Here is a 115,343-nt window from a genome sequence, read left to right on the forward strand (position 1 = left end):
AGAAGCTCCATCCCCCTACCATTCTGAACGAGCTGCTTACGCTTTTTACTTAATCCAGTTCCAATAGCTAGAATCTCCGGTCATTTCACTCTCTCACTCGAAGCAAAAAGCGCTTCAAGGTCGAGAGTTCCAATGCCCTGCGATTCTGAGCGAGCTGCTTCCACTTTTTATTTAACCCAGCTCCAGTGGCTAGAAGGGTCAGTCATTTCACCCCTTCCTGCGAGGCAAAAAACGCCTCTTCGTCAGGAGCTCCAATGCCTTCCCCTTCTGAGCAAGCCACCTCCACTTTTTACTTAATAACCAAGTTCGGTTTTTTATTCAAGCTATGGCGTCCGTCTACGAAGCGTACTGTGCCTGATTTTGCGCGCATAACAAGGGATTGTGTTGTTCCTACGCTACCTTTAAATTGAACGCCGCGTAATAGTTCTCCGTCTGTTACGCCTGTTGCTGCAAAGATTGCATCGTCACCTTTTACTAAGTCTTCCATGCGAAGGATACGATTTATATCTTCAATGCCCATTTTTTTACAACGAGCTAATTCAGCTTCATTTTGAGGCAGTAGCTTTCCATGGATTTCTCCACCTAAACATTTTAATGCAACTGCTGCTAATACACCCTCAGGCGCTCCACCAGATCCGAATAAAATGTCTACACCTGTACGATCAAATGCAGTGTTAATTGCTCCAGCCACATCTCCATCGTTAATTAATTTAATACGAGCACCAGCTTTACGAATTTCTTCGATAATCGCTTGATGACGTGGACGGTTTAAAACTGTCGCTACAACATCTTCAATATCTTTATTTTTCGCTTTCGCAACCGCACGTAAGTTATCGATAATAGGCGCATCAATATCGACCGCCCCAACCGCTTCTGGGCCAACCGCGATTTTATCCATGTACATGTCAGGAGCATGTAACAAATTACCATGATCTGCAATTGCAATAACAGCAAGAGCATTCCATCCACCAGCTGCCACGATGTTTGTCCCTTCTAAAGGATCAACTGCAACGTCTACACGTGGTCCATATCCCGTACCTAATTTCTCTCCGATATACAGCATTGGCGCTTCATCCATCTCACCTTCACCAATTACAACTGTACCTTTCATCGGAATTGTATCAAATACATCACGCATAGCTGATGTTGCTGCACCGTCTGCCTCATCCTTTTTCCCGCGTCCCATCCAACGCGCTGATGATAAAGCTGCAGCCTCTGTTACACGTACTAACTCCATAGATAAACTTCTTTCCACGATAATCCCTCTCCTTTAAGTCTTTATATATTCTGCCGTATTTTGTGAACTGTGTTTCTCTATAAATTATACTTCCGCAAGTAGTGATGCTTCGCTTCCCCCCTGCGGAAGTATCACTTATGCGTTCTTCATCTCTTCAATTTCTTGACTTGTCATTTGTTCTCGCCAAATGTTTGCGCCAAGACCTTTAAGCTTGTCTACTATATTTTCATAACCTCGATCAATATGCTCAAGTCCGGTTACTTCTGTAATTCCATCCGCCATTAACCCTGCAATAACAAGGGCTGCTCCAGCTCGCAAATCACTCGCTTTCACTTTTGCACCTTGCAATAAAACAGGACCAGTTACAATTGCCGAACGACCTTCTACTTTAATTTGTGCATTCATACGACGTAACTCATCAATGTGTTTAAAACGCGCGCCGTAAATCGTATCCGTTACAACACCCGTTCCATGCGCCTTTGTTAAAAGCGTCGTAAATGGTTGTTGTAAATCTGTTGGGAATCCTGGATATACAAGCGTTTTTATATCAACTACTTTTAACCTTCTATTACCGTTCACTGTAATTTGGTCATCGTTCGTTTCAACTTGGACACCAGCTTCTCTTAACTTCGCTGTAACTGACTCTAAATGCTGAGGAATAACATTATCAACCGTTACTTCTCCTCCTGATGCAGCTCCTAAAATCATATACGTACCCGCTTCAATACGATCCGGAATGATCGTGTGATGACAACCGTGCAGTGAATCCACACCATCAATTCGGATTACATCTGTGCCAGCACCTTTAATACGTGCACCCATGCTTGTTAACAATGTAGCTACATCAATAATCTCTGGTTCTTTCGCTGCGTTTTCAATAACAGTTCTACCCTTCGCTCGCACAGCTGCTAGCATAATATTAATCGTAGCTCCTACACTAACAACATCTAAATAAATACGTGCCCCGCGTAATTCATCTGCTCTTAAATAAATAGCACCCTGTTCATTCGTAACATGTGCGCCTAACGCTTCAAACCCTTTAATATGCTGATCAATCGGCCTCGGTCCTAAATGACATCCACCTGGAAGCCCAATAACAGCTTTTTTAAAACGGCCAAGCATCGCACCCATTAAATAATAAGAAGCACGCAATTTTTTCACTTTTCCATTTGGTAAAGGCATTGCAACCATGTTAGAAGGATCGACTACCATCTCTTCCTCCTGTCCATAAGTTACCCTTCCTCCAATTTCCTCTAGCAAGTCTCCTAACATTTTCACGTCCGAAATATTAGGGACACCACCAATAGTTACTGGAGTATCTGCTAAAATTGTCGCTGGAATTAGTGCAACGGCGCTGTTCTTTGCACCACTCACTCGAATTGTTCCATTTAAAGCTCTTCCGCCTTCAATTAGCAATTTTTCCATATTGAGCTCCCTTCTTGTGAATGTATTTACTTTCTATATCTTTATAGAAAGCTCCCCTTAAGAATCTCAATCACTCTTTCCACCCTAAAACTCAATAAATAGGAAACCATTATCTCCATTTCTCCTGTAATACGAATAGATAAAGATTAACTATTCATCGAATTTACTTTATCAATTTAGATACATTATCACATTTATTAATAGGACTATGCACATTATTTTCTGTTTCAAAAACAAAATGATAAAAATCTTTAGACTTGTTCACGCTTTCATTATACAACGAAAGGAAACCGTCTAAAAGACTAGACGGTTTCCAAAACGGAATTTTATTCTTACGCTTTACCGTTAGAACCGAATTCACGCATTTTACCAGCAACAGTTGCTTTAATAGCTTCGCGGCCAGGTCCAATATATTTACGAGGATCGTAAACTTCTTGGTCCTTGTTTAATGCTTCACGAACAGCTTTTGTAAACTCAATTTGGTTCTCAGTGTTTACGTTAATTTTTGAAGTACCTAAAGAGATAGCTTTTACGATATCTGCAGTTGGGATACCAGTACCACCGTGTAATACTAAAGGTACACCAGTGAAGTCACGAACTTGTTCCATTTCAGCGAATCCTAAGTTAGGCTCACCTTTGTAAGGACCGTGTACAGAACCTAAAGCTGGAGCTAGGCAATCGATACCTGTTGCTTCAACAAGGTGCTTACACTCTGCTGGATCAGCGTAAATTACGCCTTCAGCGATGATGTCGTCTTCTTGTCCGCCAACTGTTCCAAGCTCAGCTTCAACAGATACGTTACGAGCGTGTGCGTATTCTACTACTTTTTTAGTAGTTTCAACGTTTTCTTCGAATGGGTGGTGAGAAGCGTCGATCATTACAGATGTGAAACCTGCATCGATTGCTTCTTTACATTTTTCGAAGCTTGAACCATGGTCAAGGTGAATCGCTACAGGAACAGTGATGTTCATTTCTTCGATTAAAGCTTTAACCATAGCTACAACTGTTTTGAAACCAGTCATATGACGAGCTGCACCCTCAGATACACCTAGGATTACAGGAGATTTTTCTTCTTCCGCAGCAGCTAAGATAGCTTGAGTCCACTCTAAGTTGTTCATGTTGAATTGACCAACTGCGTATTTTCCTTCTAGTGCTGTGTTTAGCATTTCTTTCATAGAAACTAAAGGCATGGTGAATCCTCCTAAAAAACGTTTTTTGTATCCGATAAGTTCTTATCGCTGGTAGTATGACCAGAATAAGGTAAAATATGTATATTTACATACCGGACTTTTTTCTACACTCAATAGGATAACAACTTGTACTCAAAAACTCAACCGTATTCACCTGCTCAATAGTCCATGTAAACGCTTTTTTCCATATTTTTTATAAAAAATTCATTTTTTACGCCTCTACAGCAAGCTGATCTCTCACCGCTTGACGAATCTCATCAATATCAAACGGTTTAGCAAAGTGCATTAAAGCTCCTAAATCTTTTGCTTCTTGGATCATATCAAGCTCTCCATAAGCAGTCATTAAAATTACTTTAATACTCTCATCAATTTCCTTCACATGTTTTAAAATCTCTATACCATCCATACCTGGAATTTTCATATCTAACACTACTAAATCTGGATTATCTTTTTTCACGATATCTAAAGCTTGAAATCCATTCGCTGCTTGGAATGTCTGATAACCTTCTTTTTGGAACACTTCATGTAATAACACACGAATGCCATATTGATCATCAACGATTAAAATTTTCCCTTCCATAACTCCCAACCTTTCTGTGTAAATACAAGATTTAAAGCTTCTTATATCTTAACGATTAATTTTCGCTATTCTTTGGCAAATTCCTTCCTATTCTTTCTTATTTTACCGTTTCCTATTTTGTTATGCTACCCTTCGATTTCACCTTTCTGAAAAAATAAACTATAATGAAAGCCGGTAAACACGTACGAAAGGGAGTAACATTATGTTAAAAATTTTTTCAACTCAATTAAGTGGTTATTTCTCCAGAGTTTCTCAAAAAGAAGAAACGAATATAGAAGATAGCGCCCGTCTACTTGCTCAAGCATTAGTTGGCGACGGTTTTATTTATTTACATGGTACAAATGAAATGGAGGGCGTTGTTGCTGAAGCATTATTCGGTGCTGAACCAATGAAGCAAGCAAAACGATTATTGGAAAATGGTAAAGAAGTAGAAGTAACTTCTGCAGATCGTGTACTTCTTATTAGCCGTTTTTCAACAGATGAAGAAGTTGTAGCAATGGCAAAAAAACTTCAAGCAGATGGACACTCTATTGTCGGCATCTCTGCTATTCAAGAAGGTACTGAATCACTGGAACAATATACAGATGTACATATTGATACAAAGCTGTTAAAAGGCCTTATTCCAGACGATGAAGGCAATCGCTATGGATTTCCAAGTTTAATGATAGCTTTATTTGCATATCATGGGATCAAATTTACAATCGATGAAATGTTAAATGAATATTAAAAAAAGCGCCCTATTTCAGGCGCTTTTTTTTTACTTGCTCTCTTTATTCGTAATAGAAGCTCTTACGAAGTCATGGAACAATGGTTGTGGACGGTTTGGACGAGAAACTAGTTCCGGGTGGAACTGTGCTGCTACGAACCAAGGATGTTCTTTTAATTCAATGATTTCAACTAGACGGCCGTCTGGGCTTGTACCAGAGAATACAAATCCTTCTTTTTCCATATCCGGACGGAATTGATTGTTGAACTCATAACGATGACGATGACGCTCATATACAACCGGCTCATTGTAAGCATTGTAAGCATTTGTTTCTTCAGCAAGCTTACATGGATATAGGCCAAGACGAAGTGTACCACCTAAGTCTTCTACATCTTTTTGTTCTGGTAATAAGTCAATGATTGCATAAGGTGTGTCAGGATTAATTTCAGAAGAGTTAGCTCCTTCTAATCCTAATACGTTACGTGCAAATTCGATTGATGCAAGTTGCATACCTAAGCAAATTCCTAAGAATGGTACTTTGTTTTCACGAGCATATTGAATTGCAACGATTTTACCTTCTACACCACGATCGCCGAATCCACCAGGTACAAGGATACCATCTGTGTCACCAACTAATTCTTGTACGTTCTCTGGTGTTACGTGTTCAGCATTTACCCATTTCACTTCTACATCTGTGTCGAATGAATAACCCGCATGACGAAGTGCTTCTACAACAGAAATGTATGCATCTTGAAGCTCCACGTATTTACCAACAAGAGCGATTTTTGTTTTCTTAGAAAGGTTACGCACTTTATTAACTAAAGCAGTCCACTCTGTCATATCTGCAGCTGGATTGTCTAATTTTAAGTGATCGCAAACGATTTGGTCCATATTTTGCTCTTGAAGAGATAATGGAACCGCATATAAAGTATCTGCATCACGTGCTTCGATAACTGCTTTTGTATCAATGTCACAGAATAATGCAAGCTTGTCTTTCATATCTTGAGAAACAGGCAATTCTGTACGAACAACGATAATATTTGGTTGAATACCTAAGCTACGAAGCTCTTTAACGCTATGTTGCGTTGGTTTTGTTTTCATTTCACCCGCTGCTTTTAAGTACGGGATTAACGTACAGTGAATGTACATTACATTGTCACGACCGATGTCGCTCTTAATTTGACGGATTGCTTCTAAGAATGGTAAAGACTCGATGTCACCAACAGTTCCACCAATTTCTGTAATAACAACGTCCGCGTTTGTTTCGCGACCAGAACGGTATACACGCTCTTTAATTTCATTAGTAATGTGAGGAATAACTTGAACTGTTCCTCCTAGGTATTCACCACGACGCTCTTTTTGAAGAACTGAAGAGTAAATTTTACCTGTTGTTACGTTGCTGTATTTGTTTAAGTTGATGTCGATGAAACGCTCATAGTGACCAAGGTCTAAATCAGTTTCTGCACCGTCATCTGTTACGAATACCTCACCGTGTTGGTATGGGCTCATAGTCCCTGGGTCTACGTTAATGTATGGATCAAACTTTTGAATCGTTACGTTTAAACCACGATTTTTTAAAAGTCTTCCAAGAGATGCTGCTGTAATACCTTTTCCTAAAGACGATACTACACCGCCTGTTACAAAAATATACTTAGTCATGAAAAAGCTCCCTCCTATTTTGCTGTTATATAATCACCGTTGCAAAGCGCAACGTATGTAGATAACACTGTATCCATCTTATTGTTAGACTCTTTTTATTTTCTAAACAAAAAACAAAAAAGAAAATTGCTCCCCTCATCACATAAAGTAATAAGTAGGGAGCAATTTTCTTTTATATTTACACTTTAAAAGTATTATCGTCCTTTTTTAAAGAGCCCAAAAATGATTCTACATGGACGATAATGAAAAGTCAAGAACTACAGTTCTTCCTCTTCTTCTTCTTCAGTTTCATCGTACTCAAGTTCTTCTTCGGCGAAGTCATCGTCATCATCTTCATCTAAATCATCAAGATCATCGTCATCTCCGTCTTCTTCTTCAAGAACCTTGTCCAAATCTTCTACCTCTTCTTCTTCAGTTGCGTCTGCATCGTCGAAGTCTTCATCTTCTTCAATGTAGTCGTCAAAACCGTCTTCTTCAACTTTACGTTTCTTCTTCGGTTTTGGCTGAGGTAAGATTTCTTCATCAATTTGCTCATATGGGTACCAGCTGCGTAGCCCCCAACGATTTTCTCCTAAATTAATGAAACGTCCATCGATGTTTAAATCTGTATAAAATTGTGCGAGTTTCGCATTAACTTGCTCTTGAGATAGTCCCAGCACTTGAGCGATTTCTCGAACCAACTCGTTGAATGTCGTTGCTTGTCTTTTATCCCCTAAAACGCTATGTACAACTTCAATCATTGAACATTCTTTTAGCTCTTCTGGTGAATATTGCTTAAAATTCACTTATGCGGCACTTCCTTTCTTCAAATATAACCTTATATATAACGGTCTGCTTAAAAAAATCCATACTATTCATTATAAACAAAAGTCGCACAAATATGCTACAAAAAAAACGGGAAACTTTAATATGGTAATAAAATTATAATTTGTCTATTCCTTATTTCGGAAACATATGTGCTCCTTGCAATACATACCTAATTTGCATTTCTGTATATTCTTCAAGCGTATACAGTTTTTGCAGGGCCCAACGTCTAAATCCCCACATTTGTCCTTGTATGAAAATGTTATGTGCAAGAAGCTGTATCTCTTTTTTATTTAATGTAAATGTCCCATTTGCTGTACACTGCTCTAAAATATTCTCAAACATCCCGACCATTTGAAACTCTTTTTCCAATACATATGGGAGTGATTCTTTCGGTAAAAAACGTACCTCTTGATACATAATTAATACTTCCTCTTGCAATTCATCCATCACTTTAAAATAATTCGTTATCGCTATCTTTAAGCTTTCTATACTCCCCTTCTCTGTACACACTACTTCCTCTAATCTTTCTTTTACATGTTCATAAATACTATCACAAACTAAATATAAAACATCATCTTTTGTACGAATGTACTCATAAAGTGTTCCAATACTAAACCCAGCCGCCTTCGCAATCTCTCTCGTTGTTGTACGTGGGAACCCTTTTTGCTTAAACAATTGCACCGCACCTTTAATCATTTGTTCACGTCTTAACGCAACTAATTTTTCATCTTTCACGGACGCATGTACATTATGTTTAACCATCCCCTTCACCTCTCTCTATTATTTTTTGGAAGGAAAAAGCGTAGGAAAATACCTACGCTTTCGTTCCTACTTCGTTAACATACGAGAAATTACAAGCCTTTGAATCTCTTGTGTTCCCTCATATATTTGTGTAATCTTTGCATCGCGCATATAACGCTCTACTGGATAATCTTTCGTATAACCGTAACCACCAAATACTTGTACTGCTTCAGTTGTCACCTTCATCGCTGTATCGCCTGCAAATACTTTTGACATCGCTGACTCTTTCCCATACGGAAGCCCTTCCGATTCAAGCCAAGCCGCTTGGTATGTTAGAAGACGCGCCGCCTCCACATCCGTTGCCATATCTGCAAGTTTAAAGCCAATTCCTTGCTGCGCCGCAATTGGCTTCCCAAACTGATGACGCTCTCTTGCATATTCTACAGAAGCATCTAAAGCCCCTTGCGCAATACCGACTGCTTGCGCGGCAATACCATTACGGCCGCCATCTAATGTTTGCATCGCAACTTTAAATCCTTGGCCCTCTTCCCCGAGTAGGTTCTCTACAGGAATACGGCAATCTTCGAACATAATTTCAGTTGTTGGTGAAGAGCGAATCCCTAACTTGCTTTCCTTCTTCCCAACTGAAAATCCTGGTGTATCACTTTCCACAATAAACGCGCTCGTACCACGCTGCTTCGATTCGGGATCAGTTAATGCAAAAACAACATAAATATCAGCAATACCGCCATTTGTAATAAAGATTTTCGATCCATTTAAAATGTAATGGTCTCCATCTCGTTTCGCAGTTGTCCTCATTCCGCCAGCATCTGAACCAGAACTTGGCTCCGTTAAACCGTATGCGCCAATTTTCGTTCCTTCTGCCATCGGTCGTAAAAACTTTTGCTTTTGTTCTTCCGTTCCAAATTTAAAAATTGGCCAACCAGCAAGTGAAGTGTGTGCAGACAGCGTTACACCCGTTGAAGCACAAACACGAGATAATTCTTCGATAGCAATTACATACGCTAAGTAATCGCTTCCAATTCCACCGTATTCCTCAGGCCACGGAATACCGGTTAAACCAAGCTCTGCCATTTGATCGAATAAAGCGCGATCAAATCTCTCTTCTTCATCACGCTCAGCTGCCGTCGGTGCTACTTCGTTCTTAGCAAAATCCCGAACCATTTTTCTTATCATTTCATGTTCTTCTGATAGTTTAAAATGCATTCCCGTCTCCCCCTTGTCCTTTTATAAAGCTCGACTAATAACAAGTTTCTGTATCTCACTCGTTCCTTCATATATTTGCGTGATTTTCGCATCACGGAAAAATCGTTCTACTGGATAGTCTTTCGTATAACCGTAACCACCAAATACTTGCACCGCTTCAATCGCAACTTCAACAGCCGTCTTAGAAGCGAATAATTTCGCAATAGAAGCTTCTTTGCCGCATGGTAATCCTTGCGCTCTTAGCGATGCCGCTCTGTATACAAGTAATCGCGCTGCTTCTACGCTAGTCGCCATATCTGCAAGTTTGAAGCCGATTCCTTGCTGCGCCGCAATTGGCTTACCGAATTGCTCACGCTCTTTCGCATAATCAATCGCACATGCAAGCGCCGCTTCCGCAATTCCTAATGCCTGCGCTCCGATTCCAATTCGTCCAACATCTAAATTCGCCATTGCCACTTTAAATCCTTGTCCTTCTTCACCAAGTAAATTCTCGGCCGGCACTTTCATATCTTCAAACGTCAGTTGTACCGTGCGAGAACCAAGAAGTCCCATTTTATGCTCATCTTTGCCGATAATTAAGCCCGGTGTATCTTTCTCTACTATAAATGCAGAAATCCCACTTTTTCCTGCCTCTGGATTTGTAGAAGCGAATACAATGTATGTACTTGCTTCGCCGCCATTTGTAATAAATACTTTCGACCCATTAATAATGTAGTGATCGCCCTTTTTTACAGCTCTTGATTTCAAACTCCCTGCATCTGATCCTGCGTTCGGTTCTGTTAGAGCAAATGCACCTAAATACTCACCAGTCGCCAATTTAGAAACATATTTCTGCTTCTGTTCTTCTGTTCCGAAATATAAAATCGGATTCATTCCAACTGACGTATGTACAGCTAAAATTACACCAACAGTTGCACTTACCTTTGAAATTTCCTCAATTGCTAAAATGTAAGAAATAAAATCCATTTCTGCACCACCGTATTTTGCAGGTGCTGGAATTCCCATTAACCCAAGCTCACCCATCTTCTGCAAAATCTCTTTTGGGAACACCCTTTGTTCCATACTAGGAACAAAGGGAGCTATTTCCTTCTGTGCAAAATCCCGAACCATTTTCCTCATCATTTGCTGCTCTTCATTAAAACGAAAGTTCATATACTCCGCCTCCATTTGCTATATATCCTTTTAATAATTTGGTAAGACCACTATTTTGTAACAAAGGGGAATTTATTCGTAAACGTAGAAACCACGACCTGTTTTACGTCCTAACCATCCTGCATTTACGTACTTACGTAGTAATGGACATGGGCGATATTTACTATCACCTAATCCTTCATGCAACACTTCCATAATGTATAAACATGTATCTAAACCGATAAAATCAGCTAGCGTAAGCGGGCCCATCGGATGATTCATACCGAGTTTCATTACTTCATCAATCGCTTCTTTCGTCGCTACACCTTCATATAACGTATAGATTGCCTCGTTAATCATCGGTAATAAAATACGGTTCGATACAAACCCTGGGAAATCATTTACTTCAACTGGTACTTTCCCAATTTTCTTCGTAATATCTTCAATCGTTTCATATACCGCATCATCTGTAGCCAAACCACGAATAATTTCAACAAGCTTCATAACTGGAACGGGATTCATAAAGTGCATACCGATTACTTTTTCTGGACGCTTCGTTACCGCTGCAATTTCTGTAATTGGCAGCGATGACGTATTTGTCGCTAAAATTGCGTGTTCTGGAGCAATTTCATCTAGATTCGCAAAGATTTTCTTTTTAATATCCATTTTCTCAACAGCTGCTTCAATAATAAGATCCGCTTCCTTCACACAATCTAAATCAAGCGTTACTGTAAGACGATTTAAAGTTGCTTCTTTCTCTTCTTCCTTCATACGTCCTTTTTCTACTTGGCGCGCTAAGTTTTTCGTAATGATAGCCAATCCTCTATCTAATTGCTCTTGTTTTAAATCTTGTACCTTCACATCATATCCTGCCATTGCACATACTTGCGCAATTCCCGATCCCATTTGTCCCGCACCAATTACAACGATTTTTTGTACACCCATTTTTTCTTCCCCCTTAATTTTTAATAAACTATATACCTTCTAATCTTAATTAGTGAACTTCAATCATCACTGCATCGCCTTGGCCACCACCGCTACAAATCGAAGCAATTCCAATTCCGCCGCCGCGCTGCTTCAGTGCATGGATAAGTGTAACGATAATACGCGCTCCACTCGCTCCAATCGGATGTCCCATCGCCACTGCGCCGCCATTTACATTCAATTTGTCTGGGTCAATTCCTGCAATCTCTGTACTTGCAATTGCTACCGCTGCGAATGCTTCATTAATCTCGAATAAATCAATATCTTCAATTGTCTTGCCTGTTTTTTTCAACAATTCGTTAATTGCATAACCTGGCGTTCTTGGGAAATCTTTAGACTCCACTGCAATTGCTGTATGTGCCAAAATTGTCGCTAATGGCTTTCTTCCTTCTTGCTTCGCTCTGTCTTCGCTCATTAGTACAAGCGCAGCACCACCATCGTTTAGTCCTGGTGCATTTCCCGCTGTCACTGCTGACGTCTTATCAAATACAGGTTTTAATTTCGCTAATTTTTCAATCGTTGTATCTTCACGTGGCGCCTCATCTTTTGCAACGACAATCGGATCGCCTTTTCTTTGCGGAATCGTTACTGGCACGATTTCCTCTTCAAAACGTCCTTCTTTATGCGCGGAAACCGCACGTTGATGGCTACGATATGCCCATTCATCTTGCGCTTCGCGAGAGATTCCATCTTCCTTCGCAACTTCTCCCCCATAAACACCCATGTGTATACCTGAAAATGCACATGTTAAACCGTCAGCAACGTTTAAATCAATCACTTCGTTGTTTCCCATTCTGTATCCCCATCTTGCTCCGCGTAAAATGTAAGGACTGTTACTCATCGACTCCATACCACCAGCTACAATAAGTGATTGATCGCCAGTACGAATAATTTGATCCGCTAACGTAACTGCACGAAGCCCTGATGCACAAACTTTATTCACTGTTTCCGTCTGCACTTCCCAAGGAATTCCAGCAGCCCTCGCAGCTTGGCGTGATGGAATTTGTCCCTGTCCACCTTGGATAACTGTTCCGAATATAACTTCTTCCACATCATTAGCAGAAACGTTTGCTCTTTCAAGCGCTGCCTTAATTGCAATTCCCCCAAGTTCTGTTGCTTTCACGTCTTTTAAAGATCCTCCAAATTTCCCAACCGGTGTTCTTGCAGCACTTAAAATAACTGTTTTACTCATATCTATTTCCCCCATCTCTTTTTTTAGCACCGAGCGCTCGCTCGGTATTGTTACGTTGAGAAGAGGTGCAATGGTTGCACCTCTCTCTAAAGTTGTATTCACGCTTGCAAATTACATCGCTTCTTTCTTCTGTCCGATAACAGAGCGTTCTAAAATCTCTGTTACATCAAGAGTTTGAACCTTCTCTTCTACTTCTTTCGCTTTCGTCCCATCACTAATCATCGTTAAGCAATATGGACAACCTGTACCGATAATGGATGGTTGCACAGCTAGTGCTTGTTCTGTACGAGCAACGTTAATACGTGAACCTGCTGTCTCTTCCATCCACATTAAGCCACCACCTGCGCCACAACACATTCCTGTTTCACGGTTTCGTGCCATTTCTACAAGATTCACACCAGGAATTGCTTTCAAAATATCGCGTGGCGCTTCGTATACTTCGTTGTATCTTCCTAAATAACAGGAATCATGGTACGTAACTGTTTCCTCAATAGCGTGAACAGGTTTCAAGCGTCCTTCTTTCACCCACTGAGCTAACAATTCTGTATGATGATAGACTTCTGCTTGCAAGCCAAAGTCTGGATACTCATTTTTAAATGTGTTATAAGCGTGAGGATCAATCGTAACGATTTTCTTCACTCCTGCTTTTTCAAATTCCTCAATATTCTTTGTCGCCATCTCTTGGAAGACAAATTCATTTCCAAGACGTCGCGGTGTATCCCCAGAATTCTTTTCTTTATTACCAAGTATCGCGAATGAAATGCCTGCTTCGTTCATTAACTTCGCAAATGATATTGCAATCTTCTGACTACGATTATCATATGATCCCATTGAACCAACCCAGAATAAATATTCGAACTCCTCGCCAGCTTTCGATTTTTCTTTTACAGTTGGAACCGTTACTTCATCATCACCTTGGCGCCAAGTTTCACGCTCTTTACGATTCAGTCCCCACGGATTCCCTTGACGCTCGATGTTTGTCATCGCACGTTGCGCTTCCGCGTCCATCTTTCCTTCTGTTAAAACGAGGTAGCGGCGTAAATCGATAATTTTGTCAACATGCTCATTCATAACCGGACACTGGTCTTCACAGTTACGACACGTTGTACAAGCCCAAATCTCTTCCTCCGTAATAACATCTCCGATTAAACTCGGATCGTAAGCTAGCGTTGTAGCCGCTGATTCTTGTTGCCCTTTCCCAGCTGCCATCATCGCTAACTGATTTCCTTGCGTATTATTAAAAGCAACTACTGGAACCCACGGTGCTTTTGATGTCACTGCTGCTCCTTTATCAGTTAAATGATCGCGAAGTTTTAAAATTAAATCCATCGGCGATAACATTTTCCCTGTTCCTGTTGCCGGGCACATATTTGTACAGCGACCACACTCTACGCAAGCGTATAAATCGATAAGCTGATTTTGTCTAAAGTCTTCGATTTTACCAACACCAAATGTTTCTTGCGTTTCATCTTCAAAGTCAATCTTTTCAAGTTTCCCTGGATTTGAAAGACGACCGAAGAAAACGTTAGCTGGTCCCGCAATTAAATGCGCGTGTTTTGATTGTGGAACATACACTAAAAACGTTAACAAAATTAGTAGATGCACCCACCAAGAGAAGTAGAACACAGAAATGGCTACGGTTTCATTTATTCCCGAGAAAACGTAAGCGATTGCAGAAGCGATCGGTTCACTCCATGAAAGCTCCTCGCCGTGCCATATAATCCCCATCCCATTACCAAGTAGCACAGAAATCATTAAGCCACCGATAAAGATAAGAACAAGGCCTGATTTGAAATTACGTTTTAAACGAACTAGCTTCTCAACATAACGTCTATGAAAAGCCCAAAAGACTGCAATTAAAATAACAAGTGTGACAATTTCCTGGAAGAATGTAAATGCAGGGTATAGTGGTCCAAGTGGAAGATGTGATCCTGGTGCGAGTCCTTTCCAAACGAAGTCAATTGCTCCAAATTGGACAAGAATAAATCCGTAAAAGAACATAACGTGAATAATGCCGCTCTTCTTATCTTTCAGCAGCTTTTTCTGACCGAAAACATTGACCTTAAGAAGATCCCAACGCTCTTTAAAACGACGGTCAAATTCAATCTTTTTTCCTAACTGTATGTAGGCCATCCTCGTTCGTATAAGATACACAAACAAATATCCTGCATAAGCAATAACAGCAATGGCAGCCAGCCAATTCATGATCAGTAAGTTATTCATTTTTATGCTACCCCTCTCTTTGTAAGCCATCTTTCTTTTTTAGAATCTTCAAAAACATATAATTTTCTGAATTTTTCCCCTATCTTCATTATATAATGAGTGAGCATTCAGTCAACAGTTTTTTGTTATACAACAACATATTTTTTCATAAAGCTGTTTATTTCGGTGAAACTATAAAGTGAAACTTTAATCCGTAGGGGTGGTTCATCCCCCACTGATTATTAGTTGAACCAATCGGGCTTTTACGGGCAGTTGATTTCCAAACTAACTTCTATTTATTCATCAATTTTTGAAGTAGGAAGTTTACTGCCCGTTAAAGCGGGGTAAAGTGAAACTTTAATCAACCGGCAAAGTGAAGGTGAAAAGAATGCAAAGGAGGGAATTCACTCATGTTCTTCGTATCTCTCTTGTTAATATGCGTTACTCTTTGGATCACAATTGACCTTTTATATGGGAGGATTCTTCATTTAAAGCGTGTGCGCTCTCGTACTTTCCCTTTACGTCAAAGTAATTTTCACCTTTATACATACGGGCAAGATTTATATGATGCTTTATTTACTGATATACAACAAGCAAGGCACCATGTGCACGTTTTGTTTTTCATTGTAAAAAACGATAAAATCAGTCGTGAATTTTTAAAGTTACTTATCGATAAAGCAAAGGAAGGAATTGAAGTAAGACTTTTACTCGATCGATTGGGAAGCCATTATTTATCCAATGAGGCAATTCGTTCCCTACAAAAACACGGCGTCTCTTTTTCATTTTGTCATAAAGTGAAATTTCCTTTTCTTTTCTTTTCTGCAAATCAAAGAAACCATAGAAAAATTACAGTTATTGACGGGAAAATTGGTTATATTGGTGGATTTAATATTGGCGAAGAATATTTAGGGCATAATCAAAAATTAGGATTATGGCGCGATTATCATTTGCGTCTTACGGGAGAAGGAATACAAGATTTACAAAAGCAATTTTTACATGATTGGCTCGACGATACGGGTCAAAATTTATTAGATTCACCTCTTTATTTTCCTAAGCAACAACCAGGAATCATTCTACATCAATTTATTCCGACCGATGGGGCATATTTACAACATACTTTTTTACACTTAATTGAAAATACGAAAGAAGAACTCTTTATCGGTACACCATATTTCATTCCTGGAAAAAAAATTATGAACGCATTATTAAAAGCACGAAAACGTGGGGTTCAAATCACAATTCTCGTTCCAGAAAAAGCTGATCACGCCCTTGTTCGAGAAGCAAAATTCCCGTATTGCCGAAAGTTAATACAAGCCGGGTGTAATATTTACGCATTTCAACAAGGTTTTTTTCACGCTAAAGTTATTATAGCGGACGATTATATTTGTGATATCGGAACTGCAAACTTTGATATGAGAAGTTTATATATTAACCATGAAATCAACTGCCTTTTATATGATAAACATTTTATACAAACAGTAAAAAACAAATTCCATGAAGATTTAGAAAACGCGTCATTACTTTCCTTTAAAGATGTTAGCCCCCTTTCTCTTATTGATAGAGGAAAAGAATGGATAGGAACGATACTTTCTTTCTTCCTATAGGAAAGATAATGAATAAAGGAGATGTATTCCATATGATTATGCGGTTCGGATATGTCTCACATGCAATGGCACTTTGGGACTGTTCTCCTGCCAAAACGATGACATTTACAAGCTTTGAAAAGCTCAGTAAACAAGAACGTGAAGATAAATTGTACGATATTACAAGGCAGAATCTTGAGCATACAATACGTATTCTTCATTACAACATAGCGCATGAAATTCCGTTATATCGCTTATCTTCTTCCATTGTCCCGCTTGCAACGCATCCCGAAGTCAAGTTTGATTATATCGGGGCATTTACACCGCTTTGGCGTAAAATCGGGGCATTAATTACAGAACACAATTTACGAGTAAGTTTTCATCCCAATCAATTTACGCTATTTACAAGCGACAAGCCACACATTACAACTAACGCTATTACAGATATGACTTATCATTATAAAGTATTAGATGCAATAGGAATTGCAGATACTTCTTATATTAACATCCATGTAGGTGGTGCCTATGGAAATAAAGAAAAAGCGATTGGGCGTTTCCATGAAAACATAAAAAAACTTCCTGCACATATAAAAAAGCAAATGACACTTGAAAACGATGATAAAACATATACGACTGCTGAAACTTTATCTATTTGCCAAAAAGAAAAGATTCCATTCGTATTTGATTATCATCATCACATGGCAAACCTTTGCGTGGAACCGCTAGAATTGTTACTTCCTGCAATTTTTGAAACTTGGTCACATACAAATGTCCCTCCTAAAGTTCACATTTCCTCTCCTAAATCAAAAAAAGAATTTAGGGCTCACGCCGAATATATTGATTTAGAGTTTATTAAGCCTTTCTTACACATTGCAAAAAAAAACAATCATAATTTCGATATTATGATTGAAAGTAAACAGAAAGATTTAGCAATGTTGCAACTCATACATGAACTATCCTCCATAAGAGGGATAAAAAGAATAAATAGCTCAACATTACAATGGTAAATTGTAATGTTGAGCTATTTTTTTCAAAAAAAGTAATTTTTATAGTAAAAAACACCCTATTTTATATGCTATGATTGGAATTAGCATTTTCCACCTGTGATTCAACTTTATTGAAACGGAGTCATAATATGATTAATCAAAAAAAATATGTACAATTTGTCATGATGTATATAATTATATTTTCCCTTTGGATATTTCTTATCCCTAAGGACTTAAATATAAAAGAAATTGGAATTCTTTTTTTATTTTGTTTCGCTACACTCTTTTCTTGCTATTGCTTATATAAAGCAATTAAGAAAATGAAGCGCGGTGACAAACTATTTTGGATTTTAGTACTATGCACCTGCCTATGTGGATTGACAATGGAGATAACTTTGTTTCTTCATTCACTTTCTATATATGATCAAGTCATATTCTCATATAAGTCCTTGCCCTTTTTCATCGTACAATATATTTTACTCTTCTCTGGCTTTGCTATAAAGTTCATAAAACATTACTCTATTAGAGGCCTTGCTCAATTTTCATTCGATAGCATCTTTATTGTTATTATGAATATCTATTTTACCTTAACTTTTATTTTGGACGTTTCAAGCTTTCGTATGTTAACAACAGATCAATGGGTTTTAATTGGTTACTTTATTGCACAATCATTAGTAATTTACGCGGTTATTAGCCTATATAGAAGGGAACAATATTCTTCTAGTAGAATTTCATTAATTATCGGCTTTACTATCATACTTGTATACGGATATATACATCTGTTTCAATTAAACAGAGGTATGGAAACTTCTTCTGAAGTCTCTTACTTAATACATACTGCTTCAATTTTATTAATTGGTTTGTCGTCTATACTATATATTTTAGATAAACCAATACAGCATGAAACGAAAACAAAATATTATCGATTTGATTATGTGCGCTTTATATTACCTTACTTTAGTATAATCATTACTTTTTCTTTTATTATCTTTCAACCTTGGGATGATAAGTTCATGTTAATCGGTCTAGTATTATCACTCATCTTATTATTCCTACGACAACTTTATATGTGGAAGGATAATCGAGCACTAATCGATACATACGAACAGTTGACTACACAACTAGAAGGCAAAGTAGAAGAAGGTGCATCTGCGTTATCAAAGAGTGAACAACGCTACAAATCTTTATTCGAAGATCATCCTGATGCTGTTTTCTCTTTAAATATGTATGGTATTTTCCAACAATCTAATACAGCTTGTGAAAGCTTATTTACTGCCTACTATTGTGAAGTAGAAAGCTACTCCCTTTTACACTTTATTGACTCAAAAGACCATGATTTACTAAAGAAAGCTTTGCAAATAACGAAAGAAGGTAGACCACAAACTTTAGAAGTTCGTACAAAAGAAAAAGAAGGTTATTACTATTACCTTCACATTACGCTCATCCCTACTTTCATAAACAAAGAAGTTGTTGGGATGTTCGGCATAGCACGGGATATTACAACTTTATATGAAAAACAAAAACAAGTAGAACATTTAGCCTTTCATGATGCACTTACTGGGCTACCAAATCGCCGAAAGTTTGAAAAAGATTTAAAAAACATTTTAAACACAGCTCAAACTAGCGCAAATGATGTTGCCGTCATGTTCCTTGATTTAGATCGATTCAAAAAAATTAACGATAGACTTGGTCATGACGTTGGTGATTTATTATTAATTGAAGTAGCAAAAAGATTACGCAGTTGCTTGCGTTCAAAAGATGTCGTTGCTCGCCAGGGCGGAGATGAGTTTACGATTTTATTACCAGATATGTACTCAGAAAAGAGTGCAATATTTATAGCTGAACAGATTTTAACCATTTTAAACAAACCATTCTTCATTAAAGATGAGGAACTGTCTATTACACCGAGTATCGGAATTGCAATGTACCCTGATTATGGAACAGATGTAACAGAATTAATGAAAAATGCTGATATGGCTATGTATCGCGCGAAAGCAAATGGAAAAAATAGATTCGTTTTCTTCTCAAAAGAAATGAGTATTGCTCAAAATGAGAGTAACTTCTTAGAAGGAGAACTTTCAAAAGCATTACAACAAAATGAATTTTTCCTTGAATACCAGCCACAAGTAAGCACAAAAACAAAACAAATTATCGGTTTTGAAGCATTAATTCGTTGGAAACATCCAAAGCTCGGCATCGTATCTCCTGCCCAATTCATTCCTCTAGCAGAGGAAACTGGATTTATTATTGAACTTGGAAATTGGATTTTACGCACCGCTTGCTTAGAGGCAAAAAGATGGCATAATCAAGGTTTTTCTCACTTGAAAGTAGGTGTGAATTTATCTGTCGTTCAATTTAACCATGCAGATTTAATCCCAACCATTTCAAAAGTATTAGAAGAAACAGAGCTAAAACCAGAAGCATTAGACATTGAAATTACGGAAAGTATCGCAATTAATCAAAATCAATCTGTAGTTGCAAAGTTAGAACAGCTTCAAAATCTTGGTATTCAAATTTCAATCGATGACTTTGGAACTGGTTATAGTTCTTTAGCTTATTTAACAAAATATCCAATCAACACATTAAAAATTGCTCGAGAGTTTATTTGCGGCATTACAACTAGTCCTTTAGAGGAAGCAATTATCTCTTCCATAATTACACTATCAAAAGAACTACATTTAGAAGTGATTGCAGAAGGTGTAGAGACGGAAGATCAATGGAAGTTTTTATATGAACAAAACTGTGACCATATCCAAGGATTCTTTATTAGCAAACCCGTTTCTAGTAAAGACGTTTGGAGATTACTCCACAAAAAAACAACCGTCTAAGTAAGACGGTTGTTTTTTAATATTCAAAAGGTAGATCTCCAGCTAATTGTACCTCTTGATCATTATGAGAAATCACTTGACTTTTCTCTAATGCTGTATCGCCTAATGAAATACCCCATGCCATTGCTAACGTTAATAGACTACCAATAAGTAGTTTCTTCATACTCCATCACCCACATTTTTTATTTTAATATATCATGAAAATTTATCCACATCCTATGCAATTATGCATATCCATTTTTTGGATTTTTATTTACTGATTTTATTTGCGAGTGCTTCTTTATATGCATGCATTTCTAATATATCAAAAAAGAAACTTGCCTTTTTATATGCATCTTCAATCTCTGCCCCATCATACTCCAACTTCCCTAAACATTCACCTCTTTGATAATATAGCTGTCCAATTAATGCCATACTATTAATTTGGCATGATATTTCAATCGCTTTATTTACTTGATAAAGCGACTCCTCATATTGCTCATCTAAGTATAATGCTTTTGCATGATTATATCTTACCTTCACGTCAAACTCTTCATTATCATGTAATGTCTCTAATTGCTTTAGTATATCTTCAAATAGCTCAATACTCTTCTTAAAATAGCTATTTTCAGCATAAATATTTGCAATTGCATTTTCTATATAGAGATTTTGGTATACGTCTATTCCAGTTAATTGTTGATTTAACAATTTTTTTAATTCTAAAATGCAATATTCGTAATCGATTTTTTTCAATATGTAAGCTGCCACATGATATTGCCATTGAAGAAATTGTTGGAATTCAGGATGATATTCTTCCTTTTTCAGTTCATTCCATACTCTATTATAAATTTCCTTATATCTTTTTTGCTTACACAGCATAATGACTTGATCTTTAAACTGTTTTTTTCTTTCGATATCGGAATAAATGAGTACCTCATAAAAATGAATAATGGGAACTTGTAATTTCGCCGCAATACCTTGCAATATATCCATACTTGGGTACACTGCGCCCGATTCAATTCGACTCACTTCCGATTGATGACATATATTATCGGATAACTGTTTTTGTGTTAACCCTCTCATCATCCTAATCTTCTTAATTTCACTTCCTAATTTTTCTGCGTGCATACTTACTCACCATCCCATTATAACAATCTAATTTTTTGAGTTGTCATACCACTACAATAATGTGAATTCGACAATTTTTGATATGAAATAATGCATAATATATATAAAATTCGGCAAATTTTTCATACAATTCATCTCACATACAATAATAGATTAGGAGTGTTATAGATGAATTATAGAAAACTTGCCAGTGCCTTCGTTACATTCGGTCTTCTTTGTCCTTTATCAACAGAAGCTATTCACGCCCAAGAATTAGATAAAAATGAAGTAAAAGTTGAAATTGCTCAGCCTGGTTTAACAATCGGGAAATTAACACAACCTCAAAATGATACGAAAGAAAATATTGCGAAAAAGTATTTAAAAGGTGAGGTAAACGGGGCTAAAGCTCAACAAGAACAAGTCACTACTGAAAAAAATGTAGATTTCCAGCCTACCAATAAAGAAACAAAAGAAAATCAAACCGAAGTTCGCCTTGCACAAACATATAAAAACTATAAAGTATATGGCCAAGATCTCATTGTAAAAGTAGATAAAAATGGAGTGATCACAACTGTTAGTGGTAAAGTTGTTCAAAATTTAGATCAACAACCTAATCTTACTATAACAAATTTTTTGTCGAAAAATGAAGTAAAATCTAAATTACGCGATATAGTTCAAATTCCAAGTGATGCGGCTGAAACGGAATTCTCTAGCGAAACCGTTGTTTATAAGAAAAAAGATAGCTCTTATACATTCGCAACTGTTATTACATTTACTTATGAAAACAATGCACAAATTATAAACGGCAATGCAATCATTGATTTAAAAACTGGTGAAGTACTTTTCCAAGAAAAATTCATTAAAAATAAAGAGAATAAAACTATAAATCAAGTAACATCACCTAGCCTATCCTCTGCAAGCGAGCAAGGAACTGGGAAAAATGCACTTCAAGAAAACATCTCTTTCAATATTGCCAAAGGGACTGACGGAAAATTTTATTTAGCTGATTTATCACGCGGAAATGGTATTTATATTTACAATGCAAACTACGCTGATTCTCTCGGGGGATACAGTCAAGCTGGTTATCCAGGGACACTGATTTCAAGTAGCACTCCTAACTTTACAGATAAAGAAGCTGCTGGCGCCATGAAAAACATGAGTGATATTTATGATTACTTCAAGAAAGAACATAATTTAAAAAGTTACGATAATAAAGATTCAAAAGTTGTTGCTAGTGTACACGGTTTTGATTCTACTGAAGTTAGTGATGGTATAAAAGAAAACTATATAAACGCATTTTGGCACCCTGCTTGGAACCAAATGGTATTTGGTGATGGTTTAAACGGAAAACTAACATCAGCTCTTGACGTAACAGCTCATGAATTTGGACATGCTGTATTTAGCGGTACAACGAAAAATAAAATTGTGAGATATCCAAGCGCTGAAACATCTGCGCTAAATGAAGGGCTAGCAGATTTTTGGGGTACACAAATCGAATATTACGTAAAGAAAGATAAAGGAAACTGGATTATGGGCGATACGTTAGGTGGCTTAACAATTCGTGACATCCCAAGAGAAATTGGTGATGGTGGTCATAAACTATATACGAACTTACAAGATTTCTATAACGATGGAAATGATCAAGAATCGCACGTAAACTCTGGTATTATCAGCCACGTGTTATATCAATTAGCTGAAGGCAAAACTTATAACAATGTTGCCGTTCAAAAACAAGGTAATGAAAAAGTAAGTAAAGTTGTTATGCGGGCATTGCAAAATTACGCAACTTCAGCTGAAGATTTTGAATCACTTCAATCCCATATTGTACAAGCTGCAAAAGATTTATATGGCAATGCCGTATCAAATGAATTTGCAAAAGCATTTGAAGCACATGGTTACAAACCATTACAAAAAGTAAATAGAGTAATAGAAGTACAATAATTATAAAAAGAAGTTTACCTCTCATAGGTAAACTTCTTTTTATATCCATCCCTTTTCTTCCGCAATTGTAATTGCCTCAATTCTATTTTTCGCATCAAGCTTTGTTAATACTTCGGAAATGTAATTACGTACTGTACCCGGCGAAAGATAAAGTGCCTTCGCAATTTCATTTGCCGTCTTTCCTTCTTTCGCAAGTAGCAATACTTCTTTTTCGCGATCTGATAGTGGATTTTGCTCCTGCCATAAACCGAACATTAAATCTTGAGAGATTTCTCGCTTTCCTTTCATTACGTTACGAATCGATGCAGCTAAATCTTCACTTGGACTATCTTTTAATAAATATCCGTGCACGCCAGCTTTCATTGCTCGTTCAAAATATCCAGGGCGCGCAAATGTTGTTAAAATCATTACTTTGCATGCTGACTTTTCTTTCTGTAGCGTTTCCGCAACATCTAATCCGCTTTGAATTGGCATTTCAATATCCATAATGCTTACATCAGGTTGTAGCGATTCAATTAGTTTTAGCGCCTCTTCCCCGTTCGCAGCTTGCCCAATTACTTCAATATCGTCTTCTAAATCAAGCAGGGCCCCTAATGCACCACGAAGCATCCGCTGATCTTCTGCAATAATAATTCGAATCATGCCCTCACCTCATCTTTTCCTTCTCTAATAACAACTGGCACTTTTACTGTTAATAGTGTCCCTGGATTGATCGTGCCCAGTTCAACAAACCCATCAATAAGAGCAATACGCTCTTTCATACCACGAATGCCATTTCCATCGTGGTTTTGGTCCACTAAACCAACTCCATTATCTTCTACTATCAAAATTAATTCGCCTTGTGATTCTAGTACAGAAACTGTGCAACGCGTTGCCTTACTATGCTTTACAACATTTGTCACAGCCTCACGTAAACACATTCCTAAAATATTTTGTTCAATGGGTGATAATGAACTCGCACTTGTTTCTTGTTTGATCTCTAATTCAATAGTAGCAGCTTGTAAGATTGCTTTTATTTGCTCAAGCTCTTCCTCTACTGTAATCATGCGCATATCAGAAATTAATTCCCTTAGCTGCTTTAAAGCGGTACGAGATGTTTGTGTAATTTCCTTCGCTTCCACACTTGCACGCTCCGGATTTTTTACAATTAACTTCTCCACGAGCTGACTTTTTAAAGTAATGAGTGATAATGTATGCCCTAACGTATCATGAAGATCTCTTGCAATCCGCTGCCGTTCTTCACGTTTTACTAAGTCTTTAATTTGCTCATTCGCTTCGTTTAATTGGTTCTTTAACATCTTTTTTTGATTGAAATTACGCATACCAAATGGCGTAATAAGCATTAAAATAAACATCGGAATGATATTCACTAAATTTGGAATTGTTAGTTGGTTAATATTTAAAAATATAAAAGTTCCAAGCATTATAACTAATAAACATAACAATACGCGAAATACTTTCTTACTTGGTGCAAACCCCATCGCACTCGCCGTGAAATATCCAAACAATATCATGAAAGGATTATAAAACAAAGCAAATGAGAGGGTAAGGACCATTTGAATACACGCCCATAAAATGAACGTCTTCTTAACAAAATAAAGTTGTCGGTATGTGACAACGAAAACTATCAACATACCGATTCCGAGTACAAGTTTCCACCCCGATACTTGTGTCAAATTGTAAATTGGAAATAACAAATAAACGAGCCACATATACGGGAAAAAACCCAGCTGTTTCGGAAAAAATTCAAACCTCTTCGTCTCTATCATTTATACCGCTTCCTGTCTTTTTCTTATATATATTGATACTACAACAAATATAAGGAAATAACCTCCTAGTACCGCGATATTTTCCCAACCAACTGATTTTCCAGCTACAATATCCCATGCGCCGCTTCCGAAATGGTATGTCGGTGTCCATTCCCCAATCGTTCTTAATATTTTTGGGAATACTTCAATTGGCATCCATAACCCGCCAATTACAGCTAAACTCATGTTTAAAATATTTGCTAGGCCAGCAGCTGCATCCGCCTTTTTAATGGAACCTATTACTGTTCCAAGTGCTAAAAATGGTGTCACACCTAACAACAACCATAATCCAGCACCAATCCACTGCCCTACCGTTAACTCGACATGATTAATTAAAATTCCAGCCATAAAAATAACTAAGATTGAAAAAGCATTTACTACTGTTTGAGCGATAATTTTTGCTGTTAAATACGCTCCCTCTGGAAGTGGTGTAATTTTTAAAAGATGTGTCCATCCTTGCCCTTTTTCTTGAGAAATTCTAACACCGAAACTAAAAAGTGCAGTCCCTACAATACTGAAAGTTGCCATTGAGATTAAATAGTGTGCTTTCCACGCATCCCCGTTTTGTGGCACTTGAACAACATTCGTGAAAATGTAGTAAAACATAACCGGCATTAATAATGAGAAAAAGATAAATAATTTATTACGGAACGTACGTAAAATTTCTATTTTGCATTGCATCCATAAAGCTCTCATGCGATTTCCTCCTTCTGATTTGCAACAAACTGTTCAAATGCTTCATCAAGACTTCCACGTTCAACAGAAACGTCTGTTACAGGTAAGTTCTTTTGATAAATCGCTTTTAAAGTTGCATCCGTATCTTCAGTTGTTAAAGTGAAGTGCCCTTCGTTTGACTCTACTTCGGTTACATTTGGTAATTCCTTTAATAACTTTGTAGGAATGCTTTCCTTCGAATAAAACGAGATCGTTTTTCGCGAAATCGTCGCTTTCATCTCATCTGGTGTACCATCTGCGATAATCTTTCCGTTCGCAAACAATAAAATACGATCCGCCAATGCATCCGCTTCTTCTAAATAGTGCGTCGTTAAAATAATCGTTTTCCCCTCATTTACTAACTTTCGAATTGTTTCCCAAAATGTTCTTCGAGACGTAATATCCATTCCAACTGTCGGCTCATCTAAAAATAGCAAATCTGGATTTCCTGCAAGTGCGAGTGCAAAGTTTAATCTTCTTTTTTGCCCGCCTGATAATTTCTCACATCTTTGTTTTCGTTCCGATTCTAAATTTGATAACTGTAGTAACGTTGCTTTCTCTACCGGATTCGTATAATAACTACGGAATAACTCAATCGCCTCTTCCACTGTGATGCTATCAATGACACTTACTTCTTGTAACATCGCGCCGAGGCTATTACGCACATCTCTATGCTTTGGACTTTTTCCAAATATAGAAACAGTTCCTTCCGTCGGATCCTTTAATCCAAGCATCATCGACATCGTCGTCGTTTTCCCTGCACCATTCGGTCCAAGTAATGCTACGATTTCTCCTTTATTTACATGAAATGAAACGTTATTTACTGCTTTTTTATGTTTAAATGTTTTAGAAACACTATTTACTTCAATAATCTTTTCCATCTCTCCACCCCCGCTGTTTCTTATATTTATATTGTATGTGTTGGAAAACTTAGGAAACAGTATGATGCGTCATGACATCGATATGACAATTGTCATGTATTCCGTATGAGAGGAATCAACCCGCATACCGCAAGCGAGTAGCAGGACGAAAATAAACATGATACAATCGGGTAAGATATATATTCGAGGAAGGACAGTGGTTTTCATGATTATTCGTAATGAACAAGATTTAGAAGGCTTACGAAAAATCGGCCGCATCGTTGCGCTTGCACGTGAAGAAATGAAAAAAGAAGCGAAGCCAGGTATGACAACGAAAGAGCTTGATTTGATCGGTAAAAAAGTATTAGATGAGAATGGTGCTATTTCTGCACCTGAAAAAGAATATGATTTCCCTGGTGTAACTTGCATCAGTGTAAACGAAGAAGTTGCTCACGGTATTCCAGGAGATCGCGTATTAAAAGAAGGCGACCTTGTAAATGTCGACGTATCTGCTGCACTTGATGGTTATTATGCAGATACAGGTATTTCATTTGTACTTGGAGAAGATGAAGCAAAAGAAAAGCTTTGCCAAGCAGCTGTTGATGCATTTTGGGCAGCTATGAAAAAGGTTAAGGCTGGTTCAAAACAAAACCAAATTGGTCGTGCTGTTTCAAACTTTGCACATAAAAATGGATATAATGTGATTCAAAACTTAACTGGTCACGGTATTGGTCTTAGCTTACATGAAGCACCAAACCACATTTTAAGCTACTTTGATCCAATGGATAATGCGCTTCTAAAAGACGGTCTTGTTATCGCAGTAGAGCCATTCATTTCTATGAAAGCTGATCATATTATTGAGCGTGGTGACGATGGTTGGACATTCGTTACACCTGACAAAAGCCTTGTTGCACAATGTGAACATACAGTTGTTGTAACACGCGGTGAACCGATTATTTTAACAGAAATATAAAAAAGAACCGCTTCTTAGTAAGAAGCGGTTCTTTTTACATACTTTTTTGAAAAGAAGCAATACGGTTGAACTCTTTTCCATTTACGTATATAATTTTTAACGAAGGTTATTGATGATTATCTCTCATAAAAGATGATCAAGGGAGTACCTTCTTTTTTTATTTAATAGCATCGATTAAAGGAATGCGTTCTATTTATTATAAAACGCTATCTTCGCTTTAATCTACGAATTGTATACTCTTTTAGACAGTACATATTTTCTTCATCCTGACCAAATTCAAGCTACATTTTATTACTACCTCAATACCAAATATTTTTTACAATGGATACATTATTTTGGTTAGCATGTACCGTAAAACTCACCTTTATAACGATTCTTTGTACATCGAAGAGCACGAATCAAAAAATAGTGTACGCATCTGACTGCATATTTTTTGCATACACCTATTTTATGAAGATCCACTCAAAAAATCATACCCTATAAAGGTCTGATATCATTCCTTATCAGTATTTTATTCGACATTTTTTGTCGAAATTTGTATATTCACTCCCTATATTATTAAAATATACATTTGTTTTACGTTACAAAGCATCGAAGATGAACACTTTCCCTAGAGAGTATACGTAGTAAAGGGGGCATCACGTAAAGCACATTGATCCATGACAAATAATCCCTTCACAAAGCATTTTTATGCAATAGACGGATTCATAAAGGAGGCACAATGAAAAAACTTTTCAATATATGTTTAATTACATTCGTACTATTTTCGCAGCTTGCTAGTTTTCCATACAATCAAGTAAAAGCGGAAACATTAACAGGGAATTCATTATTTGACACTGTTGAAATGAAAGATGCAACAAATCATATTATTGATGAAGCATTAAATCCTAAAAACTTAATACAAGTAGGATCGACCATTCACCTAGAATACGCTTGGTCAATAAAAGATCATCAAACAGACTCAGCAGTGCTCCAAATACCTAACGCATTAAAAGTTAAAAGTAATCAACAAGGAAATTTGATGGCGGATCAGCAAATTATTGGTCAATATTTTGTTACAGCAAACGATAACAAAATGAAACTAGTATTTAACGACCAAGTAAAAGATTCCAAAGGTGCTAACGGAAAAATCAATTTTGATACAGTATTCAATCCTGATTTAAAACCTGGTGCAAAATCTGTTCAACTCTCATTCCCTCTAGGCACAACAGCTAAGTCTATTTCAGTTCCCGTTCAAGTAGATAACCCAGCTTCCCCTACTACGAATAAGGATACTGCCCAACAACCTACGGATGAGCAAAAGAACAGCGACGCTCAACAACCTGTGAATGAGCAAAAAAATGGTGAGACTCAGCAACCTGTGGATGAGCAAAAGAATGGCGACGCTCAGCAACCTGCGGATGAGCAAAAGAATGGTGAGACTCAGCAACCTGCGGATGAGCAAAAGAATGGCGATGCTCAGCAACCTGCGGATGAGCAAAAGAACGGTAATGCCCAGCAACCTGCGAATGAGCAAAAGAACGATAATGCTCAGCAACCTACGGAGAATCCTGGTGATAAAACAACAGAACAACCTGTTGGGAATCCGGACCCATCACCTAAGCAAATTACAGAAAACATTTTAACAGGTGTCACATTAACGGATAAAGACGGTAAGCCATTTAATAATACGGATAATCGTCCAAATCCAGATTCTATTACCAAAATCGATTTTACATGGGAAGTTTTGAAATCGCTGAACGTCAAAAAAGATGATTACTTTATTTTCCAACTCCCAGAATACTTTATTGTCCACAATACCATCACACAAGATTTAATAGATGGAAAAGGAAATACGATTGGATCATTCGTTGTTACACCTGATGGCAAAGTAACGATGACTTTTAACGAATATGTTGAAGATAATCCTAATCTAGCCGGTCATTTAAACATTCGTACGGAGTTTAATGAAGTAAAAATTACAGGGACTACAGAAAAACAAATCCCATTCCCTATTAAAGAAAAAGACGTTATTATCGAACTTGATTTCAAACCTAAAGTAAAACAATCTATAGATAAAAAAGGTGTACCTGATAGACCAACTAATACGAATCAAATTAATTGGACAGTAGAAATGAACAAGACAAAAGATAAACTGACAAATGCTGTCTTCCAAGATAACATTCCAAATGGAGCAAGTCTCCATGAAGATTCTATTAAGGTTTATTATTTAGAGGTAGATATTAACGGGAAAACAACTCGGGGAGCAGAAGTTCCTAAGGAAGAGTATGAACTTACTTCATCCTCTGATAAATTAAATATCGCTTTTAAAAATGAAACGAGTAAAGCTTATCAAATTGAATATGCAACAAAGATTACGGATGAAAGTGTTACTAGTTTCAAAAATGAAGCAAAGGTATCAAGCAAGAATCAAAAAGATGTATCTGCAAATGCAACTGTAACTGTAAAAAGAGGTACGCATCTAGAAAAAACTAGCAAGTATAACCCAAAAACACAAACAATCGAATGGACGATCACTTACAACGGTGACCAAAGAAAGATCAAAAAAGAGGCTGCTCTTTTAAAAGATATTCTAGATAAGGATCATAAAATTGATCAAAGTTCTATTGTTGTAAAAAATGCTTCTTATAATGATAGTGGGCAAATTGTCACTGGGGACGATGCTACAAACTTCACAGTAAAAGAAACGACTGAGGGATTTGATTTACAGTTTACTACCGATATTGATAGTGCCTACGTAATTACTTACACATCAAAGGCCGCGGGTGATGTCATCGCAGATGGAGAAATAGAAAATAAAATTATCGCAGATGGTGGTTCAAGTAAAACAAACAAAGTTACATTACAACAACAAAACATCATAAAGAAACATAATAAAAATGCAAAAGATACAGATTACAATGCGAAAACAACAAAATGGACGATTATTGTAAATGATAACAACTACGTGTTAAACGATGCTGTTATCAAGGATACATTTGACTTTGGTGGTCTAACGTTACAGGAAAATAGTTTCAAGATTACTGACGGATCAAATGAACTTAAATTAGGGCATGACTATACACTTCATGTAACCGATAAAGGATTCGAAGTGAAACTAACTGGTGATTATAAGTCTAATATGAATAAAACTTTAACTATCACATACACAACAGACTTTAATTACGAGAATCTATCCAAAGAGAAGGATAATAAATCATTCAAAAATACAGCAAATTTATCATGGAAAGATATAAATGGGAACGATAAAAATAGTTCATCAAATGATACATTCGATCCTGACGTCTATACAAAAGGAAACGGATTTAAATACGGTTCTTACAATGCCCAAACGAAAGAAATTAAATGGGAAATTGGATTTAACTATAATAATAGAACAATTAAGGATCCTTCTATTGTCGACGTATTAAAAGATAACCAAAAATTAATACCGGAATCTATTGAAGTTCGGCATATGAAATTAACTGGTGGTGCACATGGATTTGAAGTAGGTGATCCTGTTCCATCTAGCGAATATACGATAGAAACTCCAACAAAAGATAATAACAATACATTAACGATTCATTTTAAAAATGAAATTAAAACGGCGTACCATATTAGCTTTAAAACTTCACTTGCAGGTGAACAAATTAATAAGCGTTACGATAATTATGCCGATTTAAAAGATGGATCAGAAACTGTTACTACTATCCATGGTGCATTTGAGATTACAAACGGCGGTAGCGGTGTTACGAAAACAGCGAAACAAAATGACAAGTATATTGATTGGAGTGTTTCTATTAATGCAAGTCAATCAACTATCGAAAATGCTGTCGTAACAGACGAACCGACAGACAATCAAATGCTAGATGAAAAGTCCTTCCATCTATATCCGACAACAGTAGCCGTAGATGGAACTTTAACAAAAGATACAGCAAATGAATTAAAAGAAGGAACAGACTATAAACTCAAAGTAATAACAGACAACGATACGGGGAAACAACAGTTTAAAGTTGAATTCCTTCATACCATTGATCGAGCTTATATTTTAGAATACCGCTCACTCATTAATGCAGACCATAATGAAAGGGTAAGTAATAAAGCGACGATTACTGGTCATCGTTTAACATTAACGAAAACTGAAGATGTTAAGTTTGTTGAGGTTAAAGTATCTTCTGGATCTGGAGGTGGTTCTGCTAGTAAAGGACGCGGAAGCCTTCAAATTATAAAGGTTGATGATAAAGATAGAAAAGTACCATTAGCCGGAGCAGAATTTACTTTATATGATCAAACAGGTACAACCGCTATTCGACCAATTACAACAGGTGATGACGGTGTCGCTAAGTTTAACAACCTACGACGCGATAAATATATGATTAAAGAAACGAAAGCACCTAAAGGTTATGTAATTAGTAAAGAATTAAGAGAAGGTATACTTGTTGAGCTAGGTTCTGAAGAAATTACAACATATACCCTTACAAATAAGAAATTTGTCGGGAAAGTAGTACTTACAAAAACTGATGCTCACAGTGGGGAAAAACTCGAACATGCTGTTTTCTCTTTACTGGATCAAAACAAACAAGTCATTTCTGAACATAAAGAATTAACAACAAATGATCAAGGACAAATTACTGTAGATAATTTAAAGCCTGGAACTTACTACTTACAAGAAACAACGGCTCCTGAGCATTATAAATTAAACAGTACACCTATTAAATTTACAATCAAAGAAGATCAAACGACTGTAGTAAATCGACCTGCAACCAACAGTTTGATTCCAGGATCAGCTATTTTAACAAAAGTCGATAAAGACGGAAAAACTTTAGCAGGCGCGGAGTTCAGTGTACGGGACCGAAAAAACAAAATAATCCCCGGCTATGGAAAATTAACGACAAATGATCAAGGACAAATTGAAGCAAAAGATTTACGCCCTGGGGATTATCAATTTGTTGAAGAAAAAGCACCTAAAGATTACGACATAGATAAAAAACCAATTGAGTTTACAATTGTAAAAAGTCAACAGAAAGCAGTTACTGTTACTACGACGAATCACCTCATTAAAGGTGGCGTCACTTTAACGAAAGTTGATGATATCGATGGCACTGCCCTTGAAGGTGCTGTATTTAAAATTGTCGATGCGAATGACGAAAAACAAGTAATTCGCGAAAATATAAAAACAGGTTCAGATGGAAAAGTTACCGTTAAAGATTTAGAGCCTGGTGCTTATAAATTTATCGAAACAGAAGCTCCTAAGGATTATGTGTTAAATGCAAATCCTATCGAGTTTACAATCGATAAAAGCCAACAGTCTTTTGCTACCGTGAAGGCAACAAACGGTTTAAAAACAGGCGAGGTTGAATTATTAAAAGTTGATGAATTTGGTGAGAAAAAACCACTAGAAGGTGCTGTATTCAAACTTGTCGATACAAATAATAATGACGTTTCCCCTCACACTAACTTAACTACTGATAAACACGGTAAAGTTAAAGTTAGTAACCTACGTCCTGGTACGTATAAATTTATTGAAACAGCTGCTCCTGATCATTACGTTTTACGAGCAGAACCTATTGAATTTACAATCGATAGAAGTCAGAAAGAAACTCTACTTGTGAAAGCTGAAAATGCTTTAAAACCAGGAGATGTTGAATTAACAAAAGTTGATGATATCGATGGTACAGCTCTTGAAGGTGCTGTATTTAAAATTGTTGATGCAAATGATGAAAAGAAAGTCATTCGCGAAAATGTAAAAACTAGTGCGGATGGTAAAGCTATTGCTACTGGCTTACGCCCTGGCGATTATAAATTTATCGAAGTAACAGCACCGAAGTATTACGACAAAAATACAAAACCAATTAAATTTACGATTACAGAAAGTCAAACAACTCAGGCTACTGTTACCGCTAAAAACAGCTTAACGAAAGGCGGTATTGAGTTAACAAAAGTAAATGCTGCAGATGAAAAGGAAACACTTGAAGGTGCAGTATTTAAAATCGTTAATAGAGATACGAATGAAGATGTTCGTACGGACCTTGTTACGGATAGTAAAGGATTGCTAGTTGTAGATGACTTACGTCCTGGTAACTATAAACTTATCGAAACAAAGGCTCCAACTTATTACGATGTAAATGTAGAACCTATTGAATTTACAATCGAAAAAGGACAACAAAAACTTCTTCCACTTACATTTAAAAATAGTTTAACGAAAGGAAAAGTTAAACTTATTAAAGAAGATGATGTGGAAAGTAGTATTGCTCTTGCCGGCGCAGTGTTCACATTACAAGACGCAACTGGCACAGAAATTATGAAAGACTTAAAGACAGATGATTATGGAGTACTAGTTATTCCTGATTTAGCACCAGGAGATTACCAATTTATTGAAACATCAGCTCCTGAACATTATAAATTAGATCAAACACCTATTAAGTTCACAATTAAAAAAGGTAGCAAGGAAGATCTTCCTATCCCTGTAATCGTAAAAAATAGTTTACTTACAGGTGGCGTTACTTTAACAAAAGTAGATGATGTTGATGGCACTACTCTTGAAGGCGCAGAATTTATAATTGTTGATGCTCATGATACTAAAAAGGTAATTCGCAAAGACGTAAAGACCGATGAACACGGTAAAGTTACCGCTTCTGATTTACGTCCTGGAGACTATCAGTTTATCGAAGTAAAAGCTCCAAAAGACTATACGTTAAGCAACGATCCTATTCCGTTCACTATAGGAAAAAGTCAACAAGAAAACATTACTGTTACTGCTACTAACAGCTTAAAGAAAGGTGCAGTCACATTAACGAAAATTGATGACATCGATCGTACAATGCTGAAAGATGCAGTCTTTAAAATTGTTGATATGGATGGTAAAGAAGTTCGCACAAACCTTGTTACAGACGACAAAGGCGAAATTTCGGTTTCTGACTTACGCCCTGGAGACTATCAATTTATTGAAACGCAGGCTCCTGAACATTATGTGTTAGACGAAACAGCGATTCCGTTTACAATTGAAAGAAGTCAAACGAAAAAAATTACTGTTACAGGTAAAAACACGTTAAAAAAAGGTAGCGTGGAATTAACAAAGATTGATGATATCGATACAAACACTAAACTTGCTAATGCTGTATTTAATTTATTAGATGCAGACGGAGAGCTAGTTGAAGAAGGCTTAAAAACAAATGATGAAGGAAAAATTGTTGTTGAAAACCTACGTCCTGGTACGTATAAATTCGTGGAAACAATAGCTCCTGAACATTACGATTTAAATAAAACACCGATCGAATTTACAATTAAGAAAAGCCAAACTGAAACTCTTCATGTTACAGCTAAAAATGCTCTAACAAAAGGTGCAGTGGAACTTTCTAAAATTGATGACGTCGATGGTACTAAACTTGAAGGTGCAGTATTTAACATTGTTGATATGAATGGTACTGTAATTCATAAAGACCTTGTTACAAATGGTAACGGGAAGATCGAAATTAACGACCTACGTCCTGGTGATTACCAATTCATCGAAACAGAAGCTCCTAAGCATTACGTTTTAGATGAAACACCAATCAAATTCACTATTGAAAAAGGACAGAAGAAAGCTATTTCTTTAACTGCTACAAATAGCTTAAAACAAGGTAGTATCGAATTACTTAAAGTTGATGATTTAAACAATCAAACAAAACTTGCCGATGCGGTATTTAATTTACTAGATCAAGACGGCAAAGAACTTAAAACAAATTTAAAAACAAACAGTGAAGGTAAAATCGTTGTCGAAAACTTACGTCCTGGTACGTATCAATTCGTTGAAATAACGGCTCCTGAACACTATGATTTAGACAAAAAGCCAATTGTAGTTACAGTTGAGAAAAGCCAAAAAGATATTGCTACTGTTACTATGAAAAATAGTTTGACTAAAGGCGGCGTTGAACTTACTAAAGTGGATGACGTCGATAGCACTACTCTTGAAGGCGCAGTATTTAACATTGTTGATATGAATGGTACTATAATTCGCGAGAATCTTACTACAAATCCAGAAGGTAAAATTAGCGTTTCTGACTTACGTCCGGGTGATTATCAATTCATCGAGACAACGGCTCCGAAACACTACGATTTAAACAAAGAGCCAATTCCATTCACAATTACAAAGAGCCAAGCTGATCCTATCTCCGTTACAGCTACAAATAGCTTAACGAAAGGCGCTGTGGAACTTTCTAAAGTGGATGATGTAGATGGTACTGCTCTTAAAGATGCGGTATTTAAAATTACTGATATGAATGGTAACGACATTCGCACTGAGCTTACAACAGATATACATGGAAAAATTTCTGTTTCTGATTTACGTCCTGGGGACTATCAGTTTGTTGAAACGAAAGCTCCTGAACACTATAAATTAGATAGTACACCTATTAAGTTTACAATTAAGAAAAGCCAAAAAGAAAAGCTCCAAGTTACTGCTACAAATAGCTTAACTGAGGGTGCTGTAGAATTAATAAAAGTGGATGATATAAATCCAGATACAAAACTTCCTGATGCAGTATTTAATATCATTGATGCGAAAGGTAAAGTTGTTCGCACGAATTTAACTACTGATAAAGATGGGAAAGTTTCTGCTTCTAATTTACGTCCTGGAGATTATCAATTCGTTGAAACGAAAGCTCCGAAAGATTATGATTTAAATAAAACACCGATTCCTTTCACTATCGAGAAAAGCCAAATAGCTCACGTTTCTGTTACTGCTAAAAACGGCTTAACTAAGGGTGGCGTTGAATTAACGAAAGTTGACTCTCTAGATGCGAAAGAAACGCTGGAAGGTGCGGTATTTAAAATTACTGATATGAATGGTAACGATATTCGTACGAATTTAGTTACCAATAAAGACGGAAAAATCATCGCTAAAGACTTACAACCTGGAGACTATCAATTTATTGAAACGAAAGCTCCGAAACATTATGACTTAAATGAAAATCCTATTAAGTTCACAATTGAAAGAAGTCAAACAAAACATGTCTTCGTTACAGCTACTAACAGCTTAACGAAAGGTAGTGTGGAGTTAATTAAAGTTGATGATGTTGAAGAAAACACAACACTTGAGGGTGCGGTATTTAAAATTGTTAATAAGGATGGACACGACGTCCGTACTGATTTAACTACTGATAAAAACGGCCGTTTAGTTGTGGATGAATTACCACCAGGAGACTATGAGTTTATCGAAACAAAAGCTCCTAATCATTATGACTTAAACGAAACACCTATTAAGTTCACAGTTAAAAAAGGCCAAGAAAAAATCGCTTCCGTTACAGCTACAAATAGCTTAACGAAGGGCGCTGTTGAATTAACTAAAGTCGATGACATCGACGGCTCTACTCTTGAAGGGGCTATCTTTAAAATCGTTGATATGAACGGACACGACGTTCGCACAGATTTAACTACTGATAAAGATGGTAAAATCTCTGTTTCTGATTTACGTCCTGGAGACTATCAATTCGTTGAAACGAAGGCTCCTACTCATTACGACTTAAATCAAAACCCTATCAAGTTTACTGTTGAAAAGAGTCAAACGGCTATAGCTTCTGTTACAGCTACAAATAGCTTAACGAAGGGCGCTGTTGAATTAACTAAAGTCGATGATATCGACGGCTCTACTCTTGAAGGGGCTATCTTTAAAATCGTTGATATGAACGGACACGACGTTCGCACAGATTTAACTACTGATAAAGATGGTAAAATCTCTGTTTCTGATTTACGTCCTGGAGACTATCAGTTCGTTGAAACGAAGGCTCCTACTGGATACGATTTAAGCGCTAAGCCAATTCCTTTCACAATTACGAAAGGACAATCTCAAGCTACTTCTGTTACAGCTTTAAATAGTTTAACAACAGGTTCAATGGAGTTAACTAAAGTTGATATGGATCACCATGGAACACTTGAAGGTGCCATTTTCAACATTTTAGATCAAGACGGAAAAGTAGTACGAGAAGGTTTAAAAACAGACGGGCATGGTAAATTAATCGTGAATGATTTGAAACCTGGTAATTATCAATTAGTGGAAACAAAAGCTCCTGAAGGCTATCGATTAGATGCATCACCAATAAGCTTTACAATTGGAAAAGCTCAAGTTACACCACTACAAATTACAGTTTCAAATAAAAAAATCGATTCTTCATCAGGTGGAGATGATAAACCAATTACTCCTCCTAATAAAGAAGAGGAAACAGGGAAAGAAACTTCTGAAGAACTTGAAAAAGGAAATCCTGAAACACATGGGAAAGAAACTTCCGAAGAGCTAGAAAAAGGAAATCCTGAAACACATGGTAAGGAAACTTCTGAAGAACTTGAAAAAACAAACCCTGACACACAAATAAACAAACAGCAAGATGACCAGCATAAGGGTAAAGAACTTCCAAATACAGGTCACAAAAATGATCCTACTCAAACAGTAGGTATCGTACTTCTACTAGCTGGATTGTTAAGTATTTTAGCTACAAAACGAAAAAAATATTATTAATAGTTTTTCACACCCAATCAAGTGAACATTTGATTGGGTGTTTTTTTATGCAAAAAAGGACGATACATAGAGTATCGTCCTTTTAACGGGGTGAGGCTGTCCAAAAGTACGGAAAACCTTTGAACAGCCTCGTATTTTCATATGGATGCCTTACATATATCACTGATGATAAGTATGAAATGCGGAAACATATTTATCATCACATGATTCAAACATGAGAAAAGAAATCCTATAGTGGATTCTTTTCTCTACATAATCTAAAGTTTGGGTACACTAGATTCATGCAATGTAGGAGCTTTCCAAGCAGAAAGCGAACCTTCATTTAAAATGATAGCATACATATCTCCATCAAAAATATGCAAATATGCATATAGCGTTTTTTTATTTCTCAATGTCAGAATATTGAAAAATAATGAAGATAACGATAAAATGAAGTCATTATCCGTCTTCTTTTGTCAGTCAGAGAGAATAGAAGAATAGGAGAGGAAAAAATGAAAAAATCTTTGAAACAAAAAATAGTAAGCTCTTTGCTTGCTGTGTCACTCGCTGTTAGCTTAGCTCCAATTGGACAAGCCAAAGCTGATTCCACGTCAGAAATCACACAGACTTCACCTATCACAAAACAAGTTGATGCAAGCCGCGCCATCGAACATATCCGTTTCTTATCCGAAACAATTGGTCCTCGTCCTGGTGGGACAAAATCAGAAGAATGGGCTTCTCGCTACGTTGGTATGCAACTTAAATCAATGGGCTATGAAGTAGAATATCAACCATTTCAAGTGCCTGATCAATACGTTGGATTTATTGAATCACCATTATCCACAAAGCGTAATTGGCAAGCAGGCGCTGCCCCTAACGCACTAATTTCCACAGAAGCTGTTACAGCTCCTCTTATCTTTGTTCAAGGTGGGACAAAATTAGAGGACATCCCAAATGAAGTAAACGGAAAAATTGTTCTATTTGAAAGAGGAACAACAGTTACAGACTATAATAAACAAGTTGAAAATGCTGTTAGCAAAGGAGCAAAAGGTGTTCTTTTATACAGTTTAATTGGCGGCCGCGGAAATTATGGACAAACCTTTAATCCCCGCCTAACGAAAAAACAGTCTATCCCTGTCTTTGGTCTTGCTTATGCGCAAGGAAATGCATTTAAAGAAGAAATCGCTAAAAAAGGGTCAACCATTCTTTCCCTAAAAGCGAGACATGAATCTAATTTAAAATCCTTAAACGTCATCGCTAAAAAGAAACCAAAAAATAGTACAGGTAATGACAAAGCTGTCGTTGTAAGTTCGCACTACGATAGTGTTGTTGGAGCACCTGGAGCAAACGATAATGCCTCTGGTACAGGATTAGTATTAGAGTTAGCTCGTGCTTTTCAAAATGTAGAAACTGATAAAGAAATTCGTTTTATTGCGTTTGGTTCTGAGGAAACTGGCTTACTTGGCTCCGATTATTATGTGAATAGTCTATCCCAAAAAGAACGCGATCGAATTCTAGGTGTCTTTAATGCAGACATGGTTGCAACAAATTATGATAAAGCAAAGAATTTATATGCTATGACGCCTAACGGTTCTCCAAACCTTGTAACTGACGCAGCCTTACAAGCAGGGAAACAATTAAATAATGACCTCGTGCTGCAAGGGAAATTCGGCTCTAGTGATCACGTCCCATTTGCTGAAGTTGGTATTCCTGCCGCTCTATTTATTTGGATGGGTGTCGATAGTTGGAATCCATTAATCTATCATATCGAAAAGGTATATCACACACCTCAAGATAACGTATTTGAAAATATTTCACCTGAACGTATGAAAATGGCATTAGAGGTTATCGGGACAGGGGTTTATAATACACTTCAAAAACCTGTTACTCAAACTGAACAGAAAGCTGCTTAATCATTTAAAAGACCACTGATAAAAATCAGTGGTCTTTTATTGAGAAAAAATATATATGCATAAAAGCATATTTTCTCCTACTCATTATCGTATACAATATTAACTGTAACAAAAACAATTACAACTAATAAGGAGGCTTTTCTACTATGAAAAAAATGATTTTAGCTGGTGCGTTAACTTTAGCAGGAATTACTGGCGCTACCGCTTTTATTCCTGAAACAAAAGTCGCTGCTGCCGCTCAAGAACAAAGCTTTACAAAATTTTATTCCTTACAAACTGGAAGTAGTTCTGAACAAGAACCTATTTTCCTTCAAAAGGGGCAAGAGTTAACAATTCAACCTAACAGCAAAACTCCTAGTTACAGTGTTTATGACTCAAATCATAACCTTATTGGACGCTATTCTGATGGTTACGGCCGAATTTTCACTGCAAAAACAGATGGAAATATGTACGTTCAATTTCATGCACCTTACGTTTACTATAGTCCTGTTAGCTTTTCTGTTACGTATACTATTCAATAGAAAAGAGGCCCTTTACAAGGCCTCTTTTATTTCTCTCCCCAATTTACTTTTACAAATCCATCTTTCACCATTAAACCACTTATATTAAATATGTACTTTTCATTTGCTTTCAAGGTAACTGTAAAAGTACCTTTTTTCGATTCACAAATTTCTTTTAACTCTTTACTACTTTCCCCTTGTCTTTCATACAAACTAAAGCATAAGTTACCACGTTTTGCATCTGTCTCATAAAAAAATGTTACTTCTGTATCTTTTGCATACTCAAGTTCAATGTCCTTTCCAGCAATATCCCATGATGAGAATTTTGCTTCGTAACTTCTCTCTCCTTGCTTCTCACTTTCTAAATATATATCTCCAGCTCTCCACATATCATCTAACGTTTGAACGAAAGCAAAGCCGCTAAGTAATACAAACATTGCACTTGCAAATATGACAACTAATGTTATTTTTTGTTTTTTCCTATCCTTCATCTTATGTTCTCCTTCTATTTTCTTGTTACTTCTTCGTATCATATATAATAAAACTCCAATAAAAAATGGCAAGACAATCGCTATAACACTCCACCACCTACTTATTCCACGCGTTTTCGCATCTGTATACACCCATGATGCTACACATACTAAAAGTGCTATAAAAGCCAAAAGCATTGTAATCCCAGCTATCTGACATATTACAAATGGATTAACGAACTCTATCATGTAATTTATACTCCTTCTTTAAAAATGACTGTATAACAACGTATATAGGAATGTATAAGTGCACCATAATAACTATCGTTATAATGACAGATATTTTATGATCCAAATGGCTAACAAACTGCTCTATGATAACTGTTAATACAATCATCCAAATAGCATGAATGAAAATAACCCATCTCTTCTCTAATTTCCGAGCATTTCGCACGCTCTGTTTCGTATTATTTATTAGCTCTTCTCTAGGAACCATCTCTCCTGCTAAGCTACTTTTTATCTTCTGATCAAACTTATCTTCCTTCATAAACGAACCCCTCCAAATGTTCCCGCACTTGCTTCTTCGCATAATTAAGACGGTACTTCACCGTACCAATCGGTATATTTAATATTTCGCTCATTTCTTTATAAGAATATTGTTCATAATAGTAGAGTACGAGCACGGTTTTATATTTTTCATTCAATGACTGTATAACTTCCAGTATCATTTCCGCTTCCACTTTTTGAATAAATTCTTCTGATATATTCACTTCATCTGCGAAATCTATTTCTCCACCATCTTCTTTATGAAATAAATCCAATACACGATCTTTCCATCTTTTCTTCTTACGATAAAAGTCATAAAATGTACGAACACAAATTGTAGTAATCCATTTTTTATAATTCTCTATATAAGAAAGTTGGTGCCTAGAGGAAAAAACTTTTATCCAAGTCTCTTGAAAAATATCTTCTGCATCTTCTTTCGTTTTCGCTAATTTATAGCATAAGGAATATATTTGCTGCTTATATATATCAATTAATTCTTCTACCTTTTCTTCCATCATAAGCCTCCTGTCATTTATATAAGACGACGCAAATTCTCCTTTTGTTTGATAAAATTTTATTTTTTTATTATCTCCATATAAAAAGGCAATCACAACATCGTGTGATTGCCTTTTACTGAAAACGAAAGTCCGCTTCCGCTTTTCTTTATGTCTAGCTCTGCCTCCTAGCCCCTTCTGTCTAAGAACCTTCCCCACAAGAAGATAAAATGCATCTTCTGTAGGAAAGAACCTTAGCCTTCGGGACTAAACAGTCGGCTCCGCTTTTCTTTATTGTCTAGCTCCAGCGGCTAGAATACTCGGTGGCTTCGCGCCTTCCTCCGAGGCAAAGTACGCCTCTCTGTCAGGAGCTCCATCCCCCTCCTATTCTGAACGAGCCGCTTCCGCTTTTCTTCATTACATTTTTTCTGGTGCAGATACTCCTACGATTGCTAATGCATTTTGAAGTGTAGTGCGTACTGCTTTCATTAACTCATAGCGAGCTTTACTTAATTCTAAGTTATCTTGGTTTAATACTTTTTCTGCATTATAGAAGCTGTGTAATGCTGCTGCTAATTCAAATGCATAGCTTGTAATGCGGTGTGGCAGACGTTTTTGCGCTGCATCCGCAACTACAGCTGGGAATTCACCAAGTTTTTTCAGTAACTCTACTTCTTTCTCAGAAGTAACAAGTTTGTAGTTCACGTCTCCGCCTGTAGCTAATCCTAACTCTTCACCTTGACGAAGGATACTGCATACACGAGCATGAGCATATTGTGCATAGTATACTGGGTTTTCATTCGATTTTGATACAGCTAAGTCCATATCGAAATCTAAATGAGAATCACCGCTACGCATTGCGAAGAAGTAACGCATTGCGTCCACGCCTACTTCTTCCATAAGCTCACGAAGTGTAACTGCTTTACCTGTACGCTTACTCATTTTCATTTTTTCACCATTTTGGTACAGTTGTACCATTTGGATGATTTCCACTTCAAGTGTTTCTTTATCGTAACCAAGTGCTTGAATAGCAGCTTTCATACGAGGAATGTAACCGTGGTGGTCAGCACCCCAAATGTTGATTAACTTATCGAAACCACGCTCTAATTTATCACGGTGGTAAGCGATATCTGGCGTTAAGTATGTGTAAGAACCATCATTTTTAATTAATACACGGTTTTTGTCGTCACCGTAAGTCATAGAACGGAACCAAGTTGCACCGCCTTCTTCAAAGATCTCGTCACGCTCTTTTAATACTGCAAGTGCAGCATCGATTTTTCCGTTTTTGTATAATGATGTTTCTGAGAACCATACATCGAATTTAACACGGAAGCTTTCTAAGTCTTTTTGAAGTTTTGCTAACTCATATTTTAAACCGTATGAACGATAGAACTCATAGCTTTCTTCTGCATCAGCTTTTGCATAACGATCACCAAATTCTTCTGCTAAAAGCTTGCCAATTCCAATGATGTCCGCACCATGGTATCCGTCTTCTGGCATTTCTTTCTCTAGACCTAAAGCTTGCATGTAACGAGCTTCAACAGAAAGAGCTAAGTTATGAATTTGGTTACCAGCGTCATTAATATAGTACTCACGAGATACATCATACCCTGCTTTTGCTAATACGTTACATAAAGTGTCACCTACTGCTGCACCACGTGCATGTCCTAAGTGAAGGTCCCCTGTTGGGTTCGCAGATACGAACTCAATTTGTACTTTTTCACCTTTACCAGTATTCGTTTCACCGTAAGCTTCGCCAGCATTAACGATTGTTGGGATTAAGTCTGTTAAGTAGCCATTATCCATGTAGAAGTTAATGAAACCAGGTCCTGCGATTTCAATTTTTTCAATAGAAGCTTTTGCTTTATCGAAGTTTGCAACTAATTCTTCTGCAATCATACGAGGTGCTTTTTTCGCAACGCGTGCAAGTTGCATTGCCATATTTGTAGAGAAGTCACCATTTGTTTTATCTTTTGGAGATTCTAATACAACGTTTGGAATCTGTTCTTCTGTCGCTAATTCTGCCTTTAATACAGCAGCTTGAATTTCTTCTTTAATTAATCCTTTTACTTGTTCTAAAGAATTCATTATTTTGCCTCCTTCAAATTAAGTGTAATTGTATATCTGCCAGCTTCTTGTTCACTTAGAAGCAATGCGTACGTTAAGAAGAGCTGTCCTTTTTTCTTTTCATCCGACCATTTAAAAAGAACGTTATCAGTTTTCGTTTGCAATGCAAACGTACCAAGTTCACTCGTATACGTACCAGTTGTCCATTCACCTTTCACATGCGTTTGACGCATTGAAACAGCACCTGAACGCATAATGAGAACTTGTTCACCTTGAATTTTAATAATTGTTTTCACTTCGCCCTGTTCGTTCGGCTCTTGGAATGTTACATATGTACCTTGACCTTTTACATAGTATTGACCATCTGCTTCAAAAGCAACGGTTTCTTTCCTCGCCCCTTCACGGATTTCTGTTACGAAATGAACGTGTACCGGCAAGCCTGCAAGTTGTTTCTCCACGTCTTGCACACCTTTCAAATGTTATAGATATTAAATACTACTTATAATAAATCACTTTTCCTATCATATCAAAAAAAACCTCTGTCTGTCTGCTGAAAAATCAGGAAAACTCCATTTCAAAAAATAATTCACTTCCACTTTATTTCATATGATAAAATGTTTTTTAAATCTAAATATTCTTTCATTTAAAGGGGTGAGTTATGTGCTACCAACAAAATTGAAAAAAGGTGATGAAATTAGAGTTATTTCACCCTCTTATAGTTTAAGTATTGTCTCAAATACCAACCAAGCGCTTGCTATAAAAAGATTAACCGACATAGGCTTTCAAGTTACATTCTCAACATATGCTGATGAGATAGATCGATTTGCTTCCTCTTCTATTTCTTCACGTGTTCAAGATCTTCATGATGCATTTAGAGATCCTAATGTAAAAGCCGTTTTGACAACACTTGGTGGATACAACTCTAATGGTTTACTAAAACATCTCGATTATGATTTAATTCGAGAAAACCCGAAGTTTTTCTGTGGCTATTCTGATATTACCGCTTTAAATAATGCAATTTACACAAAAGCAGGACTTGTTACATATTCAGGCCCCCATTTCTCTTCATTTGGAATGGAGAAAGGGCTCGAGTATACGACTGATTACTTTTTAAAATGCTTAACTTCTAATGAGCCTATTGAAGTCCTACCATCTGAAACATGGAGCGATGATTCTTGGTACATCGATCAGGAAAATCGAGAATTTATTAAAAATGAAGGTTATGTTTCGATTCATGAAGGCGAAGCAACTGGAGAGATTATCGGTGGTAATATGAGCACCTTGAATTTACTACAAGGTACACCATATATGCCAAACTTACAGGATAAAATATTATTTCTTGAGGAGGATAGTTTAACTGGAAATGCTACCCTTAACACCTTTGATCGTTATTTACATTCTCTTATGCAGCTACCTAACTTTGAACATGTAAAAGGCATTGTTATAGGAAGAATGCAAAAAGGAACAGAATGTACGATAGAAGACATTCAAGAAATGATTGCTTCAAAGCCTGAACTTGCACATATCCCTATCATTGCAAACGCAAGTTTCGGGCATACAACCCCGATTTTCACTTTCCCCATTGGTGGACGTGCAAAAATCATTTCTAATAAAGAAAAGACATCTATCACTATTTTAACTCACTAAAAAAGGAGCGAATGAATCGCTCCTTTTATGGTTTTTCTATTTTTTCCAACGCTTTTTGCGGAATTGACTCTTTCGAGATTTCAGCCCATCCTTTTCCTTGCATACCTTTTGCATAAATTTTTATAAACGCCCCCGTATGCAATTCACGGTTCATCATTCTTTTCACAACTTGTAACTTTCCGTCTTCTGTATACCCTTTAAAAGTGTACAAGTATTCTCCATCTTTTTTCTCGCCTTTATCTATAACCGCATAATAATCTTGTATTTCTTTATTTGAAAAGAAGTTGTCTACAAAAGCATGTACACCTTCTGTTTTTGTGTTTAAATAATATGCTGTTCCTCCTAAAATAATGGCGAACACAGCTAAAACTTTAATTACCAATTTCATAAATGCGCCTCCTGTTTGCACTTCTTTCTCACTAACCTTATGTCTATACATGTATTATACGAAAAACAACATACTATACTCTATCGAAACGCCTTACACTTTCCTTACATTATTGTAAGAGTTTTTCCCTTTATAGCAAATTCCCATCAAAAAAATTTTCCGTTTAACAAACTTTTATATTATTATTGAATGATACGAATTTTTATCCCGCATTAACGGGCAGTAAGACTCCCACCCCCAAATGCGGTGAATACGGGAAAAGTCGGTGGGAAACAACTGCCCGTAAATGCCCGATTGGTTCAACTAATAATCAGTGGGAAGGGACAAAACACCCACTGATTAAAGTTTCACTTTATTACAAAAATCAAAGGAGACAGTTTTCAAATGGCTATCTTGCAAGGTTTAGCACTATTACTTGTTGTACTTTGTCTATTTACACTTTTTAGTTACCGTGCTCCTTACGGCATGAAAGCAATGGGTGCTTTAGCTAATGCAGCAATCGCTAGTTTTCTTATTGAAGCATTTCACCGTTATATCGGTGGAGAAATGTTTCATAATGAATTTCTACAATCAGTAGGAGAAGCTTCTGGTAGTATGAGCGGCGTCGCAGCGGCAATTTTAGTCGCATTAGCAATCGGTGTTTCACCCGTATATGCTGTTTTAATCGGTATCGCTACTAGTGGGTTCGGTATTTTACCAGGATTTTTCGCTGGATACGTCTGTGCCTTCGTCGTAAAGTTCCTCGAAAAGAAATTACCGGCTGGTATAGAGTTTTTAGCAATCCTATTTATCGCTGCACCAATCTCACGCGGAATGGCCATGCTTATGGATCCGCTCGTAAATGCAACACTCGGTAAAATCGGTTCTATGATTTCAGTTGCAACTACAGAAAGTCCTATCATTATGGGCATTATGCTTGGTGGATTAATAACAGTTATTTCTACCTCTCCATTAAGTTCTATGGCACTAACTGCAATGCTTGGATTAACAGGTTTACCAATGGCAATTGGTAGTCTTGCCGTAGCAGCCTCAGCCCCAATGAACTTTATTTTCTTTAAGCGACTAAAAATTTGCTCAAAGAAAGACACAATCGCTGTAGCAATAGAGCCTTTAACACAAGCCGATGTTGTTTCAGCAAATCCAATTCCAATTTATGCGACAAACTTCGTTGGCGGTGCACTTGCTGGTATTATTACATCTCTGTTCCAACTCGTTAATAATGCACCAGGAACAGCATCACCAATCCCAGGACTTCTTGTCTTATTCGGATTTAATGACGTTGTAAAAGTAACGATTGCTGCTATATTATGTGGAATCGTTACCACGATTGTTGGATACATCGGATCAATCGTGTTCCGTAAATATCCAATTCGTTCTGCTGATGAAATTCGCGGCATTGCTTCGGAAGAGAAGGTTGCATAAGAAAAAGAGCTATTCTCATCATTTGAGAATAGCTCTTTTTTTCATGGCTCGCCATGTTTTTTTAATATATCGGCTTACCGACACATAACGAAAAAATAAGGGCCCCTATTCATGTAGGAGGTCCTTATTTTATCCAGCTACAGCGCGGCTAGAATGATCGGTGGCTTCACTTCTTCCTTCGAGGCAAAAAACGCCTCTACGTCTGAAGCTCCATCCCCCTCACATTCCGAACGAGCCGCTTCCGCTTTTACTTTATCCAGTTACGCCTTCTAGACCCTTGCGTCTAAGAACCTTCCCTGCCAAAAGGTAAAAAGCACCTTTTGCAGGAAAGAACCTTAGTCACCGGGTCTAAACAGTCGGCTTCACTTTTACTTTACCCAACCGAGCAGCATTTCCCGCACGAATTTGCTTGCTGCGACTGGTGTTTGATCACTATGGTCGTAGACAGGAGCTACTTCTACTAAGTCTGCTCCAACTACATTTATATTTGAATTTGCAATTGCTACGATGGAATCTAATAATTCTTTAGATGTGATACCTCCAGCTTCTAACGTTCCTGTTCCAGGAGCATGAGCTGGGTCTAATACGTCAATGTCAATTGTGACATAGACTGGGCGTCCTGCAAGTTTCGGCAATACTTCTTTTAACGGTTCTAATACGTCAAATTTATATAAGTTCATACCTACTTCTTTTGCCCATTCGAATTCTTCCTTCATTCCAGAACGAATACCGAAAGAATATACGTTTTCCGGACCAATTAAATCACACACTTTACGAATTGGTGTAGAGTGGGATAAAGGCTCCCCTTCATACGATTCTCGTAAATCAGTATGAGCATCCATATGGATGATAGCTAAATCCGGATATTTTTTTGCCATTGCCTTAAAAATTGGCCAAGACACTAAGTGCTCACCGCCGAGACCTAGTGGAAACTTATCGGCATCTAAAAGTTTTGATACATACTCTTCAATCATATCTATGCTGCGTTGTGCGTTTCCGAATGGTAATGGGATATCGCCCGCATCAAAATATTTTACCTCTTCTAGTTCACGATCTAAATATGGGCTATATTCTTCAAGACCGATTGATACTTCACGAATACGTGCAGGGCCAAAGCGAGATCCTGGACGGTAACTTACTGTCCAATCCATAGGCATCCCGTAAATAACTACCTTTGACTCTTCAAAACTTGGATGACTTTTAATAAATACTTTACCTGAATAAGCTTCATCAAAACGCATATTCTTTTCCTCCTTATGTGGAACTTAAGGTATCCCAACCTTTCATATTTCTCAAATTTGGAGCGAGCTGCTCCTCTTTCTCGATTTACCGGTGTCTTCTTTTTTAACAATAAGAAGACGATTTTCTTTACAGAAGTGTAAATAGCTAGCATGTTCAAGTCTTCTGGACAAACACCTTAAATGAGCTACTTACACTTTATTTGTTCAATACGATTCTCTTACTTAATTAGATCGCCAACAAATTTCGGTAATGCGAATGCTGCATTGTGTAATTCTTTTGTGTAGTATTTCGTGTCGATTTCGTGGAAACGCTCTTCACTTACTTCTAATGGATCATGTTTTTTAGATCCAATTGTGAACGTCCAAAGACCGCTTGGGTAAGTTGGAATGTTCGCTGTGTATAAACGAGTAATTGGGAAGATCTCTTTTACGTCTTTAAACACAGTTGTAATTAGTTCTGGTGTAAACCAAGGGTTGTCCGTTTGTGCAACGAAAATACCATCTTCTTTTAACGCTTTTGAAATTCCAGCGTAGAAGCCTTTTGTAAATAGGTTTACTGCTGGGCCTACTGGCTCAGTAGAATCTACCATAATTACGTCATATTCATTTTCACTTTCTGCGATGTGTAGGAAACCGTCTCCTACTTTTACTTCTACACGCTCATTATCTAATGCGCCTGCAATTGATGGTAAGTATTGTTTAGAGTACTCAATTACTTTTCCATCGATTTCAACAAGAGTTGCTTTCTTTACACTTGGGTGTTTTAACACTTCACGAATAACACCGCCATCGCCACCACCTACAACTAATACGTTTTCAGGGTTTGGATGTGTAAATAAAGGTACGTGCGCTACCATTTCATGATAAACGAACTCATCTTTTTCTGTTGTCATAACCATGCCATCTAAAATAAGCATGTTTCCGAACTCTTCCGTTTCAACCATATCAAGTTTTTGGAATTCTGTTTGCTCCGTATGTAATGTGCGGTTAATACGCGCCGTAATCCCAAAATGTTTTGTTTGTTTTTCAGTGAACCATAGTTCCATCGTACAATCACGCCTTTCAATGCAAATTTATAATAAGGACATCATTAATGTCCCCTAACAAAAATAAAACAAAACATCCAAAAAGTATAGTTAAAAGTACAAAAATACCGAAAATATATTTTAGTCAGAGGGTTCTAACATATATGTATAAAGAAAACCCTTTCTTAAGAAAGGGCTTTTCTCTCTACTTCTACCGGTTTTCGAATCGGAATTAAAATCATTACACAACCGACTAACACGACAATTCCACCAACTAAAAACGGACTTTGTGGTGAAACAGTGTGGCCGATGATTCCTGATAAGATTGGAGCAATTGCGCCACCTAACCAACGAACGAAGTTATAAACACCTGATGTAACAGATCTTTCATAAGGTGAAATATCCATTACATAACTTGTAAATAATGCATTATTTAATCCCGACGCTAATCCTGATAGAACAATTAATACAATTTGTAACCACATAACTTTCACAAAGAATAGTGCGATTAAGAAAAGCGCAAATACGAGTAAACTACCTTTCAACAATGCTTTCGGCTCATATTTACCTTCTAGCTTATGAGCTAAAATTGCAGAACCGTAAGCTAACGCTAATCCCCATCCGCAAAATACAAACCCTAATTGAATAGCAGATAAATGCATAATCAGTGGTGAATATGCTAACACAACGAAAAATCCATAGTAGTATAACATTCCTGAAATTGCACCTTGCATAAACGGTTTATATTTCACTAGGTTAAGTAATTCCCCTACGCCTGCCGCTTTACGCTTCACTTTTCGCTCCGGCTCTTTTACAAAAAAGAAAACTAAAATAAATGCTAAGAAAATTAAAATACTCGTCGCAAAAAATGGGTAACGCCAAGAATGTCCACCTAATATCCCGCCTAATAGCGGTCCGCCTGCCATCCCTAAACCGATAGCTGCTTCATATAATCCTACTGCTTCATGAACTTCTTTACTTAATGCAATCAATAATGTCATCGCCGTTGCGAAGAACATCGCATTTCCTAATCCCCATCCCGCACGGAAAAGAGATAATTGAGCAATCGTTTGCGATATACCACATATAAACGCAAATACAGTTACGATCGCAAGACCAATCGTCATCATTCGTTTATCACCAAATCTTGATGCGAATATTCCAGCTGGTAACATCATAATTGCCATCGTTAAAATATATGCTGTAAATAACATCTCTACTTGCCAATGCGATGCACCAATTTGCTCAGCGATGCTTGGTAAGATTGGGTCGACTACCCCTATACCCGAAAAGGCAAGGAAGGTAGCCACCACTGTAATCAATCTCCCTAGTTTTTGTTTGCTCTCCATTTTGATTACTCTCCTTTTGTATTCTCTAAAAATATAACTGCTCGATTTAAACTTTCTTGTAACTCTGCCTTCACACGCTGCATTTGCTCCATTTTCTCGTCTAGCGTTTGCACTTGTTTTTCAAGCATCTCTTTAATTTCTTGAATCACTTCACGGTCACGGGGATTCTCACTATTTCTTCTTTGCTCCATTCTTTCTTTTAACGATAAAAAATGTTGCATTTCTTGAAGCGTAATCCCCAACACTTCTTTCGCTTCCACAATTCTTTTAATTCTAGCGATATCCTCGTCTGTATACAGGCGAATGTTCCCCTCACTACGTTCAGGGGGATGAATTAAACCAATTTCCTCATAATAACGAAGTGTACGTTTTGTTAAACCAACTTGCTTTGTGACTTCATCAATTTTATACATGTTTATTCCTCCCTTCACTTGATTATTACATTTTACGTTAACGTTAACTTTTGTGCAACTGTTAGACTTTTGTAAATGTTTATCCCATTCAATTGTATTTTTCCAAAAGCAGTTTCATAATGAAAGAAAAGAAACGATAAGGAGATTTCCGTATGAATAAACCACTTATTTTCGCTCACCGCGGGGTAAAAGGAACACATCCAGAAAATACGATGATTGCCTTCCAAGAAGCAGAACGCGTTGGTGCCCATGGAATTGAACTTGATGTCCACCTATCAAAAGATGGTGAACTTGTCGTAATTCACGATGAAACGGTAGATCGCACAACAAATGGCATCGGTCTTGTTTCTGAAAAAACAGTAGCGGAATTACAAGCTTTAGATGCTGGCAGCCATAAAGACCCTTCTTTCCATGAAGCAAAAATCCCAACATTACGCGAAGTATTCATTTGGCTATCTACAACAAGTTTACAACTCAATATTGAATTAAAAACAGACGTGATTCACTATCCAAATATTGAAGAAAAAGTTGTGGCTCTTGTTCGAGAATATCATCTATCAAATCAAATTGTATTCTCCTCATTTAACCACGAATCTGTTTCATTATTAGCAGAGATTGCTCCTGAGATCCCAAGAGCGATTTTATATGATACACCACTTGCTGATGCTATCGCTGAAGCAAAAACTAGAGAAGCAACTGGTTTACACCCAAACTTTCAACTGCTAACAAAGGAATTTGTTCAACTAGCGCAAAAACAAGGGTACGTTTTCCGCCCTTATACAATTAACGAATACAAAGATTTACAAACTATGATTGACTATGGCGTAGATGTCATTATTACCGATTGGCCAGCACGTGCCTTTGAGCTCCTTTCTTAATTGAAGGAGCTTTTTGTTTTCGAAATTTCATTGTTTAAAATAACCGAAAACCCTCAATACTAATACAATAATGTGTGTATTAGTATTGAGGGGCTGAAAAAGATGGATCAAACTATGAATCCGAAACTTAAAAAATATAAACGTCTTTTCTTCACCGTAATGTTTTCTTCTGTTCTTTTTTTCGTTTTTTCCTTTTTTGTTATTATTATAGTTGCAAAAATTATGGGACCTCCTCCTGTTGCTGTCCCGCAAACAAGTGTCTTTTACGCTAATGATGACACTGTTATCGGACAAAGTAATGAAATGCAAAAACGTTACAATGTATCTCTCAATGAAATCTCTCCTTATGTAAAAGAGGCGACACTATCTATCGAAGATCAACGATTCTACAAACATCATGGCTTTGACATGAAACGTATTGCTGGTGCTATTGTTGCCGATTTAAAAGCGATGGCAAAGGTCCAAGGTGCTAGTACGATTACACAACAGTATGCTCGTAACCTATACTTAGATCATGATAAAACGTGGAAACGTAAACTATTAGAAGCGATGTACACAATTCGCCTTGAAGTGAACTATAATAAAAATCATATTTTAGAAGGATATTTAAATACAATTTATTACGGGCATGGTGCTTACGGAATCGAAGCTGCGTCTCGTCTATATTTCGATAAAACAGCAAAAGAACTAACATTAGCTGAAGCTAGTATGCTCGCAGGTATTCCGAAAGGACCTAGTGTCTACTCTCCCTTTTTAAAAGGGGATCGCGCGAAAGGACGGCAATCTCTCATATTAGATGAAATGGTAGAACAGGGTTACATTACAAAGAAACAAGCAACTTCAGCGAAGAAAGAGCCACTAACTTTCGCCTCATTAGATACGAAAAAAGTGGCAGAGGTCGCACCTTATTTCCAAGATGCTGTACAAGCTTCTCTTCTTCGTGATATCGGATTAGATGAACAAGCATTACAAAAAGGTGGTTTGCGTATTTATACAACGCTAGACCCTAAATTACAATCGGTCGCAGAGCAAGCTGTAAAAGATCACATACCCGACACAACAAACATACAAACTGCGCTCGTCTCTATGAATCCAAAAACAGGTGAAGTAGCTGCCCTTGTTGGTGGAACTGATTATAATACGAGTCAATTTAACAGGGCTACACAGGCTGCTCGACAACCCGGCTCTACGTTTAAGCCATTCCTGTATTACGCGGCATTAGAACGAGGATTCACCCCTGCTACGCGCTTAAAAAGCGAATATACCGTATTCACTTTAGGTGACGGTGTTTCCAAGTATAAACCGAAAAACTATAAAGACTATTATGCAGACGATTTTGTAACAATGGCGCAAGCTCTTGCGGTCTCTGATAACGTATATGCCGTGAAGACCAATTTATTTTTAGGCGAAGACATTCTTACAAAGACAGCGAAGCAATTCGGTATTACTACCGCATTAAAAGATGTTCCGTCTCTTGCTCTCGGTACATCTCCTGTAAAACCAATTGAAATGGTTAACGCTTATAGCATGTTCGCAAACGGTGGAAAAGAAGTAAAACCAGTGTTTATTCGCCGCATTATGGACCATGAAGGAAATATGTTATACGATGCTCATTTGGAAAGTAAGCAAGTTCTTGATAAGAGCAAAGCGTTTGTGATGGAAGAAATGATGACGGGTATGTTTAATAAAAAACTAAGCAGTTACGCTGCTGTAACTGGTCAATCGATGTTATCAAAGCTATCAAGAACATATGCCGGAAAGTCTGGTTCTACTGAAACAGATAGTTGGATGATTGGATTTACCCCGCAAATCGTCACTGGTGTATGGGTTGGATACGATCAACCTAAATCGATTTCAAATGTAGCAGAACAAGGATATGCAAAAAGAATATGGACCGATACGATGGAAAAAGGCTTAGATGGACAACCTAAAAAAGAGTTTAAACAGCCAAGTGACGTCGTTGCAGTCGATATTAACCCTGAAAACGGAAAAATCGCTACAAAAAACTGTCCCATTTCAGTTAAAATGTATTTCGCAAAAGGTACAGAACCAACTGAATATTGTATGGATCATGTTGATGATAAAGAAGAATTTGAAAAGACAACTGAAGAAAAGAAAAAAACAAGTTGGTGGAAAAAATATCTTCCTTGGTAAAAAAAATAGCTGACGGGTATCCGTCAGCTATTTTTTATTCACTTAATAATGCACGGCGCAATTCTTCACTAGATTCGTTCCAAATTGCTTCATTATGTTCTTTCAAGAACGTACCAAGTACTTTTTTAGATGATTCATCCATATGGTCAACCATAATGTGACGCTTCATTGATTTATCCATTTTGTTTACGTGCTCTGGAAGTGATTTATATCCGCGGCGAATTTCACGGTCAACTGTCATTTCACAAGCTGTTACACCTGCATAATAAGCACCTGTCGCAGTTCTTTCAATCGTTACCCACACAAGCCAAAATGGTTTTCCGTTTGGAACTTCATCTTTATTTGTTAAAAACTTAATACCTTTTTCGACTGTACTACGCGCATGCATCGCACCGATATCAACAAATGCTGTTTTCTCTAGTACATCGACAAATACAGGCGAAATGTTTTCTAGACTTAATGCCCCAACGCCAAAACCACCATGTCCATCTGTTGAATCATTTTTCACGATATTAAAACCGATTTTTTTCTTTTTCTCTGTCATATGTAAAGTCCTCCTCGCTTACTGATTAGAAAAGCCTGAAAATAGGCGCAATGATATTTTGTAAAAACATTAATACATGCGGAATAACTACTTGGAAAATAGGTTGGATCGTGTAATTGCTAAGCGGTGTAATAACGAGAATTAATAACGCAATTGCTCCATATTTTTCATACTGCGTCATTTTCGCACGAATATTTGCTGGCGCTAAATCCTCCACGACGCGATATCCATCAAGTGGTGGGATTGGTAATAAGTTGAATACAAGTAAAACAATATTTAACATTATAAAGAGTTCAAAGAATCTCTCTAATGTATCAGCTACTGCAACTGGAATTGCATCAAATATTCCGAATACTATTAAGCTATACAAAATAATTAAACCAATTGCACTTAAAATTAAATTACTAATTGGCCCTGCAATCGAAACTAATATTCCCGCAAGACGTGGTCTTTTAAAATTATACGGATTAACTGGTACCGGTCTTGCCCAACCGAAACCAAGAATTAATACAGCAATCATCCCGATAGGATCTAAGTGTGCCATCGGTGATAAAGTTAAACGGCCTTGCCTCTTTGCTGTATCGTCTCCAAATTTATATGCAACATATGCATGCGCAAATTCATGCACTGATAATGCAATAATAATCGCCATTGCTACCAACGGGATTTCTTGCAATGGATATCTAAATAACTGATCCATACTCCAACTCCTCTTCAATATGTCCAAAAAAGAAAATATTTGTTTTTTCGATTGTTCTTCCCCATAATCCGCTATAATAAGAGTGTAACTTACATAAAAGGAGCGATTATATATGCCATACGTAACAGTGAAAATGCTAGAAGGACGCACAGAAGAACAAAAGAAAGCTCTTGCTGAGAAAGTAACAGCAGCAGTAAGCGAAACAACTGGTGCTCCTGAAGAAAACATCGTTGTTTTCATCGAAGAAATGTCTAAAAACCATTATGCAGTTGGCGGAAAACGCTTAAGCGACAAATAATTTCAAGTTCTTTCATAAGAAGCAGCTCTTAGCTGCTTCTTATTTTTTTCCTTCTAGTAACTCGATGATTCTCTCTTTATATTTTCCTTTTCTTCCATCTTCATAGATTAAATCATGCGGATAGAATAATTTTTGATCTCTTCTCTTCTTGCCAGTAATTGCTTCAACAATATCCGATTCACGTGAAAGCTCTCTAAGCTCCCCATTTGGCATAAGAAGTAAGATTGGCAGACGTTCTTCTTCTTCACCAGCACGGTAAAAATCATACGGTAAGTCGGATGTTGAATCAACTACTAAATAGTATTCTGGATCAAGCCCAATCTTTTTAAATAAACTACTTAATTCCATCCAATTATCTAAACCGTGCTGATCTGTAAACTCTACATATTTAAATAAGTTTCGATTCATAAAACGACGGCATAAATCACTTAAAATTGGATCTTCTTCGTCTTGCCATACTTGGAAGTAATAATACATAACGTTCTCGTCTAACTTTAAATAATCCTCTACTGTTACTTCTTCTTCAAATAAAGAATAGAAATGAACCGGATGATTTTTAAATGTATAATACTTCTCGTGCAATGATTTTGCACGGTGTAAAATCTTCGTTAAAATAACTTCGGCACTGCGCGTTACCGGGTGGAAATATACTTGCCAATACATTTGATAACGACTCATAATATAATGCTCAACAGCATGCATACCACTATTTTTAATAACTACTTGATTGCCGTATGGACGCATGACACGCAGTATACGTTCCATATCAAAATTTCCATACTTTACGCCAGTGAAATACGCATCTCTTAATAAATAGTCCATACGATCTGCATCAATTTGACTGGAAATCATGCTAATCGCTAATTTATTAGTAGATGTTTTTGCGATTACATCGGCCACCTTTTGTGGAAAGTCTTTATCCACACGACTTAATACGCGATTAATTTCCGTATCTCCAACGATGATTTTTTGCGTAAATTTCTCATGATCTAATGAAAATACTTTTTCAAACGAGTGAGAAAATGGGCCGTGACCGACATCATGAAGTAAGGACGCACATAAACATAACAATCTATCTTCAGCATTCCAGTTCGGTCTGCCATCAAACACATCATCAATCATACGACGAATAATTTCATATACACCTAACGAATGAGTAAAGCGACTATGCTCTGCACCGTGAAATGTAAAAAATGTCGTTCCAAGCTGCTTAATACGGCGCAAGCGTTGAAATTCTTTCGTTCCGATTAAATCCCAAATAACACGATCGCGCACGTGCACATATTTATGTACCGGGTCTTTAAACACTTTTGTTTCGCTGAGTTTGTCGTTTAAATATACCACCTTCCGACATCCCCCTTTCTTTACTGCATTCTTACTATATATTATAAACGAAATAGGAAACAGAAAGAAATGAAAGACTATATTAATTGCCCTTATATAAAGAAAAAATCACTTTTACCGAAGTAAAAGTGATTTCTTTTTATATATTATTTCCCTAAAACGAATTCAGCAACTTCATCTAAGATCATTTCTTTACCTAGAGGGAAGTAACCTTTGTTTAAGTCTTCGTTTTTAATTGTAAATACGTGGTTGTTTTTAACAGCATTCATATTTTTCCAAATCGATTCTTCTTGGAATTCTTTTAGACGCTGAGAACCGTCACCAGTTGTAAATACAAATAGGTAATCGGGGTTGTAATCGATTAAAGCTTCTTTTTGTACTTGTACTAATGGTTTATCTGTTGGTGTACCTTTAACTGCTGGTAATTTCAAGTCATTAAAGATTACGCTACCGTAACCGTAGTCACCGTATACACGGAAAGCATTTGGATATGCAGCCATTTTCATGAATGTTGCATCGCCAGTTTTCGCAACGATTTTGTCATGTAATTTGCTTGCTTTTTCATCATACTGTTTGAACCATTCTTTTGTTTCTTTCTCTTTACCGAAGATCTGACCTACTTCTTCGAATTTTGGACGCCATTGGTCTAATGGAGTTTTCAACATAACTGTTGGTGCAATTTTAGATAATTGATCATAGATCTTTTCTTGACGATTGTTTACAAGAATTAAGTCTGGCTTTGCAGCAGCTACTGCTTCGATGTTAATTTTATCGCCCCAAGCAGAGCCAACTGGTTTTACGTCTTTTAATTTCTTTTCAATATGTGCATCAATTTTTTCTTGAGATGTATTAGCAGTAATAATTGGTTTCATACCAAAAATTAATAATTCTTCTGTTGAACCACTAAGGTCAGCAATTTTCTTTGGATTTGCAGGGATTTTAATTTCCCCTTTTGCGTGTTGTACAGTGCGCTCTTCAGTTTTCGCATCCTTCGCATCTGCTTTCTTCGCTTCTTCTTTGTTAGAACAAGCTGCAAATAGTACAGAAGTAACGACTAGTACCATTGCTAATAGTGCCATTTTAAAATTCTTCATGTTCCCACTCCTTCTAGCTGTATTTCTCTTATAAGTTACAATGAACTATAAGAAACGAGGATAACATTCAATCAATATATACTTATTAATTGTTGTTATTAACCCATTCTAAAGGGCGTTCAACTTCCCATTCGTATATAAGAAGCTCAACGTCCATTAGAAGTCCCCCTCTCTAAGAGGGGGGCTATTTATGCTTTTTTACGTAATTGATTATTAATCATCATTAAATCGTATGTTAAACAAATTGGCTTACAGTTTACTGGACATGGAACGATTTGAGCTTCAATCTCAAATACGTTACGAAGTGTTTCACTCGTCATCACTTCGTCTGGCGTTCCTTGTTTCATTAACTTACCTGCTTTTAATGCAATCATATGATCTGAGAAACGAGAAGCATGGTTTAAATCATGGATAACCATAACAATCGTTCTACCTTCTTCTTCATTTAACTTTTTCAATAAGTTTAATACTTCTAATTGATGCGCCATATCTAAGTACGTTGTCGGTTCATCTAATACAAGTAATTCTGTTCCTTGTGCAAGAGCCATCGCAATCCATACGCGTTGACGTTGCCCACCTGATAACGCCTCTGCTGGACGATTTGCGAATTCTGTCATTCCCGTCACTTCAAGTGCCCAATGAATGTAACGATAATCCTCTTCTTTCAACGTTCCAAATCCTTTTTGATGAGGAAAGCGTCCATATGAAACAAGCTCAAACACAGTAAGGCCAGTTGGCACTTCTGCAGTCTGTGGTAAAATCGCCATTTTCTTTGCGATTTCTTTCGTTGGTTGTTTCTCAATTGCTTTTCCGTCAAGGTAAACAGTACCTTTTTTCGCCTTCAAAATACGAGAAGCCGTTTTTAATAATGTGGACTTCCCACAACCATTTGGTCCAATAATTGTTGTAATTTTCCCTTCCGGAATTTCAACTGTTAATCCATCAATAATTAACCCTTCATTATAGCCAACAGATACCGCATCAACCGCTAAAGTTGCCATACAAAAAGCCTCCCTTTATTTTGTCTTCATAAGTAAGTATATGAAATATGGTGCACCAATTACAGAAATAACAAGACCGACTGGTATTTCTGAAGTTGTTAACACACTTCTTGAAATTACGTCTGCGAATAAAAGTAAAAACGTCCCTATTAGTGCAGCAGTAGGCAGCATAATTTGATGTTTACCACCAACAAGACGCCTCGCTAAATGCGGAGCCATTAAACCGATAAAACCAATTCCTCCGGCAACAGCGACAGATGCCCCAGCTAAACAAACTGCAATAAATAATAATTTACGTCTTTCTTTTTCTACATTTACACCAAGGCCAACAGCTGTAGAGTCGCCTAGGTTCATTACATTTAATATGTGCGCCTTACTAATAGCAAGTGGCAAGAAAATAACCATCCACGGAAGTACACTTAGCACGAACTTCCAATCTGTTCCCCACAAACTTCCTGCTAACCAAATCGTCGCAAAACGGAAATCGTTAGATGTCATCTTCATAGAAAAAATTAAACTAACAGCACCAAACCCAGCTGCAACAGCGATACCAACTAGTATTAATCTCGTTGATGAAACGCCGTCTTTCCATGCTAGTAAATAAATAATAACTGCTGCTAATATCGCACCAACTAACGCGAAGAATGGAAGGATAAATACAGATAAAAATGTACCAGTCCCAACTTTCCCGAAGAAAAAGTAGACGAATATAACAACTGTTAATCCCGCTCCAGCGTTAATACCGATAATACCTGGATCAGCAAGTGGATTTCGTGATAACCCTTGCAAAATCGCACCTGACATCGCTAAAGCAGATCCGACTAATATAGCAATAACCATGCGTGGCATACGGAATTCAAATAAAATAACAGACTGATCTTCAGCCCCAAGTCCAACCAATGACTTTAATACGTCCATTGGTGGTATTTTAAATGTCCCTGTATTTAAACTTACTAAAAATACAGTAACGATTAATCCTACTAAAATTGTTAAAACCGAAACGTTCTTTTTTGTTAAGACACTTGTCCTCACATTTTCCCTCTCCCTTCGTTACGTGCTAAGTAGAGGAAGAATGGAACCCCAATTAGCGCTGTAATTGCTCCAATTGGCGTTTCAAACGGTGGATTAATAACGCGAGATAACATATCTGCACATTCAATTAACAGTCCGCCTAAGACCGCAGAACATGGAATAACCCATCTATAGTCTGAGCCTACAAGGAAACGAGTCATATGTGGGATTACAAGACCAACAAATCCAACCGATCCTGCCATAGAAACTGCAGAACCTGTTAACACAAGAACAAGTACTGTTCCGATAAATTTAATTAATGTCGTATTTTGACCAAGTCCAATCGCAATTTCTTCACCGAAGCTTAAAATTGTAATATACCTTGACATTATAATTGCAATAAAGAGACAAACAAGACCAATCGGTACTAACATATTAATACTTTCCCATTTCACTCCAGCAACTCCGCCTGCATTCCACATACTCACCTCTTGAGCAAGGTTGAAATATAACGCAATTCCAGATGAAATGGCCCCTAATAAAGCACTAATTGCCGCTCCTGCTAAAGCTAACTTCACAGGCGTTAATCCACCTGGTGAAGAAGACCCAACACCATATACAATGGCCGCCCCAAACGCCGCTCCAATAAAAGATGCGATAACGAACATTAAATAAGGTGAATTAGGGAAGAATGCATACATAATTGCAATCCCAAATACAGCCCCATCTGTAATCCCCATTAATGATGGAGAAGCAAGTGGATTTCGCGTCATACCTTGCATAATTGCCCCCGATACCGCTAAAAAGGCACCTGCAACTACGCCCCCTATTGCTCTAGGCATGCGAAGTTCTTGAATTACGTTATGATGCGTAATAGAACCGTCAAACTGAAACACAGCTTGCCATACAGTCTTTAAACTAATATCTGCCGCTCCAAACGAAATAGAAACTGCCATGCTTAAAGCTAACAAAATTGTACCTACTATTAAAATAATAGAAGCAATGAGCGGTCTGCTCTTAATCTCTTTAACATTCACATCTTGCTGTTCTATACTCCTTGCGCTCGCTTCCATCCCTCAACCATCCTAACCAACAACATATATTTAATGAAATGAAATTTATTCTCAAATAGCAATAAAAAAATTAGATGAATTGTTCTTTTCCTGATAATGATTCTCAGAATCAGACACCTTCTATTCTACCTATCGCTTCAAAAGACTGTCAACCATTATTTTGAAATATAAATTTATATAAATTGAAATTCGAATGAACAGATAATGCCCCTCCTTCATTGAATGTTAATCTACTCAATTGTATTTTCGTAGAATAACTCATTCCTCTTATGGGCATAAAAAAAGAAGAGTAATCTGTTCACTCTTCCTTTTCTTACTTATTTAACTTTGCTTCAATTTTTACAATTAATTCATCTTCTGTTGGAGCCGCAACTGGACGATTATTTACAAATGCGAATGATTTTTTACGACCAGGGCCACAGTAAGACTGACACGCAACTTCAATCGTTGCACATGAATCTACTTTTTTCAACTTCGGAATCAATGTTTTAACGTTCGTTGCCTGACAATCATCACACACACGAAATTCGTTCCCCATTATATAACACTTCCTCTATTTTAAACTTTTCTCAAGTACATTTAAAAATAAACACTAAATGGTATTTTACCGCTCTTTGAAGCTCGTTGCAAGTTTCCCTATAAAGCTCTTTCTTCATATAATGCTACATATTTATATGTTCTCCTACAGAAGCTTACGTCATTCTTGGCAAAATTTATACCTTTCATCGAAATCTACCATATTTTTAAAAGCTTTGTATAAAAGCTCATTTTTTTGCCCATTATAAAAATAGGAAGTTCATAAAAAGAAAGGGAGTTGAATCTATGAAAGTAAGACAAGATGCTTGGACGGATGAGGATGATTTATTACTTGCTGAAACTGTACTTCGTCACGTTCGAGAAGGAAGTACTCAATTAAATGCATTTGAAGAAGTGGGTGATCAATTAAATCGTACATCGGCTGCCTGTGGTTTCCGTTGGAATGCTGTTGTCCGCTATAGCTATGAACAAGCTCTTCAACTAGCAAAAAAACATCGTAAAGATAAAATGCGTGCTGCAAGCGGTGAACAAGCGAAAAAACGTTTACTTTATACACCACCAGCTTCAGATTCGATAACTGACTATGAAGAATTCGTGCAAGAGGAATCAATTGTACAATATAAAGAAGCTATTCCATATCAAGAACCTACTGTTCCTACTGCAAAAGGCTCTATGACAATGCAAGATGTTATTTATTTTTTACAAACCGTCGGATCTTCAAATATAAAAGTAACAGCTCTTGAAAACGAGAATACGAGATTGAAACAAGAAATTAAATCACAAATCCTTCGAAATGAAGAACTAGAAAAGAAACTAGAAAAATTAGAAGCACAATCTCATACTGTACAAGAAGATTATGAAACACTTATGAACATTATGAACCGCGCTCGTAAGTTGGCAGTCATGGATGACGAAGAACGTTCTCAAACATCTTTCCGAATGGATCGAAACGGTAATTTAGAAAAAATCGCAGAATAAAAAGGATGCATTACATGCATCCTTTTTATTATTTCACTTCCACCATATGTGCTTCTTCTACGTTAGAACCTTTCTTTATATCTGGGAAAATCTTTTCCTTTGGATTTTCTTTAAAGGCTGCTAATCCAATCGTTTTTACCGGTTCATTTATCTTTGTATATTCGGCATCACTAACAACCGCATACATATCTGTATATTTACGCGCATCACCGATTACTACATTACCTTCATACTTCATTTTCTTTCCATCAATTACTACATCTTTTTGTTCCTCTTTAGCGAATACTACTCCCACTTCATCTGAAACAGATGGCAATGCTTTAATTGGTTCCACATCTTCTTTTACTACCTTTTTCAGCATATTTTCTTTTACCATTTTTTCAGCTGTTGTTTTATTCATAATTAAAACCTTTTTCTCATTGACAGTACCTAGTTTTGCTTCAAATTTACTTTGGGATTCAATTTTATCTTTATATTGATCCATTGTTTTTTGAACGCCAGTTTCATCTCCATACATAACAACGCCCTTTGCTTGTGGTGCAATCATATCCATAATAGAACAACCACTAAATACAGCAGCTGACATAATCGCTACGAGTCCTAATTTCACTTTTTTCATTTGTATTCCTCCTGAAATCATAATTACATTTCTTAGTTTAACCACCGCAGCTAGTTTAACCAATTCACTTTCCTTACAACAACCTTACAATTCAGTAAGGTTCCCTCTTAAAAACTAATTTCATTATTTTTTGCTATAATAGAGATTGTCATTTTAAAGATAAGGGGTTAGTTATATGAGCAATTCCCGTTCCATTTTATCTCAGCCAGAGTGGCGTATTGTAGATCAGTCTAGTTTGGGACCAACATTCCATGCATTGCAGTCATTCGCAATGGATGACACATTATGTACAAGTATCGGAAATGGTCAATCAGCTGCAACAATGCGTTCTTGGGTTCATCACAATACAATTGTTCTTGGCATTCAAGATTCACGCCTACCACACTTGGAAGAAGGTATTTCCTTTTTACAAGAAAACAACTTCAATGTTATCGTTCGTAATTCCGGTGGACTTGCAGTCGTACTTGATGAAGGGGTTTTAAACGTATCACTTTTATTCCAAGAGACGGAAAAAGGTATTGATATTGATCTTGGATACGATACAATGTGGCATTTAATTAAGGAAATGTTAAACGATTACGATGTTACAATCGAGGCAAAAGAAATCGTTGGTTCTTACTGTCCTGGTAGCTATGACTTAAGTATTCGCAATCAAAAATTTGCTGGCATTTCACAGCGCCGTATTCGCGGCGGTGTCGCTGTCCAGATTTATCTTTGTGCTACAGGAAGTGGTGCTGAACGTGCCGCACTCGTTCGTGATTTCTACAACCTAGCAATCCAAGGAGAAGAAACACGCTTTACGTATCCTGAAATTGTACCGAGCACGATGGCTTCACTTTCAGAATTACTTGGCGAAACCATTACAGTACAAGATTTAATGATGCGCCTTTTAAAAACACTGCAGCAATTCGCTCCAAAGTTAACACCATCTCAATTAACAGTAGATGAAGTTCCTTTATATGAGACGAATTTACAACGTATTATTGATCGTAACAATAAAGCACTTGGCTTAGAAAAATAAAGACCGTCGCTATAATAGCGACGGTCTTTATTTCAATTCATTATAGAATTAAAGTGCTTGAGCTGCTGTAATTAAAGCTAACTTGTACACTTCTTCTTCGTTACATCCGCGAGACAGGTCATTTACAGGCATATTTAAACCTTGTAAGATTGGTCCTACTGCTTCGAAGTTACCTAAACGTTGAGCGATTTTGTAGCCAATATTACCAGCTTCTAAGCTTGGGAATACGAATACGTTAGCATCACCTTGAATTGTAGAACCTGGAGCTTTTTTCTCAGCTACAGATGGTACGAATGCAGCATCGAATTGGAATTCTCCATCTAAAGTTAATTCAGGAGCCATTTCTTTTGCAATGCGAGTTGCTTCTACAACTTTTTCTGTTTCTGGAGATTTCGCAGAACCTTTTGTAGAGAAGCTTAACATAGCAACGCGTGGATCAATACCGAATAGTTCAGCAGTTTTCGCACTTTCGATACCAATTTCAGCTAAATCTTGGCTGTTTGGTGCAATGTTAATTGCACAATCAGCGAATACATATTTCTCTTCTTCACGTACCATGATGAATACGCCAGAAGTTTTTGTAACGCCTGGTTTTGTTTTAATGATTTGAAGTGCTGGACGAACTGTATCAGCTGTAGAATGAGCTGCACCACTTACTAAACCGTGTGCTTTGCCCATGTATACAAGCATTGTACCGAAGTAGTTTTCGTCTTTAAGGATTTTGCGAGCGTCTTCTTCAGTTGCTTTACCTTTACGGCGTTCAACGAAAGATGCTACCATTGCATCCATTTCTTCGTATGTAGCTGGGTCGTAAATATCAACGCCTGCTAATGTTAAATTCATGCTAGCAGCTTTTGCGCTAATTTCTTCTTTATTACCAACTAAGATTGGTTTTACTAACTCTTCTTTTGCTAAACGCTCTGCAGCGCCTAAAATTCTTTCATCAGTTCCTTCAGGAAGTACGATAGAAATGCCTTTTCCTTGAACTTTTTCTTTTACTGTTGTAAATAAGTTGCTCACGAATAAACCCTCCTACATATGTTAAAAAACTCTATCTTTAAGAATACTGCTTTTCCTCTATATTTTAAACTTATAGCTCCCAAAAAATAGATAAAATGAAAATGATTATATTTTCATAAAATTCAGCCTAAAAATAAAGTCCCTTTAAGCCTTGTCTCCTCCTATTTTAAAGCAAATTTAAATGTGACAATTTTATGCGCCAAGGTTTTATATAGATGATTTTAAAACTATATATGCTATAGTTAACGTGTAAAACTATCATTAACTGAGGTGAATAGAATGAGTGAAGCAACAACAACGTTAGATGGCTGGTATTGTTTACATGATTTACGTTCTATTGATTGGGCTGCATGGAAAACATTATCTAGCGACGAACGCGGACAAGCTGTGTCTGAATTTTTAAATGTCGTTGAAAAATGGAACAAAGTATCTACTGCGAAAAAAGGCAGTCATGCAATGTATACTGTTGTTGGCCAAAAAGCTGATATTATGCTTATGATTTTACGTCCAACAATGGAAGAGTTAAATGAAATTGAGACAGAATTGAATAAAACAACATTAGCTGAATATATGGTTCCTGCATACTCTTACGTATCTGTTGTTGAACTAAGCAACTACCTTCCAGCTGATGAAGATCCATATCAAAACCCACAAATCTTAGCTCGCTTATATCCAGAACTACCAAAGGCAAATCACATTTGCTTCTATCCAATGGACAAGCGCCGCCAAGGTGATGATAACTGGTACATGCTTCCTATGGAAGAACGTAAAAAAATGATGTACAGTCATAGTAAAATCGGTCGCCAGTACGCAGGTAAAGTACGCCAAGTTATTTCAGGATCAGTTGGATTCGATGATTTTGAGTGGGGCGTAACATTATTCGCTGACGATGTTCTTCAATTTAAAAAACTTATATATGAAATGCGCTTCGATGAAGTAAGTGCTCGTTATGGTGAATTCGGAACATTTTTCGTTGGGAACATTTTACCAGACGAAAAGGTAGAGAAATTTTTACACATATAAAGTGAAACTTTAATCAGCCCTCACCAATCGGGCTTTTACGGGCTGTTGATACCCCTCCTAACTTCTTTGCTTTCACTGAATTGCGAGGTAGGAATCTTACTGCCCGTTAATGCGGAGTAAATCGTAAAAAGGGAACGAATTTCGTTCCTTTTTTTATTATCCTCTATATTTCTCCTCAAAAAACTTCTTTCCTCTGCAAATTTGAACAAAAATCGACAAATTCCTTTCAAATTCCTTACAAAATTGTAACCTTTCTATATCCAAATTTATGCTAAAATGGTACGAGCTACATGCTAATAACGATGCGAAGGTGATAATCTATATGAAGAAAATCTTGTCTATTTTACTAGTACTTTTATTGTCAATTTCTTCCTTAGGAGTAACAACATCCCATGCGGAAGAAAAAATACACATTGAGGCAGCCGCCGCACTTCTATTTGATGCAGATACAGGAAAAATACTGCATGAACAAAATCCAGATGAATTACTAGCTATCGCTAGTATGTCAAAATTAATTGTTGTTTATGCTGTATTAGAAGCAATTAAAGAAGGAAAAACCACTTGGGATACAAAGGTAAACATTTCTGATTACGCGTATGAAGTTTCACGTAATAATGAATTCTCTAACGTTCCGTTTGAAAAGGGACGTCAATATACTGTAAGAGAATTATATCATTCTATCGTTATCTTCTCTGCAAACGGATCTAGTATTGCCTTAGCAGAACTTCTTGCAGGAAGTGAGAAAAACTTCTTAAATCTTGCAAATGAACATGCAAAAAAACTAGGGTTAAAGAAATATAAATTTGTAAACGCTACTGGGTTAAATAACGCTGACTTAAAGGGAAAACATCCTGAAGGAACGGATCCGAATGGAGAAAATTCCATGTCAGCTCGCGATATGGGTATGCTTTCAAAAGCAATAATTACAAAGTATCCAGAAATGCTAGAGGATACAAAACAAAGATTTAGAAACTTCCCAGATAATCATCCGAAACCAATTCGTATGGAAAACTGGAACTGGATGTTACCAGGTGCCGCTTTCTCTTATGAAGGAACAGATGGTTTAAAAACAGGAAGTTCTGATACAGCTGGATACGGATTTACTATTACTGCTAAACGTGGTGATGTACGTCTTATTTCAGTTATTATTAAAACAAAATCAATGGATGAGCGCTTCACAGAATCTCGTGAATTAATCGAATACGGGTTTAATAATTTCGAAAAACAAAAGCTAAAAGTGAATAAAAACAATACAATTTCTGTAGTAAAAGGGAAAGAAGATCAAGTAACTGTTGCACCGGAAAAAGAAATAACAGTAATTGCAAAAAAAGGTAGCAAAGATCCTTATAAAATTGGGACTGAAGTAGATAAATCTCTTGCTGAAGATGGACATTTAGTTGCTCCTATTAAGAAAGGTGCCAAAGTAGGCTCAATTACTTTAGAATCAACTGATAAGTATGGTTTCTTAGACGGTAGTAAAAGTATGAAAGTTACTGCAAAAACGACAGAAGAAGTTGAAAAAGCAAATTGGTTCGTATTAACAATGCGCTCTATTGGTGATTTCTTCTCAAACTTATGGTCTAAAGTATTTTAATGATGAAAAGCTAGCTCACGCTAGCTTTTTTTATTTTCCTCTCTCCATGTAAAACTTCGTTTGGTTGTCATATCTGAGTCCTTTTCCTCATACGTATGAACTAGTAATTGTTACACACTTCATCTAGAGATAAACCTCTTTCCACAAGGTATTCCAAAAAGAGAGGTGACACATAATGGGCGTTATTGCTTATAACGAAGAAGATGTAAAGTTATTAGCTAGACTAATGCGTGCTGAAGCCGAAGGAGAAGGGCAACAAGGAATGTTGATGGTCGGAAACGTTGGGGTAAATCGTGTCCGCGGAAATTGTTTAGATTTTAAAAAAATACGTAATTTACGGCAAATGGTTTATCAAAACCCTGGAGGTTTTGAGGCAACGCAAAAAGGGTATTTTTATCAACGTGCAAGAGAACAAGATATCGCATTAGCAAGGCGAACGATTCAAGGACAACGTTTTTGGCCTGCCAACTTTTCCTTATGGTTTTTTAGACCTGAAGGCCCTTGTCCACCGACTTGGTATAATCAACAAAACTCTGGTCGCTTCAAAAAGCACTGCTTCTTCCAGCCATCTGGTGAGGATTGTCCTGGCGTATATTAAGGATTGATAATAAGGAGGGATTTTTGAATGGCACAGCAACAAAATCCGTATTACGGAACAGGTTTCTATCAACCATCTGGAACTTACGTACAACCGCAACAAATGACCCCACAGCAACAGCAACAACAGCAAGCAATGCAACAACAAGCTGCGCAAGCTCAATATGCTGTTTCTCAAGGCATGTTACCTCTAGAACAGTCATATATTGAAAATATTCTTCGCTTGAACAAGGGCAAGCAAGCCACAGTTGTAATGACTTATGAGCGTGGTAGTTCACTCGGTACACAATCTTATACAGGTATTATCGAAGCAGCTGGTCGTGATCATATCGTAATTAGTGAGCCACAATCAGGGAAACGTTATTTACTATTAATGATTTACTTAGATTATGTAGAATTCCCAGAAGAAATTGCGTATTTACCTAGTCAACAAGCAAGTTATGCTCCAAGACCATAAAAAAAAGCTGGCGTATGCCAGCTTTTGTTTTTTATAATCCTTTTACAACTGCAGTTCCGACTAAGATCCATGCCACAATAAACGCTACACCACCAAGAGGTGTAATTGGGCCAAAGAACTTAATACCTGTCGTACTTAATGCATACAAACTACCTGAAAACATAATAATCCCGGCTACCATAAGCCAGCCAGCAGTAGTTAAAAGTGATGATTGAATTTTATCCATCAATAAAGCAACTACGAATAGTCCACCTGCATGAAACATTTGATATGTAACGCCTGTTTTCCAAACTTCTAACATTTTTGCAGAAACTTTATTTTCTAAACCGTGTGCTCCAAAAGCCCCTAACGCAACAGATAGCCCTGCCGCAATACAACCTAGTAAAAAGAAAATTTTCATCTTAATTCCCCTTTTTATTTTTATAATAAGCAATTTTCACATATAATCCAAACGATTTAATCCTTAAAAATCAAATAATGAATTACCATTTGCACCTTCTTCTTTTATATATACAGGTTCTCCAGAAACCGGCATAACTGGTTGAACTGTCGTCATAGGCTGAGATCCAATTACTTGTGATTGAACCTCAGGTTCTCTATACATAGAAGGCTCAGCTTGTTCATCTAATAATAAATCACATAACGCTCGCACAACTAATAAATGCGCCTTTGATTGTTGTCCTTCACTGCTTTTTGCCTTTGCAATTTCATTCGCCATTTTATTTAAAATCTTATCGCTCGATATTTGCATTCCTTATCACCTCTTACTTTGTAGTTCTTTCTCAAATTGTCCCAGCTTCTCTACTGAACCAAATACTATTATCATATCATGTTCTTGTAGTTTTTCCTGCCCCGTTGGATTATGTATAACATCCCCGTTTCTCAAAATCGCTAAAATTGTTACATCAAATTGATTTCTCACATCACTCTCTAGTAACGATTTACTAGCTAAAATAGAACCTATGCCGACTGCAATTTCTTCAATTACAAATGACTGCTCCACGCCATACAGTACTGTATCAATATAATGAACTGTTAACGGATTCGCAATACCTTTTGCAATGTGAATTCCTGCCATGCTAGATGGATTAATCACCTTATTTGCCCCAGCACGCTTTAATTTGTCTTCAGTTTCTGGTTTTTCTGCTCTTGCCACAATTTTAATTGCATCGTTTAATCCCCTTGCCGTTAATGTAATAAATACATTTTCAGCATCATTTGCTACGATAGCAACTAAACCAGCTGCCTTTGAAATTCCAGCATGATGTAACACTTGGTCTTCCGTTGCATCTCCGTGTACAAATAAAAGCTTTTCCTGCTCCAATATACTCTCATCTTTATCAACAACGACAAATGGGATTTTCTTTTCTTGCAATTCATGTACAACTTGAAGCCCCACTCTACCGCAACCACATACGATAATATGATTTTTCAACTGCGCTATTTGTTTATCCATCTTCTTCCTCCGTACTGCATGAAATAAATTCCCTTCAATAATCATAGCTGCCACTACCCCAATTGCATATGTAACAATACCGACGCCAACAGGTATAATAAGGAGTGCAAATACTTTCCCCGCTTGCGTTACAGGAACGGCATCTCCGTATCCAACAGTCAATACAGTAATCATCGTCATCCAAAATGCTTGAAACAAACTAATCTCTTCAATCATCATAAATCCTAGCGTTCCTAAAATTACAACAAAAGTCATACATATAACTGCTATCCATAATTGCTTACGTGCATTCATATCGCGCTTCAACTCTTTTCTCTATCTACAATCTTTGCCAGTAGAAATGAAATACATATATACTAGATACGGAATCTATGAAAGAGGTTGATATAATGAAAACATTTCTTTCCGCCTTACAATGGGCGCTATTTATTTTAGCTGGGAGCCTTATTGTACCAATTAGCGTCGCAACTAGTTATGGCCTCGATGGTGCTGAAGCTATTGCATTCGTACAAAGGACATTATTTGTTCTTGGCTTTGCTGGTCTACTGCAAGCTATATTTGGACATAAACTTCCTATTCAAGAAGGTCCTGCAGGCCTTTGGTGGGGAATTTTCTCCCTTTATGCAAGTTTAGGTGTCGTATTATTTGGATCCAGCAATGAAACGCTTAAAGTCCTTCAGTACGCCTTCCTATTAAGTGGTATCATTTGTATTATTCTTAGTGTTTTTGGACTCATCGATAAACTAGTCCGCTATTTTACACCGACAGTCATTGGAACATATTTATTTCTTCTTGTCGCGCAACTTAGCGGGGCCTTCTTAAAGGGAATGTTCGGCCTTGACGGACAACATACAGAAGTACAAGCTGACGTATTTATTCTTTCACTTATTGTTATTTTACTATCCTTTTTCATCATGAAGCTACCTATTATTGGACAATATTCCGTTCTTTTCAGTATCGTCTGCGGCTGGATATTATTCGCATGCTTTGGATTATCTAATCCAGTAACGCCTGTGACAGATATAATCCGTTTTCCATCTCTATTTGTTTTCGGAATGCCTCGCATTGAATGGAACATGGCAATTACGGTAGTTTTCGTTACACTATTACTTCTAACAAATATGTTAGCAAGTATTCGTGTTGTGCAAAAGATTGTCTCTAAGTATGAAGAGGATGCCGCACCCGATCGTTTCAAACAAGCCGGCATTATAACAGGAATCAATCAATTATTAGGCGGTCTATTCTCAGCTATTGGACCTGTTGCTATTTCTGGATCAGCAGGGTTTATTGCAACGACTAATATTTATAAGCGACTCCCATTTATGTTAGGATCAAGCTTTATTATTGCCGTTAGTATATTCCCACAGATCACTTCATTCTTTGCAGCAATCCCAGTTGCAGTTGGTTATGCTGCTATTTATCCTGTATTTGCAAGTATGATTGGTCTAGCTTTCCGTGAATACGACACAGTACAAAATAAAGAACGATTATTTAAAGTAGCGGGTCTTTCCATCTTTACAGGAGTCGGAGTTATGTTTGTTCCCGCAGGAGCATTTTCTACGCTCCCACCATTTTTAGCATCATTTTTAAGTAACGGGCTCGTTCTTGGGTCTGTAATGGCCATTTTGCTCGAAATACTATTTTCTCGTTCTACAGAAAAACAACCATCGTAAATTGGAAAACTTCCATTATTGCACTCTATCTTTATAGTTGTTACGATAATGATAAAGTGAGAGCTAATCAAGCGTTAGCCGTATAAATTATCATGGGCAACATGCTCATGGTAATTTATACTAAAAATAAAGAACTTCTCCTAGCTTCACATAAAGAAGTTCGATGTCTTACTATATATTCCCCAATATCTTCATAAAACTTTATTTCTATTTCAACAAAGAGAGGAATTTTCAATATGACTTATAAAATGATTGTTTTAGATTTAGATGATACTTTATTACGTGACGACCATACTATTTCATCTCGTACGAAAGTAGCTCTAATGACTGCACAAGAGCAAGGTATAAAAGTTGTACTTGCTTCTGGGCGTCCAACATTTGCAATGCGTGCAATCGCAAAAGAATTACATTTAGAAGAGTACGGTAGCTTCATTCTTTCGTTTAACGGCGCAAAAATTATTGACTGTAAAACAGATAAAGAATTATTCAGTAGTACGTTATCTCCTGAAATCGTTCACAGTCTATACGATATTAGTAAAGAAGAAAATGTATGGATTCACACATACATTGATGACGACATTATCACCGAGAAAAATAACTCTTATACAGAAATTGAAGGTCAAATTACGGGTATGCCAATCGTAGAAGTAAATAACCTGAAAGAAGCTGTGCAACAACCAGTTGTAAAAGTATTAATGGTAGAAAATCCAGAACATTTACAAACGGTAGAATCAAAACTACAAAAACAACTAGAAGGCCAATTAAGCGTTATGCGTTCTAAACCATTCTTCTTAGAATTTACTGAAGCTGGTGTTACAAAAGGAACAAGCTTAAACCAACTAATCCAAAAACTTGGAATTAAGCGTGAAGAAGTTATCGCAATGGGCGATAGCTATAACGACCAGGCGATGATCGAATTCGCTGGTCTTGGTGTTGCAATGGGCAATGCACCAGATGATATTAAAGAAATTGCAAACTACGTAACAGATACAAATATGAACGATGGCGTTGCAAAAGTCGTAGAGAAATTTGTACTAAAAAACGAAGTACTTGTTTAATATTTCCACTCACAAAACCTATTTGAAGTCAAACACTTCAAATAGGTTTTTATTTAAATTACCATGCTTTTGTGACTATATTTTGAACTTTGCACTATTCTCGTAGTGTAAACTTTCTTTTTGTATATAATGAAACAAAATAGACTATTTTATTTTGAAAAAGAATACAAATTTACTATATACAAGCATACATTAAAGGAGGCTACTTCATGTTATCTACACCAATCGGACGATTAAGAGCAATTGGACTTGTTGAGGGTATTTCTTTCCTACTACTATTATTTGTAGCAATGCCATTAAAATATTTTGCAGGATTTGCAACAGCCGTTAAAATTACAGGCATGGCTCATGGTGTTTTATTTATTCTATTCATCTTTGCGGTAATTCAAGTAACAATCGTACACCGTAAATCAATTTTATGGGCACTTGGAGCATTCGTTTCATCAGTTATCCCATTCGGTACGTTTGTACTAGATGCAAAATTAAAAAACGAACAACAATAATAACAAAAAGGTAGTTAACAACTGGTTAACTACCTTTTCTATTTATAGGTTTGGAATTTCCCAATCAATTTCTCTCTCGCCCATATTAGCTAAAATCGTATTTACTTTAGAGTATGGCTTACTACCAAAGAAACCACGTCTTGCCGATAGTGGGCTTGGATGTACAGACTCGATAATATGATGCTTCGTATTCGTAATTAATTTTTTCTTCGCCTGTGCATGACGTCCCCACAATATGAAAATAACCGATTTTTCACGTTCATTTAATAGCTCAATTACACGATCTGTGAAATACTCCCAACCTTTTCCCTTATGAGAATTGGCTTCACCTTGTCGAACTGTTAATACAGTATTTAATAATAAAACTCCTTGCTCTGCCCACTTTACTAAATAACCGTTATTCGGGATTTCATAACCATATTCATCTCGAAGTTCTTTATACATATTTAGCAATGATGGTGGCGTTTTAATGCCGGGCTGTACCGAAAAGCTTAAACCATGTGCTTGATCCGGTCCATGATATGGATCTTGCCCTAAAATAACGACCTTTGTATTTTCATAACTTGTATACTCTAGGGCGCTAAAAATATCTTCTATCCTTGGATAAACAACATGGGTACTGTACTCTTCTTTCAAAAAATCAGCCAGCTTGCGATAATATTCTTTCTCAAATTCTGGTGCCAATAATGGTTCCCAATCATTTTTTAAAACATTTTTCATGCTTTCACTTCCCGTCCAATTAATTCACCATATCCTGCTTTGTAAATACTACAAATGAAATAATAAGGGACACAACTGCCCATACCGTTAAATTCATTAAAGAGAACCCCATCGATAAGCCTTGTAATGCAGGTAATTTTCCTGATAGATAATCTGTTAATGATAAATTCACACTAAAAATATATTTCGCGCCTTCCCACGATGTTGCGAACGAGCTTAAAATGCCACCTGCGATTAATGCGGCTAACATAACGCCCATGCCGGCTGGTGTATTTCGAATTAAAACAGAAACCATAAATGATATAGTTCCGACAACGATAGCAACAAACCAAGCTAACCCATACGCCATCAAGACGTATTGCCACTGCGGAATAAGATGTACAAAATTCGTATTTAACGTTTCCTTATCAATAACAAACCCAGTTAAAACGGGTAAATTCCAGCCCGAGTATCCAAATACAAGCCCAGATAATATGTAAGCAAACAAACCGACAAGAAGCAGTATGAGTGAAATGAAAAATAACATCGTCACGTACTTACTAAGGAGTATTTTCCAGCGCCGAATCGGCCGTGTAAGTAACATCTTCATCGTTCCATCACTTCGTTCTCCTGAAACAATATCAATAGCGACAATCATTACGAGAAGCGGAATAAACAATGTAATTCCTTGCTCAATAAACGCCCTTACAAAAGTTGGTGCGCCCGGTGCCATCGGGTTAATATCATGATCTAAATAATATTGTTGTTGCTCCACCCTTACCTTTAGCCAATCACGCCATTCTTCTGGCAACCTAGAATTATTTAACCGATTCTGAGAATCGACAATTTGTTGTTGCAGTGACACTTTCCAATCAGTTGTCCCAAGTCGTTTTTGTGTCGTTTCTATTTCACGATACTGCGCATATACGAAAAGCGGGATCAAGATTGCTAAAATAAGCATGACAACAAAAATACGTTTCTTACGATAAATCTTTTCTGATTCATTCAAAACTAGATTCGCAAATTCACGCATGCTGCTCACCCCTTGTGAGTTCAATAAATAAATCTTCTAACGTAAATACAAGCTCCTTAACACTATGCACATCTATCTCGTTTTCTACAAAACGTTTATTCCAACTACTTATAGATACAATATCCATGCGGCATAGTAATCGATTACCTTCTATACTCACTTCTCTTACTTCCTCAGCATCTTCTAGCATATCTTTCGCCTTAGAAATTGGTGTAACAATCCATTCTACACGATCACTTGCTGTTTTAATTAACTCTTCAACCTTGGCAACTGTTATCATTTTTCCTTTATGAATAATCGCAACCCGATCACATATCATTTGTACTTCGCTTAGTAAGTGACTTGAAATAAACACACTCATATTTTCTTCTTTCACAAGCTTATGTATAAATTCCCTTAGTTCTCTAATTCCAGCTGGGTCTAAACCATTTGTTGGCTCATCTAATATGAGCAACTTGGGATTTCCAAGAAGCGCTTGCGCAATGCCAAGGCGCTGTTTCATACCGAGTGAGTATGTTTTTACCTTATCGTGAATTCTTTCATCCAAATGAACCATTTGAGCAATTTCAATAATACGTTCATCTGATATACCACCTAGCATACGGGCAAATTGTTTTAAATTTTCCCAGCCCGTTAAATATGTATACAGTTCTGGGTTTTCAACGATACTCCCAATTTGACGCATCGCTTCTCTGAAATTTTCCTTAATAGAATAACCACCAATAGAAATCGTACCTTCTGTTTCTTTAATCAATCCAACTAACATTCGAATGGTAGTTGTTTTTCCGGCACCATTCGGTCCTAGGAAGCCAAACACTTCTCCTTGTTTTACATCGAAGGAAATATTCTCTACAATTGTCTTCTTTCCAATTACCTTCTTCACGTCTCGTACGGAAAGTATCGTCGTCATTTTACCCCTCCTTGTTCTAGTTTTAATTTACTCGCAACATTTTGAACTAATCGGTCCGCCATATATGTATACCCTACTTCATTCGGATGGAAATGATCGGAGTATAATAAATCTTTCCCACGGTTTTGGAATAAATCAAATGTCGGTGTAATATACACATTTTTATCATTTACCGCCAGTTTTTCTAAAGATGCATTCCAGTCTACAACAATGTTTGAAGATCCTTTTAAATCTTCTACATCTTCAAAAGGGTTATATAAACCTAGCCAAAAAATAGGGCTATCTGTATTTAACTTACGAATTTCTTCTATAATTTTCTTCGCTTCATTCTGGAATGTTTCTGTATCAGGACGATATGTTTCTAAATCTATCTTTCCAAGCGATTCCCAGCCCGGAAATAAATCATTTCCTCCAATCGTTAAGACGATTACATCTGCTTGCTTAATTGAATATTGAGCGCCACTACTCTCAATTTGTTTTAATAAGTCAGGCATTTTCGCACCACTAACCGCTAAGTTAGTCAAAGCAACCTTTTGCTTATAATCTTTTTGTAAATCTTCCTTCACCCGTCCAATATAGCCAATTCCTTCTTTATCACCAACACCACGTGTTAATGAATCGCCTAAACTAACGATTTGTAACGTTCCCGTTTTCTTTTTCTCTTTTGCCACTACATCGGTCTTTTTAATTAAATTTGAAGCTTTCGGATTTAATACATCATTTACACCTGAAACAAAACCATATGCAAATAAACAGAAAGATGCAATTGTAATGAGTAGAATTACTTTTACCACTTTTGATCTCATATCAAAACCCCTTTTAGCCCTCATAGATTGTCCATAATTATACCAAACGCAATTTTGAAAAGCGATTTTCACAACTTCTCTATTATGTTGTTTCCCTATGTACTAATTCTGGTGATAACTCTACATGCTTTACATTTATATTCTCATCATTAATCTTTTCATATAATAATTCAAATGCCTTCACGCCAACATTTTTACTAGAATATGAAATCGTCGTAATGCCTAAAATATCTGCCACATCTTGATCATCACAACCGATAATCGTAATATCTTCTGGAATACGAATTCCTTGTTTTTTTGCTTCCGTTACCATCCCCGCCGCAATATGATTGCAAGATACAAGAAACGCAGTTGGTTTCACTGACATACAGACCCATTCCCTGATTACATTACGTCCATCTTCCACCGTAAAACAACCCTTAAACTTCCAGGCCTCTATCGGTGTTACAGCAATCGGTTGAAGCGAATCCTCATATGCTTGTTTTCTTCTCTGACTATTAATGCTATTACTTCTTCCAATGCAATACCCAATACTTGTATGACCGGCATCTATTAAGCTCTTCATCCCGCGCGAAAAGACTTTATAGTAATCAATATGCACACTCGAAATGAAATTCGATTCTATTTCTTCACACATAACAATTGGGCCAAATTTCGTATATTCTTCAAGCTTTTCCTTACTATTTGCCCGCGAACATATAATAACTCCATCAAGCTTTTTCATTTTTAACATATTCAAAATTTCTAATTCTCTTTCCTCACTATAATTCGTCTGACAAAGCATCATATTATAATTGTTCTTTGCTGTTTCCTTTGATATTCCCTCAATAATAGCGCTATAATATTGATCATTTACGTGCGGTAATAAAACGCCAATGACATTCGTTTTTCCTTTCACTAAATGAATTGCATTCACATTTTGCGTATAATTTAATTCTTCTATAATTGCTAAAATTTCTTTTCGTTTCTGTTCATTCACATATGGATGATTATTCAGTACACGTGAAACAGTTGAAACAGATACCCCAGCAAGTTCAGCAATCTTTCTTATATTCGTCATCTCACTTTCCCCTTCTCACAAAAATTCTCCCTTGACCTGGTAAGCTTTCCACAATATATCCTTGCCTAGCAAATACATTTTGAAAGGATATACAACTATGCTTCGATTCAAATTAGAATATATATTTTTCATTGGCGGTCTACTCATTCTCGCCATCGGTATTAATATGATGACGACAATTACTTCTTTTGGACTTAGCCCTTATGATTCCTTCTTTATTGCACTATATCAAAATTTTGGGATAAGTATCGGTTTTTGGATTTTTATGATTAACTTAGCTTTTACCTTTATCGTACTCTTTTGGAATAAAAAACAAATAACAATTGGTACAATTGTAACGATGGTTCTTATTTCTCTTTTTGTTGACTGGGTCGGTTCCATTACAACTATTATGGACGCTATCCGCTCTCTTCCAAAATATATAACACTTATTTGCGGAAATCTATTCGTTGGAGCTGGGATTGGTCTTTACGTCTCTACAAACCTTTGCGCAGCACCTCAAGAAGCTTTCGTTTTAACGGTTGCTGAAAAAAAGAAATGGACATTTAGAAGAACAGAAATTTCGTTAGCGTTTTTATTTTTAACATTAAGCTTCCTATTAGATGGACCTATCTATTTTGGAACAATCATCTTATCCTTTACAACAGGCTGGATTATCCAAGCATTTATTCAAATTGGTACGAAGATTTTAAATAGAAAAGAGCCTATTAAGCAAGCTGCTTAATAGGCTCTTTCTGTTTTACGATAAGGGATACTACTTAGCATCTCCTTCAATTCGATAATTTGCCTTCACACAATCTATTTCTTCATACCCCTGCAACGTATGTAGAATATAATCATAATCAGCAAGAGACGCACGATGCGTTACAATTACAATTTCAGCTTTTCCTTTCTCTTCAAGTGGCATTTGAATAATCTTTTCAAAGCTAACACCACGCTCAGAGAACAATGAAGTAATTTTTGCAAATACACCAATTTCATCTTTTACATGAAGTCTTAAAAATTTCTTCACAACAATTTCGTCTGGCTCTTTTAATACTTTTTTATACTGCGGGGATACCGCACTATTTCCGTTTACACCTAATCGAATATTTTGCATTACAGCTACTAAATCTGAAACAACAGCTGTTGCTGTTGGTAAACTTCCTGCGCCTGGCCCATAAAACATCGTTTCTCCGACCGCTTCGCCATACACATATACAGCATTATATTCGTTTTGCACGGCCGCGAGAGGATGTGTATTTGGAAGTAGTGTCGGTTCAACTGTAACCTCTAATTTTTCACCATCTCGCTTCGCAAGACCGATTAATTTGATCGTGTATCCTAAACTCTTACTGTATTCAATATCTTCTTCTGTAATAGATGTAATCCCTTTTACCTTCACATCTCCAAGCTCTACATTTGTAGAGAAACCAAGGGTAGCCAAAATCGTCATTTTTCTTGCTGCATCTAAACCTTCCACATCTGATGTTGGATCTGCTTCTGCAAATCCAAGTTGTTGGGCTTCTTTTAACACGTCGTTATATGCTCTCCCTTCATCTGACATTTTCGTCAAAATAAAATTTGTCGTTCCATTTACAATTCCCATTACTTTCGTAATAAGATCGGAAGAAAGTCCTTCTACAATGCTTCGTAAAATCGGAATCCCTCCGGCTACACTTGCTTCATAAAACAAATCAGCTTTATTATCTTTTGCTACCGCTAAGAGTTCCGCCCCGTGCAACGCCATTAAATCTTTATTGGCAGTCACAACATGCTTCCCACTTTGTAAAGCTTGCAAAATATATGCTTTTGCATCATCAATGCCACCCATCACTTCGATGACAACGTCAATATTTGGATTATCTAAAATTTCATTTGCATCTTGTGTTAATAGAGTAGAAGGTACCTCTACCTCTCTCTCTTTTTCAATATTTTGTACTAGTACTTTCGTTACTTTCACAGGACAACCTACTTGGTGTATAAGTCGCTCTTGATGATCTGTAATGATACGAACAACACCGCTACCAACTGTCCCAAGGCCTAATAAGCCAACTTGAATTTCTTTCATAATACTGTCCACCCCTCAAAAATTGTGTTTAGATGAAATTATATGAGCAAAAAATCTGAAAAACAATGTTTTTAGAACATTCGGAAAAATATAAGTTAATCTTTACAAAGAAAACGTTGCCACGTGTTACACAATCTTTTTTTATAATACATAAGGGGTTTCTTGATACACGTAATAATTTAGCCAATTAGAGAATAATAAGTTCCCATGACTCCTCCACCGTACAAGCGGTTTCTCATTTGGATTATTATGCTTAAAATAATTTTTTGGCACATCAATATTTAACCCTTTTTGACGGTCTCGTTCGTATTCTTGCTTTAACGTATCACAACTATATTCACTATGCCCGAGCGCAAATACTTGTCTCCCATCTTGCCCGATAACAAGATGAACACCTGCTTCTTCAGAGTTCGCCAACAATGTTAATTCTTTCACCTCTCTAATATCACTCTCTCGTACTTCTGTATGACGAGAATGCGGGGCGAAAAATAATTCATCAAACCCTTGTAACAATTTCACATGTTGCTCAAGGACTTCATGTTCAAATACGCCAAACATTTTTTCCTTCAGAGGATACTTTGGAACGCCATAATGATGATACAAACCAGCTTGTGCTCCCCAGCAAATGTGAAGCGTAGATGTTACATTCGTTTTTGAATACTCCATAATACGCCCAAGCTCTTCCCAATAATCTACCTCTTCAAAAGAAAGGGTTTCAACTGGTGCTCCTGTAATAATAAGTCCATCAAACCTCTCATTCTCAATATCACGGAATGTTTTATAGAAACTCGTTAAATGCTCCTGTGCTACATTACGAGACAAATGTGATTCCATATGAAGTAAATGAACATCTAATTGCAACGGTGTATTGCCAACTAAACGAAGTAATTGCGCTTCTGTTTCTTGCTTTGTAGGCATTAAATTTAATATAGCAATTTTCAAAGCCCGGATATCTTGTGTTTCTGCTCGCTCCTTCGTCATTACAAAAATATTTTCCTCCTGCAACACTTTGCGAGCTGGTAAATCTTTATCAATTATGATCGGCATGTTCTTTGCCTCCGACTAGCGCTGCTTCTAAATCTGCAATAATATCAGAAACATCTTCTATACCAACCGATAAGCGAATTAAATCTGATGTAACGCCAGCTAAACGCTGATCCTCAGCACTTAATTGTCTATGAGTTGTACTAGCAGGATGTATCACGCAAGTTCGTGCATCCGCTACATGCGTTACGAGAGTTGCTAGTTTTACATTTGCGATAAATTCTTTCGCAGATTCTAATCCTCCCTTAATGCCGAATGTTAACACACCACTAGCACCTTTTTTCAAATACTTTTGTGCTAACGAGTAATTTTCATTATTATCTAATCCCGGATAATTCACCCATTCAATACGTTCATGGTTAGCAAGCCACTTAGCAACTGCGAGAGCATTTTCACTATGACGTTCCATTCTTAAATGCAGCGTTTCTAAGCCAATATTGCTAATGTACGCATTGAATGGGCTCATACAGTTTCCGTAGTCTCTTAATAATTGAACACGCGCCTTCACAATATAAGCTGCTGCACCAAAATTTTGAACGTAACTTACGCCGTGATAACTTGGATCCGGTTCAACAAGTTCAGGATATTTCCCATTTGTCCAATCGAAGTTCCCTCCGTCAATGACAATGCCGCCTAAAGAACTTGCATGACCATCAATATATTTCGTCGTAGAATGAACGATAATATTTGCTCCGTGCTCAAATGCTTGGCATAAATAAGGAGTTGCTAATGTATTATCCACGATAAAAGGTACTTCTAACTCTTTCGCTGCATCTGAAAATTCTTTGAAATTTAAAACGTTCATCGCTGGATTTCCTAACGATTCTGCATAAACAAGTTTCGTCTTATCATTAGCAAGGGCCACAATTTCATCAGCAGTTAAATTCGGATTAAAGAACGTAACATCAATACCAAGCTTACGCAAACTCACTCCAAATAAATTAAACGTTCCGCCATAAACTGTGGAAGAACAAAGCAAGTGGTCTCCGCTACTACAAATATTTAAAACAGCAAGCATAATAGCAGCCTGCCCAGAAGCCGTTGCAACAGCTCCTACACCACCCTCTAAATCCGCTAACTTTTGCTCAAATGCAGCTAAAGTAGGATTTCCAATACGCGTATATATATATCCTTCTGCCTCTAAATTAAATAGCGCTGCTAAATCATCCGAAGTATCGTATTTATACGTTGTACTTTGATAAAGTGGCAAAACACGCGGTTCACCATTCTTTGGTGTATAGCCACCTTGCACACAAATTGTTCCTTTTCCCCATGATTCTCCCATCTCTCATTCTCCTTTCTTTTATACAAAATAAAAAAACTGCTCCTTTCCTGAAAACAAGAAAGGAGCAGTTTGAAAACACGCTCTAAAGGCTCTTTCTTATCTTTCAGGATTATTACCTGCAGGATTTGGCACAATTCCGTTATACGGCTGTTGCCAAGGTTTCATCGGGCCTGTCCCTCCACCTTTTCTTGATAAGACTATGCAATTACCGTTGATTTTATAGCAATAATTTCCTAATGTCAATCAGTTTTTCTGAATGTTCTAAATTAAATGCAAAGAATTTGACATGCATAACAAAAGAAATATATTCCATATTCATTTGAAAAAGACCTTTTAAAACCCACGATTACTATATAAAATTAAGTAAGTAGTTTAACTGTATACATTTCAAATTCTCACGAGACCTCAATATATTGAATAAGCCAACCTCTCAAAAAGATACTATACATATTCATTTCATTTCATTTCACAGTAGCATATTGAATCCTTTCGACATTACAACTTACATAACGGAGGTATAACATGACAAACACAAAGGACATGCACTATATACTCGTCCTATACGGCATTCTTTTAGGCTCTATAGTAGGAGCAACAGTCTGGCTATTTTTAGTTACGATAAATATCGGCATTCACTTTATTTGGGGATACTTACCTACTATTTTCTCTTCTCCTCCGTATTACACTATTTGTGTAACAACTATCGGTGGTATTCTCGTCGGTTTAACCCAAAAATACTTCGGCACATATCCACGTCTTATGCCGGAAGTGATGGGTGAATATAAAAAAACAGGTAGAATTGAATACCGTTTTGTACATAAAGCTACTTTAACTGCGATTATCGTTTTAATATTCGGGGCTAGCTTAGGTCCAGAAGCAGCACTTGTTGGCATTATCGGTGGACTTTGTACATGGATAGGGGATCGCTTTACATTCGCCTTAAAAGGAATGAATGAACTAACAGAGGTTGGAATTGGTGCTACTTTAAGTGTAATTTTTAACGCGCCATTATTCGGTTATTTAGCTCCAAATGAAAATGAGGGTGAGCAAATTAACGAATTTTCTAAAGGAAAAAAAGCAATTGTATATTTAGCTACCACTTTCGCTGGTTTTTCCGTTTATTTATTACTTAGTAAACTGGATAATCGTGGATCCTTTATCGTTGATTTTGGGGAAGGTTCCCTTTCTCTTAATGAATGGATTGCCTTTCTACCACTTGCTAGTATTGGTGCTATAGTTGGCTTCTTTTATTTCAAATTAGAATTCACATTAGAGAAATTAATTCATCCCTTAAAAGAATATAAACTATCACTCGGTATTATCGGTGGTATTTTATTAGGAATTACAGGAACTTTTCTCCCGTACACGTTATTCTCAGGAGAACATCAATTAAAAGATTTAGTCGTTGAATGGAGCCATTTATCCTTCTGGGTACTACTTCTTTCAGGGGTTTTAAAATTATGCATTACTGCCGTTTGTTTAAATACAGGTTGGCGCGGTGGACACATTTTCCCTATTATATTTGCTGGATCTAGTATCGGATATGCTATAGCGTCCATTATCCCTATAGATCCAATTGCTTCGGTAGCCATCGTCACGACAGCAATTTCAAGCTACGCATTAAGAAAACCAATTGCTATAACATTACTATTACTCATGTTTTTCCCGCTCAATTTACTATTACCGATGCTTGGAGCGGCAGCGATTGGTAATGCATTTCCACTTCCTAAAAATAACGAAGCTACAAACGAATAAAAATAGGCAGTAGGGACAAAAGTTCCACTGCCTATTTTTATTACACATGTTGCTTCAATAGTGCGTATAACTCTTCAAAATTTTGCACTTCATATGTTGGCACAATCTCGCTTTTATTTGATTTATTTGCTGGATTAAACCAACAAGTATCAATTCCCGCTACATATCCACCTTTCATATCAGCACTTAGCGAATCCCCAATAATGAGCCCTTTTTCAGGGGAAAAATTAGGAATCCGTTCAAAAACATAATCAAAATACTCTTTCATCGGCTTTTGGAATCCTGTATCTTCAGAAACGAAAATATCTTTAAACAAGGCATGTAATCCTGCATTACGTAAACGTTTATCTTGCGTCTTAGAAATACCATTTGTCACTATATATAAATCATACTTACTTTGAATTTGATTTATAAATTCAAACGCACCTTGCATAAGTTGGTCTCCTTCTTCTAAGTAACTGCGATAATTATTTTCGAATAATACCCCATCTACTTCTTCCCCGTACTCTTTAAACAAAATCGAAAACCGTGTATTTACAACCTCATCACGGTTTATTTCACCTTCCTCAAAAGCATCCCAAAGACTTTTATTAATTTTTTTATAGTGCCCTTCAACCTCGCTAGTTAGAGGAATCCCTTTCTCTTCAAACAGCATACGTAACGCCACTTTCTCCGCCTTCTGAAAATCTAACAATGTATCATCTACATCAAATAAAAGTGTTTTATATTTTCTCATAAACCCTTCACACTCTCTTTTCTACAAAAACAAATTTACATAAATCGTATCATTCTTTCTTGTAAAAATAATAGGAGATATCTCATACTAAACATGAGGTGAAAATATGAAAGTTAGCAAAAATAGCGAAGAAATCTCTCATTACATGCAAACTTCCAACTTCCATACTCTTTTTTCTTTTAATGTCTTACCGTATGCTGAACTACATTCTTTTAAAAAGAAAGAAAGGATATGTACTGAAGGAGTTGATGTTCCTTATCTTTATTACTTAATTTCCGGGCAGGCGAAAATATATATGAGTCATAAAAATGGAAGGGTCTCCTTAATTAACTTTATTCAAGCACCTTCTTTCATTGGAGAATTAGGGTTAATTGGCGTGGAATCCGTTACGAAAACAGTGGAAGTGATCGAAGATTGTATATGCTTAGCGCTCCCTCTTAAAGATTGTCGGCATCTTTTGTTGCAAGATGCTACCTTTCTACAGAAATTATGTAAATTTATCGGCGAAAAAACAATTAGCCGAACAGAAAGTTATGCCAAAAACAATAGTTACCCGTTCGAAAATCGATTAGCGGCGTTTATTCTATTAACAGAACAAAATAACAGTTATACAGAAAAACATACCGAGGTTTCGGAATACTTAAATGTCAGCTATCGCCATCTTTTATACGTATTAAACCAGTTTTGCCAGCAAAATTACTTAAAAAAAGACGGAAGAACCTATTACATACAAGATCGAATTCAATTAGAAAAACTTGCTGATGAACTTAAAATATAAAAAAAGTAGCATTAACGTTTACCTGTTAATGCTACTTTTTTCGAGTGACGATTCTATTTTCAATTAAAACTTGCTTGCTACTTTAGCTGCTTCTTCAAGACCAGCTGTAATGATCTCTTCTGCTTTATCTGGGAATTGGTTATGTCCTTCAATAACTACTGTTTCCATATTTGTTGCACCGAAGAAGCCCATCATGCTTGCTACGTATTTAACAGCCATTTCTACTTCAGCTGCTGGACCTTCTGAATATACGCCGCCTCGTGCATTTAATAATGCAATCTTCTTATCCCCGATTAGGCCAACTGGACCTTCTGGTGTATATTTGAACGTTTTACCAGCACGGTTTAAATAATCAATATATGTGTGTAGCACTGCTGGAATCGTTAAGTTCCATAATGGGAAGCCGAAAACAACTTTATCAGCTTCTAGGAATTGATTTAAATACTTATCAGCAACTGCTACTGCTTTTGCTTCCTCTTCAGTTAAATCAAATCCTTTACCTGCTTTGAATGTACCATTAATCATATCTACGCCTACATATGGCAATTCTTCTTTATATAAATCAAGTTCTACTACTGTATCATTTGGATGTGCTTCTTTATAGTTTGCTAAAAATGCCTCGTATAATTTCACACTAACTGCTTGTTCCGCTGGACGGTTGTTTGCTTTTACAAATAAAACTGTTGCCATTGTTTTTCCTCCTAGTACTCACTCTTCTGTTGTTATATGCTTTCAAAAAAGGTATCCCTTGTAATTGTTGTTTTGTTGCTTACAAACATATTTTATATTTATATCAAGACAATTTCGTCCTCACATAGACGTATTTTTCCATAAAAAAAGTCCACCTCCTAAAGGCGAACTAGGTCTTACGACTTTTGTCTTATACAATTCCATTTTTCACTGCATATAATGCCGCTTGTGTGCGATCAGATAAATTCAACTTACTCAAAATACTACTTACATGAGCTTTTACCGTTTTTTCTGTAATAACTAAAACGGAAGCGATTTCTTTATTACTCATCCCTTTCGCTAATAACTGCAACACTTCATTTTCTCTCGCTGTTAACACATCCACTTGAATAGAAGATTCTTCTTCTTTTTCTTCCACAGGTAATGTTTGAGAGAGAAGAGCATTTGCTATATCTGGATGTAATTGAATATTACCTTTATATGCGCTTCGAATAGCTTCAACAAGCTGATCCGGTTCTACATCTTTTAAAATATAGCCGCTTGCCCCCGCCCTTAACGCCGGTAAAACATGCGCCTGATCAGAAAAGCTAGTTAATACAATTACTTTCACATTTGGATATTCTTTTTTGATGCACGCCGTCGCCTCGACACCATCCATTTCGGGCATATATAAATCCATTAGTACCACATCAGGATTCGTCTCTCCTACTTTCACTAATGCTTCTTTCCCATTATTCGCTTCTCCAACTAACACTAAATCTTCCTGTGTACTTAAAAAAAATGCTAATCCTTTTAAAACGACTGTATGATCATCAACTAACAATACTTTTATTTTCACAAACTTCCCTCATTTTCGCATCATAATGGTACGTTTACTTTTACACTTGTTCTTTTCTTATCACTTATAATTTTAATTGTTCCACCAACTAATTCCACTCTTTCACGCATCGTAGTCATACCGAGTGATTTCTTCTCTTTTATATTCTTTTCTACAAAGCCGTTTCCTTGATCGACTATTTCTAATGATACATTCTTCTCCGTCACTTTGAAATAAATCGCCGCTTCTCTGACATTCGCATGTTTACTTACGTTATTTAAAGCTTCTTGTCCAATTCGCCATAGCGCTTCCTCTACTACGCGCGGCAAATCACGAACACCTGTAACTTGTTCCCGAATTTTCAATCCCAAACTTTCACCATATTGTTTTAAAGCTGGTAATAGTCCTTTCTCTAATCCTGCTGGACGTAGTTGCCAAATTAACGTCCTCATTTCTTTTAAAGCTCCTTGTGCTAGTTCACGCATCTCATGCAAAGATCGATCCACCTTTTCATTTTGACCTTTTAAAACTGCCTCAGCGCCTTTTGTCATAAAGGTTAACGAAAATAGTTTTTGTGAGACGGAGTCATGTAAATCCCTTGCTAACCGATTTCTCTCTTCCATTCGTACAAGTTCACGTCGTTGCTCATTTAACCTTAAATTTTCTATCACGAAAGAAATATGATTCGTTATGGCTTGAAGTACATCTATCGTATTCACATCAAATTCACCATTATTTGAACTAACACATAAAACACCAAATATATGACTTTGAATCTGTATTGGTGTAGCGATAACTGTCCTATTAGAGGCTATCTTATGACTAATTTGATGGTTTAATAAAATAAGTTCACCTTTTTCTAACGCTTCTTTCGCAGCTTCTTTTATATCCTCTGGCAATTCTTCCTCGCAATAAGATGCCCGCAAGGATAATTCTTTCTCTTCCCTAATAAAGAATGCGACTTGATTCCAGTGAAACACTTCACCTAATTGATTTACAACTTTTTCAGGCAATAGATTAAATTGATGAATCGTCCTTAAAACTTGAATGAACCGTTCTAATTTCACATAATAATGCGCTCTTCGCTTTTCATTTTCATATAACTTTGCTCGCTTTAAAGCCGTTCCAATTTGGAAAGCAACTGATTGAAGCAATACTAATTCTTCTTCTGAAAAATGTGTTTTACCTGGGCTTGCCACATTTAACAAACCAAATTTTTCTCCTCCAGCTTTTAAAGGAACCGTAGCATGATGAAGAATCCCTTCCGTATCACCCCAATTATATTCAATTGCATTATTAATTCTTTTACATTCAATGATATTAACAGCTCGCTCTAATTTCCCATCCACAAAGCCACGTAAACACCAACATTCACCTTCACACATCGGGCGTTTGTTTTCATATGTAAGTGCCTCTGGTAACTGGTAATCGATTAATTTTGTGTATCTCCCATTTTCATCCGCAAGAAAAATCCATCCTGTCGTTAAACCTGTTACACTAAGTAATTTTTCTAACACTGCTTGCAATACATGATATGTATCATTTGATGTATTTAGCGTTTCTGCAATTTCTTTTAATATAACTAATTCATTTGTACGATTATCTCGAAACATACCTAATCTCCTACATACAAGATTTTAAATCGCCCCTAAAGTAAATCATCTACTTTTCACTTTGTACTTATTCGTAACATTGATATAATGGTGAAAACATAGTTTTCATTATATCACTTGAGGGGGATTTCATAATGACATTAAATAAAGCACTTACTATCGCTGGTTCTGACACAAGTGGCGGTGCTGGTATACAAGCAGATTTAAAAACATTCCAAGAACTTGGTGTATACGGAATGACATCTCTTACGACAATCGTAACGATGGATCCACATAACGGTTGGGCACATAACGTATTCCCAATCCCAGCTTCTACATTAAAACCACAATTAGAAACGACAATTGAAGGTGTTGGAGTAGATGCTTTAAAAACAGGTATGCTTGGATCAGTAGAAATTATTGAAATGGTTGCTGAAACAATCGAAAAACATAATTTCAAAAATGTAGTAGTTGACCCTGTTATGGTATGTAAAGGTGCTGATGAAGCATTACATCCTGAAACGAATGATTGCTTACGTGACGTTCTTGTTCCAAAGGCATTAGTTGTAACACCAAACTTATTTGAAGCTTATCAATTAAGTGGCGTAAAGATTAATTCTCTTGAAGACATGAAAGAAGCAGCGAAAAAAATCCACGCTTTAGGCGCGAAATACGTTCTAATTAAAGGCGGTAGCAAGCTTGGTACGGAAACAGCAATCGACGTCCTATATGATGGAGAAACATTCGATCTTTTAGAATCAGAAAAAATCGATACAACAAATACACACGGCGCAGGTTGTACATATTCTGCTGCAATTACAGCAGAACTTGCAAAAGGAAAGCCTGTGAAAGAAGCAGTAAAAACTGCTAAAGAATTTATCACAGCTGCTATCCGTTATTCATTTAAGATCAACGAATACGTAGGCCCAACACATCACGGTGCATATCGTAAATTCGTTGCATCAAAAGAACTTGTCTAACATATAAATGAAAACACCCACAGAGTTTATATATTTCCTCTCTGTGGGTGTTTTTTTATAAGCACTTCTGATCATCCTATCTTTAAGATGCAGAACTAACCTGATTTCTACCATTTCTTTTGGAGTAATATAATGCATCATCAGCAGCTTGAATAAATCGCTCTGGTGATTCTTCATACACTGAAATCCCTACTGAAACTGTAATTTTTATTTTTGTTCCATCTAGCAATTGAAATGGATGGTTTTCAACAGCCGTGCGAACTTGTTCCCCCATACGCATTCCATAAGCTAATCCCTTCTTTGGTATCAAAAGCGCGAACTCTTCTCCACCCTTTCGAAAAGTCAAATCCGGAAACATTGAAACTTCTCGTAAAATATGCCCCATTTGTTTTAATACTTCATCTCCCGCAGGATGCCCATACGTATCATTTACACACTTAAAATGATCAATATCTATAAGTAATAAACAAAGTGAATCATTTTTCATGCGCTTATTACCAATATGACGATTCATCTCTAAATCAAACTGTCTTACGTTTCCTAGACCTGTCAATGCGTCTATCGTTGCGTATTGCTTCATCGTTTGAAATAACTCATTGGATTGTAAAACGTAATTTGCACTTATGAATGTTATGTAGCCTGTAATAATACTAGAAATTAAATATAATCCCACTATGTTAATATCTTTAATTAACCATATATATAGTGAGGGGATTAGAATAGATAAAATATATGTATGTAACCATGCCCACTTTTCTCCTAGAGAAAGATTTAGACGCGAAATAAAGATACTCCCTACTCCTATCGTAATAATTGTATAAAAAGCTACTTGAGAAGCTAATGAATAATCCATAAATAATAACCTAGTTACTAAAATCATACTAACAGCAATAGTACTTGCTATTGAGCCTCCAATTATAACGGCTAGAATAACAGCTAAGTAGCGCAAATCCAATAGGGTGGTACCAACATGAACACCGAAATACATTAGTAATATACCTAATATTCCAGTAAGAATACCTACTACACATTTTTGCCAAAAAGAGAACCCTTCTTTTAGCGGTTTATCTCTTAAGAGCTGACCTCCAACAAAAATAAAGGAAAGAATAATTGTTGTGTTTACAAATAAATCCCTTAACATAAAATAATCTCCCTACTTTTCTATCTATCCCTTTCCTTATTTTATTGTATACGAGATACCTATAATTCCCAAAGCTTTTTATTTATTTTTTGCTGTTCCACGTGAAACAGCAAAAAATAAAAAAGGACGAAAATTCGCCCTTTTTATTAACAACAGCGTGATATCTTTCCGCCCTTTGCATTAAATCTAGCCTCTTGCGCTTCTGCAAAAAATTGTTTTTGACAGACAACCTCTTCTTCTGGATGATGCTTTTTCATATGCTCTACATATGTTTCATAACTTGGTACCCCAACAAGTAAACTAATAAAGTGTTTTCTTTGTCCCCATACTTTCCATAGTCGTTTAAGCATAATAGTTCCTCGACTCACTTTCATCTCTAGAAATATATGGCGCCTCTTTTAGCGGCATCGGCTTATTTCTTAATACTTGAATCCAAATTCGAATTGCAGAAATTAATACAGCGATTACAACTATCATAAAAATCCCGCAAAGCGCTGCATCAATATAATCATTGAAAATAATTTGCTTCATTTGAGCGACATTTTTAGCTGGTGCTAACACTTTTCCTTCATCTAATGCTCCTTGAAACACCTTTGCATGAGATAGAAATCCTATTTTAGGATTTTCATGAAATAGCTTTTGATACCCCGCCGTCATCGTTACAATAAGCAATCCGACAGTTGGAATAAGTGTTACCCAAACATATGCCTTTTTCCCCATTTTGAATAAAATTGTCGTTCCAAGTAATAATGCAATCCCTGCTAACATTTGATTTGCAATACCGAAAAGTGGCCATAATGTATTAATTCCACCAAGCGGATCTACTACCCCTTGGTATAAGAAATAACCCCATCCTAATACACATAACGTTGTAGCTATCACATTCGCTAATGTAGAATCCGTTTTCCCAAATGGCTTATATACATGCCCTAAAATATCTTGAATCATAAATCGGCCTACACGCGTTCCAGCATCAATCGTTGTTAAAATGAATAGTGCTTCAAAGAGAATCGCAAAATGATACCAAAAGGCCATCATGGCCGTTCCACCTATTACTTGTGAGAAAATATATGCCATACCTATCGCTAACGTTGGTGCACCACCTGTGCGTGATAAAATTGTTTGTTCTCCAACGTTTACAGCAAGATCTTTTAGTTCATTTGGTGTAATAGCAAATCCCCATGAAGAAATAACTTGAGCTGCCTGCGAGACATCCGTACCGATAAGTGCTGCGGGACTATTAATCGCAAAATACGTTCCTGGTGTTAATACACAAGCTGCAATCATCGCCATCGCCGCTACAAATGACTCCATTAACATTGCCCCATAACCGATTGGCTGTGCATGTCCCTCTTGTTCGATCATTTTTGGCGTCGTACCTGATGAAACGAGAGCATGGAATCCAGACACCGCACCACAAGCAATTGTAATAAATAAGAATGGGAATAAGTTTCCAGAGAAAACAGGACCTGTTCCATCGATAAATTTCGAAACTGCTGGCATTTGTAAATCTGGTGCTACAATTAAAATACCGATTGCTAATCCAACAATTGTTCCAACTTTTAAAAATGTGCTTAAATAATCACGTGGTGCTAAAAGCATCCAAACTGGTAAAGCCGATGCGATAAATCCATATACAATAAGCATAATAGCAATCGTTTCACCGCTAAACGTGAACATGCTTGCAAGCGTTGGATGTTCTGCTACATACTGTCCTCCAATAAGAGACAGTATAAGTAGAATAATTCCGATTACTGACCCTTCACCAACCCGGCCAGGCCTAATGTAGCGCATATACACTCCCATTAAAATAGCGATAGGAATCGTTGCTGCTATTGTAAACATTCCCCACGGACTTCCGACGAGCGCCTTTACTACTACTAATGCTAATACCGCTAATAAAATAATCATAATGCCTAAAATGCCTATCATTGCAATAAGCCCTGTAACAGGACCGATCTCATCTTTAATCATTTCTCCCAAAGATTTACCATTCCGTCTCATCGAAGCAAATAAAATTACAAAATCTTGTACAGCTCCAGCGACAACTACCCCAACAATAATCCATATTGTCCCTGGTAAATATCCCATTTGCGCTGCCAAAATAGGTCCTACTAAAGGGCCTGCCCCAGCAATTGCTGCAAAATGGTGCCCAAATAATACCCACTTATTTGTCGGAACATAATCTTTTCCATCGTTTAATGTATGGGCTGGCGTTTGCCGATTATTATCTAAACCAAATACCTTTCTCGCTATAAATCTACTATAAAATCGATAAGCAACTGCATACACACATACCGCAGCTACTAAGAGCCACACGGCATTAATGGTTTCACCTTGTGATAAAGCTATTACACCAAAAGCACCTGCGCCTACTGCTGCAATAACTCCCCATAGTAAAATCGACTTCAATGTTTTCACATACAATCCCCCCAATACTATTGCTTAGTGGGATTGTACTAAATTTTCTGAATATTTAATTTGAATCCTCCTTATCATGAAGGATTTTTAGTTTATCATGTTAAAAATTTCGCATTATCTACTATAATTCTATTTTATTTCGAAGTTTTTTCACGTAATTCCGACTAACTGGAATCGGTTGCTCATCATATTTATCTAAATACAAATTATATGTGCCATTATAATAAGGTTTTAGTTCTTGTACATATGACATATTAATTAAATAACTTTTATGTACGCGTAAAAAATCATATGCATTTAACTTATTTTCCAGCTCCTGCAGTGTATATGTTGAAATATACTGATTATTCGTTGTATAAATTGAAACCGTTTTGTTTTCCTTATTTTTGCTTATATATACAATATCTTCAGGGAAAATATATCTAATCCCCTCTTGACCTTCTATCGGTAGTTTTCGCAAATAACTCTTTGCTTTCTCGCCTTGCTCTTTACACATTCTATATAAAAGGAATTGCAAATCTTCCTCACGAAATGGGCGTAGTAAATAATAGAATGCTTGAAAACGAAATGCCGTAATCGACTCTTCTATATCTTCACCCATAAAAATCAATTTCGTATAACAATTTACTTCCCGTAATAAACTCGCATATTCAAAACCAGTTCCATCTAATAATTTTGAATTCAAGAAAACAAAATCTGGTGTATGCTTTTTCATGATAAATAATGATTCTGTTCCCGTATTCGCTTCAAAACATTCTACATTCTTTATATTTTCAGTGAATTTCTCAGCTAAACTTCTTCGCTCTTCTACTTCTTCCATGATCAGTAAAATTTTCATTTCTTCAACCACCTAATTCTTTTGTCCATATGTCCTGTTGTATACATTCGCTTTTATAAGAAACATTCCCTTTTTCTTACTATACCATTATTTATCTAAAAAAACAGAAAAAAGGAAACCACGACGGTTCCCCCTGCCCTTTTATTCCATTATTTGTAGGTAATAAAACTCACTGAATGCGAAGTTTTACTGCCCCAAAAACTCAATTGGTGCTGGCTAATAATCAGTGAGAGATACCCCCTCACCTTATGCTAATTCTCGCTGCTTCGTTTCTTGCCCAAGCGCAATTACAGCAACTACACCAATTAAAATTGATCCACAGAAAATCGTAAATATTAGTGATAATGAAGCCTGTGAAGCAACTAAATATCCTACTAATAGCGGCCCAAGAATACCACCAATACGACCGAATGCTGCTGCCATCCCTGCACCTGTACCACGAATAGTTGTTGGATACTGTTCCGGTGTATAAGCGTATAATGCACCCCAAGCACCTAAATTAAAGAAGGATAGTAACATGCCTGCTACAATTAATACTGTTAATGACTCCGCCACACCAAACAAGTAAGCACTACACGCTGTACCGATTAAATACGTAACTAAAACAAACTTACGACCAAGTCGTTCAATAAACCAAGCCGCTGTGAAATATCCTGGCAATTGAGCTAACGTCATAATAAGTACATACTGGAAACTTTTTATTAAACTAAATCCTTTTAATACCATTACACTAGGTAACCAAAGGAACATCCCATAGTAAGAAAAGACAACAGAAAACCATAGAATCCATAACATAATTGTTGCCCTACGATATTCCCCAGACCAAACTGACTTTATATTTTCAATAACGGATGGTCTTTTTTCAACCTTTTGGAATCTCGGTGAATCCGGTAAATTCCATCTTAAATATAAAGCATATAGTGCCGGAACCGCGCTCAACACCATTGCAACTTCCCAACCATATTTCGGAATTACAAAATACGAGATAAGAGCTGCAATTAACCAGCCACCCGCCCAAAAGCTTTCTAATAGCACAACTATTTTGCCACGTTCATGTGCTTCAACACTTTCTGATACTAATGTAGAAGCAACTGGAAGCTCTCCGCCAAGCCCCATACCAATTAAAAATCGTAACACAAGGAACATCGCAAGTGTCGTCGTTAAAGCAGTTAAACCACTACCGATAGAAAATAGTAATAATGTAATAATAAAGACTGATTTCCGCCCTATTTTATCTGATAGTATTCCAAAAACGAGTGCTCCGACAGCCATACCAATTGAATTAACGCTGCCTATCCATCCCATTTCTTGCGTACTTAATCCCCAATCTTTTTGCAATGCTACCATTACAAATGAAAGCATTCCAACATCCATTGCATCAAATAACCAACCAAGCCCTGCTATACCAAGTAGCTTTCGCTTCGAAATTTCTTTCACCTTGCCCATAAGAAGTCCTCCTTACACAGCTGTCTTTACACATCATTTTACATGTGTTAATTGTATAAGTAAAATACTTTCGTACAAAAAATTCTCCTTCATCATTCCCAAAAAGTAAAATACTTATCCCACTATTTGAGGGCAGTAAGACTCCCACCTCAAAATTCAGCTGAAGCAAAGAGGTTAGATAGAAGATCAACTGCCGTTAAACATCCGATCGGTGAGGGATAACGATCAGTGGTGGATGAGCAAAACCTCATTTTATTAAAAATGACCAAATAAAAAAGTAGCGATATTTCGCTACTTTTTCGAACGCATGACTTCTTTTAAAAATTCCGCTAATACTAACTGACGACGCCAGCGCGTCGGATTACTACACAATCTATAAAACCACTCTAAGTTAATCGCTTGAATCCATTTTGGTGCACGTTTTACCTCTCCAGCCCATACATCTAAACTTCCGCCCACTCCAACAGCCATCTTCGTTTCTAAACGATGCTTATTAGTTTGGATAAAGTTCTCTTGTCTTGGGAAACCAAGCGCGACGAGTAATAAATCTGGTTTTGCTTCTTGAATACGAGAAACGATATTCTCTTCTTCTTCTTGTTTAAAGTACCCATCTTGTGTACCCACAATAGATACAGCTGAATACGTCTTCTTTAAATGATCTGCTGCAGCTTGTACAACATGCGGTTTTGCACCAAGCAAGAACACAGATACCGGTTTCTTTTCTTCTGATAGCTTCGCAAATAGATTACACATTAAATCAAAACCTGCTACACGTTCCTTTACGGGTGTACCAAGTATACCACTTGCTTTTACAACACCAATACCGTCAGGTGTAATTAAATCTGTATTTAATAATGTTTTATGGAATGTTTCATCCTTTTTTGCACACATAACAATTTCAGGATTTGCTGTTACTACCTGAAAAGTATGAGTTCGCTCCAATTCTAGTTGTCCCTTCAAATATTGGATCGTTTCATCCATTGTCATTGTAGAAAAAGGAACACCTAGAATATCAACCGTTTTTACTTCCATGATTAACTATCCTCTCTATTTCAGTAAAAGTTTTTTATATGCATTATAAGTATCTTCATACAAATTCTTTAGCGAGAAATGAGTAGATGCATGATTATATAAACGATTTCCCATCGCTTCTAATTCACCATTCAACCATTTTTCATAAGCATTTTCTAACGCGCTTGCTAACGAATTCACATCACCGATCGGTACAATCCATCCATACGTATCATCAACTATTAACTTTTTCATATCCCCTACATTTGTTGCAATAGATGTTAAGCGTTGATTAGCTGCTTCTAATAAAACAAGAGGGAAGCTTTCGCTATAAGAGGTTAATAAATTAATGTGTGCAGATGCATATAATTCTTTTGAATCTGTACGAAAACCTAGAAAAATCACCTTATCCTCTAAGCCCTTTTGTTTCACCATCTCTTTTAATTCTGCTTCTATAGGCCCATCACCAAGCAAGAGCACCTTTATATTTGGAATTTTAATTTTTTGCAACGCTTCAAATAAAATATCGTGACCTTTAACAGGATGAAGACGCGCTACTTGAATCGCTGTAAATACTCCTTCATCGATGCCAAATTCACTTTTATCATAAGGTTTTGCTGGAGTATTATCATACTCGATTCCATTATAAACCGTACAAATCTTCTCTTCTGGTACACCTAGTTTTATTATGTTTCTCTTAAAATTTTCCGTAATTGCAAAGAATAAATCTACCTTCCTGAAAGAACGTAAATTTAACTTCGTAAATACCCATCCTTTTAATCCCCTCTTCATAAAATCCAAAGTTGGATCACTGTGGACAGTCATTATCCATTTCGCTTTTATACCTTTTTTCAAGAGGGAGAGATAGAAATTTGCTCGTGCGCCATGTGTATGCACAATGTCAAATTGATTTTCATTAATAAATGCTTTTATTTTTGAAAGAATTGATAGGTCGTACCGAGACGATTGGGTAAAAACATGCACTTGAATACCAAGGTTTCTCGCCTCTCTAGCAATCGCACCTTCTTCAAATACCATTAATTCCACTTCTTCCTTTGAAAATTGAGATAAAAGTGAAATAATATGTGTTTTCCCCCCACCTTCTTCTGCACCAGCATTCATATGCAACACTTTCATTTCTTACATCCCCCATTTTTTCTTTTTATTTACTATAACAAAATAAAAGCTAACATATGCTAGCTTTTATTTTTCTATCATTCAATTTCCAAGTCAACTATTAAATATGCCATGATTAATACTAAGTAGAAACTCACTCCAGGTGCAATTAAAATATGACCAGCCATGAATGAAATACCTAATCCAAGAAGTATTGCTGCAATCATCATTGCATATTTCACTGTGAATATTTGTTTAAATTTAGTAAATATACATGCAATAAATTTAATACCAAAGTATAAGAATGGAATTACAAGTAAAATGAACCCTATGATTCCGAAAGAATAGAACCAGTCATGGAAGTCACGTTCAATTAATTTCGGCTGTTCTTTATAGTTACCAGCATAACCCATTCCTAATAATTTTTGAGACATTGGGGCTTCATTATAGAAATCTTTATACATCTGTTCAAATAATTGACGCCCACTAAAAATAAGAGCTTGCGTTTCTTCTTTCTTCTCCGCTACTTTTTCTTTTGCTTTTTCTTTCTCTTTTTCTTGCTCTGTCACAGGAGGTTTGTGCTCTTTAGCTTCCTCCTTCTTTTTCTCTTCCTTTTTCGCACTCTGTTCTTGTTCAATTAATTGGAAATGGAATCCCATATTTTTCATAAACGGTGAAAAAGGTGTATATGCCAATATGCCTACAAATACAGTTATTGCAAGAAAACCATTTAATAAATAGGCATGTTTCTTTCCATCTTTACGCTGTGTAAATGCTTGAATAAAGCACATAACAACTGCGATAGCCATTGATCCAAAGATTGCTCCTACGCCAACCTTTGTCCCAATTGCAAATAGTGAATAAACAACTAAAATTGAAGGAATCCAATAGTATGCTTTACCTATACTTTTTGTTTTTTCGATTGAATACAAAATAACAATTGGACACATGATGGCTAAAATAGATCCTAGCTCATTACCTGCATAAAACCAACCGCGTGATCCTAACTTTACCCATTCATAACTATTATAATCTGTTCCAGTAGTAATCGAAGCTACCATTACTACTCCTATAATTAGCGATGCATACGTAATATAGTCACGCATTTTTGAATTTGAAGGGCTTTTTTCTTTTAAAGACTTAAATACAAACACATAACAAGTAAGCATAACAAACGGATATAATGCTTTTGCTATAAACTTAATTTCCTCTGTAAGTACCATAGGATCTTTTGTAAACTTATTATTTACCAATCCGATGGTGAAGACTATTCCTACTAAAATTATATACAATATATATTTTATATTTCCTTGTTTCTTCGTTTGAATTAAAATATATATCCCGCTTAGGAACATAACGAATAAGCGTGTAATAACTCCAATGGTCGTATCAATTTTTAAAACCATTATACAGAATGCCGTGAGCAAATCTAAAATTGGTTGCAACAAAATAAAGATTAATAGAAAATTTTCAAATTTATTACTTTTAATATTTTCGCTTAACATCTAGAACCTCCATAACTATTACCTAATTTCAATCTATACTGTTAATATTTTTTTCTTATCTCAAATATTTATTATAACATATATTTTTTAATTAAACGTCTCACATTTCTCCCCAATCTTACCTTATAGAAAAAAGCATATTTGCATTTTCAAGCGCTTTCTTTCCTCATTTTTTCTTTTTTTCTACATGTAAAGAAAATGCATTGTTATTTACATAACTTTAGTGTATATTTTTTCTCTGGAACATCTTTAGGAGGAAGGGATTACAGCAATGTTATTAATCGACATATTTACGTTTCTTGGCATTATCGCCGCTGCTATTTCCGGTACATTAGTTGGTTTAAAAAAAGATTTAGATTTATTCGGTGTCCTTTGTTTAGCTGTAGCTACTGCGCTCGGCGGCGGTATTATTCGTGATATTATGATCGGTAACCTGCCTCCTGTCGCATTTGTTAAACCCATTTACTTTTTCGTAAGCGTATTATCAGCATTATTCACTTGTATGTTTTTTGAGCGTATCAATAAACTGCAAGTCGTTATTATGCTTTCTGATGCTGTTGGCCTAGGTGTTTTTACAGCCATTGGTGCAAATGCGGCAATGTCACATCATGTTGATGCCTCATTCCTAGTTGTTTCAATGGGAGTCATTACAGGTATTGGAGGCGGTATTTTGCGTGACATTTGTGCTCAAGATATCCCTTACGTATTCCGAAAAGAGATTTACGCAATCGCTTCTATTTTAGGAGCAATTAGTTTCCTAATCACATATGCAATGGGGGCACACGTATTAGCTTTCTATGTTTGTTTATTAGTAACATTCACTATTCGTGTTGTCACTGTAATATATAATGTACATTTCCCAGTTTTCTTTAAAACACATGCTAAAATTAATAAAGGCCATTAAGAGAATTCTACATAGAATTCTCTTAATTTATATACTATTCTACACACTAATGTAGAGTAATTGTATATAAAAATATATAATTATAATAGAACCAAAAATGAAAACGCTTTATATACAGGGGGAAGAACGATGCTTGGGGTTTTTAAAAAACATACAAATAAAACAAACGCCAGTATACTTGAATTAAGTAAGGATCAACAAATCACTTTTAACGTGCCTACTAATTCTGAATTGAAAATTCAAATGGATATGCTACATATTTCAAAGGAAGATTTACAAATCGTAAAGATACTACAGCCCTTTATTTATGAAGAAATTGATTGGATTACGGAAAAATTCTATGCCAATATTACAAAACAGCCAAATTTAATTACTATTATTGAACGTTATAGTTCTATTCCAAAACTAAAGCAAACTTTAAAAACACATATAAAAGAATTATTCAGCGGAGATATGCATGAAGATTTTATTGAACAACGTGTTCGAATTGCAAAAAGACATGTACAAATTGGCTTACATAGAAAATGGTATACTGCCGCTTATCAAGAATTATTCCGCTCTATCATGAAGATATTGCAAACAAAATTTAAAACAATTGACGACTTTTCACATTCTATAAACGTGATAAATAAATTATTCACCCTTGAACAAGAACTTGTTATTTCGGCTTATGAATCTGAATATGAAAGAATGCAAAAAGAACATGAAAAAGAAAAAGAAATAACAGCTATGACTATTACGCATATTGCAACAGAACTAGCATCTGTATCTGAAAAAACGAGCGCTTCTATTCAACAGTTAACCGCTAAATCTGAAACTATTGTAGAAATTGCCAAAACAGGTACTTCATTAGCTACAACATCGGAAGAAAAAGCGAATAAAGGGAAAGAGCAATTAAATCAGCAAAATAAACGAATGGAATACATTCAAACGAACATGGAAACTATCATTACAGATACTCATGAACTTCTCGATATTTCTAACAAAATTAATGAAATCATAGATATTGTAAAATCAATTGCAGAGCAAACAAATTTACTCGCACTAAATGCTGCTATTGAATCTGCTCGTGCTGGGGAATTTGGTAAGGGCTTCTCTGTTGTAGCTGGAGAAATTCGCAAGTTATCGGAGCAAACGAAAGAATCTATATTCAACGTTACAAAGCTCGTTGAAAAAACAAATGAACAAATTATTCGTGTCTCTTCTTCAGTGAAACAAATCAGCTCCCTCGTATCTGAAGGAACGGATGGTATGTCTGCAACAGATCAATACTTCCAAGAAATTGTAAAAGATATGTCTAACTCAAAAGAACAGAATAAAAAAATTGAAAATGAGTTAGAAACCATTTCACAAGTAATGAAAGGAATTCAAGACGATTCCTCAAAAATGGCTCTAACAGCTGATAGTTTACAACTGGAACTAAACCGATAGAGTGAAACTTATGTCAGTAGAGATTCTTTATCTCCGCTAACTCTTAGTCTTCATCTTCCATCCATAAAAAAAAGAATCCAAACTGGATTCTTTTTATTTTCTAAAGAATATTTTTTGACAATACACATAACTCATATACACACCAAAGCTTTGCAAAATAAACAAGGCTGGCACGATAAGATTGTAATATGCCATATCTACTTGGAAGAGCCTTAACAATACGTATCCGCCAATTAACAAAACGAACAACATATACCCTTCGTTTTGTTGTTTCTTAATAAGAAAGTGTAATAAAGCTATAGACATAAATAATGTTACCGCTATGTATATAAGTTTTTCACATTTAAATAGAATAGAATGTATTCCCTCACCTGAGAATTGATTAATTACTGGCTTTAAAAGTTTAAATCTTTCTTCTTCAATCTCTTTTAGCTTTTGATCAATATGCTCTGTTACGCTTTGATTCTTTGTTGTTTTTTCCTCATTTTTACTTTTCCCAATTAAAACAGATTGAACATACGTCTCATTTGAAATTGTATATTGTGACATTCCCATTGTCTGAATTCCGTAACTCACACCAAAATGAACACTATAAAATAGAATAAGTATCCCTATCATCTTTAATAGTACTTTTTGCTTCGTTGCTGATTGAAAGAGTTCAATTAACAACACATATACAGCAATAAAAATAGGAAGAAATAACCCCATTGGGAAAATCATATTACTACATGCAAATAAAATTGCTGAAAGTACCCACATATAAGGATGATCTAAACCTTTATATAAAAGTATGTAACAAGCCAAATAAAATAAAAATATTGCGAGCGATTCTGATGTTAATAAGGAACTCATAAATATATTCGGAATATATAAAGCGTAAAATACAGAGGCAATACGGCCGCATTCTTCTCCAAAAACCATTGCTGCAATACGATAAATGAAAAATGCAGTCCCTGTGCAAAATAAAATATTAAATAACTGCAATGCGAATACTGTATCGCCAAATACACGAATAATAATTGATTCATAAATAATAAAGGGCAACTGCGCTATGTTCTCTACGTTATTACCAATTGCAATCTGCTTTGCAGACTCAAACATAGCTTTCATATCACCAATTATTGGAACATCTACAAATAGAACCATACTAAGCCTAACAATTATAGATGTACTTATAAGAAAAACAAGAAATTGTTTTTCTGTAAAACGATACTGTAAAATCGATGCTACTAACAGCATGAGAATAACAAAAATAACCAATACGATTGTTACACTTGTTGTACTGTCGCCAAAAAATTGTTTACTTGTTTCAAATGCTGACCAACAACTATAAACAAAAAATGCGAGCATCGCACCAATCATTATTTTACTGAAAAAAGACGAAAAATTTGTTTGTATATGATTCATATGTCCATTGCACCTCTATTTCCATTCATAACAAAACGATTCTATCATGAATAGGTACACAGCTGATAGGGAATTTCTATGACAAATACAGGGTCCTAATTTTTTCACTTGCAATGTAAGCGAATCCTCTTTTACACTACACTTTATATAGTAATAAATTTTCTTTCAGTTACATGAATACAAATACAGAAGTTTTACTAACCCTCTTCTGGAATTCTTTACTTCATTAAATATCTATCGATTTTTAATTTTTTGTACTCCACTTACAATACATGGAATTCTGATTGAAAACAGGAAATAGGGGCTGACCATATGGAAAAGAAATTTATGCGAGAATCCAAAGCAATTAAAACAACACGTGTTTTTCCAAACGATTTAAATAATCATCAAACACTTTTCGGAGGAAAATTATTAGCAGAAATTGATAGTATCGCTTCAATTGCAGCTGCAAGACACAGCCGGAAACATTGCGTAACGGCATCTATCGATTCTGTTGATTTTTTAACTCCAATTCACCAAGCTGATTCTGTTTGTTACGAAGCATTCGTATGTTATACAGGAAAGTCTTCAATGGAAGTGTTCGTAAAAGTAATTGCAGAGAATTTATTAGCTGGCGAACGTAGAATAGCTGCAACATGTTTCATTACATTCGTTGCATTAAAAGATGGAAAACCTTCATCTGTTCCACAAGTACTACCGGAAACTGAAGAAGAACATTGGCTACACACAACTGGTTCTGAGCGTGCAGAAAACAGGAAAAAAGGACGTGTAAAAAGCAAGGAAATGGCTGAAGTTTTAACTTTAAGTAAACCTTGGAGTATATAGACCTTCACCATTAAAACATCTTCTGAGCGAATAGCTATCACATATTCGCTCATTTTTTATAAACAATTCCACACCTTCATACAACCATTACTCCTTTTCACACATATTATGTAATATTTTTATACATACCCGCTCACTATTAACTTTTTCTAATTGATAAAATCTCATTTATCCCGCTATTTTCGAGCTGTAAAACTCCCATCTTAAAATTCGGCAGGAGCCCCGTTTCCCGTAAATGCCCGATTGGTGAGGGCTGATAATCAACGTGGGATGAACAAAACCCCACTGATTAAAGTTTCACTTTATAATACGCTTCTATCCCATCAACAGTTGCTTTACAAAGTTTATGTAGGGTACACTTATACGGGTGGTCAACAAAACAATTTAAGGATTTGTAAACAGTGTAGAAAACACCTTACACTTCATTATATTGAGAGAATTAACTCTAGTAAAAAAACCTTACTATGACATAGCAAGTATTTTAATGAAACTGGATTATTTTAATGGAAAGGTGAAATTATGCAGAAATCAATTGCTTCAAATATTTTTTATAAAATACTGCTCAACACGTTTAATATTATACTTCCAATTTTAGTTGGTCCTTACGCATATCGAACGTTAGGAGCAAGTTCAATCGGAACCGTTAATCTTGCTGAAACTTTTTTCAATTACTTCTTCGTGTTCGCCGTATTTGGTGTATATCAATATGGTTTACGTGAAATTAGCTTAATTAAAAACGATAAAAAGAAAGTTTCTAAATTATTTACAAGTCTCTATGTAATTAATTTCACAACTAGTATTTTGGCTTTATCAGGCTTTGTGCTCTTTAGTTATATTGGATACGGACATGAAAGTCTATTTCCTGTTCTTCTTATTTTCGGTTTTAACTTTATATCTAATATGTTTTATGTGGAATGGTTCAATGAAGCATATGAAAATTATGACTTCATCACTAAAAAAACAGTTATCGTTCGATTAATCTATGTCGTACTTCTTTTCTCTTTCATTCATGGGGTCGACGATTACAAAACATATGCTGGTTTATTAGTATTATCGACATTTTTAAACCACTCTATTAGCTTTATATATGTGAAACGCCAAGTGAAATTTGATTTTTCCGACTTAACGATTATTCCTCATTTGAAACCGTTACTATTAGTCTTAATTTTTTCAAATGCTAATATTTTATATACTCAATTAGATCGTCTTGTTTTAGGGGTATATGTTGGAAAAGAAGAAGTTGCATATTACGTAATGGCTTTTCAAATTATGATGATTATTAATACACTTATGTTAAGTGTTGTACAAGTAACCGTTCCAAGACTGTCTTACTTATCAGGGAACGCATCTGAAATGGAATACGAATCATTATTAAACAAAATTTCAAAAGTATATTTCATTACCCTATTCCCTGCCTCAATTGGTTTAATGCTCATTGCTCATGGAGCTGTTGTTATTTACGGTGGACAACAATTTGCTGAGGCTGGTAATACATTAATTGTTTTCGCCTTCTATATGATTACAGTCGGTATTGAGTCCATTTTATCGAATCAAATTATTTATGTAAAAAAGAAAGAAAGCATTTTAGTGCGATTTTTATTCATTTGTGGATTTATCAACTTAGCATCCAATATTGCACTAATATACTTCCATGTACTTACACCAACAACCGCAATTTTCACAACAACAATTGCGAATTGTTTCTTAATCACATTTGAATATATTTATGTGAAAAAGAAATTAAAAGTGAATTATACGTTATTCGATATACAAAAACTTAAATATCTATTTTATTCACTAACATTTGTACCGATAGCATTCGTTATTGATATGCTCGTATCCGGACAAATACTACAAGTTATCCTAGTAATAATGACGTGTGGATTAACATATGCCCTTATCCTCTTTATAACAAAGGATGACATTCTCTTTTCACTACTTGAAAAGATATTAGGACGATTCAAAAAGGCTTAAACGCAATCTCTAAAAGGAGCTGTTAAACTTGAAATTTTCTTTAATCATGGCTACTTGTGGCAGACGTGATGATATTCTTGACTTACTAAAATCACTTGAACAACAAACTTACAAAAACTTTGAACTTATCGTAGTAGATCAAAATGATACGCCAATCTCTGATTTATTTGATGAATATAAAGATAAATTTTCTATTCACTACATTTATACACCTATTAAAGGCCTATCGAGAGCTCGAAATGCAGGCTTAAAAGTAGCAGATGGTGATTTCATCGCTTTTCCAGATGATGATTGTATTTATGAAACAAATGTTTTAGAGAGTATATTAGAAACTTTCAACTCTAATAAAGATGTTCATTTCATCTCAACAAACACTACAAATGTGGAAGGAACGGGTTCTTTAATACACGCACCGGATACAGACATTATTTTAAATAATAAGTATGGATTCATGGGACCTTCTTTCACGCTATTCTTCACAAAGCAATTTGTACAAGATGTAGGTACATTTGATGAAGATTTAGGTGTTGGTTCTGGCACGATTTATGGAGCTGGTGAAGAAACTGACTTTGTGCTACGTGGAATGAAACAAAATTACACTGGCTTATTTAGAAAAGATCTGTTCGTATACCATCCTGTAAAAGAGGAAATTATTAATGAACAATCATTAAAACGTGCTATTTCTTATGCTGGTGGTTTTGGTAGAGTTATTCGCTTACACTATGGATTCCCTTATTTCTTACGCGCTGTCGCTGCCGCAACATTCCGTATGACACAAAATATTTCTAATGATAAGCGTAAATTCCACGCAAATCGCTTACGCGGTATTGTTCGTGGATATTTAAAATAAAAAAACAAGGTGTAACCACTTTTATTAAATGGTTACACCTTATTTTTTATTTCTCTTGCACCGCTTATTTCTGGAAAAGCAACCCATCATTCTTTGTAATTGCATCCCCCGCTGGTCAATTACATTATATATTTTTGAAATGATAGCATTATATCGAAGAATTTAGTATCATGATTCAAGACACTATTTAGAATTGAACGGAGGACATTATGAGCTTATTAACTGTTGAAAAATTAGGCCATACATTTGGTGATCGTACATTATTTAAAGATGTATCCATGCGCTTACTCGCAGGAGAACACGTTGGATTAGTTGGAGCAAACGGTGTTGGTAAATCAACATTTATGAATATAATTACTGGTCAACTTATCCATGATGAAGGCCGAGTTGAATGGACACCTGGTACAAATTATGGTTACTTAGACCAACATACAAATTTAACACCTGGCCGCACAATTCGTGACATATTAGCAGATGCATTTTTACCTTTATTTGAAAAAGAAAAAGCTTTAAATGAAGTTACAGAAAAAATGGGAACTGCTACACCTGAAGAATTAGAAGAGCTTCTTGAGCAAATGGCAGAAATACAAGATGCTCTTGAAGCAGGCGGTTTCTATTTATTAGATATGAAAATTGAGGAAGCAGCGCGCGGTCTTGGAATTGACGCAATTGGTTTAGATCGTGATGTTGCCGCATTAAGTGGCGGACAACGTACAAAAGTGTTACTTGCAAAGTTACTACTTGAACAACCAGAAGTATTACTATTAGATGAGCCTACCAACTATCTAGACGTTGAACATATTCATTGGTTAACAAATTATTTAAAAGAATATCCACATGCATTCCTATTAATTTCCCATGATACGGAATTTATGAATAAATGTGTCGATGTTATTTTCCATCTAGAGTTTACAAAAATGACGCGTTATACAGCGACATATGAAAAATTCCTAGAACTAGCGGAAATTAATAAAAATCAACATATTAATGCTTACGAAAAACAAAAAGAGTTTATTAAAAAGCAAGAAGATTTTATTGCAAAAAATAAAGCCCGTTACTCAACTACAGGCCGTGCGAAGAGCCGTCAAAAACAACTTGATCGCATGGAGCGTATCGATCGTCCTGAAACAGCTATTAAGCCTGAGTTCTCCTTTAAAGAAAGTCGTGCAAGTAGTCGATTTGTCTTCGAAGGGGAAAATGTAGAGATTGGATATACACATGCGTTATTACCAAAATTAACAATGACAATTGAACGTGGTGAAAAAATTGCAATTGTTGGATGTAATGGTGTCGGTAAGTCAACACTATTAAAAACGATTTTAGGTAAGATTAAACCATTAAGCGGAAAAACAAGTCTTGGTGACTTCTTAAACCCATCATACTTCGAGCAAGAAGTAAAAGCTGATAATATAACACCAATTGATGATGTTTGGAATACATTCCCTAGCTTAGACCAACATCAAGTACGTGCAATGTTAGCGAAATGCGGTTTAAAAAACGAACATATCTCTCGTCCACTGAATCAATTAAGCGGTGGCGAACAAGCAAAAGTTCGTTTATGTAAACTAATGGGCGAAGAAAGTAACTGGCTACTCTTTGATGAGCCAACAAACCACCTTGATGTTACGGCAAAAGATGAGCTGAAAAAAGCGATGAAAGCATACAAAGGAACAATTCTTCTTGTATGCCACGAACCAGAATTTTATGAAGATTGGATAACAAAAACTTGGGATGTAGAAAAATGGGCCCAAGAAAATTCTTAATCCCCTAAAAAACATCCCTTTACACTGCTATTTAGCGTGCAAAGGGATTTCGTTTTAAAATACCATAAGGTTTGATAAGGAGTTTTTATATATAATGCAAAGTACATTTTTTCTAAAACTCAATACATTTTTTGTGAAATGTTTATTAGTACTATGTCTAATTATTTCTGCAGCTATTACATTGGACTCAGTATCCGTGGTTAGAGCACAGGCCGACACTCGTTTACTTATTATAATCCCAAGTATCATTTTAATAGGCCTTCTATTTATATTTGTTGGCTATATTGCCAATAAATATATGTCAAAACTACTATTCACTATTTCGCTTATCATTTTAGCCTTCTCTATTCGATTCATCTGGTTTCTTAATATCCAAACTCCCATCGAATCCGATTTTGCTATGATGTACAATGGAGCCGTGCAAGCAACTAAAGGCGATTTTAGTTTTGCTCAAAGCATATATTATACTTCTTGGGTTTATCAGCTTGGATTTACAATGTACCAAGCTTTGATTATTAATGTATTCGGTGAGGGGACTTTCTTTCTAAAGTTCTTAAATGTGTTATATTGCACAGGAACAACATTATTAGTTTACAAAATAACTTCTCACATATTTAATGAGTGGACTGGACGCGTGGCGGGATTAATATATGCATTATATATCCCAAGTATTGTATTAAGCTCAGTCCTAACAAATCAGCACCTTGCCACATTCCTATTTTACCTTGGATTTTATTTATTAATTACAAAAGGCTTAAGCCATAAATATATGTGGATTTTTATAGGGATATCGCTTTCTTTAGGAGACATTATGCGCCCACTTGGTGGCATCATCCTAATTGCAGTAACTATTTATTTCTTTTTACACGGTATGTTAGGGAAATCGAAACGAGATATTTTCACTTCTATTAAAAAACTTTGTGGGATTTTCGTCGTATTTTACCTTGTTCATTACATTATAAGTTATTCATTTATATCTGCCGGAATTACACAATACCCACTATCCAACCGTGATCCTCTCTGGAAATTCACAGTAGGACTTAATCATGAAACAAAAGGTGGTTATTCTACAGCAGATGCAGAATATATGATGTCCTTTGAGATTGGCGAAGAACGAAAAGCCGCTGAAAAGAAACTGATTCAAGAGCGACTAGCTGATCCACAGAAGGTTTTATCGTTATTCGGTGATAAGTTTACACTCATGTGGGCAGATTACGACTCCGCTCCATCATGGAGTCTACTAACACTGGGGAATACAGATAATAATATGATTACTTTACAAAATGACCTTACGAAATATGAAAAGTATATGTATATGACAGCTATGCTATTTGGTACGCTAGCACTTCTATATCTCATATTTACTAAGCAAAACAACACGCATTACACAATATTTTTACTATTAATAATCGGTTATGTAACTGTTCACTTCTTGATTGAATACCAAACAAGATATCGATACTTTATCATTCCTAGCTTTACAATCATTCAAAGTTATGGACTATATTTGTGCTATCGATTTATATCAGACAGAAAAACCTCCAAAGTACAAAATTAAACTTTAACCAGTGAAGAGTTAATCATCAAAACACATTAAACCGAACTAAAAAAGCATGAGCAAGGTGCAATACCGAGCTCATGCCTTTTCATGTATATCTACATTCTCTTTTTTATTGTAAGCATAATTTATACCAAATGTAGCAAAAATGATCATTGAAATTGTATCTGCACAATGATATCTTGATGCCACTTCTACTAACAACTATGCCATTATTAAACCTATTGCATATAAGTAAATAATAAATAGAGAAGATTTGTATTTATTTTTAATAGCCACCAATTTTTCTAGATACAGCGAACTTTTTCTAAGGATAAAACTTCCCACTATAGATAATAATAAAACACCCGCTAATAACGTTATCTCCATTACAAAAACATAATGAAAATTTAGGACTATTCATTTTTACCACAAAACCCAAAATACACATGTTATTTTTGTTCGCACTATACTTTTTAATTGGCGATAGTAAGTAAAATATATCATATATTCATCTATATTTTGTATATAATTCCTATTTTTTCTAATCACTTAAAAATCACTCTAATCAAAATAAATAACGTTTCAGTATAAAATATGCTATAATAAGTATTTGTTATGTACGAATAACCTTTCGACATTTCCTGTTTTATTTATATATTTTATAAAGATGAGGATACTATTATGGAGAAACTCTTAAAGTTTGGTTTAGTAGGAATCTTTAATACGCTCATTACCATTATTAGCTTTTGGATATTATTAAAATTTGGGATGAACTACCTTATTGCGAATACCATTGCCTATTTAATTGGTGTTGCCAATAGCTACTATTGGAATAAAAATTGGGTGTTTAAACCTAATAATAAAAGCACGTCAATGTTCTTTAAATTTCTAACTGTAAATTTAATTGTATTGGCTTTTAATACATTATGTTTATTTATATTAGTAGATAAACTTACCTTTAATGCGTTAATTGCACAGATTTTCGCAATTGGTGTCGGAATGGTTATCAATTTTGTCCTTAATAAAATTTGGACATTCAACCAAACTGAAAAGGCTACTAATTAAACTTAAACAACTTATTAAAACTACGGAGGATACAACATGCAAAAATTAATTTCGGTTGTAGTTCCTATGTACTTCGAGGAAGAAGTAGCACAGGAATGTTATAACCGTTTAAAGTCCGTTATGCTTCAAAATGATATTAATTACGAGTTTGTCTTTGTAAACGACGGTAGCACAGACCGTACAATGGAAATCTTATCTGAGATTGCAGCAAATGATTACCGTACAAAAATCGTTAATTTCGCACGTAACTTTGGACACCAAATAGCCGTTACAGCTGGTATTGCTGCTGCAAAAGGTGATGCTATTGTAATTATCGATGCAGACTTACAAGATCCACCTGAAGTTATTCCTGAACTTATTGCAAAATGGGAAGAAGGATATGAAGTTGTTTATGCGAAACGTAAACAACGTAAAGGTGAAACTTGGTTTAAACTTTTAACAGCTAAATATTTCTATAAATTCTTAAACTATATGTCTGATATCGATATCCCAAAAGATACTGGTGATTTCAGAATCATCGATCGCAAAGTAGCTGATGTTTTCAATCAAATGACTGAACGAAATCGCTTCATCCGCGGTATGATGTCTTGGGTTGGCTTCCGTCAAACGTATGTTGAATATGAACGTGATGAGCGCTTTGCTGGTGAAACAAAATATCCATTAAAGAAAATGATTAAATTTGCATCTGATGGCATTATTGCGTTTTCAACAAAACCGTTACGTATCGTTATGACTTTAGGGTTATTATCAGTTCTTATTTCAATAATTGTCTTACTATATACAATTACTGTGAAAATTATTGGCACTGGTACGCAAACAGGTTGGGCATCTATTATGGTTGCTATTACATTCTTTAGCGGTATTCAGTTACTTGGTCTTGGAATCGTTGGCCAATATATTGCTCGTATTTATGATGAGAGTAAAAACCGTCCGATTTATATTGTGAAAGAAACAATCAATATCGAGCAAGAAGAGACTACACAAACAAAAGAAAAAGTGAATGCATAATAAAAAAGGTAACAATGAAAACTATCATTGTTACCTTTTTATATTGTAATACCCCATAAGCCTCAAACGAAATTCTTTTAAATTTGGATATACCTCTAAATTAGATAACATCCCTTGAATGACCGGAATTCTTGGATTTTGCAATCTCATTTCTGCCTCCAAAACATCTAATGTCACAAGTAATTCCTCATCTTCTAATTGATCAGCTAATGTACGTTTAAAAACGATGATTTCTTTTAAAAAGTGTTCCTTAACTTGCTCCTTAATAAGCTCTGATTTGCAAAGAAATTCTCCAAGCTTTTCTTCATGTAACACAGGTTCTTCCGAAGATCCTACCAATCCATCTACTAAATCATCTACTCTTTTCAAAATAAAAGCAGAAACATAGGATAAGTCAATTTCTGACGCTTGTAAAATAATTAACTCTAAATATCCACGGCATATGCCTTCTACCATAATGACTAAATCTAATAAATAAGGCATAACCTTTTCACCATAAATAGACAATAAACTATTCCGATAAAATGCGTGAGACTCTAACTTCATCCTCATCATAAACTCTTCTACTTCTTTATTAAAAGGTATAGCATTTTCCCTCGCATGCATAATAATAAATTCTTTATGCTTTTGTATATCGTTAAACTGGCAATGCAATTGTTTTGCAAATTTTTCACGTGGTAATAATGATTCTTTTTCAATATCCATCATTTTTTTTTGAATCTTGTCATAGTAATATCGAAGTGTTGCTAATAAAAGCTCATCTTTCGATTTAAAGTATAAATAGAAAGCTCCCTTAGATATGCCACAAGCTGTCACAATTTCCTGTACTGATGTCGCATTTACACCCTTAGTCGCAAATAACTTCATAGCCATCTCTATAATTAAACGCTCTTTTTCTTTCATATCATGTCTCTCCTAAATTTAATCTCGCATCTTATTATGAATTTATTATACCATCCCTTTTCATTGACGGCTGACCAATCAGTCAGTTATATTATGTATTAGACTGACCAGTTGGTCAATACAATACAAAGGGAGCGCAAACATGAACAAAATCATTAATTTCTCGTTAAAAAATAAGTTCGCAGTTTGGCTACTAACCATTATTGTTACCATTGCAGGTATTTATTCTGGGCTGAATATGAAGCTGGAAACAATTCCTGATATTACAACACCGGTTGTAACAGTAACTACGGTTTATCCTGGTGCTACACCAGAAGAAGTAGCTGACAAAGTTTCAAAACCGATGGAAGAGCAACTACAAAATTTAAGTGGTGTAAATGTTGTTAGCTCATCATCTTTTCAAAACGCATCTTCTATTCAGGTAGAATATGATTTTGATAAAAACATGGAAAAAGCTGAAACAGAAATTAAAGAAGCTCTCGCAAACGTGAAGATGCCAGAAGGCGTAAAGGACCCTAAGGTTTCACGTGTAAACTTCAATGCCTTTCCAGTGATTTCGTTAAGCGTAGCAAGTAAAAATGAATCTTTAGCTACCTTAACTGAGAATGTAGAAAAGAATGTTGTTCCAGGATTAAAAGGACTTGATGGAGTCGCATCTGTTCAAATTTCAGGTCAACAAGTAGATGAAGTACAACTTGTCTTCAAAAAAGATAAGATGAAAGAATTAGGTTTAAGTGAAGATACTGTAAAAAATGTGATTAAAGGATCGGATGTATCTTTACCACTTGGCTTATATACATTTAAAGACACGGAAAAATCAGTTATTGTAGATGGAAATATTACAACAATTAAAGCATTAAAAGAGCTAAAAATCCCAGCTGTACCTTCAGCCCCTAGCGCTCAAGGTAGTCAAAATGCTGGAGCTGGTGCACAAACGCCGCAAATGAATCCAGCCGCTATGAATGGAATTCCAACCGTTACATTAGACGAAATTGCTGACATTAAAGAAGTTGGGAAAGCAGAATCTATATCTCGAACGAATGGAAAAGAAGCAATTGGAATTCAAATTGTGAAGGCCGCTGATGCAAATACGGTTGATGTTGTAAATGCAGTGAAAGATAAAGTAAAAGACCTTGAGAAAAAATATAAAGACTTAGAAATCATCTCAACATTCGACCAAGGTGCACCTATTGAGAAATCAGTAGAAACAATGCTGAGCAAAGCCATTTTCGGGGCTATCTTTGCGATTGTTATTATTATGTTGTTCCTACGAAATATCCGAACAACATTAATCTCTGTCGTTTCTATACCACTTTCTTTATTAATTGCTGTATTAGTCATAAAGCAAATGGATATTACGCTTAACATTATGACACTTGGAGCGATGACAGTCGCTATCGGGCGTGTTGTTGATGACTCCATTGTTGTTATTGAAAATATTTACCGACGTATGTCGTTATCAGAAGAGAAACTGCGCGGAAAAGATTTAATTCGTGAAGCTACGAAGGAAATGTTTGTTCCAATTATGTCTTCTACTATCGTAAC

At 36.2% G+C, this 115,343-nt stretch carries 100 protein-coding genes, 2 pseudogenes and 1 riboswitch (1 of these 103 only partly in view); of the genes and pseudogenes, 38 read left to right on the forward strand and 64 right to left on the reverse strand.

The window, feature by feature from the left end; genetic code table 11:
* Positions 1-289 precede the first annotated feature (289 nt).
* From glpX to spo0F, 4 genes are all read right to left on the reverse strand, one after another.
* A complete protein-coding gene (gene glpX / locus KVT31_RS14765) occupies positions 290-1,255 on the reverse strand; it encodes a class II fructose-bisphosphatase (RefSeq protein ID WP_000442336.1) in 966 nt (321 codons plus the stop codon).
* A 117-nt stretch (positions 1,256-1,372) separates the two neighbouring features.
* Positions 1,373-2,662, reverse strand: a complete 1,290-nt coding sequence (gene murA, locus KVT31_RS14770; RefSeq protein ID WP_000413265.1) for a UDP-N-acetylglucosamine 1-carboxyvinyltransferase — start codon at positions 2,660-2,662, stop codon at positions 1,373-1,375.
* A 332-nt stretch (positions 2,663-2,994) separates the two neighbouring features.
* Positions 2,995-3,852, reverse strand: a complete 858-nt coding sequence (locus KVT31_RS14775; RefSeq protein WP_088098506.1) for a class II fructose-bisphosphate aldolase — start codon at positions 3,850-3,852, stop codon at positions 2,995-2,997.
* A 211-nt stretch (positions 3,853-4,063) separates the two neighbouring features.
* Positions 4,064-4,432, reverse strand: coding sequence for a sporulation initiation phosphotransferase Spo0F (gene spo0F, locus KVT31_RS14780; RefSeq protein ID WP_000398592.1), 369 nt, complete (start codon positions 4,430-4,432; stop codon positions 4,064-4,066).
* Between the two features lie 202 nt (positions 4,433-4,634).
* Between spo0F and KVT31_RS14785 the strand changes: the two genes are divergently transcribed.
* Entirely contained in the window at positions 4,635-5,159 is a 525-nt protein-coding gene (locus tag KVT31_RS14785; RefSeq protein ID WP_088098507.1) for a DUF2529 domain-containing protein, read from the forward strand.
* Positions 5,160-5,189: 30 nt separating this feature from the next.
* Here KVT31_RS14785 and pyrG read toward each other — a convergent pair whose 3' ends face one another.
* From pyrG to KVT31_RS14825, 8 genes are all read right to left on the reverse strand, one after another.
* Complete coding sequence (gene pyrG / locus KVT31_RS14790; RefSeq protein ID WP_088098508.1) at positions 5,190-6,797, reverse strand: CTP synthase; 1,608 nt, start codon at positions 6,795-6,797, stop codon at positions 5,190-5,192.
* Between the two features lie 257 nt (positions 6,798-7,054).
* Positions 7,055-7,582 carry a DNA-directed RNA polymerase subunit delta gene (gene rpoE / locus KVT31_RS14795; protein ID WP_088098509.1) on the reverse strand — a complete coding sequence of 176 codons (528 nt, stop codon included), beginning with the start codon at positions 7,580-7,582 and terminating at the stop codon, positions 7,055-7,057.
* A 154-nt stretch (positions 7,583-7,736) separates the two neighbouring features.
* On the reverse strand, positions 7,737-8,366 hold the full coding sequence (locus tag KVT31_RS14800; protein WP_088098510.1) for a TetR/AcrR family transcriptional regulator: 630 nt from the start codon (positions 8,364-8,366) through the stop codon (positions 7,737-7,739).
* A gap of 66 nt (positions 8,367-8,432) precedes the next feature.
* Positions 8,433-9,572 (reverse strand): acyl-CoA dehydrogenase AcdA, encoded by a 1,140-nt coding sequence (gene acdA / locus KVT31_RS14805; protein ID WP_000545531.1) that lies wholly within the window; start codon positions 9,570-9,572, stop codon positions 8,433-8,435.
* A 21-nt stretch (positions 9,573-9,593) separates the two neighbouring features.
* Complete coding sequence (locus KVT31_RS14810) at positions 9,594-10,724, reverse strand: acyl-CoA dehydrogenase (RefSeq protein WP_088098511.1); 1,131 nt, start codon at positions 10,722-10,724, stop codon at positions 9,594-9,596.
* A gap of 72 nt (positions 10,725-10,796) precedes the next feature.
* Complete coding sequence (locus KVT31_RS14815; RefSeq protein WP_000538860.1) at positions 10,797-11,648, reverse strand: 3-hydroxybutyryl-CoA dehydrogenase; 852 nt, start codon at positions 11,646-11,648, stop codon at positions 10,797-10,799.
* A gap of 49 nt (positions 11,649-11,697) precedes the next feature.
* A complete protein-coding gene (locus KVT31_RS14820) occupies positions 11,698-12,981 on the reverse strand; it encodes an acetyl-CoA C-acetyltransferase (RefSeq protein ID WP_140392607.1) in 1,284 nt (427 codons plus the stop codon).
* A gap of 9 nt (positions 12,982-12,990) precedes the next feature.
* Entirely contained in the window at positions 12,991-15,102 is a 2,112-nt protein-coding gene (locus KVT31_RS14825; RefSeq protein WP_088098513.1) for a (Fe-S)-binding protein, read from the reverse strand.
* A gap of 389 nt (positions 15,103-15,491) precedes the next feature.
* Between KVT31_RS14825 and cls the strand changes: the two genes are divergently transcribed.
* The 3 genes from cls (at position 15,492) to KVT31_RS14840 (ending at position 20,478) form a co-directional block, all read left to right on the forward strand.
* Positions 15,492-16,685: a cardiolipin synthase gene (gene cls, locus KVT31_RS14830; protein WP_088098514.1), complete on the forward strand. Its 1,194-nt coding sequence runs from the start codon at positions 15,492-15,494 to the stop codon at positions 16,683-16,685.
* Between the two features lie 32 nt (positions 16,686-16,717).
* Positions 16,718-17,671, forward strand: coding sequence for a UV DNA damage repair endonuclease UvsE (gene uvsE, locus KVT31_RS14835; protein WP_140392608.1), 954 nt, complete (start codon positions 16,718-16,720; stop codon positions 17,669-17,671).
* Between the two features lie 128 nt (positions 17,672-17,799).
* Positions 17,800-20,478 (forward strand): DUF4084 domain-containing protein, encoded by a 2,679-nt coding sequence (locus tag KVT31_RS14840; RefSeq protein WP_088098515.1) that lies wholly within the window; start codon positions 17,800-17,802, stop codon positions 20,476-20,478.
* Positions 20,479-20,494: 16 nt separating this feature from the next.
* Here KVT31_RS14840 and KVT31_RS14845 read toward each other — a convergent pair whose 3' ends face one another.
* Complete coding sequence (locus KVT31_RS14845; RefSeq protein ID WP_000734732.1) at positions 20,495-20,641, reverse strand: quorum-sensing peptide PapR; 147 nt, start codon at positions 20,639-20,641, stop codon at positions 20,495-20,497.
* An 86-nt stretch (positions 20,642-20,727) separates the two neighbouring features.
* Positions 20,728-21,585 carry a transcriptional regulator PlcR gene (gene plcR / locus KVT31_RS14850; protein ID WP_088098516.1) on the reverse strand — a complete coding sequence of 286 codons (858 nt, stop codon included), beginning with the start codon at positions 21,583-21,585 and terminating at the stop codon, positions 20,728-20,730.
* A gap of 168 nt (positions 21,586-21,753) precedes the next feature.
* Between plcR and KVT31_RS14855 the strand changes: the two genes are divergently transcribed.
* Entirely contained in the window at positions 21,754-23,505 is a 1,752-nt protein-coding gene (locus tag KVT31_RS14855) for a M4 family metallopeptidase (protein ID WP_088098517.1), read from the forward strand.
* A 39-nt stretch (positions 23,506-23,544) separates the two neighbouring features.
* On the opposite strand, the gene KVT31_RS14860 is transcribed toward KVT31_RS14855, so the two are convergent.
* From KVT31_RS14860 to KVT31_RS14875, 4 genes are read right to left on the reverse strand one after another with little or no spacing between them, the layout of a single operon-like run.
* Positions 23,545-24,147, reverse strand: a complete 603-nt coding sequence (locus tag KVT31_RS14860) for a response regulator transcription factor (protein WP_088098518.1) — start codon at positions 24,145-24,147, stop codon at positions 23,545-23,547.
* Positions 24,144-25,274, reverse strand: coding sequence for a sensor histidine kinase (locus tag KVT31_RS14865; protein WP_088098519.1), 1,131 nt, complete (start codon positions 25,272-25,274; stop codon positions 24,144-24,146). Before KVT31_RS14865 ends, KVT31_RS14860 begins: the two co-directional genes overlap by 4 nt.
* The gene (locus KVT31_RS14870) at positions 25,275-26,009 is read right to left on the reverse strand and encodes an ABC transporter permease (RefSeq protein WP_075309862.1); all 735 of its coding nucleotides are present in this window, start codon (positions 26,007-26,009) and stop codon (positions 25,275-25,277) included. It lies immediately after the preceding gene.
* Positions 26,006-26,908 (reverse strand): ABC transporter ATP-binding protein, encoded by a 903-nt coding sequence (locus KVT31_RS14875; protein WP_088098520.1) that lies wholly within the window; start codon positions 26,906-26,908, stop codon positions 26,006-26,008. The genes KVT31_RS14870 and KVT31_RS14875 overlap by 4 nt, the downstream gene beginning before the upstream one ends.
* Before the next feature lie 157 nt (positions 26,909-27,065).
* Between KVT31_RS14875 and map the strand changes: the two genes are divergently transcribed.
* The 4 genes from map (at position 27,066) to KVT31_RS14895 (ending at position 40,741) form a co-directional block, all read left to right on the forward strand.
* Positions 27,066-27,860, forward strand: a complete 795-nt coding sequence (map, locus tag KVT31_RS14880) for a type I methionyl aminopeptidase (RefSeq protein WP_097815041.1) — start codon at positions 27,066-27,068, stop codon at positions 27,858-27,860.
* A 721-nt stretch (positions 27,861-28,581) separates the two neighbouring features.
* Positions 28,582-38,328, forward strand: a complete 9,747-nt coding sequence (locus tag KVT31_RS14885) for a SpaA isopeptide-forming pilin-related protein (protein ID WP_140392609.1) — start codon at positions 28,582-28,584, stop codon at positions 38,326-38,328.
* Positions 38,329-38,819: 491 nt separating this feature from the next.
* Positions 38,820-40,220 carry a M28 family metallopeptidase gene (locus KVT31_RS14890; RefSeq protein ID WP_088098522.1) on the forward strand — a complete coding sequence of 467 codons (1,401 nt, stop codon included), beginning with the start codon at positions 38,820-38,822 and terminating at the stop codon, positions 40,218-40,220.
* Positions 40,221-40,366: 146 nt separating this feature from the next.
* Positions 40,367-40,741 carry a hypothetical protein gene (locus KVT31_RS14895; RefSeq protein ID WP_088098523.1) on the forward strand — a complete coding sequence of 125 codons (375 nt, stop codon included), beginning with the start codon at positions 40,367-40,369 and terminating at the stop codon, positions 40,739-40,741.
* Positions 40,742-40,767: 26 nt separating this feature from the next.
* On the opposite strand, the gene KVT31_RS14900 is transcribed toward KVT31_RS14895, so the two are convergent.
* The 5 genes from KVT31_RS14900 to KVT31_RS14920 form a co-directional block, all read right to left on the reverse strand.
* Positions 40,768-41,439 (reverse strand): ABA4-like family protein, encoded by a 672-nt coding sequence (locus KVT31_RS14900; RefSeq protein ID WP_088098524.1) that lies wholly within the window; start codon positions 41,437-41,439, stop codon positions 40,768-40,770.
* Entirely contained in the window at positions 41,423-41,737 is a 315-nt protein-coding gene (locus KVT31_RS14905; protein ID WP_088098525.1) for an anti-sigma factor, read from the reverse strand. The genes KVT31_RS14900 and KVT31_RS14905 overlap by 17 nt, the downstream gene beginning before the upstream one ends.
* The gene (locus KVT31_RS14910; protein WP_140392610.1) at positions 41,724-42,251 is read right to left on the reverse strand and encodes an RNA polymerase sigma factor; all 528 of its coding nucleotides are present in this window, start codon (positions 42,249-42,251) and stop codon (positions 41,724-41,726) included. The genes KVT31_RS14905 and KVT31_RS14910 overlap by 14 nt, the downstream gene beginning before the upstream one ends.
* A gap of 396 nt (positions 42,252-42,647) precedes the next feature.
* Positions 42,648-44,318, reverse strand: coding sequence for an arginine--tRNA ligase (gene argS, locus KVT31_RS14915; protein ID WP_088098526.1), 1,671 nt, complete (start codon positions 44,316-44,318; stop codon positions 42,648-42,650).
* Positions 44,318-44,755 (reverse strand): YwiB family protein, encoded by a 438-nt coding sequence (locus KVT31_RS14920; protein WP_088098527.1) that lies wholly within the window; start codon positions 44,753-44,755, stop codon positions 44,318-44,320. Before KVT31_RS14920 ends, argS begins: the two co-directional genes overlap by 1 nt.
* Before the next feature lie 202 nt (positions 44,756-44,957).
* Between KVT31_RS14920 and KVT31_RS14925 the strand changes: the two genes are divergently transcribed.
* On the forward strand, positions 44,958-45,944 hold the full coding sequence (locus tag KVT31_RS14925; RefSeq protein ID WP_088098528.1) for a S66 family peptidase: 987 nt from the start codon (positions 44,958-44,960) through the stop codon (positions 45,942-45,944).
* 25 nt (positions 45,945-45,969) lie between these two features.
* Here the strand turns inward: KVT31_RS14925 and KVT31_RS14930 are convergent, their stop codons facing one another.
* Positions 45,970-46,332, reverse strand: coding sequence for a YxeA family protein (locus KVT31_RS14930; protein ID WP_061680051.1), 363 nt, complete (start codon positions 46,330-46,332; stop codon positions 45,970-45,972).
* Between the two features lie 384 nt (positions 46,333-46,716).
* Here KVT31_RS14930 and KVT31_RS14935 point away from each other — a divergent pair, with 384 nt between their 5' ends.
* Positions 46,717-47,754: a PTS sugar transporter subunit IIC gene (locus tag KVT31_RS14935; RefSeq protein ID WP_088098530.1), complete on the forward strand. Its 1,038-nt coding sequence runs from the start codon at positions 46,717-46,719 to the stop codon at positions 47,752-47,754.
* Between the two features lie 368 nt (positions 47,755-48,122).
* Here KVT31_RS14935 and speB read toward each other — a convergent pair whose 3' ends face one another.
* From speB to KVT31_RS14955, 4 genes are all read right to left on the reverse strand, one after another.
* Entirely contained in the window at positions 48,123-48,995 is an 873-nt protein-coding gene (gene speB / locus KVT31_RS14940; RefSeq protein WP_060632990.1) for an agmatinase, read from the reverse strand.
* Between the two features lie 218 nt (positions 48,996-49,213).
* Positions 49,214-50,041 (reverse strand): polyamine aminopropyltransferase, encoded by an 828-nt coding sequence (gene speE / locus KVT31_RS14945; RefSeq protein WP_088098532.1) that lies wholly within the window; start codon positions 50,039-50,041, stop codon positions 49,214-49,216.
* Positions 50,042-50,205: 164 nt separating this feature from the next.
* Positions 50,206-51,369: an MFS transporter gene (locus KVT31_RS14950; RefSeq protein WP_088098533.1), complete on the reverse strand. Its 1,164-nt coding sequence runs from the start codon at positions 51,367-51,369 to the stop codon at positions 50,206-50,208.
* A gap of 5 nt (positions 51,370-51,374) precedes the next feature.
* Positions 51,375-51,782: a MerR family transcriptional regulator gene (locus tag KVT31_RS14955; RefSeq protein WP_088098534.1), complete on the reverse strand. Its 408-nt coding sequence runs from the start codon at positions 51,780-51,782 to the stop codon at positions 51,375-51,377.
* A 152-nt stretch (positions 51,783-51,934) separates the two neighbouring features.
* On the opposite strand from KVT31_RS14955, the gene KVT31_RS14960 reads away from it, so the two are divergent.
* Together KVT31_RS14960 and KVT31_RS14965 are read left to right on the forward strand one after the other, a co-directional pair.
* Positions 51,935-52,660 carry a glycerophosphodiester phosphodiesterase gene (locus KVT31_RS14960; protein WP_088098535.1) on the forward strand — a complete coding sequence of 242 codons (726 nt, stop codon included), beginning with the start codon at positions 51,935-51,937 and terminating at the stop codon, positions 52,658-52,660.
* A 102-nt stretch (positions 52,661-52,762) separates the two neighbouring features.
* Positions 52,763-54,814 (forward strand): transglycosylase domain-containing protein, encoded by a 2,052-nt coding sequence (locus KVT31_RS14965; protein ID WP_088098536.1) that lies wholly within the window; start codon positions 52,763-52,765, stop codon positions 54,812-54,814.
* 34 nt (positions 54,815-54,848) lie between these two features.
* On the opposite strand, the gene KVT31_RS14970 is transcribed toward KVT31_RS14965, so the two are convergent.
* Positions 54,849-55,358, reverse strand: coding sequence for a YwhD family protein (locus tag KVT31_RS14970; protein ID WP_000136683.1), 510 nt, complete (start codon positions 55,356-55,358; stop codon positions 54,849-54,851).
* A gap of 25 nt (positions 55,359-55,383) precedes the next feature.
* Positions 55,384-56,058, reverse strand: coding sequence for a site-2 protease family protein (locus tag KVT31_RS14975; protein WP_088098537.1), 675 nt, complete (start codon positions 56,056-56,058; stop codon positions 55,384-55,386).
* 112 nt (positions 56,059-56,170) lie between these two features.
* Here KVT31_RS14975 and KVT31_RS14980 point away from each other — a divergent pair, with 112 nt between their 5' ends.
* Complete coding sequence (locus KVT31_RS14980) at positions 56,171-56,356, forward strand: 2-hydroxymuconate tautomerase (protein WP_001147171.1); 186 nt, start codon at positions 56,171-56,173, stop codon at positions 56,354-56,356.
* Positions 56,357-56,395: 39 nt separating this feature from the next.
* On the opposite strand, the gene KVT31_RS14985 is transcribed toward KVT31_RS14980, so the two are convergent.
* The 6 genes from KVT31_RS14985 to KVT31_RS15010 all read right to left on the reverse strand — a co-directional run bounded on the left by KVT31_RS14985 (position 56,396) and on the right by KVT31_RS15010 (position 62,417).
* Positions 56,396-57,700: an HD domain-containing protein gene (locus tag KVT31_RS14985; RefSeq protein WP_088098538.1), complete on the reverse strand. Its 1,305-nt coding sequence runs from the start codon at positions 57,698-57,700 to the stop codon at positions 56,396-56,398.
* A gap of 146 nt (positions 57,701-57,846) precedes the next feature.
* Positions 57,847-58,794, reverse strand: coding sequence for an ABC transporter substrate-binding protein (locus KVT31_RS14990; protein ID WP_088098539.1), 948 nt, complete (start codon positions 58,792-58,794; stop codon positions 57,847-57,849).
* A gap of 188 nt (positions 58,795-58,982) precedes the next feature.
* Positions 58,983-59,795, reverse strand: coding sequence for an ABC transporter ATP-binding protein (locus KVT31_RS14995; RefSeq protein ID WP_000212061.1), 813 nt, complete (start codon positions 59,793-59,795; stop codon positions 58,983-58,985).
* A gap of 15 nt (positions 59,796-59,810) precedes the next feature.
* Positions 59,811-60,827, reverse strand: coding sequence for a FecCD family ABC transporter permease (locus tag KVT31_RS15000; RefSeq protein ID WP_088098540.1), 1,017 nt, complete (start codon positions 60,825-60,827; stop codon positions 59,811-59,813).
* Positions 60,824-61,879 (reverse strand): FecCD family ABC transporter permease, encoded by a 1,056-nt coding sequence (locus KVT31_RS15005; RefSeq protein WP_061680058.1) that lies wholly within the window; start codon positions 61,877-61,879, stop codon positions 60,824-60,826. Before KVT31_RS15005 ends, KVT31_RS15000 begins: the two co-directional genes overlap by 4 nt.
* Before the next feature lie 313 nt (positions 61,880-62,192).
* Positions 62,193-62,417 (reverse strand): YuzB family protein, encoded by a 225-nt coding sequence (locus KVT31_RS15010; protein WP_000526075.1) that lies wholly within the window; start codon positions 62,415-62,417, stop codon positions 62,193-62,195.
* A 284-nt stretch (positions 62,418-62,701) separates the two neighbouring features.
* On the opposite strand from KVT31_RS15010, the gene KVT31_RS15015 reads away from it, so the two are divergent.
* Positions 62,702-63,394, forward strand: coding sequence for an RsfA family transcriptional regulator (locus tag KVT31_RS15015; RefSeq protein WP_088098541.1), 693 nt, complete (start codon positions 62,702-62,704; stop codon positions 63,392-63,394).
* 28 nt (positions 63,395-63,422) lie between these two features.
* Here the strand turns inward: KVT31_RS15015 and KVT31_RS15020 are convergent, their stop codons facing one another.
* Positions 63,423-64,013 carry a lipoprotein BA_5634 family protein gene (locus KVT31_RS15020; protein ID WP_088098542.1) on the reverse strand — a complete coding sequence of 197 codons (591 nt, stop codon included), beginning with the start codon at positions 64,011-64,013 and terminating at the stop codon, positions 63,423-63,425.
* Positions 64,014-64,188: 175 nt separating this feature from the next.
* Here KVT31_RS15020 and lipL point away from each other — a divergent pair, with 175 nt between their 5' ends.
* A complete protein-coding gene (lipL, locus tag KVT31_RS15025; RefSeq protein WP_088098543.1) occupies positions 64,189-65,034 on the forward strand; it encodes an octanoyl-[GcvH]:protein N-octanoyltransferase in 846 nt (281 codons plus the stop codon).
* Positions 65,035-65,082: 48 nt separating this feature from the next.
* On the opposite strand, the gene pta is transcribed toward lipL, so the two are convergent.
* Positions 65,083-66,054, reverse strand: coding sequence for a phosphate acetyltransferase (pta, locus tag KVT31_RS15030; protein WP_000067216.1), 972 nt, complete (start codon positions 66,052-66,054; stop codon positions 65,083-65,085).
* 279 nt (positions 66,055-66,333) lie between these two features.
* On the opposite strand from pta, the gene hemQ reads away from it, so the two are divergent.
* From hemQ to gerQ, 4 genes are all read left to right on the forward strand, one after another.
* On the forward strand, positions 66,334-67,077 hold the full coding sequence (gene hemQ, locus KVT31_RS15035) for a hydrogen peroxide-dependent heme synthase (protein WP_088098544.1): 744 nt from the start codon (positions 66,334-66,336) through the stop codon (positions 67,075-67,077).
* A 322-nt stretch (positions 67,078-67,399) separates the two neighbouring features.
* On the forward strand, positions 67,400-68,671 hold the full coding sequence (locus KVT31_RS15040; RefSeq protein WP_088098545.1) for a serine hydrolase: 1,272 nt from the start codon (positions 67,400-67,402) through the stop codon (positions 68,669-68,671).
* Between the two features lie 175 nt (positions 68,672-68,846).
* Positions 68,847-69,269 carry a cell wall hydrolase CwlJ gene (gene cwlJ, locus KVT31_RS15045; RefSeq protein WP_000538163.1) on the forward strand — a complete coding sequence of 141 codons (423 nt, stop codon included), beginning with the start codon at positions 68,847-68,849 and terminating at the stop codon, positions 69,267-69,269.
* Positions 69,270-69,296: 27 nt separating this feature from the next.
* On the forward strand, positions 69,297-69,725 hold the full coding sequence (gene gerQ / locus KVT31_RS15050) for a spore coat protein GerQ (protein WP_088098546.1): 429 nt from the start codon (positions 69,297-69,299) through the stop codon (positions 69,723-69,725).
* A 31-nt stretch (positions 69,726-69,756) separates the two neighbouring features.
* Here the strand turns inward: gerQ and KVT31_RS15055 are convergent, their stop codons facing one another.
* The 3 genes from KVT31_RS15055 to KVT31_RS15065 all read right to left on the reverse strand — a co-directional run bounded on the left by KVT31_RS15055 (position 69,757) and on the right by KVT31_RS15065 (position 71,475).
* Positions 69,757-70,125: a DUF423 domain-containing protein gene (locus KVT31_RS15055; protein ID WP_000688322.1), complete on the reverse strand. Its 369-nt coding sequence runs from the start codon at positions 70,123-70,125 to the stop codon at positions 69,757-69,759.
* Between the two features lie 63 nt (positions 70,126-70,188).
* A complete protein-coding gene (locus KVT31_RS15060; RefSeq protein WP_088098547.1) occupies positions 70,189-70,476 on the reverse strand; it encodes a YwdI family protein in 288 nt (95 codons plus the stop codon).
* A 6-nt stretch (positions 70,477-70,482) separates the two neighbouring features.
* Positions 70,483-71,475: a potassium channel family protein gene (locus KVT31_RS15065; protein WP_140392614.1), complete on the reverse strand. Its 993-nt coding sequence runs from the start codon at positions 71,473-71,475 to the stop codon at positions 70,483-70,485.
* Positions 71,476-71,570: 95 nt separating this feature from the next.
* On the opposite strand from KVT31_RS15065, the gene KVT31_RS15070 reads away from it, so the two are divergent.
* From KVT31_RS15070 to KVT31_RS15080, 3 genes are all read left to right on the forward strand, one after another.
* The gene (locus KVT31_RS15070) at positions 71,571-72,854 is read left to right on the forward strand and encodes a purine/pyrimidine permease (RefSeq protein WP_140392611.1); all 1,284 of its coding nucleotides are present in this window, start codon (positions 71,571-71,573) and stop codon (positions 72,852-72,854) included.
* A 236-nt stretch (positions 72,855-73,090) separates the two neighbouring features.
* On the forward strand, positions 73,091-73,912 hold the full coding sequence (locus KVT31_RS15075) for a Cof-type HAD-IIB family hydrolase (RefSeq protein ID WP_088098550.1): 822 nt from the start codon (positions 73,091-73,093) through the stop codon (positions 73,910-73,912).
* A 209-nt stretch (positions 73,913-74,121) separates the two neighbouring features.
* Positions 74,122-74,415 (forward strand): DUF3817 domain-containing protein, encoded by a 294-nt coding sequence (locus KVT31_RS15080; RefSeq protein WP_000953396.1) that lies wholly within the window; start codon positions 74,122-74,124, stop codon positions 74,413-74,415.
* Between the two features lie 42 nt (positions 74,416-74,457).
* Here the strand turns inward: KVT31_RS15080 and KVT31_RS15085 are convergent, their stop codons facing one another.
* Genes KVT31_RS15085 through KVT31_RS15105 form a run of 5 tightly spaced genes read right to left on the reverse strand, consistent with a single transcriptional unit; the run spans position 74,458 to position 78,923 of the window.
* Positions 74,458-75,135, reverse strand: coding sequence for a uracil-DNA glycosylase (locus KVT31_RS15085; RefSeq protein ID WP_088098551.1), 678 nt, complete (start codon positions 75,133-75,135; stop codon positions 74,458-74,460).
* Between the two features lie 19 nt (positions 75,136-75,154).
* Positions 75,155-76,147, reverse strand: a complete 993-nt coding sequence (locus KVT31_RS15090) for an ABC transporter permease subunit (protein ID WP_088098552.1) — start codon at positions 76,145-76,147, stop codon at positions 75,155-75,157.
* Positions 76,140-77,057 (reverse strand): ABC transporter ATP-binding protein, encoded by a 918-nt coding sequence (locus tag KVT31_RS15095; protein ID WP_088079990.1) that lies wholly within the window; start codon positions 77,055-77,057, stop codon positions 76,140-76,142. The genes KVT31_RS15090 and KVT31_RS15095 overlap by 8 nt, the downstream gene beginning before the upstream one ends.
* Positions 77,054-77,935, reverse strand: coding sequence for an SGNH/GDSL hydrolase family protein (locus KVT31_RS15100; RefSeq protein WP_140392612.1), 882 nt, complete (start codon positions 77,933-77,935; stop codon positions 77,054-77,056). The genes KVT31_RS15095 and KVT31_RS15100 overlap by 4 nt, the downstream gene beginning before the upstream one ends.
* A gap of 10 nt (positions 77,936-77,945) precedes the next feature.
* Entirely contained in the window at positions 77,946-78,923 is a 978-nt protein-coding gene (locus KVT31_RS15105) for a LacI family DNA-binding transcriptional regulator (RefSeq protein ID WP_088098554.1), read from the reverse strand.
* Between the two features lie 97 nt (positions 78,924-79,020).
* Here KVT31_RS15105 and KVT31_RS15110 point away from each other — a divergent pair, with 97 nt between their 5' ends.
* Complete coding sequence (locus KVT31_RS15110) at positions 79,021-79,647, forward strand: YczE/YyaS/YitT family protein (protein WP_088098555.1); 627 nt, start codon at positions 79,021-79,023, stop codon at positions 79,645-79,647.
* Positions 79,648-79,677: 30 nt separating this feature from the next.
* On the opposite strand, the gene KVT31_RS15115 is transcribed toward KVT31_RS15110, so the two are convergent.
* The 3 genes from KVT31_RS15115 to KVT31_RS15125 all read right to left on the reverse strand — a co-directional run bounded on the left by KVT31_RS15115 (position 79,678) and on the right by KVT31_RS15125 (position 83,302).
* Positions 79,678-80,973, reverse strand: a complete 1,296-nt coding sequence (locus KVT31_RS15115; RefSeq protein WP_076541301.1) for a homoserine dehydrogenase — start codon at positions 80,971-80,973, stop codon at positions 79,678-79,680.
* A gap of 141 nt (positions 80,974-81,114) precedes the next feature.
* Positions 81,115-82,020: a homoserine O-acetyltransferase MetA gene (metA, locus tag KVT31_RS15120; RefSeq protein ID WP_088098556.1), complete on the reverse strand. Its 906-nt coding sequence runs from the start codon at positions 82,018-82,020 to the stop codon at positions 81,115-81,117.
* Entirely contained in the window at positions 82,004-83,302 is a 1,299-nt protein-coding gene (locus tag KVT31_RS15125; RefSeq protein ID WP_088098557.1) for a bifunctional O-acetylhomoserine aminocarboxypropyltransferase/cysteine synthase, read from the reverse strand. Before KVT31_RS15125 ends, metA begins: the two co-directional genes overlap by 17 nt.
* 93 nt (positions 83,303-83,395) lie before the next feature.
* Positions 83,396-83,500: riboswitch (SAM riboswitch) on the reverse strand.
* Positions 83,501-83,824: 324 nt separating this feature from the next.
* Here KVT31_RS15125 and KVT31_RS15130 point away from each other — a divergent pair.
* Entirely contained in the window at positions 83,825-85,057 is a 1,233-nt protein-coding gene (locus tag KVT31_RS15130) for a chloride channel protein (protein ID WP_088098558.1), read from the forward strand.
* A gap of 40 nt (positions 85,058-85,097) precedes the next feature.
* On the opposite strand, the gene KVT31_RS15135 is transcribed toward KVT31_RS15130, so the two are convergent.
* Positions 85,098-85,793: a YjjG family noncanonical pyrimidine nucleotidase gene (locus tag KVT31_RS15135; protein WP_088098559.1), complete on the reverse strand. Its 696-nt coding sequence runs from the start codon at positions 85,791-85,793 to the stop codon at positions 85,098-85,100.
* Positions 85,794-85,899: 106 nt separating this feature from the next.
* Here KVT31_RS15135 and KVT31_RS15140 point away from each other — a divergent pair, with 106 nt between their 5' ends.
* The gene (locus tag KVT31_RS15140) at positions 85,900-86,571 is read left to right on the forward strand and encodes a transcriptional regulator YeiL (protein ID WP_088098560.1); all 672 of its coding nucleotides are present in this window, start codon (positions 85,900-85,902) and stop codon (positions 86,569-86,571) included.
* 63 nt (positions 86,572-86,634) lie between these two features.
* Here KVT31_RS15140 and KVT31_RS15145 read toward each other — a convergent pair whose 3' ends face one another.
* From KVT31_RS15145 to KVT31_RS15155, 3 genes are all read right to left on the reverse strand, one after another.
* A complete protein-coding gene (locus KVT31_RS15145) occupies positions 86,635-87,261 on the reverse strand; it encodes an FMN-dependent NADH-azoreductase (protein WP_000246726.1) in 627 nt (208 codons plus the stop codon).
* 190 nt (positions 87,262-87,451) lie between these two features.
* Positions 87,452-88,099: a response regulator gene (locus KVT31_RS15150; RefSeq protein WP_088098561.1), complete on the reverse strand. Its 648-nt coding sequence runs from the start codon at positions 88,097-88,099 to the stop codon at positions 87,452-87,454.
* A gap of 20 nt (positions 88,100-88,119) precedes the next feature.
* Entirely contained in the window at positions 88,120-89,691 is a 1,572-nt protein-coding gene (locus KVT31_RS15155; RefSeq protein ID WP_088098562.1) for a GAF domain-containing sensor histidine kinase, read from the reverse strand.
* 134 nt (positions 89,692-89,825) lie between these two features.
* Between KVT31_RS15155 and pdxK the strand changes: the two genes are divergently transcribed.
* A complete protein-coding gene (gene pdxK / locus KVT31_RS15160; protein WP_000174251.1) occupies positions 89,826-90,650 on the forward strand; it encodes a pyridoxine/pyridoxal/pyridoxamine kinase in 825 nt (274 codons plus the stop codon).
* An 82-nt stretch (positions 90,651-90,732) separates the two neighbouring features.
* Here the strand turns inward: pdxK and KVT31_RS15165 are convergent, their stop codons facing one another.
* The 8 genes from KVT31_RS15165 to KVT31_RS15200 all read right to left on the reverse strand — a co-directional run bounded on the left by KVT31_RS15165 (position 90,733) and on the right by KVT31_RS15200 (position 100,128).
* The gene (locus KVT31_RS15165; RefSeq protein WP_088098563.1) at positions 90,733-91,791 is read right to left on the reverse strand and encodes a GGDEF domain-containing protein; all 1,059 of its coding nucleotides are present in this window, start codon (positions 91,789-91,791) and stop codon (positions 90,733-90,735) included.
* Positions 91,792-91,937: 146 nt separating this feature from the next.
* Entirely contained in the window at positions 91,938-92,141 is a 204-nt protein-coding gene (locus tag KVT31_RS15170) for a YbdD/YjiX family protein (RefSeq protein ID WP_063223950.1), read from the reverse strand.
* A complete protein-coding gene (cstA, locus tag KVT31_RS15175; RefSeq protein ID WP_000854302.1) occupies positions 92,134-94,212 on the reverse strand; it encodes a carbon starvation protein CstA in 2,079 nt (692 codons plus the stop codon). Before cstA ends, KVT31_RS15170 begins: the two co-directional genes overlap by 8 nt.
* A gap of 121 nt (positions 94,213-94,333) precedes the next feature.
* Positions 94,334-95,050 (reverse strand): LytR/AlgR family response regulator transcription factor, encoded by a 717-nt coding sequence (locus KVT31_RS15180; protein ID WP_088098565.1) that lies wholly within the window; start codon positions 95,048-95,050, stop codon positions 94,334-94,336.
* 246 nt (positions 95,051-95,296) lie between these two features.
* Positions 95,297-96,496: an MFS transporter gene (locus tag KVT31_RS15185; protein WP_088098566.1), complete on the reverse strand. Its 1,200-nt coding sequence runs from the start codon at positions 96,494-96,496 to the stop codon at positions 95,297-95,299.
* A 291-nt stretch (positions 96,497-96,787) separates the two neighbouring features.
* Complete coding sequence (locus KVT31_RS15190; protein ID WP_088098567.1) at positions 96,788-97,528, reverse strand: WecB/TagA/CpsF family glycosyltransferase; 741 nt, start codon at positions 97,526-97,528, stop codon at positions 96,788-96,790.
* Positions 97,529-97,543: 15 nt separating this feature from the next.
* A complete protein-coding gene (locus KVT31_RS15195) occupies positions 97,544-98,644 on the reverse strand; it encodes a glycosyltransferase family 4 protein (protein ID WP_088098568.1) in 1,101 nt (366 codons plus the stop codon).
* 77 nt (positions 98,645-98,721) lie between these two features.
* The gene (locus KVT31_RS15200; protein ID WP_088098569.1) at positions 98,722-100,128 is read right to left on the reverse strand and encodes an O-antigen ligase family protein; all 1,407 of its coding nucleotides are present in this window, start codon (positions 100,126-100,128) and stop codon (positions 98,722-98,724) included.
* Between the two features lie 271 nt (positions 100,129-100,399).
* Between KVT31_RS15200 and KVT31_RS15205 the strand changes: the two genes are divergently transcribed.
* The 3 genes and pseudogenes from KVT31_RS15205 (at position 100,400) to KVT31_RS31005 (ending at position 102,463) form a co-directional block, all read left to right on the forward strand.
* On the forward strand, positions 100,400-101,032 hold the full coding sequence (locus KVT31_RS15205) for a trimeric intracellular cation channel family protein (RefSeq protein WP_088098570.1): 633 nt from the start codon (positions 100,400-100,402) through the stop codon (positions 101,030-101,032).
* Positions 101,033-101,161: 129 nt separating this feature from the next.
* Positions 101,162-101,710, forward strand: a pseudogene (locus KVT31_RS31000) (protoglobin domain-containing protein); the annotation flags it as partial.
* A 51-nt stretch (positions 101,711-101,761) separates the two neighbouring features.
* A complete protein-coding gene (locus tag KVT31_RS31005; RefSeq protein WP_374455867.1) occupies positions 101,762-102,463 on the forward strand; it encodes a methyl-accepting chemotaxis protein in 702 nt (233 codons plus the stop codon).
* 93 nt (positions 102,464-102,556) lie between these two features.
* Here KVT31_RS31005 and KVT31_RS15215 read toward each other — a convergent pair whose 3' ends face one another.
* On the reverse strand, positions 102,557-103,870 hold the full coding sequence (locus KVT31_RS15215; RefSeq protein WP_088098572.1) for an ArnT family glycosyltransferase: 1,314 nt from the start codon (positions 103,868-103,870) through the stop codon (positions 102,557-102,559).
* A gap of 312 nt (positions 103,871-104,182) precedes the next feature.
* On the opposite strand from KVT31_RS15215, the gene KVT31_RS15220 reads away from it, so the two are divergent.
* From KVT31_RS15220 to KVT31_RS15240, 5 genes are all read left to right on the forward strand, one after another.
* On the forward strand, positions 104,183-104,695 hold the full coding sequence (locus KVT31_RS15220; protein WP_048560471.1) for an acyl-CoA thioesterase: 513 nt from the start codon (positions 104,183-104,185) through the stop codon (positions 104,693-104,695).
* 519 nt (positions 104,696-105,214) lie between these two features.
* Positions 105,215-106,669 carry an oligosaccharide flippase family protein gene (locus KVT31_RS15225; protein ID WP_088098573.1) on the forward strand — a complete coding sequence of 485 codons (1,455 nt, stop codon included), beginning with the start codon at positions 105,215-105,217 and terminating at the stop codon, positions 106,667-106,669.
* Positions 106,670-106,697: 28 nt separating this feature from the next.
* On the forward strand, positions 106,698-107,519 hold the full coding sequence (locus KVT31_RS15230) for a glycosyltransferase family 2 protein (protein WP_088098574.1): 822 nt from the start codon (positions 106,698-106,700) through the stop codon (positions 107,517-107,519).
* 209 nt (positions 107,520-107,728) lie between these two features.
* Complete coding sequence (locus tag KVT31_RS15235; RefSeq protein WP_088098575.1) at positions 107,729-109,282, forward strand: ABC-F family ATP-binding cassette domain-containing protein; 1,554 nt, start codon at positions 107,729-107,731, stop codon at positions 109,280-109,282.
* Positions 109,283-109,376: 94 nt separating this feature from the next.
* Complete coding sequence (locus tag KVT31_RS15240; RefSeq protein WP_088098576.1) at positions 109,377-110,840, forward strand: ArnT family glycosyltransferase; 1,464 nt, start codon at positions 109,377-109,379, stop codon at positions 110,838-110,840.
* 78 nt (positions 110,841-110,918) lie between these two features.
* Here KVT31_RS15240 and KVT31_RS30280 read toward each other — a convergent pair.
* A pseudogene (locus KVT31_RS30280) lies at positions 110,919-111,128 on the reverse strand (glycosyltransferase family 39 protein); the annotation flags it as partial.
* A gap of 375 nt (positions 111,129-111,503) precedes the next feature.
* Here KVT31_RS30280 and KVT31_RS15245 point away from each other — a divergent pair.
* Positions 111,504-111,887, forward strand: a complete 384-nt coding sequence (locus KVT31_RS15245) for a GtrA family protein (RefSeq protein WP_000413281.1) — start codon at positions 111,504-111,506, stop codon at positions 111,885-111,887.
* A 36-nt stretch (positions 111,888-111,923) separates the two neighbouring features.
* Complete coding sequence (locus KVT31_RS15250; RefSeq protein WP_001170707.1) at positions 111,924-112,895, forward strand: glycosyltransferase family 2 protein; 972 nt, start codon at positions 111,924-111,926, stop codon at positions 112,893-112,895.
* Positions 112,896-112,925: 30 nt separating this feature from the next.
* Here KVT31_RS15250 and KVT31_RS15255 read toward each other — a convergent pair whose 3' ends face one another.
* Complete coding sequence (locus KVT31_RS15255) at positions 112,926-113,798, reverse strand: TetR/AcrR family transcriptional regulator (RefSeq protein ID WP_088098577.1); 873 nt, start codon at positions 113,796-113,798, stop codon at positions 112,926-112,928.
* Between the two features lie 142 nt (positions 113,799-113,940).
* On the opposite strand from KVT31_RS15255, the gene KVT31_RS15260 reads away from it, so the two are divergent.
* A protein-coding gene (locus KVT31_RS15260) for an efflux RND transporter permease subunit (protein ID WP_088098578.1) crosses the window boundary here: on the forward strand, positions 113,941-115,343 show its 5' end (the start). 1,714 nt of this gene lie beyond the right edge of the window; the window shows 1,403 of its 3,117 coding nt (coding positions 1-1,403); it begins with the start codon at positions 113,941-113,943; the stop codon falls past the right edge of the window.

It is taken from the genome of Bacillus sp. GbtcB14 (assembly GCF_019091205.1).
GTDB classification, from domain to species: domain Bacteria; phylum Bacillota; class Bacilli; order Bacillales; family Bacillaceae_G; genus Bacillus_A; species Bacillus_A cereus_AG.

Coding starts and splice junctions, on each gene's coding strand:
- murA (WP_000413265.1), bottom strand. CDS start 2,662: ATGGAAAAATTGCTAATTGAAGGCGGAAGAGCTTTAAATGGAACAATT.
- KVT31_RS14775 (WP_088098506.1), bottom strand. CDS start 3,852: ATGCCTTTAGTTTCTATGAAAGAAATGCTAAACACAGCACTAGAAGGA.
- spo0F (WP_000398592.1), bottom strand. CDS start 4,432: ATGGAAGGGAAAATTTTAATCGTTGATGATCAATATGGCATTCGTGTG.
- KVT31_RS14785 (WP_088098507.1), top strand. CDS start 4,635: ATGTTAAAAATTTTTTCAACTCAATTAAGTGGTTATTTCTCCAGAGTT.
- pyrG (WP_088098508.1), bottom strand. CDS start 6,797: ATGACTAAGTATATTTTTGTAACAGGCGGTGTAGTATCGTCTTTAGGA.
- KVT31_RS14800 (WP_088098510.1), bottom strand. CDS start 8,366: ATGGTTAAACATAATGTACATGCGTCCGTGAAAGATGAAAAATTAGTT.
- acdA (WP_000545531.1), bottom strand. CDS start 9,572: ATGCATTTTAAACTATCAGAAGAACATGAAATGATAAGAAAAATGGTT.
- KVT31_RS14810 (WP_088098511.1), bottom strand. CDS start 10,724: ATGAACTTTCGTTTTAATGAAGAGCAGCAAATGATGAGGAAAATGGTT.
- KVT31_RS14815 (WP_000538860.1), bottom strand. CDS start 11,648: ATGGGTGTACAAAAAATCGTTGTAATTGGTGCGGGACAAATGGGATCG.
- KVT31_RS14825 (WP_088098513.1), bottom strand. CDS start 15,102: ATGAATAACTTACTGATCATGAATTGGCTGGCTGCCATTGCTGTTATT.
- cls (WP_088098514.1), top strand. CDS start 15,492: ATGTTCTTCGTATCTCTCTTGTTAATATGCGTTACTCTTTGGATCACA.
- uvsE (WP_140392608.1), top strand. CDS start 16,718: ATGATTATGCGGTTCGGATATGTCTCACATGCAATGGCACTTTGGGAC.
- KVT31_RS14840 (WP_088098515.1), top strand. CDS start 17,800: ATGATTAATCAAAAAAAATATGTACAATTTGTCATGATGTATATAATT.
- KVT31_RS14845 (WP_000734732.1), bottom strand. CDS start 20,641: ATGAAGAAACTACTTATTGGTAGTCTATTAACGTTAGCAATGGCATGG.
- plcR (WP_088098516.1), bottom strand. CDS start 21,585: ATGCACGCAGAAAAATTAGGAAGTGAAATTAAGAAGATTAGGATGATG.
- KVT31_RS14855 (WP_088098517.1), top strand. CDS start 21,754: ATGAATTATAGAAAACTTGCCAGTGCCTTCGTTACATTCGGTCTTCTT.
- KVT31_RS14860 (WP_088098518.1), bottom strand. CDS start 24,147: ATGATTCGAATTATTATTGCAGAAGATCAGCGGATGCTTCGTGGTGCA.
- KVT31_RS14865 (WP_088098519.1), bottom strand. CDS start 25,274: ATGATAGAGACGAAGAGGTTTGAATTTTTTCCGAAACAGCTGGGTTTT.
- KVT31_RS14870 (WP_075309862.1), bottom strand. CDS start 26,009: ATGAGAGCTTTATGGATGCAATGCAAAATAGAAATTTTACGTACGTTC.
- KVT31_RS14875 (WP_088098520.1), bottom strand. CDS start 26,908: ATGGAAAAGATTATTGAAGTAAATAGTGTTTCTAAAACATTTAAACAT.
- map (WP_097815041.1), top strand. CDS start 27,066: ATGATACAATCGGGTAAGATATATATTCGAGGAAGGACAGTGGTTTTC.
- KVT31_RS14885 (WP_140392609.1), top strand. CDS start 28,582: ATGAAAAAACTTTTCAATATATGTTTAATTACATTCGTACTATTTTCG.
- KVT31_RS14890 (WP_088098522.1), top strand. CDS start 38,820: ATGAAAAAATCTTTGAAACAAAAAATAGTAAGCTCTTTGCTTGCTGTG.
- KVT31_RS14895 (WP_088098523.1), top strand. CDS start 40,367: ATGAAAAAAATGATTTTAGCTGGTGCGTTAACTTTAGCAGGAATTACT.
- KVT31_RS14900 (WP_088098524.1), bottom strand. CDS start 41,439: ATGATAGAGTTCGTTAATCCATTTGTAATATGTCAGATAGCTGGGATT.
- KVT31_RS14905 (WP_088098525.1), bottom strand. CDS start 41,737: ATGAAGGAAGATAAGTTTGATCAGAAGATAAAAAGTAGCTTAGCAGGA.
- KVT31_RS14910 (WP_140392610.1), bottom strand. CDS start 42,251: ATGGAAGAAAAGGTAGAAGAATTAATTGATATATATAAGCAGCAAATA.
- argS (WP_088098526.1), bottom strand. CDS start 44,318: ATGAATTCTTTAGAACAAGTAAAAGGATTAATTAAAGAAGAAATTCAA.
- KVT31_RS14930 (WP_061680051.1), bottom strand. CDS start 46,332: ATGAAATTGGTAATTAAAGTTTTAGCTGTGTTCGCCATTATTTTAGGA.
- KVT31_RS14935 (WP_088098530.1), top strand. CDS start 46,717: ATGGCTATCTTGCAAGGTTTAGCACTATTACTTGTTGTACTTTGTCTA.
- speB (WP_060632990.1), bottom strand. CDS start 48,995: ATGCGTTTTGATGAAGCTTATTCAGGTAAAGTATTTATTAAAAGTCAT.
- speE (WP_088098532.1), bottom strand. CDS start 50,041: ATGGAACTATGGTTCACTGAAAAACAAACAAAACATTTTGGGATTACG.
- KVT31_RS14950 (WP_088098533.1), bottom strand. CDS start 51,369: ATGGAGAGCAAACAAAAACTAGGGAGATTGATTACAGTGGTGGCTACC.
- KVT31_RS14955 (WP_088098534.1), bottom strand. CDS start 51,782: ATGTATAAAATTGATGAAGTCACAAAGCAAGTTGGTTTAACAAAACGT.
- KVT31_RS14960 (WP_088098535.1), top strand. CDS start 51,935: ATGAATAAACCACTTATTTTCGCTCACCGCGGGGTAAAAGGAACACAT.
- KVT31_RS14965 (WP_088098536.1), top strand. CDS start 52,763: ATGGATCAAACTATGAATCCGAAACTTAAAAAATATAAACGTCTTTTC.
- KVT31_RS14970 (WP_000136683.1), bottom strand. CDS start 55,358: ATGACAGAGAAAAAGAAAAAAATCGGTTTTAATATCGTGAAAAATGAT.
- KVT31_RS14975 (WP_088098537.1), bottom strand. CDS start 56,058: ATGGATCAGTTATTTAGATATCCATTGCAAGAAATCCCGTTGGTAGCA.
- KVT31_RS14980 (WP_001147171.1), top strand. CDS start 56,171: ATGCCATACGTAACAGTGAAAATGCTAGAAGGACGCACAGAAGAACAA.
- KVT31_RS14990 (WP_088098539.1), bottom strand. CDS start 58,794: ATGAAGAATTTTAAAATGGCACTATTAGCAATGGTACTAGTCGTTACT.
- KVT31_RS14995 (WP_000212061.1), bottom strand. CDS start 59,795: ATGGCAACTTTAGCGGTTGATGCGGTATCTGTTGGCTATAATGAAGGG.
- KVT31_RS15005 (WP_061680058.1), bottom strand. CDS start 61,879: ATGGAAGCGAGCGCAAGGAGTATAGAACAGCAAGATGTGAATGTTAAA.
- KVT31_RS15010 (WP_000526075.1), bottom strand. CDS start 62,417: ATGGGGAACGAATTTCGTGTGTGTGATGATTGTCAGGCAACGAACGTT.
- KVT31_RS15015 (WP_088098541.1), top strand. CDS start 62,702: ATGAAAGTAAGACAAGATGCTTGGACGGATGAGGATGATTTATTACTT.
- KVT31_RS15020 (WP_088098542.1), bottom strand. CDS start 64,013: ATGAAAAAAGTGAAATTAGGACTCGTAGCGATTATGTCAGCTGCTGTA.
- lipL (WP_088098543.1), top strand. CDS start 64,189: ATGAGCAATTCCCGTTCCATTTTATCTCAGCCAGAGTGGCGTATTGTA.
- hemQ (WP_088098544.1), top strand. CDS start 66,334: ATGAGTGAAGCAACAACAACGTTAGATGGCTGGTATTGTTTACATGAT.
- KVT31_RS15040 (WP_088098545.1), top strand. CDS start 67,400: ATGAAGAAAATCTTGTCTATTTTACTAGTACTTTTATTGTCAATTTCT.
- cwlJ (WP_000538163.1), top strand. CDS start 68,847: ATGGGCGTTATTGCTTATAACGAAGAAGATGTAAAGTTATTAGCTAGA.
- gerQ (WP_088098546.1), top strand. CDS start 69,297: ATGGCACAGCAACAAAATCCGTATTACGGAACAGGTTTCTATCAACCA.
- KVT31_RS15055 (WP_000688322.1), bottom strand. CDS start 70,125: ATGAAAATTTTCTTTTTACTAGGTTGTATTGCGGCAGGGCTATCTGTT.
- KVT31_RS15060 (WP_088098547.1), bottom strand. CDS start 70,476: ATGCAAATATCGAGCGATAAGATTTTAAATAAAATGGCGAATGAAATT.
- KVT31_RS15065 (WP_140392614.1), bottom strand. CDS start 71,475: ATGAATGCACGTAAGCAATTATGGATAGCAGTTATATGTATGACTTTT.
- KVT31_RS15070 (WP_140392611.1), top strand. CDS start 71,571: ATGAAAACATTTCTTTCCGCCTTACAATGGGCGCTATTTATTTTAGCT.
- KVT31_RS15075 (WP_088098550.1), top strand. CDS start 73,091: ATGACTTATAAAATGATTGTTTTAGATTTAGATGATACTTTATTACGT.
- KVT31_RS15080 (WP_000953396.1), top strand. CDS start 74,122: ATGTTATCTACACCAATCGGACGATTAAGAGCAATTGGACTTGTTGAG.
- KVT31_RS15085 (WP_088098551.1), bottom strand. CDS start 75,135: ATGAAAAATGTTTTAAAAAATGATTGGGAACCATTATTGGCACCAGAA.
- KVT31_RS15090 (WP_088098552.1), bottom strand. CDS start 76,147: ATGCGTGAATTTGCGAATCTAGTTTTGAATGAATCAGAAAAGATTTAT.
- KVT31_RS15095 (WP_088079990.1), bottom strand. CDS start 77,057: ATGACGACGATACTTTCCGTACGAGACGTGAAGAAGGTAATTGGAAAG.
- KVT31_RS15105 (WP_088098554.1), bottom strand. CDS start 78,923: ATGACGAATATAAGAAAGATTGCTGAACTTGCTGGGGTATCTGTTTCA.
- KVT31_RS15110 (WP_088098555.1), top strand. CDS start 79,021: ATGCTTCGATTCAAATTAGAATATATATTTTTCATTGGCGGTCTACTC.
- KVT31_RS15115 (WP_076541301.1), bottom strand. CDS start 80,973: ATGAAAGAAATTCAAGTTGGCTTATTAGGCCTTGGGACAGTTGGTAGC.
- metA (WP_088098556.1), bottom strand. CDS start 82,020: ATGCCGATCATAATTGATAAAGATTTACCAGCTCGCAAAGTGTTGCAG.
- KVT31_RS15125 (WP_088098557.1), bottom strand. CDS start 83,302: ATGGGAGAATCATGGGGAAAAGGAACAATTTGTGTGCAAGGTGGCTAT.
- KVT31_RS15130 (WP_088098558.1), top strand. CDS start 83,825: ATGACAAACACAAAGGACATGCACTATATACTCGTCCTATACGGCATT.
- KVT31_RS15135 (WP_088098559.1), bottom strand. CDS start 85,793: ATGAGAAAATATAAAACACTTTTATTTGATGTAGATGATACATTGTTA.
- KVT31_RS15140 (WP_088098560.1), top strand. CDS start 85,900: ATGAAAGTTAGCAAAAATAGCGAAGAAATCTCTCATTACATGCAAACT.
- KVT31_RS15145 (WP_000246726.1), bottom strand. CDS start 87,261: ATGGCAACAGTTTTATTTGTAAAAGCAAACAACCGTCCAGCGGAACAA.
- KVT31_RS15155 (WP_088098562.1), bottom strand. CDS start 89,691: ATGTTTCGAGATAATCGTACAAATGAATTAGTTATATTAAAAGAAATT.
- pdxK (WP_000174251.1), top strand. CDS start 89,826: ATGACATTAAATAAAGCACTTACTATCGCTGGTTCTGACACAAGTGGC.
- KVT31_RS15165 (WP_088098563.1), bottom strand. CDS start 91,791: ATGTTAAGGGATTTATTTGTAAACACAACAATTATTCTTTCCTTTATT.
- KVT31_RS15170 (WP_063223950.1), bottom strand. CDS start 92,141: ATGCTTAAACGACTATGGAAAGTATGGGGACAAAGAAAACACTTTATT.
- KVT31_RS15180 (WP_088098565.1), bottom strand. CDS start 95,050: ATGAAAATTTTACTGATCATGGAAGAAGTAGAAGAGCGAAGAAGTTTA.
- KVT31_RS15185 (WP_088098566.1), bottom strand. CDS start 96,496: ATGGGCAAGGTGAAAGAAATTTCGAAGCGAAAGCTACTTGGTATAGCA.
- KVT31_RS15190 (WP_088098567.1), bottom strand. CDS start 97,528: ATGGAAGTAAAAACGGTTGATATTCTAGGTGTTCCTTTTTCTACAATG.
- KVT31_RS15195 (WP_088098568.1), bottom strand. CDS start 98,644: ATGAAAGTGTTGCATATGAATGCTGGTGCAGAAGAAGGTGGGGGGAAA.
- KVT31_RS15200 (WP_088098569.1), bottom strand. CDS start 100,128: ATGTTAAGCGAAAATATTAAAAGTAATAAATTTGAAAATTTTCTATTA.
- KVT31_RS15205 (WP_088098570.1), top strand. CDS start 100,400: ATGTTATTAATCGACATATTTACGTTTCTTGGCATTATCGCCGCTGCT.
- KVT31_RS31005 (WP_374455867.1), top strand. CDS start 101,762: ATGACTATTACGCATATTGCAACAGAACTAGCATCTGTATCTGAAAAA.
- KVT31_RS15215 (WP_088098572.1), bottom strand. CDS start 103,870: ATGAATCATATACAAACAAATTTTTCGTCTTTTTTCAGTAAAATAATG.
- KVT31_RS15220 (WP_048560471.1), top strand. CDS start 104,183: ATGGAAAAGAAATTTATGCGAGAATCCAAAGCAATTAAAACAACACGT.
- KVT31_RS15225 (WP_088098573.1), top strand. CDS start 105,215: ATGCAGAAATCAATTGCTTCAAATATTTTTTATAAAATACTGCTCAAC.
- KVT31_RS15235 (WP_088098575.1), top strand. CDS start 107,729: ATGAGCTTATTAACTGTTGAAAAATTAGGCCATACATTTGGTGATCGT.
- KVT31_RS15240 (WP_088098576.1), top strand. CDS start 109,377: ATGCAAAGTACATTTTTTCTAAAACTCAATACATTTTTTGTGAAATGT.
- KVT31_RS15245 (WP_000413281.1), top strand. CDS start 111,504: ATGGAGAAACTCTTAAAGTTTGGTTTAGTAGGAATCTTTAATACGCTC.
- KVT31_RS15250 (WP_001170707.1), top strand. CDS start 111,924: ATGCAAAAATTAATTTCGGTTGTAGTTCCTATGTACTTCGAGGAAGAA.
- KVT31_RS15255 (WP_088098577.1), bottom strand. CDS start 113,798: ATGAAAGAAAAAGAGCGTTTAATTATAGAGATGGCTATGAAGTTATTT.